This is a genomic window from Embleya sp. NPDC056575, from assembly GCF_042793325.1.
Lineage (GTDB): Bacteria > Actinomycetota > Actinomycetes > Streptomycetales > Streptomycetaceae > Embleya.
In genome coordinates this window covers 1-115,343 of the sequence record NZ_JBHTVA010000030.1, presented here as the reverse complement: position 1 = coordinate 115,343, position 115,343 = coordinate 1, and the positions used below count along the sequence as shown (strand labels likewise).

The 115,343-nt window shown below is 71.7% G+C and carries 96 protein-coding genes, 1 tRNA gene and 1 pseudogene (1 of these 98 running past the window's edge); 55 read left to right on the top strand and 43 right to left on the bottom strand.

Features of this window, described 5'->3' with window-relative positions; translation table 11 throughout:
- Positions 1-315, top strand: partial view of a hypothetical protein gene (locus tag ACFRCG_RS24255; RefSeq protein WP_380034636.1) — the final stretch only. 414 nt of this gene lie to the left of the window's left edge; the window shows 315 of its 729 coding nt (coding positions 415-729); its start codon lies beyond the left edge, outside the window; the stop codon is at positions 313-315.
- Between the two features lie 7 nt (positions 316-322).
- On the opposite strand, the gene ACFRCG_RS24250 is transcribed toward ACFRCG_RS24255, so the two are convergent.
- From ACFRCG_RS24250 to ACFRCG_RS24230, 5 genes are all read right to left on the bottom strand, one after another.
- Positions 323-1,090, bottom strand: a complete 768-nt coding sequence (locus ACFRCG_RS24250) for an S-adenosyl-l-methionine hydroxide adenosyltransferase family protein (RefSeq protein ID WP_380034634.1) — start codon at positions 1,088-1,090, stop codon at positions 323-325.
- A 9-nt stretch (positions 1,091-1,099) separates the two neighbouring features.
- Entirely contained in the window at positions 1,100-1,447 is a 348-nt protein-coding gene (locus ACFRCG_RS24245; RefSeq protein ID WP_380034632.1) for a thioredoxin family protein, read from the bottom strand.
- Entirely contained in the window at positions 1,444-1,974 is a 531-nt protein-coding gene (locus ACFRCG_RS24240; protein ID WP_380034630.1) for a MerR family transcriptional regulator, read from the bottom strand. The genes ACFRCG_RS24245 and ACFRCG_RS24240 overlap by 4 nt, the downstream gene beginning before the upstream one ends.
- A gap of 88 nt (positions 1,975-2,062) precedes the next feature.
- Positions 2,063-4,447 (bottom strand): glycoside hydrolase family 65 protein, encoded by a 2,385-nt coding sequence (locus ACFRCG_RS24235; protein WP_380034628.1) that lies wholly within the window; start codon positions 4,445-4,447, stop codon positions 2,063-2,065.
- The gene (locus tag ACFRCG_RS24230) at positions 4,444-5,247 is read right to left on the bottom strand and encodes an HAD family hydrolase (protein ID WP_380034626.1); all 804 of its coding nucleotides are present in this window, start codon (positions 5,245-5,247) and stop codon (positions 4,444-4,446) included. Before ACFRCG_RS24230 ends, ACFRCG_RS24235 begins: the two co-directional genes overlap by 4 nt.
- Positions 5,248-5,944: 697 nt before the next feature.
- Here ACFRCG_RS24230 and surE point away from each other — a divergent pair.
- Positions 5,945-6,898 (top strand): 5'/3'-nucleotidase SurE, encoded by a 954-nt coding sequence (gene surE / locus ACFRCG_RS24225; RefSeq protein ID WP_380034624.1) that lies wholly within the window; start codon positions 5,945-5,947, stop codon positions 6,896-6,898.
- Between the two features lie 172 nt (positions 6,899-7,070).
- On the opposite strand, the gene ACFRCG_RS24220 is transcribed toward surE, so the two are convergent.
- Positions 7,071-7,802: an acyltransferase gene (locus tag ACFRCG_RS24220; protein ID WP_380034622.1), complete on the bottom strand. Its 732-nt coding sequence runs from the start codon at positions 7,800-7,802 to the stop codon at positions 7,071-7,073.
- 173 nt (positions 7,803-7,975) lie between these two features.
- Between ACFRCG_RS24220 and ACFRCG_RS24215 the strand changes: the two genes are divergently transcribed.
- Entirely contained in the window at positions 7,976-9,019 is a 1,044-nt protein-coding gene (locus tag ACFRCG_RS24215; protein ID WP_380034620.1) for a zinc-binding dehydrogenase, read from the top strand.
- A gap of 108 nt (positions 9,020-9,127) precedes the next feature.
- Complete coding sequence (locus tag ACFRCG_RS24210; RefSeq protein WP_380034619.1) at positions 9,128-9,883, top strand: YidB family protein; 756 nt, start codon at positions 9,128-9,130, stop codon at positions 9,881-9,883.
- Between the two features lie 1,649 nt (positions 9,884-11,532).
- Here the strand turns inward: ACFRCG_RS24210 and ACFRCG_RS24205 are convergent.
- Together ACFRCG_RS24205 and ACFRCG_RS24200 are read right to left on the bottom strand one after the other, a co-directional pair.
- The gene (locus ACFRCG_RS24205) at positions 11,533-12,939 is read right to left on the bottom strand and encodes a cytochrome P450 (RefSeq protein WP_380034617.1); all 1,407 of its coding nucleotides are present in this window, start codon (positions 12,937-12,939) and stop codon (positions 11,533-11,535) included.
- Between the two features lie 100 nt (positions 12,940-13,039).
- The gene (locus tag ACFRCG_RS24200; RefSeq protein ID WP_380034615.1) at positions 13,040-13,801 is read right to left on the bottom strand and encodes an SDR family NAD(P)-dependent oxidoreductase; all 762 of its coding nucleotides are present in this window, start codon (positions 13,799-13,801) and stop codon (positions 13,040-13,042) included.
- Positions 13,802-14,013: 212 nt separating this feature from the next.
- Here ACFRCG_RS24200 and ACFRCG_RS24195 point away from each other — a divergent pair, with 212 nt between their 5' ends.
- The 3 genes from ACFRCG_RS24195 to ACFRCG_RS24185 all read left to right on the top strand — a co-directional run bounded on the left by ACFRCG_RS24195 (position 14,014) and on the right by ACFRCG_RS24185 (position 17,026).
- Positions 14,014-14,517 carry a MarR family winged helix-turn-helix transcriptional regulator gene (locus tag ACFRCG_RS24195; RefSeq protein ID WP_380008942.1) on the top strand — a complete coding sequence of 168 codons (504 nt, stop codon included), beginning with the start codon at positions 14,014-14,016 and terminating at the stop codon, positions 14,515-14,517.
- A gap of 259 nt (positions 14,518-14,776) precedes the next feature.
- A complete protein-coding gene (locus tag ACFRCG_RS24190) occupies positions 14,777-16,306 on the top strand; it encodes a putative PEP-binding protein (protein ID WP_380034613.1) in 1,530 nt (509 codons plus the stop codon).
- A 141-nt stretch (positions 16,307-16,447) separates the two neighbouring features.
- A complete protein-coding gene (locus ACFRCG_RS24185; protein ID WP_380034611.1) occupies positions 16,448-17,026 on the top strand; it encodes a pyridoxamine 5'-phosphate oxidase family protein in 579 nt (192 codons plus the stop codon).
- 66 nt (positions 17,027-17,092) lie between these two features.
- Here ACFRCG_RS24185 and ACFRCG_RS24180 read toward each other — a convergent pair whose 3' ends face one another.
- A complete protein-coding gene (locus ACFRCG_RS24180) occupies positions 17,093-17,437 on the bottom strand; it encodes an ArsR/SmtB family transcription factor (protein ID WP_380034610.1) in 345 nt (114 codons plus the stop codon).
- A 141-nt stretch (positions 17,438-17,578) separates the two neighbouring features.
- On the opposite strand from ACFRCG_RS24180, the gene ACFRCG_RS24175 reads away from it, so the two are divergent.
- Positions 17,579-18,565 carry a zinc-binding alcohol dehydrogenase family protein gene (locus tag ACFRCG_RS24175; protein ID WP_380034608.1) on the top strand — a complete coding sequence of 329 codons (987 nt, stop codon included), beginning with the start codon at positions 17,579-17,581 and terminating at the stop codon, positions 18,563-18,565.
- Between the two features lie 75 nt (positions 18,566-18,640).
- Here the strand turns inward: ACFRCG_RS24175 and ACFRCG_RS24170 are convergent, their stop codons facing one another.
- Positions 18,641-19,306 carry a hypothetical protein gene (locus tag ACFRCG_RS24170; protein WP_380034606.1) on the bottom strand — a complete coding sequence of 222 codons (666 nt, stop codon included), beginning with the start codon at positions 19,304-19,306 and terminating at the stop codon, positions 18,641-18,643.
- A 209-nt stretch (positions 19,307-19,515) separates the two neighbouring features.
- Here ACFRCG_RS24170 and ACFRCG_RS24165 point away from each other — a divergent pair, with 209 nt between their 5' ends.
- The 7 genes from ACFRCG_RS24165 to ACFRCG_RS24135 are packed head-to-tail and all read left to right on the top strand — an operon-like array spanning position 19,516 to position 25,494.
- Positions 19,516-20,703: a thiolase family protein gene (locus ACFRCG_RS24165; protein ID WP_380034604.1), complete on the top strand. Its 1,188-nt coding sequence runs from the start codon at positions 19,516-19,518 to the stop codon at positions 20,701-20,703.
- A 13-nt stretch (positions 20,704-20,716) separates the two neighbouring features.
- Positions 20,717-21,490 (top strand): protocatechuate 3,4-dioxygenase subunit beta, encoded by a 774-nt coding sequence (gene pcaH, locus ACFRCG_RS24160; protein WP_380034602.1) that lies wholly within the window; start codon positions 20,717-20,719, stop codon positions 21,488-21,490.
- Positions 21,487-22,131 (top strand): protocatechuate 3,4-dioxygenase subunit alpha, encoded by a 645-nt coding sequence (gene pcaG, locus ACFRCG_RS24155; protein ID WP_380034600.1) that lies wholly within the window; start codon positions 21,487-21,489, stop codon positions 22,129-22,131. The genes pcaH and pcaG overlap by 4 nt, the downstream gene beginning before the upstream one ends.
- A gap of 10 nt (positions 22,132-22,141) precedes the next feature.
- Positions 22,142-23,530: a lyase family protein gene (locus ACFRCG_RS24150; RefSeq protein ID WP_380034598.1), complete on the top strand. Its 1,389-nt coding sequence runs from the start codon at positions 22,142-22,144 to the stop codon at positions 23,528-23,530.
- Positions 23,527-24,306, top strand: a complete 780-nt coding sequence (gene pcaD / locus ACFRCG_RS24145) for a 3-oxoadipate enol-lactonase (protein WP_380034596.1) — start codon at positions 23,527-23,529, stop codon at positions 24,304-24,306. Before ACFRCG_RS24150 ends, pcaD begins: the two co-directional genes overlap by 4 nt.
- The gene (pcaC, locus tag ACFRCG_RS24140) at positions 24,303-24,671 is read left to right on the top strand and encodes a 4-carboxymuconolactone decarboxylase (protein WP_380034594.1); all 369 of its coding nucleotides are present in this window, start codon (positions 24,303-24,305) and stop codon (positions 24,669-24,671) included. Before pcaD ends, pcaC begins: the two co-directional genes overlap by 4 nt.
- Positions 24,672-24,684: 13 nt before the next feature.
- Positions 24,685-25,494 carry an IclR family transcriptional regulator gene (locus tag ACFRCG_RS24135; protein ID WP_380034592.1) on the top strand — a complete coding sequence of 270 codons (810 nt, stop codon included), beginning with the start codon at positions 24,685-24,687 and terminating at the stop codon, positions 25,492-25,494.
- A gap of 24 nt (positions 25,495-25,518) precedes the next feature.
- On the opposite strand, the gene ACFRCG_RS24130 is transcribed toward ACFRCG_RS24135, so the two are convergent.
- Positions 25,519-26,121: a hypothetical protein gene (locus ACFRCG_RS24130; protein WP_380034590.1), complete on the bottom strand. Its 603-nt coding sequence runs from the start codon at positions 26,119-26,121 to the stop codon at positions 25,519-25,521.
- Positions 26,122-26,259: 138 nt separating this feature from the next.
- Entirely contained in the window at positions 26,260-26,955 is a 696-nt protein-coding gene (locus ACFRCG_RS24125) for a hypothetical protein (RefSeq protein ID WP_380034588.1), read from the bottom strand.
- Between the two features lie 233 nt (positions 26,956-27,188).
- Here ACFRCG_RS24125 and ACFRCG_RS24120 point away from each other — a divergent pair, with 233 nt between their 5' ends.
- Both ACFRCG_RS24120 and ACFRCG_RS24115 read left to right on the top strand, forming a co-directional pair.
- A complete protein-coding gene (locus tag ACFRCG_RS24120) occupies positions 27,189-28,400 on the top strand; it encodes a 4-hydroxybenzoate 3-monooxygenase (protein WP_380034587.1) in 1,212 nt (403 codons plus the stop codon).
- Positions 28,401-28,559: 159 nt separating this feature from the next.
- On the top strand, positions 28,560-29,264 hold the full coding sequence (locus ACFRCG_RS24115; protein WP_380034585.1) for an L-2-amino-thiazoline-4-carboxylic acid hydrolase: 705 nt from the start codon (positions 28,560-28,562) through the stop codon (positions 29,262-29,264).
- 110 nt (positions 29,265-29,374) lie between these two features.
- Here the strand turns inward: ACFRCG_RS24115 and ACFRCG_RS24110 are convergent, their stop codons facing one another.
- Both ACFRCG_RS24110 and ACFRCG_RS24105 read right to left on the bottom strand, forming a co-directional pair.
- Positions 29,375-30,196 carry a BTAD domain-containing putative transcriptional regulator gene (locus ACFRCG_RS24110; RefSeq protein ID WP_380034584.1) on the bottom strand — a complete coding sequence of 274 codons (822 nt, stop codon included), beginning with the start codon at positions 30,194-30,196 and terminating at the stop codon, positions 29,375-29,377.
- 241 nt (positions 30,197-30,437) lie between these two features.
- A complete protein-coding gene (locus ACFRCG_RS24105; RefSeq protein ID WP_380034582.1) occupies positions 30,438-31,493 on the bottom strand; it encodes a cupin in 1,056 nt (351 codons plus the stop codon).
- 237 nt (positions 31,494-31,730) lie between these two features.
- Here ACFRCG_RS24105 and ACFRCG_RS24100 point away from each other — a divergent pair, with 237 nt between their 5' ends.
- Genes ACFRCG_RS24100 through ACFRCG_RS24085 form a run of 4 tightly spaced genes read left to right on the top strand, consistent with a single transcriptional unit; the run spans position 31,731 to position 35,231 of the window.
- On the top strand, positions 31,731-32,615 hold the full coding sequence (locus ACFRCG_RS24100; RefSeq protein WP_380034580.1) for an ABC transporter ATP-binding protein: 885 nt from the start codon (positions 31,731-31,733) through the stop codon (positions 32,613-32,615).
- 5 nt (positions 32,616-32,620) lie between these two features.
- On the top strand, positions 32,621-33,409 hold the full coding sequence (locus ACFRCG_RS24095) for an ABC transporter permease (protein ID WP_380034578.1): 789 nt from the start codon (positions 32,621-32,623) through the stop codon (positions 33,407-33,409).
- Positions 33,388-34,602: a sensor histidine kinase gene (locus ACFRCG_RS24090; protein WP_380034576.1), complete on the top strand. Its 1,215-nt coding sequence runs from the start codon at positions 33,388-33,390 to the stop codon at positions 34,600-34,602. Before ACFRCG_RS24095 ends, ACFRCG_RS24090 begins: the two co-directional genes overlap by 22 nt.
- Positions 34,599-35,231, top strand: coding sequence for a response regulator (locus ACFRCG_RS24085; RefSeq protein WP_380034574.1), 633 nt, complete (start codon positions 34,599-34,601; stop codon positions 35,229-35,231). Before ACFRCG_RS24090 ends, ACFRCG_RS24085 begins: the two co-directional genes overlap by 4 nt.
- A gap of 16 nt (positions 35,232-35,247) precedes the next feature.
- Here ACFRCG_RS24085 and ACFRCG_RS24080 read toward each other — a convergent pair whose 3' ends face one another.
- Positions 35,248-35,748, bottom strand: coding sequence for a flavin reductase family protein (locus ACFRCG_RS24080; protein ID WP_380009007.1), 501 nt, complete (start codon positions 35,746-35,748; stop codon positions 35,248-35,250).
- Positions 35,749-36,000: 252 nt separating this feature from the next.
- On the opposite strand from ACFRCG_RS24080, the gene ACFRCG_RS24075 reads away from it, so the two are divergent.
- Positions 36,001-36,576 (top strand): TerD family protein, encoded by a 576-nt coding sequence (locus ACFRCG_RS24075; RefSeq protein WP_380034572.1) that lies wholly within the window; start codon positions 36,001-36,003, stop codon positions 36,574-36,576.
- Positions 36,577-36,669: 93 nt separating this feature from the next.
- Here the strand turns inward: ACFRCG_RS24075 and ACFRCG_RS24070 are convergent, their stop codons facing one another.
- Complete coding sequence (locus ACFRCG_RS24070) at positions 36,670-37,029, bottom strand: signal peptidase I (protein ID WP_380034570.1); 360 nt, start codon at positions 37,027-37,029, stop codon at positions 36,670-36,672.
- Positions 37,030-37,456: 427 nt separating this feature from the next.
- On the opposite strand from ACFRCG_RS24070, the gene ACFRCG_RS24065 reads away from it, so the two are divergent.
- Positions 37,457-38,221 (top strand): SDR family oxidoreductase, encoded by a 765-nt coding sequence (locus tag ACFRCG_RS24065; RefSeq protein ID WP_380034569.1) that lies wholly within the window; start codon positions 37,457-37,459, stop codon positions 38,219-38,221.
- A gap of 213 nt (positions 38,222-38,434) precedes the next feature.
- A complete protein-coding gene (locus tag ACFRCG_RS24060; RefSeq protein WP_380034567.1) occupies positions 38,435-38,827 on the top strand; it encodes a helix-turn-helix domain-containing protein in 393 nt (130 codons plus the stop codon).
- Between the two features lie 52 nt (positions 38,828-38,879).
- Here ACFRCG_RS24060 and ACFRCG_RS24055 read toward each other — a convergent pair whose 3' ends face one another.
- Positions 38,880-39,290, bottom strand: a complete 411-nt coding sequence (locus ACFRCG_RS24055; RefSeq protein ID WP_380034566.1) for a VOC family protein — start codon at positions 39,288-39,290, stop codon at positions 38,880-38,882.
- A gap of 177 nt (positions 39,291-39,467) precedes the next feature.
- Here ACFRCG_RS24055 and ACFRCG_RS24050 point away from each other — a divergent pair, with 177 nt between their 5' ends.
- From ACFRCG_RS24050 to ACFRCG_RS24035, 4 genes are all read left to right on the top strand, one after another.
- Entirely contained in the window at positions 39,468-40,463 is a 996-nt protein-coding gene (locus tag ACFRCG_RS24050; RefSeq protein ID WP_380034564.1) for a Zn-ribbon domain-containing OB-fold protein, read from the top strand.
- Positions 40,464-40,536: 73 nt separating this feature from the next.
- Positions 40,537-41,604: a lipid-transfer protein gene (locus ACFRCG_RS24045; RefSeq protein ID WP_380034562.1), complete on the top strand. Its 1,068-nt coding sequence runs from the start codon at positions 40,537-40,539 to the stop codon at positions 41,602-41,604.
- On the top strand, positions 41,601-42,758 hold the full coding sequence (locus ACFRCG_RS24040; protein ID WP_126636393.1) for a thiolase domain-containing protein: 1,158 nt from the start codon (positions 41,601-41,603) through the stop codon (positions 42,756-42,758). Before ACFRCG_RS24045 ends, ACFRCG_RS24040 begins: the two co-directional genes overlap by 4 nt.
- A gap of 106 nt (positions 42,759-42,864) precedes the next feature.
- Positions 42,865-43,989: an NAD(P)H-dependent flavin oxidoreductase gene (locus ACFRCG_RS24035; RefSeq protein WP_380034560.1), complete on the top strand. Its 1,125-nt coding sequence runs from the start codon at positions 42,865-42,867 to the stop codon at positions 43,987-43,989.
- A 216-nt stretch (positions 43,990-44,205) separates the two neighbouring features.
- On the opposite strand, the gene ACFRCG_RS24030 is transcribed toward ACFRCG_RS24035, so the two are convergent.
- The 3 genes from ACFRCG_RS24030 to ACFRCG_RS24020 all read right to left on the bottom strand — a co-directional run bounded on the left by ACFRCG_RS24030 (position 44,206) and on the right by ACFRCG_RS24020 (position 47,479).
- Positions 44,206-45,336 (bottom strand): hypothetical protein, encoded by a 1,131-nt coding sequence (locus ACFRCG_RS24030; RefSeq protein ID WP_380034558.1) that lies wholly within the window; start codon positions 45,334-45,336, stop codon positions 44,206-44,208.
- A 216-nt stretch (positions 45,337-45,552) separates the two neighbouring features.
- A complete protein-coding gene (locus ACFRCG_RS24025) occupies positions 45,553-46,650 on the bottom strand; it encodes a P1 family peptidase (RefSeq protein ID WP_380034556.1) in 1,098 nt (365 codons plus the stop codon).
- A 106-nt stretch (positions 46,651-46,756) separates the two neighbouring features.
- Entirely contained in the window at positions 46,757-47,479 is a 723-nt protein-coding gene (locus ACFRCG_RS24020; RefSeq protein ID WP_380034554.1) for a TetR/AcrR family transcriptional regulator, read from the bottom strand.
- A 166-nt stretch (positions 47,480-47,645) separates the two neighbouring features.
- On the opposite strand from ACFRCG_RS24020, the gene ACFRCG_RS24015 reads away from it, so the two are divergent.
- Entirely contained in the window at positions 47,646-49,163 is a 1,518-nt protein-coding gene (locus ACFRCG_RS24015) for an MFS transporter (protein ID WP_380034552.1), read from the top strand.
- Positions 49,164-49,261: 98 nt separating this feature from the next.
- On the opposite strand, the gene ACFRCG_RS24010 is transcribed toward ACFRCG_RS24015, so the two are convergent.
- The 3 genes from ACFRCG_RS24010 to ACFRCG_RS24000 form a co-directional block, all read right to left on the bottom strand.
- The gene (locus ACFRCG_RS24010; protein ID WP_380034550.1) at positions 49,262-49,837 is read right to left on the bottom strand and encodes a DUF4383 domain-containing protein; all 576 of its coding nucleotides are present in this window, start codon (positions 49,835-49,837) and stop codon (positions 49,262-49,264) included.
- A 126-nt stretch (positions 49,838-49,963) separates the two neighbouring features.
- On the bottom strand, positions 49,964-50,434 hold the full coding sequence (locus tag ACFRCG_RS24005; protein WP_380034548.1) for a Rieske (2Fe-2S) protein: 471 nt from the start codon (positions 50,432-50,434) through the stop codon (positions 49,964-49,966).
- Positions 50,367-51,908, bottom strand: a complete 1,542-nt coding sequence (locus ACFRCG_RS24000) for an ATP-binding protein (RefSeq protein ID WP_380034546.1) — start codon at positions 51,906-51,908, stop codon at positions 50,367-50,369. Before ACFRCG_RS24000 ends, ACFRCG_RS24005 begins: the two co-directional genes overlap by 68 nt.
- Positions 51,909-52,355: 447 nt before the next feature.
- Here ACFRCG_RS24000 and ACFRCG_RS23995 point away from each other — a divergent pair, with 447 nt between their 5' ends.
- From ACFRCG_RS23995 to ACFRCG_RS23975, 5 genes are all read left to right on the top strand, one after another.
- On the top strand, positions 52,356-53,336 hold the full coding sequence (locus ACFRCG_RS23995) for a trypsin-like serine peptidase (protein WP_380034545.1): 981 nt from the start codon (positions 52,356-52,358) through the stop codon (positions 53,334-53,336).
- Between the two features lie 422 nt (positions 53,337-53,758).
- Positions 53,759-54,541 carry a 4'-phosphopantetheinyl transferase family protein gene (locus tag ACFRCG_RS23990; protein ID WP_380034543.1) on the top strand — a complete coding sequence of 261 codons (783 nt, stop codon included), beginning with the start codon at positions 53,759-53,761 and terminating at the stop codon, positions 54,539-54,541.
- 161 nt (positions 54,542-54,702) lie between these two features.
- Entirely contained in the window at positions 54,703-56,898 is a 2,196-nt protein-coding gene (locus ACFRCG_RS23985; RefSeq protein WP_380034541.1) for an MMPL family transporter, read from the top strand.
- Positions 56,899-57,164: 266 nt separating this feature from the next.
- Complete coding sequence (locus ACFRCG_RS23980) at positions 57,165-57,455, top strand: helix-turn-helix transcriptional regulator (protein WP_078975919.1); 291 nt, start codon at positions 57,165-57,167, stop codon at positions 57,453-57,455.
- A 216-nt stretch (positions 57,456-57,671) separates the two neighbouring features.
- Entirely contained in the window at positions 57,672-58,349 is a 678-nt protein-coding gene (locus tag ACFRCG_RS23975; protein ID WP_380009229.1) for a BTAD domain-containing putative transcriptional regulator, read from the top strand.
- A gap of 74 nt (positions 58,350-58,423) precedes the next feature.
- Here ACFRCG_RS23975 and ACFRCG_RS23970 read toward each other — a convergent pair whose 3' ends face one another.
- Positions 58,424-65,650, bottom strand: coding sequence for an amino acid adenylation domain-containing protein (locus ACFRCG_RS23970; RefSeq protein ID WP_380034539.1), 7,227 nt, complete (start codon positions 65,648-65,650; stop codon positions 58,424-58,426).
- 221 nt (positions 65,651-65,871) lie between these two features.
- Between ACFRCG_RS23970 and sbnA the strand changes: the two genes are divergently transcribed.
- The 16 genes from sbnA (at position 65,872) to ACFRCG_RS23890 (ending at position 94,318) form a co-directional block, all read left to right on the top strand.
- Positions 65,872-66,909, top strand: a complete 1,038-nt coding sequence (gene sbnA, locus ACFRCG_RS23965; RefSeq protein WP_380034537.1) for a 2,3-diaminopropionate biosynthesis protein SbnA — start codon at positions 65,872-65,874, stop codon at positions 66,907-66,909.
- Positions 66,910-66,981: 72 nt separating this feature from the next.
- On the top strand, positions 66,982-74,982 hold the full coding sequence (locus ACFRCG_RS23960) for an amino acid adenylation domain-containing protein (RefSeq protein ID WP_380034535.1): 8,001 nt from the start codon (positions 66,982-66,984) through the stop codon (positions 74,980-74,982).
- On the top strand, positions 74,979-82,304 hold the full coding sequence (locus tag ACFRCG_RS23955; protein ID WP_380034533.1) for an amino acid adenylation domain-containing protein: 7,326 nt from the start codon (positions 74,979-74,981) through the stop codon (positions 82,302-82,304). The genes ACFRCG_RS23960 and ACFRCG_RS23955 overlap by 4 nt, the downstream gene beginning before the upstream one ends.
- An 86-nt stretch (positions 82,305-82,390) precedes the next feature.
- Positions 82,391-82,597: an MbtH family protein gene (locus ACFRCG_RS23950; protein ID WP_380034532.1), complete on the top strand. Its 207-nt coding sequence runs from the start codon at positions 82,391-82,393 to the stop codon at positions 82,595-82,597.
- The gene (locus ACFRCG_RS23945) at positions 82,594-83,571 is read left to right on the top strand and encodes an ATP-binding cassette domain-containing protein (protein WP_380034530.1); all 978 of its coding nucleotides are present in this window, start codon (positions 82,594-82,596) and stop codon (positions 83,569-83,571) included. The genes ACFRCG_RS23950 and ACFRCG_RS23945 overlap by 4 nt, the downstream gene beginning before the upstream one ends.
- Complete coding sequence (locus ACFRCG_RS23940) at positions 83,568-84,455, top strand: ABC transporter permease (protein WP_380034528.1); 888 nt, start codon at positions 83,568-83,570, stop codon at positions 84,453-84,455. The genes ACFRCG_RS23945 and ACFRCG_RS23940 overlap by 4 nt, the downstream gene beginning before the upstream one ends.
- A gap of 110 nt (positions 84,456-84,565) precedes the next feature.
- The gene (locus ACFRCG_RS23935; RefSeq protein ID WP_380009110.1) at positions 84,566-84,814 is read left to right on the top strand and encodes an acyl carrier protein; all 249 of its coding nucleotides are present in this window, start codon (positions 84,566-84,568) and stop codon (positions 84,812-84,814) included.
- Between the two features lie 61 nt (positions 84,815-84,875).
- Positions 84,876-86,138 carry a beta-ketoacyl-[acyl-carrier-protein] synthase family protein gene (locus tag ACFRCG_RS23930; RefSeq protein ID WP_380034526.1) on the top strand — a complete coding sequence of 421 codons (1,263 nt, stop codon included), beginning with the start codon at positions 84,876-84,878 and terminating at the stop codon, positions 86,136-86,138.
- A 7-nt stretch (positions 86,139-86,145) separates the two neighbouring features.
- A complete protein-coding gene (locus ACFRCG_RS23925) occupies positions 86,146-87,273 on the top strand; it encodes a beta-ketoacyl synthase N-terminal-like domain-containing protein (protein WP_380034524.1) in 1,128 nt (375 codons plus the stop codon).
- On the top strand, positions 87,270-87,998 hold the full coding sequence (gene fabG / locus ACFRCG_RS23920) for a 3-oxoacyl-[acyl-carrier-protein] reductase (RefSeq protein ID WP_380034522.1): 729 nt from the start codon (positions 87,270-87,272) through the stop codon (positions 87,996-87,998). Before ACFRCG_RS23925 ends, fabG begins: the two co-directional genes overlap by 4 nt.
- The gene (locus tag ACFRCG_RS23915) at positions 87,998-89,710 is read left to right on the top strand and encodes a phytoene desaturase family protein (protein WP_380034521.1); all 1,713 of its coding nucleotides are present in this window, start codon (positions 87,998-88,000) and stop codon (positions 89,708-89,710) included. The genes fabG and ACFRCG_RS23915 overlap by 1 nt, the downstream gene beginning before the upstream one ends.
- Before the next feature lie 74 nt (positions 89,711-89,784).
- On the top strand, positions 89,785-90,816 hold the full coding sequence (gene sbnB / locus ACFRCG_RS23910) for a 2,3-diaminopropionate biosynthesis protein SbnB (RefSeq protein ID WP_380034520.1): 1,032 nt from the start codon (positions 89,785-89,787) through the stop codon (positions 90,814-90,816).
- Between the two features lie 144 nt (positions 90,817-90,960).
- On the top strand, positions 90,961-91,437 hold the full coding sequence (locus tag ACFRCG_RS23905; RefSeq protein ID WP_380034518.1) for a MaoC family dehydratase: 477 nt from the start codon (positions 90,961-90,963) through the stop codon (positions 91,435-91,437).
- 135 nt (positions 91,438-91,572) lie between these two features.
- A complete protein-coding gene (locus ACFRCG_RS23900) occupies positions 91,573-92,904 on the top strand; it encodes a sensor histidine kinase (protein ID WP_380034516.1) in 1,332 nt (443 codons plus the stop codon).
- On the top strand, positions 92,856-93,500 hold the full coding sequence (locus ACFRCG_RS23895; protein WP_380009133.1) for a LuxR C-terminal-related transcriptional regulator: 645 nt from the start codon (positions 92,856-92,858) through the stop codon (positions 93,498-93,500). Before ACFRCG_RS23900 ends, ACFRCG_RS23895 begins: the two co-directional genes overlap by 49 nt.
- A gap of 353 nt (positions 93,501-93,853) precedes the next feature.
- Positions 93,854-94,318 carry a hypothetical protein gene (locus ACFRCG_RS23890; protein WP_380034514.1) on the top strand — a complete coding sequence of 155 codons (465 nt, stop codon included), beginning with the start codon at positions 93,854-93,856 and terminating at the stop codon, positions 94,316-94,318.
- A gap of 14 nt (positions 94,319-94,332) precedes the next feature.
- Here the strand turns inward: ACFRCG_RS23890 and ACFRCG_RS23885 are convergent, their stop codons facing one another.
- From ACFRCG_RS23885 to ACFRCG_RS23800, 18 genes are all read right to left on the bottom strand, one after another.
- Positions 94,333-96,459, bottom strand: coding sequence for a DUF3987 domain-containing protein (locus ACFRCG_RS23885; protein ID WP_380034512.1), 2,127 nt, complete (start codon positions 96,457-96,459; stop codon positions 94,333-94,335).
- Positions 96,460-96,815: 356 nt separating this feature from the next.
- A complete protein-coding gene (locus tag ACFRCG_RS23880; protein ID WP_380034510.1) occupies positions 96,816-97,730 on the bottom strand; it encodes an NUDIX domain-containing protein in 915 nt (304 codons plus the stop codon).
- 121 nt (positions 97,731-97,851) lie between these two features.
- Positions 97,852-98,103 (bottom strand): hypothetical protein, encoded by a 252-nt coding sequence (locus ACFRCG_RS23875; protein ID WP_380034508.1) that lies wholly within the window; start codon positions 98,101-98,103, stop codon positions 97,852-97,854.
- 83 nt (positions 98,104-98,186) lie between these two features.
- Complete coding sequence (locus ACFRCG_RS23870; protein WP_380034506.1) at positions 98,187-98,639, bottom strand: hypothetical protein; 453 nt, start codon at positions 98,637-98,639, stop codon at positions 98,187-98,189.
- A 106-nt stretch (positions 98,640-98,745) separates the two neighbouring features.
- A complete protein-coding gene (locus tag ACFRCG_RS23865; RefSeq protein ID WP_380034504.1) occupies positions 98,746-100,761 on the bottom strand; it encodes a hypothetical protein in 2,016 nt (671 codons plus the stop codon).
- Between the two features lies 1 nt (position 100,762).
- A complete protein-coding gene (gene traA, locus ACFRCG_RS23860) occupies positions 100,763-101,116 on the bottom strand; it encodes a plasmid transfer protein TraA (RefSeq protein WP_380034503.1) in 354 nt (117 codons plus the stop codon).
- 100 nt (positions 101,117-101,216) lie between these two features.
- Positions 101,217-101,696, bottom strand: a complete 480-nt coding sequence (locus tag ACFRCG_RS23855; RefSeq protein ID WP_380034501.1) for a hypothetical protein — start codon at positions 101,694-101,696, stop codon at positions 101,217-101,219.
- A 13-nt stretch (positions 101,697-101,709) separates the two neighbouring features.
- Complete coding sequence (locus tag ACFRCG_RS23850) at positions 101,710-102,048, bottom strand: WhiB family transcriptional regulator (RefSeq protein WP_380034499.1); 339 nt, start codon at positions 102,046-102,048, stop codon at positions 101,710-101,712.
- The gene (locus ACFRCG_RS23845; RefSeq protein ID WP_380034497.1) at positions 102,045-103,469 is read right to left on the bottom strand and encodes a hypothetical protein; all 1,425 of its coding nucleotides are present in this window, start codon (positions 103,467-103,469) and stop codon (positions 102,045-102,047) included. The genes ACFRCG_RS23850 and ACFRCG_RS23845 overlap by 4 nt, the downstream gene beginning before the upstream one ends.
- Positions 103,470-103,674: 205 nt before the next feature.
- Positions 103,675-104,079, bottom strand: coding sequence for a hypothetical protein (locus tag ACFRCG_RS23840; protein ID WP_380034495.1), 405 nt, complete (start codon positions 104,077-104,079; stop codon positions 103,675-103,677).
- On the bottom strand, positions 104,079-104,429 hold the full coding sequence (locus ACFRCG_RS23835) for a helix-turn-helix domain-containing protein (protein WP_380034493.1): 351 nt from the start codon (positions 104,427-104,429) through the stop codon (positions 104,079-104,081). Before ACFRCG_RS23835 ends, ACFRCG_RS23840 begins: the two co-directional genes overlap by 1 nt.
- Before the next feature lie 194 nt (positions 104,430-104,623).
- Positions 104,624-105,103, bottom strand: a complete 480-nt coding sequence (locus tag ACFRCG_RS23830; RefSeq protein ID WP_380034491.1) for an HIT family protein — start codon at positions 105,101-105,103, stop codon at positions 104,624-104,626.
- Entirely contained in the window at positions 105,100-105,888 is a 789-nt protein-coding gene (locus ACFRCG_RS23825) for a GntR family transcriptional regulator (protein WP_380034489.1), read from the bottom strand. Before ACFRCG_RS23825 ends, ACFRCG_RS23830 begins: the two co-directional genes overlap by 4 nt.
- A 116-nt stretch (positions 105,889-106,004) precedes the next feature.
- Positions 106,005-106,478, bottom strand: a complete 474-nt coding sequence (locus ACFRCG_RS23820; protein WP_380034487.1) for a hypothetical protein — start codon at positions 106,476-106,478, stop codon at positions 106,005-106,007.
- On the bottom strand, positions 106,475-107,110 hold the full coding sequence (locus ACFRCG_RS23815; RefSeq protein WP_380034485.1) for a hypothetical protein: 636 nt from the start codon (positions 107,108-107,110) through the stop codon (positions 106,475-106,477). The genes ACFRCG_RS23820 and ACFRCG_RS23815 overlap by 4 nt, the downstream gene beginning before the upstream one ends.
- 299 nt (positions 107,111-107,409) lie before the next feature.
- Positions 107,410-109,020, bottom strand: a complete 1,611-nt coding sequence (locus ACFRCG_RS23810; protein WP_380034483.1) for a tyrosine-type recombinase/integrase — start codon at positions 109,018-109,020, stop codon at positions 107,410-107,412.
- Between the two features lie 109 nt (positions 109,021-109,129).
- Positions 109,130-109,202 (bottom strand) — tRNA-Arg (locus tag ACFRCG_RS23805).
- Positions 109,203-109,334: 132 nt separating this feature from the next.
- A complete protein-coding gene (locus ACFRCG_RS23800) occupies positions 109,335-110,045 on the bottom strand; it encodes a DUF4232 domain-containing protein (RefSeq protein WP_380034481.1) in 711 nt (236 codons plus the stop codon).
- Between the two features lie 174 nt (positions 110,046-110,219).
- On the opposite strand from ACFRCG_RS23800, the pseudogene ACFRCG_RS23795 reads away from it, so the two are divergent.
- Positions 110,220-110,396 (top strand): annotated as a pseudogene (locus tag ACFRCG_RS23795) (helix-turn-helix domain-containing protein); the annotation flags it as partial.
- A 1,107-nt stretch (positions 110,397-111,503) separates the two neighbouring features.
- The gene (locus ACFRCG_RS23790) at positions 111,504-112,457 is read left to right on the top strand and encodes a transcriptional regulator (protein ID WP_380034661.1); all 954 of its coding nucleotides are present in this window, start codon (positions 111,504-111,506) and stop codon (positions 112,455-112,457) included.
- Here ACFRCG_RS23790 and ACFRCG_RS23785 read toward each other — a convergent pair.
- Positions 112,441-112,788, bottom strand: a complete 348-nt coding sequence (locus ACFRCG_RS23785) for a LuxR family transcriptional regulator (protein ID WP_380034479.1) — start codon at positions 112,786-112,788, stop codon at positions 112,441-112,443. The two genes, ACFRCG_RS23790 and ACFRCG_RS23785, sit on opposite strands and share 17 nt — an antisense overlap.
- Positions 112,789-112,938: 150 nt before the next feature.
- On the opposite strand from ACFRCG_RS23785, the gene ACFRCG_RS23780 reads away from it, so the two are divergent.
- The 3 genes from ACFRCG_RS23780 (at position 112,939) to ACFRCG_RS23770 (ending at position 115,257) form a co-directional block, all read left to right on the top strand.
- Positions 112,939-113,691 (top strand): GNAT family N-acetyltransferase, encoded by a 753-nt coding sequence (locus ACFRCG_RS23780; RefSeq protein WP_380034477.1) that lies wholly within the window; start codon positions 112,939-112,941, stop codon positions 113,689-113,691.
- A 361-nt stretch (positions 113,692-114,052) separates the two neighbouring features.
- Positions 114,053-115,030 (top strand): RNA polymerase sigma factor RpoD/SigA, encoded by a 978-nt coding sequence (locus ACFRCG_RS23775; RefSeq protein WP_380009147.1) that lies wholly within the window; start codon positions 114,053-114,055, stop codon positions 115,028-115,030.
- Between the two features lie 35 nt (positions 115,031-115,065).
- On the top strand, positions 115,066-115,257 hold the full coding sequence (locus ACFRCG_RS23770) for a hypothetical protein (protein WP_380034475.1): 192 nt from the start codon (positions 115,066-115,068) through the stop codon (positions 115,255-115,257).
- Positions 115,258-115,343: the final 86 nt, after the last annotated feature.

The window sequence follows — 115,343 nt, the reverse complement described above, 5'->3', positions numbered from 1 at the left end:
ATCGACATGTCCGCCCCCGGGTCGACGATCACCTGGAAGGTGGAGGTGCCGAAGAAGGGCACCTACTACCTGGCGGTGAAGTTCCTCAACACGACCTCCGAGCAGCAGAACCTGTCGATCCTGGTCAACGGCAAGGACACGACGAACAAGGCCAAGCTCAAGAACTACGGCACCAACACCGTCACCGGCACCTGGAACATGGTGCAGCTCAACGAGGGTTCGAACGACGTCGCGCTCACCTGTGCCGCCGGGGAGAGCTGCAAGGCGGCCCTGGACCAGGTCTGGTTCGAGAACCAGCAGCCCTCCCTGAAGTAGGCGGTCCTCACCCGGGACGGACCTCGATCCGGTCGCCGGCGCGGACCCCGAGCAGGGTCGCCGCGTCGCCCCGGTTGAGCGAGATCGCCAGGAAGCCGGCGGAGTCCGCGTACGCGACGAGTTCCCCCGCCGCCACCTCGCCGAAGGTGCCGCGCAGGGGAATCGTGAGCGCGCGCCCGCCGACCTCGATCCGCAGCGTGTCGGCGCCGGCGAACTCGGCCGGCGAGTGCGCGAGTTGCACATTGCCGAAGTGGTCCACGGTCAACACCTCGCCCGGCACGGGCTCGGCCGGTGCGGTCGGGTCGGTCACGGCCGGCCCGACCTCGGCGAACGGGGTGCCCGCCGCGAGGTGGGCGGCGACGGGCGCGAACACGTCCCGGCCGTGGAAGGTCCGCGAGACCCGGGCCAGGGTGAGCGCGGGGTTGGCGATCTCGCGGATCTCCGCCGGCCCGCCGAGTTCGCGCGCGGCCCACATCAGCAGCCCGTTGTCCGGCCCGACCAGCAGGTGCCCACCCGCCCGCAGCACGATCGCCCGTCGGGCGGTGCCCACACCGGGGTCGACCACCGCGACGTGCACGCTGCCCACCGGGAACCACGGCACCGTCCGGGCCAGCACCAGCGCGCCGCGCCGGATGTCGCCGGGCGGCACCTGGTGGGTCACGTCCACCACCGGTACGGCCGGCGCGATGCCGGCGATCACCCCATGGCACGCGGCCACGAAAGCGTCGGCGAGGCCGTAGTCGGTGGTCAAGGTGATCCTGGGGGCGCCGGCCATCCTCGGAATCTACCGGGCGCGGGCGGGCCCGGCGTCGATCACGTCGGCGAGTTCGGCCAGGATCCAGCGCTTGGGGCGGGCCCCGACGAACTGCTTCACCGGCTCCCCGTCGCGAAAGAGCAGGAACGTCGGCATGGACAACACGCCGTAGCGGGCCGCGGTGGCCGGATTGCGGTCGACGTCGAGCTTGACCACGCCCAGGTTCGGCCGCTCGACCGCGATCTGTTCGAGCACCGGCGCCATCTGGCGGCACGGCGGGCACCAGTCGGCGGTGAACTCGACCAGGGTCGGCCGCTCGGCGCGCAGCACGGCGGTGTCGAAATCGGCGTCATGGACATCGGGGACGTGGGCACTCATCGGGACTCCTCGAGGGGCGCGGTGGACGTGATGGACGCAGCGGGTACCGCGGGCGCGGCGGCCGACCCCGAGGTCAGCGCGCAGCGGGGCTCCGGCGCCTCGGGCAGCGTCGCGGCGGCGGCGAGCGCCGGCGTGGCCGGCCCGGGCGCCCGCTCGGCGGAGCCGCCGCCCGCGTGCGCCCGCTCGGTCTGTTCGAGTTGGCCGGCCAGGTGCGCCCGGATCGCCTGCATGCGGTCGATGCACGCGTCGAGTTCGGCCAGTTTGCGGCGATATACCGCCAGCGACGCCGGGCACTCGTCGCCCGCGTCGTGCCCGGCGCGCAGGCACTCCACGAACGGCCGGGTCTCCTCCAGATCGAAGCCGATGCCCAGGAGCGCGCGGATCTCGCGCACCTGTCGGGCGTCGTCCTCGTCGTAGTCGCGATAGCCGCTGCTGGTCCGGCGGGCCGACAGCAGGCCGCGTTGCTCGTAGTAGCGCAGGGCCCGCGTGCTGGTCCCCGCGCGCTCAGCCAGTTCTCCGATGCGCATGTTCGAAACCGTAGACCTTGACGTGGACGTCAAGGCCAGAGGCGCCGCGTCGAGACCGGCGCGGCCGGCGTCCCGGCCCCGGGCCCGATCAGCCCGGGCTGGGCCCGGTGGGGTGGGTCTCCGGGATGCCTTGGCGGCGCACCGGGGCCCGACCCGCGGGCTGCCCCGGCGAGGTGTCCCGGGTGAGCTCCGGGATGTCGAGCGTTATCGGCTTGCCGGGGATCAGCGTGTGCTCCTCGCCGTGGTGCAGGAACGGGATCTCGGAGCCCTCGCGCAGCGTGTACGTGGTGTGCTCGTGGGTGGTCTCCACCCGCAGTCGCGCGCCGCGCACCGACAACGAGAAGCGCAGCGCCGTCAGCCCGACCGGCAGGCGCGGTTTGAAGGACATGAGCTCGCCGTGGTCGCGCAGCCCGCCGAAGCCCGCGACCAGCGCCACGCAGGTGCCCGCCAGGGAGGCCATGTGCAGGCCGTCCTTGGTGTTCTTGGCCAGGTCGTGCAGGTCCATCAGGGCCGCTTCGGCGGTGTAGTCCAGGGCCAGTTCGAGATGGCCGACCTCGGCAGCCATGACCGCCTGGGTGCAGGCCGACAGGGACGAGTCGCGTACGGTCAGCGCCTCGTAGTAGTCGAAGTTGCGGCGCTTTTGCTCGTCGGTGAACGCGTCGCCGCGCACCTGCATGGCCAGCACCAGGTCGGCCTGCTTGACCACCTGCTTGCGGTAGATGTCGAAGTACGGGTAGTGCAGCATCAGCGGGTAGTGGTCCGGCGGGGTGTTCTCGAAGTCCCAGATCCGGTGCTTGGTGAAGCCGTCGGCCTGCGGGTGCACCCCCAGGTCCTCGTCGTAGGGGATGTACATCGCGCTCGCCGCGTCGCGCCAGCTCGCCGCCTCCTCGGTGTTCACCTCCAGGGCGCGGGCCTCGTGCGGGTGGCGGCCCACCGAGTCGGCCGCGGCGAGCAGGTTCGACTGCGCCATGAGGTTGGTGTAGACGTTGTTGTCGGCGAGCGCGCTGTACTCGTCCGGGCCGGTGACCCCGTTGATCCGGAATCGGCCCTCCGCGTCGTGGTGGCCCAGCGAGCGCCACATCCGCGCGGTCTCGACCAGGATCTCCAGGCCGAAGTCGCGCTCGAAGTCCCGGTCGCCGGTGGCCCGGACGTAGCGCGCGACGGCGACCGCGATGTCCGCGCCGATGTGGAACGCGGCGGTACCCGCGGGCCAGTAGCCCGAGCACTCCTCGCCGCGGATCGTCCGCCACGGGAACAGTGCGCCGCGCAGGCCCAGTTGGGCGGCGCGCTCGCGGGCCAGCGGCAGCGTCGAGTGCCGCCAGCGCAGCGCCTGGGCGACCGCGTGCGGGAGCCCGTACGTGAGCACCGGCAGGACGAACACCTCGGTGTCCCAGAAGCAGTGCCCGTCGTAGCCCGGCCCGGTCAGCCCCTTCGCCGGGATGGCTCGCTCCTCGGCCCGCGCGCCCGCCTGGAGCACATGGAACATCGCGAAGCGCACCGCCTGTTGCAGTTCGACGTCGCCCTCGACCTCGATGTCGGAGTTGTCCCAGAACTCCTTGAGGTAGCCGTGCTGTTCGGCGACCAGGCCGGCCCACCCGGTGTAGCGGGCGGCGGTCAGCGCGGCGGCCACCTGGTCGCGCAGCGCGGGCAGCGAGCGGGTCGAGGACCAGCCGTAGGCGATGTACTTGACGATCCGCAGCTTGGCGCCCCGGTCGAGCACCGTGGTCACGCTGAACCGGGCCAGGTCGGCGGCGCTCTCGGTCTCCATGTACATGCCCTCGGGACCGTCGATCTCGTGGTCCATGCCGACGGCGACGCGCAGCCCGCTGTGCTCGGTGCGGTGCACCAGGATCGCCTTGCCGCCGTTGTGCGTGTGCTCCTCGGGGCGCAGCGGCGCCTCCAGGACGGCGGCGGCGCGCGGGTCGGCGTTGGGCAGCGGCAGTTCCTCGTTGGTGACCAGTTCCGACTGGAGCACGATCCGGGCGGGGCCGTCTATCGGTTCGATCTCGTACTCGATCGCGGCGATCGAGCGCTGGGTGAGCGAGACCAGCCGCTTGGAGGTGACCCGGACGGTGCGGCCGGCGGGCGAGGTCCACAACGCGCGGCGGTGCAGCACACCCTCGCGGAAGTCGATCGAGCGCTCGTGGTCCTGGGTCTGCCCGTAGCGCAGGTCGAACGGCTCGTCGTCGACCAGGAGTCGGATGATCTTGCCGTTGGTGACGTTGATGACGCTCTGGCCGGACTCGGGGTAGCCGTATCCGGCCTCCGCGTAGGGCAGCGGGCGCAGTTCGAAGACGCCGTTGAGGTAGGTGCCGGGCAGGCCGTGCGGTTCGCCCTCGTCGAGGTTGGCGCGCAATCCGATGTGGCCGTTGGAGAGCGCGAACACCGATTCGGACTGGGGCAGGTGGTCCGGGTCCAGGGTCTGTTCGGTGATGCCCCATGGCTCGACGGTGTAGGGGTGTTCGGTGCTCATGCCGTGCCTTCCGCCGAGGGCCGCCCGGTCGTCGGGTCACCGCTTCGGTCGCCGGCGGTGTCGTCGCTCGGGTCGGCGAGGAGTTCGTCGAGATCCGATACCACCACGTCCGCGCCGTGCCTGCGTAGTTCCTCGGCCTGTCCGACCCGGTCCACGCCCACCACGTGGCCGAAGTCACCGGCTCGGCCCGCCGCGACACCGGCCAGCGCGTCCTCGAACACGGCCGCGTGCGCGGGGGCCACGCCCAGCGCCTTCGCCCCGGCCAGGAAGGTGTCGGGCGCCGGTTTGCCCTTCAGGTGGTCGCGCTTGGCCACCAGGCCGTCGACGATCGTGTCGAACAGGTGGTGGATGTTCGCGGCGCGCAACACGTCCTCGCAGTTGGCGCTGGAGGACACCACGGCACACGGCAACTTCGCCGCGCGGGCGGCGTGTACGTAGCGCACCGAGCCGGGATAGACCTCGACACCCCCGTCGTGGATCAGCTGCAACACCAGGTCGTTCTTGGCGTTGCTGAGGCCGTACACGGTGGCGCTGCCCGGCGGGTCGCCCTCGTCGCCCAGGGGCAGTTCGATGCCGCGTGACTCCAGGAAGGAGCGGGTGCCGTCCAGGCGCGGCTTGCCGTCCACGAACGTGTCGTAGTCGCGTCTGGGATCGAACGGGGTGAAGCCGGCGCCGTCGCGTTCGCGCAGGAACCGGTCGAACGTCTCCTTCCAGGCGACGCCGTGCACCTTGGCGGTTTGGGTGAGGACCCCGTCGAGGTCGAAGAGAAGCGCGTGGATGGTGTTCGGCAGCCCCAACATGGCGGGTTTACTGCCCCCGATACCGGGGTGTTATCCGTGCGGTGATCTTTTCGGATGACACCTGGGACGAGATGGCGTGTCACGTGTGGTGCTTGAGCACGTTTTGACCGAAATGATGTTGAATTCCGGAAGTGGCACGCGTGGGGCGGCTACCGGACCACCCGGCCCGCATCGACCGGAGGCATCCGGTCGGTGCCGGCCTCGGTGTGGTCCGAGCGGAGGAGGACGTCGGCGTCGGCCGCGTCGGCGTCGGTGACCGTTTCGGGCCGGACCGTCGACGCCGACGGTCCGGCCGGACCCGGCGCGCGCGGGTGCGCCTCGGGTTCGGCCGGCCCGCCAATCGGCTGATGCAGCGTCAGATCACGGTGGTCCGCCGGGAGTTCGGCCGTGCCGGGTCGGTTTGGCCCGGGAGTGCAAGGTGGGCCGAATCGCCCGCCCGTGCCCATTGCAATGTCCGGCCGATGACCCTAGTTTCGCTATCCGCCGGCTGACACGTGTCGAATCGCAGGGTGCATTCCGTCCGATTCACCCCTCCGTACACGTCGTTCGACCCGTACTTCGCCCACCGTTCCAGGTCGGGTCGACACGGGTTTCGCCCAGCCGTTCCGCGTTGCGCACGGGGAACCCGCGACACCGAACCCGTCGGTCGCGCGGGGCGGTTCGGCGCGTGCAGACCTTCTTGCCTACGGAGGACGAGATGGCCGTATTCGGTGGAAAACGTGTGGTGACCCTCGCGGTGGGGGCGACCGCCGCCGCGCTGCTCGCGGCGAGCGCGCCCGTGGCGGTCGCGAGCGACGACGCGCGCGGTGCGCAGGCGCCGCGCAGGCTCAGCATTTTGATCAGCAACGACGACGGGCACCAGGGACCGTTCATCCGCGCCCTGCAGAAGGCGCTGCGCGCGGCCGGGCACGACGCGGTGATCGTCGCGCCCGCCACGGACCAGTCCGGAAAGGGCACCGGGATCAACGCCACGCCCGGCTCCATCGTCAAGGCGGCGGAGGTGGAGCCCGGCATCTGGTCGGTCGCGGGCACGCCCGCCGACTCGGTCTCGTTCGGGCTCGCGAACGTCTTCCGCGACCGCAAGCCGGACCTGGTGGTCACCGGGATCAACCCCGGGCAGAACATCGGCGCCACCACGAACCACTCGGGCACGGTCGGCGCGTCGATCACCGCCGCGGAGAAGGGCATCCCGGCGGTGGCGTTCAGCGCCGAGTACAGCACCGCCGATCCGCGCAACCCGTTCCCGCAGATGCCGCAGGCGACGGCCTTCGCGACGCAGTTGGTGAACCGGCTGGCGGCCACCGCGCGCCGGACCGGCCCGCTGCTGCCCGCGCACACCACGCTCAACGTGAACTACCCGGCGAAGCCGACCGGTCGGGTGGAGATGACGAACGTGGGAGAGGCCGACTTCCTGGCGGTGAGCTACGTCAAGGACCCGTCCTGCGACACCTGCTACAAGCTGGACCTGGGCCTGGCGCCGAACGTGGACGAGCCGGTGCGGAACGCGGACACCACCGCGATCGGCAAGGGGTCGGTGTCGATCTCGATGCTCGACGCCGACTGGACGGTGCCGGGTTGGCAGCGGGGGCAGCAGCCGCGGGTGCTGGACGCGGTGGGTGTGCAGTTGCGGTTGTCGGGGCTGAAGGCGTGAGACGAGCGAGCACGTGAGTTCGTGACCGGGTGACCGGGTGACGGCGTGACTCGGGTCGTGTCGGGTCGGGCGTGCGGGGTCGGGTGGCGGGGGCGACCTCGCACGCCGGCGCGGTACGTCCGGCCCGGGTCGGCGGTTTCACGTGGAACCCGGTGGGCCCCACCGACCCGGCCTACTGGCCGCCGGAGGCGTCGTACTCGGTGAGCAGGGCGACCAGTTCGTCGTGGGTGATCCCGTCCGGGAGCGGTGTGGGGGTGTGCCGCAGCGGCGGGTCCCAGCCGGTCTCGGTGCGCCGGCGGACCACCTTCGCGGGCACGCCCGCGATCACGCTGTGGTCGGGCACCGTGCCGCGCACCACGGAGCCGGCGGCGACCACCACGTTCCGGCCGAGTTTGGCGCCGGGCAGGATGATCACGCCCGCGCCGAGCCAACTGCCCGCGCCGATTTCCACGGTGTCGTTGATCGGCCACTGGGTGCCGATCGGCCGATCCGGGTCGGCGTAGCTGTGGTTCTGGTCGGTGATGTAGATGTACGGCCCGGTCCACACGTCGTCGGCGATGGTGATCGAGCGATGCCCGACGATGTGGCTCCCGCGCCCGATCGTGCACCGGTCGCCGATGGTGACCACCGCCGCACTGCCCAGGTCGTGCCCCGGGGCCAGGCCGGCGGACAGCGTGACGTGTTCGCCGATGATGCAGCCGGCGCCCACGGATATCCACTCCTCGCCGAACACCGAACCGACCGGGAAGGCCAGCTTGCTGTCCGCGCCCAGCCGCCGGAAGCGGTACGGACCGGGCTGCTCGGAGGTGATCGCGCCCGCCCGCTGTAGTGCCCGCCAGCCTCGGTGCGCGGCGCGGGAGAGAGCGCCCCGGGCGTGCCCGCGCAGGGCTTGCGACAGCGACATGGAGATCACCGTACCGACGTGCGCGCGCGGCTCGGCGGGCCGTGGGACGAACGTCACGCCGGGCGGTTTCGGGACCGTCGGGGGTTGGCTTCACACGGCTTCTGTAACAGTGTTACCGGGGGCGTCGGGTGTGACGCCGGAGGTCGGGTATTCGAACCAGCCAGGGAGTGGACATGCGTGCCGTCGTCGTCAACGGAACCCGGGACGTGAGCGTGGAAAAGGTCGCGGACCCGGTGCTCGCGGGTCCGGACGGGGCGATCGTCCAGGTGACCGCGAGTGCCCTGTGCGGCTCCGATCTGCACTTCTACGAGGGCGAGTTCCCGGCCGTCGGGCTGCGCCCGGGGCACGAGGTGGTCGGCACGGTGGTCGAGATCGGCGCGGACGTGGGCCGGATCGCGGTGGGCGATCGGGTGCTGGTGTCGCCGGTGATCGGCTGTGGGCGGTGTCCGGGGTGCCGGGCCGGCAATCCGATCGACTGTGTGGGCGGCGGCGTGCGAGTGCTGGGCGGCGACGTGGGGCTGCCGGGCGGGCACGCCGAGGCGGTGGCGGTGCCGGCCGCCGACGCGTGGCTCCTGCCGGTGCCCGAGGACGTCTCCGTGGACCACGCGGTGTTGCTCACCGACGCGCTGCCGACCGGCTGGACGGCGGCGACCCGGGCCGACATCACGCCCGGTGCCACGGTGCTGGTGATCGGGCTCGGGCCGGTGGGGCTGTACGCGTTGCAGGCGGCCCAGGTGCTCGGCGCGGGGCGGATCCTGGCGGCCGACCGGGTGCCCGAACGACTCACGATGGCCGAACGCCTCGGCGCGGAGCCGATCGACGCGACCCGGGGGGACGTGGCCGAGCAGGTGCGGGCGGCGACGGGCGGGCTCGGCGCGGACACGGTGATCGAGGCGGTCGGGCAGGACGCGACGCTGAGCGCGGCGATCGCCTCGGTGCGCAGTTCGGGCACCGTTTCGGTGGTGGGGGTGGACGCGAACTTCGCGTTCCCGATCGCCGTGCCGCTGCTGCTGATCCGCAATGTCACGCTGCGCTTCACCACGGCGCCGGTGGCGGCCACGTGGCCGACGCTGATCCCGCTGATCCGGCACGGCCGGCTGGTCCCGGTCGACGTGTTCACCCATCGAATGCCGCTGAGCGAGGCGGCGGCCGGATACCGCACCTTCGCGGATCGTACGGACGGCTGCCTCAAGGTGCTGTTCGACCCGACCCGCTGATCGACTCGTCGCCCGATGGGCGTACTGCCGACGTGCCCACCGCGAACTACTGTCCCATTTAACCCACTATGGGAGCCTGGTTGGGCTACCTGTGCAGGGAGAAGACGGATGAGCGGCGGAATGGGCCTTCCCGGCGGACTCGGCGGCATCCTGGGCAACCTGCTCGGTGGGCCGGGCGGTGGTCGGAACGGGGCGCTGGCGGGGGTACTGCTCGGCCTGCTGAGCCGACAGGGCGGCTCCGGCGGCCTGGCGGCGCTGGTGCAGCGGCTGCGGGACGGCGGACTCGAAGAGCAGGCCCAGTCGTGGGTGGACACCGGGCGCAATCAGCCGGTGAGCGGCAAGGAACTCACCGACGCGCTCGGCGAGGACGAGATGGTCCGCCTGGCGGGCCGGGCGGGCCTGACCAAGGAGGAGACCGCAGCCGCGCTCGCCGCGACGCTGCCGGGCGTGGTGGACGCGGTGACCCCCGGGGGCGAACTGCCGGCCGCCGAGCGGATCGACGCGTTGGTCGACCCGACGTCGACGCCGGGCACTCCCGAGGCGGGCTCGGGGGCGGAGCCGGATGCGGGGGCGGAGCCGGGGGACGAGCCGGCTGCGGCGGTGGCCGGGACCGGGGCAGAGCCGGAGGCGGATGCCGCGACCGGCGCCGAGGCGGCGGCCGGGGACGAATCCGGCGACGAGGCCGAGGCCGAGCCTGGAGCCGGCACCGGACCCGAGTCCGCGTCGAACGGCACGCCCAAGCCCGGGTCGGACACCGAGCCCGACGGCGAACCCGAACCCGAGCCCGCGTCCAAGGACGAGTCCGAGCCCGGGACGGCAACCGGCTCCGCGACCGAGCCCGGACCGCCCGAGCCCAAGCGCTGATTCGAGCGGAGCCGCAACCCGCTGCGCCGCCGGTGAAGGAACCGGATCCCGGTGCCGCGTAGCGGCTGCGCCGTCCGGGCCCACTCCGGGGGCTGTCACGAACCTGGCCTCGCTCCGGTCCTCGGGCCGCTCCGGCGGCGGTGGGGCGAAGCGGAGCGGCAATCGCTGTGCCTGGTGAAGCGCAGTGGAACCGGATCCCGGTGCCGCGTAGCGGTAGCGCGCCCCGGGCCTCGCTCTGGGGGCTGTCACAACCTGGCCCCACTCCGGCCTTCGGGCCGCTCGGGCGGCGGTGGGGCGAAGCGGAGCGGCAACCGCTGTGCCTGGTGAAGCGCAGTGGAACCGGATCCCGGTGCCGCGCGGCGGTAGCGCGCCCCGGGCCTCGCTCCGGGGGCTGTCACGAACCTGGCCTCGCTCCGGCCCTCGGGCCGCTCCGGCGGCGGTGGGGCGAAGCGGAGCGGCAACCGCTGTGCCTGGCAAAGCGCAGTGGAACCGGAACCCGGTGCCGCGTAGCGGTAGCGCCGTCCGGGCCTCGCTCCGGGGGCTGTCACGAACCTGGCCTCGCTTCAGCCTTCGGGCCGCTCCGGCGGCGGTGGGGCGAAGCGGAGCGGCAACCGCTATGCCTGGCAAAGCGCAGTGGAACCGGAACCCGGTGCCGCGCAGCGGCTGCGCCCTCCGGGCCTCGCTCCGGGGGCTCTCACGAACCTGGCCCCATCCTTGCCCCCAGGCCGCCCCGGCGGCGGTGGAGCGAAGCGGAGCCGCAACCCGCTGCGTCACCGGTGGAGCGCAGCGGAGCCGGAACCCCGGTGCCGCGCAGCGGCAACGCCCCCCCGCCTTCCGCCCCCGACGGAGCGCAGCGGAGGAGAACCACTTCGCCGCCGCGCGGCGGCGGCGGCGGCTTTGCCCGGTCGCGGGCCCGACCCGACGCGGTTCACCTGCCGGCCCTCACGACCATGGCCGGTTTCGGGCGGACTGCCGGGTTCGTGGCTGCCGGGGGCGGAGTGGTTTCTCCTCCGCTGCGCTCCGTCGGGGGCGGAAGGGCCGGGGGGCGTTGCCGCTGCGCGGCGCCGGGTTCCGGTTCCGCTGCGCTCCACCAGTGGCGCAGTGGGTTGCGGCTCCGCTGCGCTTCACCGCTGCTGGGTCGCGTTGCCGCTGGGCGGGATGTGGCTGCGGTTCCACTGTGCTTCATCGCTGCGGGGGTGGGTTGGGGGTGGGGCCAGGTTCGTGAGTGTTTCCGGAGTGGGCCCACCGGCGTTGCCGCTGCGCGGCATGTGGTTCCGGTTCCGCTGTGCTTCATCGTGGTGTGTGGGTTGTGGCTTCCACCGTTATCGGCTCGGGGTTGAGGGGTGGGGCCCAGTGGCGTTGCCGCTGGGCGGGATGTGGTTCTGGTTCCGTTGTGTTTCATCGTGGCGTGGTGGGTTGTGGCTTCCGCCGTTATTGGCCCGGGGTTGAGGGGTGGGGCCCACCGGCGTTGCCGCTGCGCGGCATGTGGTTCTGGTTCCGTTGTGCTTCATCGTGGCGTGTGGGTTGTGGCTTCCACCGTTATTGGCCCGGGGTTGAGGGGTGGGGCCCACCGGCGTTGCCGCTGCGCGGCATGTGGTTCCGGTTCCGTTGTGCTTTATCGCTGCCGGGGTGGGTTGTGGCTTCCACCGTTATTGGCTCGGGGTTGAGAGGTGGGGTCCACCGGCGTTGCCGCTGCGCGGGATGGGGTTCCGGTTTCGCTGTGCTCTGGTGGTGGTGCTCGGGGTGATGGCGGGGTCAGGTTTCCGGGTGGGGGTGTACTCGCAGGTCATGTGTTTGATGCCGTTGATGAACATCGAGCGCAGGCGTTGTGGCTCGCCCACCACTTGGATGTCCGGCAGGCGGTGTAGCAACTCGCGGAACAGCAGGGTGATTTCGCGGCGTGCCAGGTGTGCGCCGAGGCAGAAGTGTGGGCCGCGTGCGCCGAAGCCGAGATGTGGGTTCGGGTCGCGGGTGAGGTCGAATCGCGCTGGGTCGGTGAACACCGTTTCGTCCCGGTTCGCCGACCAGTAGAACAGCAGTAGTTTGTCGCCGTCTCGGACCTGTTTCCCGTTCAGTTCGGTGTCGCGGACGGCGGTGCGGCGCATCCACACCACCGGCGAGGCCAGGCGGATGATCTCCTCGACGGCGGTTGGTGCGTACCGCTCGAAGTCCGAGCGCCACAGGCGGTGTTGGTCGGGGTTCTGGGTCAGTAGCCACAGTCCGTGGGAGATCGCGTTGCGGGTGGTCTCGTTGCCGGCGGCGAGCAACAGGATGAAGAACGAGGCCAGTTCGTCCGCGCTCAGGCTCTCCCCGTCGATCTCCGCGTTGACCAGCGCGGAGGTCACGTCGTCGGTGGGGGTGCCGCGCCGGAACTCGGCCAGGTTCCGCATCAGTTCGGCGAGTTCGGCACCGGCCGTGAGCAGCGCCTCGATGTGGCCGCCGCCCTCCTGGGGCACGTATTCCGGGTCCGCGACGCCGAGGATCACGTTGGAGCGTTCGAAGACGAAGCGGCGGTCCGCGCTCGGTACGCCCATCATGTCGCAGATGACGTCGAGCGGCAGGCGGGCGGCGACGTCGGTGACGAAGTCGCAGGAGCCGCGTTCGGCCACGTCGTCGACGATGGTCCGGGCGGTGCGGTCCACGTCGTCGGAGAACTGCTTGATCATTCTGGGAGTGAAGGCGCGGGCGACGATCCGGCGCAGCCGCTGGTGCCGGGGATCGTCCATTTCGATCATGGAACCGAAGAACTCGCCGAAGCCCGGCGGGAAGTCGGGTATGTGGGTGGAGCCCTGCCCCGAACAGAAGTCCTCCGGGCGACGGGTCGCCTCCGCGACGTCGGCGTGTCGGGTCAGTGCCCAAAAGCCGGGGCCGGGCTCCAGCGGGCTCTCCGGCTCCGGGTAGTAGGGCATCGGCCAGGTGGCGCGCAGCCGGGAGAAGCCCTGTTCGCGTGCGGCCAGGGGGCCCGACCAGAAGTCCAGGTCCGCGAGCGGGACGTCGGTGGGCCAGGTCCTGGGGTTCGGGTCGGTCGTGCTCGGTTCAGCCGCCTCGGCCGTCATGCCGCTCACTCCGATCGCGCGTTGTTACTCGCGGGTTCGGTAATCAGTGCAGCACACATGCGTCGAGCGATCCAGGGGTGCGCGCGCGAATCCGCGGGGGTCAGGTGGTGAGCGCGCCGCCGTTGACCTGGAGGGTCTGGCCGGTGATCCAGGCGCTTTCGGTCGAGGCGAGGAACGCGCAGATCGCCCCGGCGTCCTCGGGGGTGCCCAGGCGGCCGACCGGTATGCGCTCGGCCTGTCCGGCGGTGTGCGCGAGTTCGCGACCGCTGGGGCGCGGGTCCATCAGGCCGAGCGCGACCGTGTTCGCGGTCACGCCGTCGCGCGCGGTCTCCATCGCGAGGTGGCGCATGAAGGCGATGGCGCCGCCCTTCGCGGCCCCGTACAGCGAGATGCCGAACGCCTGGCCGCTCACCCCGGCGGTCGAGGCGATGGTGATCACCCGTCCGAAGCGGCGCGCGCACATCCCGTCGAGCACCGCCTTGGTGCACGCCATCACGCCGAACAGGTTGACGTCGGCGAAGCGTTGCCAGTCCTCGGGCACGGTCTGGCGGAACCGGGTCGGGCGAAATGCCTCGGCGCCGCCGTTGCCGGCGTTGTTGACCAGGATGTCGACAGGCGCGACGGCGCGCTCGAAGGCGCGGATCGCCAGGAGCGCGGCCCGGGGGTCGGTCACGTCGAACACGGCGGGGTACGCCCGGCCGCCGGCGTCGCGGATCGTGGCCGAGGTCTGCTCGGCGCGCTCGGCGTCGAGGTCGTTCACAGCCACGATCGCACCCTGCGCGGCGAGCAGTCGGGCGATGCCCGCGCCGACGCCCTGCCCCGCGCCGGTCACCAGCGCGGCCCTGCCGTCGAGTGCGAACACGCTGGTCTCCCGGGGGAATCGATCGGCTCGACGACGGTCCTGGGCCCGGCGTCGATCATGACGCGCGCAGCCAACCACCGGCCCCTACACGTGTCAATGCTGGACTCCATCAATTACCTTCGACCGGCGGGGGCGCGCACCTAGACTGTGGAACGCCCGCCTCCGCCATACGAAACCGTACGGCGTTGCTTCCCCCCCGGAGGACTCGTCCAGTGCCCCCGTCAGCCGAGTCGCCCACTCCGGAACGACACGAGTCGCGGCACCACGTCCAGACCGCTCTCGAACGCCTGATCCGACTCCAGCAGAGCCGTCGTGTGCACGGTGAACTCACCAGCGCTTCGCGCGCCCAGGTCTCCCAGCCGGCGGTGGTGTTGTTGGCCCGGTTGCAGGCGGGCGGCGGCGGCCTGGCGATCGGCGATCTGGCCAAGCTCGCCCGGATGGACATGTCGCTGGTCAGCCGGGAGCTGCGCAAGCTGGAGGCGGACGAGTTGGTCACCCGGACCACCGACGCGCGCGACGGCCGGATCACCCGGGTCGGCCTCACCCCCAAGGGTCGCGGTGTGGTCCGCCGGCTGCGCCGGGTGCGGGACCGGCACTTCGAGGACGCGCTGTCGGGCTGGTCCGACGAGGACCTCGCCGCCCTCGGCGCGCTGATGGGCCGCTTCGTCGACGACCTCTCCGCCGTGCGCTACCGCGAGGCCGACGACACCGCCTGATCGGATCGGCGGGCCCGTCCGGCGTGTTCCCACCGCTCCCGCGCCGTGCTGCGCCGGCTCCGTTTGTGGCGGCTCGGCTGGACAGCGCCCGCGAGTCCATCAGACTGTGTGCCTGGACCGGGCGGTTTGTGGTCCGCCGGGTCGAACTCGCGTGCCCGCGGGCGCGTGTGCCGGTCTGCGGCGGGTGGGACGACGTGGAAGGAAGAGGACGCACCGTGGGAGAGCTGCACTGCGCCGGCCGCGACCGCGTGCGGGTCGCGTGAGCGCGGTACTGCGCGGCACGGGAGCCGCGCCGGGGTCCGCGGTCGGCCGTCTCGTGGCGGCCCGGGTCGGCGCACCGGCCGCCCGGCCGGACCCGGTGCCGCCGACCGACATCCCGGCCGCGCTGGACACCGTGGCCCGGCACATGGACGACCTGGCCGGGGCGCTGCGCACGCGCGGACGGGCGGCGGAGGCCGACATCGTCGAGTTCGCCGCGCTGATCGCCCGGGATCGCGAGCTGCGCGACGGCGCGGCCCGGCACCTCGCGGCGGGCCTGGAGCCGATCGACGCGCTCGCCGAGGCGGTGCGCGAATTCGCCGACGTGGTGGCCGGTTTCGACGACGAACTGCTCGCCGAGCGAGCGGTGGACGTGCGCGACATCGGCCGCCAGGCCGAGGCGCTGCTGCGCGGCGAGGACCCGATGGGCGGTGCGCCGGCGGGTGGGGCGCCGGCGGTGCTGGTCGGCGAGGAGTTGGCCGCGATGGACCTGCTGCGCGGCGCGCGACCGGCGGCGGCGGTGTCCGAGCGGGGCGGGCCGACCGGGCATCTGGCCATCGTGGCCCGATCGTTGGGCATTCCGCTGGTCCTCGGCATCCCGGTGGCGGCGCTGGCCGAGCTGGCCGAGGACCTGATCCTGGTGGACGGCGAGGCGGGTACGGTCGAGGCCAACGCGGGCGCGGGCGTACGGACCATCCCGGCGCCGCGGCGGGTGCCCGGTGGCGGCGCGGGCCAGGCGATCACCCGGGACGGGCGCCGGATCCGGGTGCGGGCCAACGTGGCGACCGTGACGGACGCGCTCGCGGCGGGCGAGGCCGGCTCCGAGGGAGTGGGCCTGCTGCGTACCGAACTGCCTTTCCTGACCGAGGAGTCCGGCTGGCCGGACGAGGAACGACACGTGGCGATGTTGACCCCGGTGCTGGCCGCGGTGCCACCGGGGCTGGTGGTGGTGCGCACGCTGGACTTCACCGGCGACAAACGCCCGCCGTTCCTGCGCGACCGGCGGATCACGCTGCCCGGACCCGACGCGCTGACCGCACAACTGCGCGGCGTGATGCGCGCGGCGAGCGACACGGGGGTCGAGGTGGCGCTGCTGCTGCCGATGGTCGACCATCCCCGGCGGATCAAGCACGTGCGTGGCCTGCTCGCCGACGCGTGCGCGAGTCTGGGCCTGCTCCCGCCGCCGCTGGGCGCGATGGTCGAACTGCCCCAGGTGCTGGACCAGGTGGACGATCTCGCCGAGCACGCCGACTTCCTGTCCCTGGGCACCAACGACCTCACCTCGCGGCTGCTCGGGCTGAGCCGGGACGACCCCCGGCTGACGCCCGCCTCCGCCGCGCATCCGACGGTGTTGGACGCGATCGCGCAGACCATCCGGGCGGGCCACGCGCGCGGACGCGCGGTGTCGTTGTGCGGCGACGCGGCGGCGGATCCGGCGGTCCTGCCGCATCTGGTCCGGCTCGGCTGCGACGCGGTCTCGGTGGCGCCGACCGCGCTCGCGGGGGTGCGGGCGGCGGTCCGGGCATACTGACGGCACGAGTGCTCCCGTGGGCGAGGGATCGGTGCGGGTCGCGTGCAGGGTGGGTGGGCACAGGGTGGGATACACGTCCGCGGATCGGGACGGGCCGGGATATTGCCTGGGCTGGAACGACCAACGTCGGATAATGCGGACATGGGAAAAACGTACGAGCGGATCGACGATCGACTGCGCGAGTTCATCGAGGGCCAACCCGTCTTCTTCGTGGGGAGCGCACCGCTCGCCGACGACGGCCACGTCAACGTGTCGCCCAAGGGGCGGGCCGGCACCCTCCTCGTGCTGGACGAACAGACCGTGGCCTACCTGGACTTCGGCGGCAGCCACGCCGAGACCATCGCGCACCTGCGGGAGAACGGCCGGATCACCCTGATGTGGTGCGCGTTCGAGGGGCCGCCGAAGATCGTGCGGGTGCACGGTGTCGGCGAACCGGTCTTCCGCGACGACCCGCGCTTCGTCGACCTGGTGGCCCGCTTCGGTGACGCGGATGCCGCAGGGCTGCGCGCGGTGGTGGTGGTGCGGGCGAAGCTGATCAGCGACACGTGCGGGTTCGCCGTGCCGTTCATGGACTATCGCGAGGAGCGGACCCTGCACGAGGAGTACATGGCCCGCAAGACCGACGAGGAGTTCGTCGAATACGTCGGCACCAAGCCGTACAACATCGCGAGCATCGACGGACTGCCGGCCGTACCACTGCCGTTGCCGCTGCGCGGGTAGCGGATGGCGGGTGGGGGAGGCATGGCGGTCGGCGGGGTGGCGGGTGACGGCCCGGGGCCGTCGGGCTCAGCCGTCCCCGGTCGCCTGTCGCTCGTACGCTCCCAGGATCGCCGCGAGCAGCCCCGGGAAGCGCTCCTCCAGATCCGCCTGCCGCAGCGTGGTCAGCCGGCGGTTGCCGTCCTCGCGCTGGTGGATCACACCCGCCTCGCGCAACACCCGGAAGTGGTGGCTGAGCGTGGAGGGGGCCACCTCGACCGGGAAGGTGCCGCACGCGCGCTCGGGGTCGGCGTGGAGTGTGCGGGTGATGGTCATCCGGGTCGGGTCGGACAGCGCGTGCAGGACGTCGAACACGTTCATTCGGGCGGTGGCCACGTGGACCGGCGCCGGACGCCGTCGATGTGAGCGGGGCACGGGCGGCTCCTCTTCTCCACGGGTCCCGGCGCGCGGAGGGTTTCCCCGACCGCCTTGGCGGTGATTTTGCCCGGCGTCCCCGATCATCGTGGTACTACTTTCGACGTACGTCGAACATCGTAACCGTGGACGGGGACGGACATGCGCGCATTGCTGATGACCGAGCCGGGGGACGCGCGCCGGTCGCGGATCGTGGACGTGGAGGTGCCCCGTCCGGGCGCGGGCGAGGTGGCGATCGACGTCGCGTACGCCGGGCTGAACTTCATGGACGTGATGGCCCGGCGCGGCGATCCGGGCTATGTCCGGAGTTGGCCGTATCGCCCCGGACTGGAGGTCGCCGGCACGGTGCGCGAGGTCGGCGCGGACGTGGTCGGCCTGGCGGTCGGCGACCGGGTCGCCGCCGTGCCCGACGGCGGCGGCCTGGCCGAAGTGGCCATCGCCCGGGCCGGGTTGACCATGACCGTGCCCGCCGAGGTGACGCTGCGCACGGCGGCGGCGGTGCCGCTGGGCCTGGCCACGGCGATGTTGCTGCTGGCCGAGGCGGGCCGGTTCGCCCCCGGGGACAGTGTCCTGGTGCACTCCGCGAGCGGTGGCATCGGCAGTGCGCTGGCGCAACTGGTCCCGCTGCTCGGCGGTGGTCGGCTGATCGGCACGGTGGGCCGGGCGGAGAAGGTCGACGCGGCCCGCAAGAGCGGCTACGACGAGGTGTTCGTGCGCGACGAGGCGGACGCGGACGCCATCCGGGCGGCCAACGAGGGCCACGGGGTGGATGTGATCCTGGACCCGCTGGGCACCAGTGCGCTGGCCCTGGACCTGGACGCGGCGGCCACCGGCGCCCGGATCGTGCTGTTCGGCAACGCCTCCGGCGGCGCGCTCGACCCGATGCCGGCGGCCGGTCGACTCATCGGCGGCAACATCACCGTGACCGGCTTCAGTCATCGCGGCCTGGTCGCGGGCGCGCCCCGGCGGGTGGCCCGGGCCATCCGGGGCACTCTGGACCTGCTCGCGGGTGGCCGGCTGGACTTCCCGGTCACCGAACTGTCGTCCTTGGCCGAGGCTCCGGCCGCGCACGACCTGCTCGCCGCGGGGCGGGGCGCGGGCAAGTACGTGGTTCGGGTCACCGGCTGACGGGCCGCCACCCCCGGCGCCCGGGCCGAAGTCCGGGTGGACTCGGCCGACTTCGGTCGGACACGCCGGGGCGGATCAGCCCTGTGCCGGGTATGGGCCGGGCGGCTGGTGCGGAGGCTGCGGCGTGTAGTGGCCCGGCGGCTGGTCGGGCGGCTGCGGCGCGTACGGGCCGGGTGCCTGGCCCGGGTACTGCTGGGGGGCCTGGCCGGCGTACTGCTGCGGTGCCTGCCCCGGGTACGGGTTCGCCGCCTGCGGCGCGTACTGGTTCGGTACCTGGCCCGGGTGGCCGCCGCCTTGCGGCACGCCGCCGGACGCCGCGTACGCGTCGGTGAGGTAGCGGAAGATCCACTCGCCCTCGGTGCGCCACGGGCGCGGGAAGTTGAGCTTGGCGGGCTTGTCCTTGCCGGGGAAGTGGAAGAACATCCGGCTCCAGGTCGTCTTCGTCTCCAGCCCGCTCAGCAGCGCCCCGGCCTGGGCGTGGGTCAGCGCGTAGGCCACCTCCTTCGGCCTGCTGCTCAGCGAGCTCGCGCGGTGGAACAGCACCCCCTGGCGGGTGACCGTGAAGAAGTAGTAGTCGGACATCGACGCCCCGATCAGCGCGCCGATGCCGCCGAAGAGCGCGAACAACATCGGGTTCGGCCCGCGGACCACGAACATCGTGCACAGCGGTTCGTCGCCGGGCACGGCCGCGGCCACCACCTCCGCGACCTGCCGCTGCATGGTCGCCTTGCGCATTGCCATGTGCCGGTCCTCCCGTGGGTGTGCCGCGCGCCGCCGCGACGGGCGATCGAAGGCTAGTCCCATGAGAGCCGTCCACGGGGTCCGATCCGGGCAAATGTTCGGCTCGGGTCGAGGGCGTGCGCTTCCGCTGAGCGGAATCCGGGCGCCCGGCGGGCGGGCGGCAGGCGGCACGGTGGGCGCTACGACATCGCCGCCGTAGGGGAGAGCGCATGAACGGGCTCGAGGACGTCTATCTGGTGGACGCCGTACGCACGCCCATCGGGCGCCACGGCGGCGCGCTGGCCGGGGTGCGGCCGGACGATCTGGCCGCGACCGTGTTGCGCGCCCTGCTCGACCGGGCGCCGGATCTGGACCCGGAGCGCGTCGACGACGTGGTGTTCGGCGCCGCCAACGGGGCCGGCGAGGACAACCGGGACGTGGCGCGCATGGCCGTGCTGCTCGCCGGACTGCCCACCTCGGTGCCCGGCGTCACGGTGAACCGGCTGTGCGGATCCGGCCTGGAGGCGGTGATCCAGGCGGCGCGCGCGGTCGCGGTCGGCGACGCCTCGATCGTGGTCGCGGGCGGGGTCGAGTCGATGTCGCGCGCACCGTGGGTGCTGGCCAAGCCGGGCCGGGGATATCCCACCGGCCACGAGACGCTGCACTCGACCACGCTCGGCTGGCGCATGGTCAATCCGCGCATGCCCGCCGAATGGACCGTCGGCCTCGGCGAGGCGACCGAGCAGCTGGCGGCGGAATACGGCGTGACCCGGGAGGCGCAGGACGCCTACGCCGCCGCGTCGCACGCCGGGGCCGCCGCCGCGTGGGCCGCGGGCGCGTTCGCCGACGAGGTGGTCCCGGTCCCAGGCGTGGACCTGGCCCGGGACGAGTCGGTCCGGCCCGGCAGCACCCCGGAGGTATTGGCCGGGCTGAAGCCGTCGTTCCGCCCGGACGGCACGATCACCGCGGGCAACGCCTCGCCGCTCAACGACGGAGCCGCCGCGCTCCTGGTGGCCGACGCCGCGGGACTGCGGGCCATCGGCCGCGAGCCGCTGGCCCGGATCACCGCGAGCGGTGTGCATGGCGTGGACCCGCGCCGGTTCGGCATCGGCCCGGTCGAGGCGGGCCGTCGCGCGCTGGCCAGGGCCGGTCGCGGCCTCGACGAGCTGGACGCGGTCGAACTCAACGAGGCGTTCGCCGCCCAGGCGCTCGCCTGCCTGGGCGAATGGCCCGAGGTGGACCCGGCCGTGGTCAACCCGCTCGGCGGCGCGCTCGCGCTCGGCCACCCGCTCGGCGCGTCCGGCGCCCGGATCCTGGGCACGCTCGCGCACCGGTTGCACCGCCGAGGCGGCGGCCTGGGCCTGGCCGCACTGTGCATCGGCGTCGGCCAGGGCCTGGCCGTCACGGTGGAGAACTGAGGAGAGACGCCCGATGACCATCCCGTACGACCGCACCGACGGCCGACCGGACCGCCACGCTCCCGAGGCCGCGGCCGGTCCCGAGCCCGGAGCTCCGCCCGCGCCCGAACCCCCGCGCCGCCTCCCCGAGTTCGACTTCGCCGCCTACCGGAGCACCGAACTGCGCAGCCCCCGGCGGCCGTTGGTGATCCCGCCGAGCGGCGCCACCGAGCGCACCGGCCCGGTGTTCGGCGTCGCCGACGTACACCCGCTCGACGCCGACCTCACCGCACAACACGTCGGCGAACCGCTGGGCGAGCGCATCGTGGTCGGCGGCCGGGTGCTGGACGAGTCGGGTCGACCGCTGCGCGGGCAACTCGTCGAGCTGTGGCAGGCCAACGCGGCCGGCCGCTACCCGCACAAGGGCGATCGTCACCCCGCCCCGCTCGACCCCAACTTCACCGGCGCCGGCCGTTGTCTGACCGACGACGAGGGCCGCTACCGGTTCGTCACGATCAAGCCCGGCGCGTACCCGTGGGGCAATCACCACAACGCCTGGCGTCCCGCGCACATCCACTTCTCGCTCTTCGGCACCGCCTTCACCCAGCGTCTGGTGACCCAGATGTACTTCCCTGGCGACCCGCTGTTCGCCTACGACCCGATCTTCAACTCGGTGCGCGACGAACGGGCCCGGCGCCGGATGATCGCCGGCTTCGACATGGACACCACCGTGAGCGACTGGGCGCTCGGCTACCGGTGGGACATCGTGCTCGGCGGCGCGAGCGCGACCCCGACGGAGGACCGATGAGCACCCCGCCGATGAGCACCCCGCCGATGAACATCCGGCCGATGAACACCCCGCCGAGGCACACCTGGCCGATCGGCGCCGAGGGCGGCACGCCGAATCCGGACGGCGGGCTCACCCCGTCGCAGACCGTCGGGCCGTTCTTCGGCTACGCGCTGCCCTTCGCCGGCGGCCCGGACCTGGTTCCGCCGCACACGCCCGGCGCGATCCGGGTGCACGGCACGGTGTACGACGGCGCGGGTGTGCCCGTCCCGGACGCCGTCGTGGAGATCTGGCAGGCCGACGCGGCGGGCCGGATCCCGCGCGCGCCCGGCTCCTTCGCGCGCGACGGGGCGACCTTCACGGGGTGGGGGCGGGCGGCGGTGGACCGGCTCGGCCGCTACGCGTTCAGCACGGTTCGGCCCGGTGCGCCCGGGGCCGACGCGAATCCGTACCTGGCCATGTCGGTGTTCGCGCGCGGCATGCTGCGCCGAGTGGTCACCCGGGTGTACTTCCCCGAGGACGACCGCCACGCGGACCCGCTGTTCGCGCTGGTTCCGGCGAGCCGGCATGAGACGCTGATCGCCGTGCGGGAGGAATCGGGAGCCTACCGCTTCGATGTGCACATCCAGGGCGAACAGGAGACGGTCTTCCTTGCCGTGTGACCGTGACCCCGTGGCCGGTCGTGACGCCGTGCCCGGCCATGACCCGGATCGCGCGTACGACGAGGTCGACGCGGGGCTGCTCGAACCGGTTCGGGCCGGGACGCCCGTCGAGGCGGCCACGAGCGACGCCGCGTACCTGCGCGCGCTGCTCGACGCGGAAGCCGCGCTGGCCCGGGCCCAGGCCCGGATCGGGCTGATCCCGGCCGAGGCCGCCGCCGCGATCGAGGCGGGCGCCCGGGGCACGTTCGACCCGGTCGACCTGGCCCGTCGCGCACGCGGCGCGGGCAACCCGGTGGTCCCGCTCGTCCAGGACCTCCAAGCGGCGGTGCGCGCCCTCGACCCGGCCGCCGCCGACCGGGTGCACCTGGGCGCGACCAGCCAGGACATCGTGGACAGCGCCGCGATGCTGGTCGCCGCCCGCGCCCTGGACGCCACGCTGCCCGACCTGGCCCGCACCGCCGCCGCGCTGGCCCACCTGGCCGAACGGCACCGCGACACGCTCCAGGCCGGTCGTACGCTCACCCAGCACGCGGTGCCGACCACGTTCGGGCTGGTCGCGGCCGGCTGGTGCGTCGCGGTCACCGACGCCTGGGCGCACACCCGCGCGGTCCGCGCCGCGCTGCCCGCGCAACTGGGCGGCGCGGCGGGCACCCTGGCCGCGCTCGGTGCGCACGGGGTCGCGCTGCTCGCCCCGTTCGCCGAGGAACTGGGGTTGGCCGAACCGGTGTTGCCCTGGCATACGCTGCGTGCCCCGATCCTGGACCTGGCCGGTGCGCTCGCCCGGATCACCGGCGCGCTGGGCAAGTTCGCCGGCGATGTCGCGCTGCTCGGGCAGACCGAGGTGGGCGAGGTGGCGGAGGCGACCGGCGCCGGGCGCGGCGACTCCTCGGCGATGCCGCACAAGCACAACCCGGTGTTGTCGGTGCTGATCGTCGCGGCCGCCCGGCAGGTGCCCGGTCACGTCTCGATCCTGGCCGCCTCGGCGGCGGGTGCCGAGTACCAGCGCCCGGCCGGCGCCTGGCACGCCGAGTGGCAGCCGCTGCGCGCGGCACTGCGCCTGGCGGGCGGCGCGGCCTCGACGGCGGCCGAACTGGCCGAGGGTCTGGTCGTCTTCCCGGACCGTATGCGGGCCAACCTGGAGCTGACCGGAGGGCGGATCGTGTCCGAGCGGCTGGTCGCCGAGTTGACCGCCGAGCACGGCGCGACGCAGGCTCGCCGGCTGCTCACCGACGCCTCCCGGACCTCGGCGCGAACCGGCCGGCACCTTCGTGATGTGCTGGGGGAGGCCGACGAGACGCTGTTCGACCCCGCCGGCCATCTCGGCTCAACCCCGGCCCTGATCGATCGGGCGCTCGCGCACCACCGCACCGTGTTCCGGTTCCAAGAGAAGGTCACATGACGATCGCCACGCTCAACCACCGCTTCGACGGCCCGGCCGACGCCCCGGTGGTGATCCTCGGCCCCTCGCTCGGCACCGAACTGGGCATGTGGGACGCGCAGATCCCGAAGTTGTCCCAGGAGTACCGGGTGCTGCGCTACGACCTGCGCGGACACGGTCGCTCGCACCCGGTGGCGGGCACCGACTCGATCGCCGACCTGGTCGGCGACGTGGTGACGCTGGCCGACTCGTACGGGATCAGGCGGTTCGCCTACGCCGGGGTCTCGCTCGGCGGCGCGGTCGGCCTGTGGATGGGCGTGCATCATCCCGAACGGCTGACCGGGCTGATCGCGTGTTGCACCTCGGCGCGATTCGGCGAGCCCGAGGGCTGGCGGGAGCGGGCCGCGACGGTGCGCGCGCAGGGCATGCGGCAACTCGCCGACACGGTGATCCGCCGCTGGTTCACCCCGGAGTACATCGAGCGGGAGCCGGCCGCGGTGCGGCGGATCCTGGAGATGTTGTACGCCTGCCCGCCGGAGGGCTACGCCGGTTGTTGCGACGCGCTCGCGGGCTACGACCTGCGCGCCGAACTGGGCCGGATCAGCGCGCCCACGCTGGTGATCGGCGCCGAGCGGGACCCGTCCACGCCGCTCGAACACGCCCGCGAGCTGGCCGCCGGCATCCCCGGCGCGACGCTGGTGGAGGTCGCCGACGCCGCGCACCTGGCGAACATCGAGCAGGCCGAGGCGGTCACCTCGGCGATGCTGGCGCACCTGGCGGCGGGGGAGCGGGGATGAGCCACGCCGACGGGATGCGGGTGCGGCGCGAGGTGCTGGGCGACGCGCATGTGGATCGGGCGGTCGCGGGTACCACCGAACTGACCGCCGACTACCAGGACCTGATCACCCGCTACGCGTGGGGCGAGATCTGGACCCGGCCCGGCCTGGACCGCCGTACCCGCAGCTGCGTCACCCTCACCGCCCTGGTGGCCGGCAACCACCCGGACGAACTCGCGATGCACCTGAGGGCGGCCCGGACCAACGGCCTGAGCTGGGACGAGATCAAGGAGGTGCTGTTGCAGACCGCCGTCTACTGCGGCGTGCCGGCGGCGAACAGCGCTTTCGCGGTGGCGCAGCGCGTCCGGGCCGAGCTGGGCGAGTGAGGGAGGGCCGCCGATGACGCCCGTCACGGTGACCGGCAAGGTGATGGCCATCCTCGGCGCGTTCGCCGCCGGGGACGGCCGGTTGACCCTGACGGAGGTGTGCCGGCGGGCCGATCTGGCGCTCGCCACCGGACATCGCCTCGTCGCCGAGCTGGTCGGCGGGGGTTTTCTGGAGCGGCTGGACGACGGGTCGTATCGGGTCGGGGTCAAGCTGTGGCACATCGGCGCGCAGGCGCACGCCGCGACCGATCTGCGCGATCTGGCGCTGCCGCACATGGAGGACCTGTACGAGGCGACCCACGAGAACGTGCAGCTCGCGGTGCTGCGCGACGGCAAGGCGCTGTATCTGGAACGCCTGCGCGGCACCCGCTCGATGCCGATCGTCACCCGGGTGGGTGTGGAGTTGCCGCTGCACGCCACCGGGGTCGGCAAGGTGTTGCTCGCCTACGCGCCCCGGCGGTTGCGCGAGCGGGTGCTGGCCGAGACGTTGGCCGCGCACACCGAGCGCACCATCACCGATCCGGAGCGGCTGCGCGTGTGCCTGTCCGAGGTCCGGCGCACCGGAGTGGCCACCACGTCTGGGGAGATGACGGTCGGCGCGCACTCGGTGGCGGCGCCGATCCGGGACCGGCACGACACGGTGGTCGCGGCGTTGTCCCTGGTGACCGGGCGGCGTACGGCCGACCTGCGGCGGCTGGTGCCGACGGTGACCACGGCGGCTCGGGCACTGTCCCGGGACGTGGCGCTGCACTGGTCCGGGAGCGGGGACATCGGCGCCGACGCGGACGAGGGCGCGGGTGGGGACTGTCACCCACGTGGGTGACAGTCCCCGTCGGTGATCACGTCCTCAGAGCTTGAGCATCACCTGTACGAAGGCCCGGTACTTCTGCAGGGCGAGCCGCAGTTGCTCGGTGTCGTCCCCGGCCTCGCGCCGCAGCCGCTCCAGCTCGGCGCGCCTGGCCTGGATGGCGTCGGTCGCCAGCTTGGCCACCTGCGCGGTCACCTCGTCGGCGTCGGAGACCGCGTCGGCGGGGCTGTCCACGAAGGTCGACAGGGTGTCCCGGAAGCGGGCGTTCAACTCCTCGCCGGTGTCCCGGTCGACCAGCGCGTCGCCGGCGACGGTGCGGCGCGCGGGAGTGCGCCGCGCGGCCGGCCGGCGACCGCTCGCGCTCACCGTCCCGGCCGCGGCCGCGGCCGCGCTGCTCTTGCCCGCGCCGCGCACCGGCAGGACCGAGGTCCCGTACGGCTCCACGTCGTCGTGCTGTCGGTGCGGCAGGTCGGCGGCCGGTGCCGGCGGCGGGTCGGTGGGTGCGGGCGGGATCGGGCCGGCGCCGTCGGTGATCCGGGCCTGGCGGGCGGCGCGGTCGCGGCCGTCGCGCTCCACGACGGGCGCGTCTTCCGGTGGGGCGCCGGAAGTACTCGGCGCGTTCGGGGAGTTCGTCTTGCGCATCGGTCTGGGTCCTCTCGTCCGGTACGACTGGCCGTGGCGCCGTTCCTCCGAGCGTCCCCCCGTTCGGGACCGCTCCGGTGTGGTCGGTCTTCCGATTCGTCTTCCGCTTTGTCCATGCCTACCCGGGTGTGTACCCGGTCAGCGGGTCTCCGGCTTCGTGGTGTCGAATCGGGGCGCCCGCGTGTCGTATTCGGCCGATGTCGTGGTCGTACCGGTCGTACCGGTCGTGCCCGTCGGGTTCGTCGTGCCGGTCCGATGGTCGTGCGTGCCCCTGGCCGCGGCGCTGTTCCTGGGGCGATACGTCTGCCCCAACAGGTCGTCGAACAGGGCCCGGTGGTGGATCATCGCCTGGCGCAGGTCCTCGGTCTCGGCGCGCCCGGCCTCGTTGAGTCGGGCGATCTCGTGCGCCTTGCGGTAGTGCTCGAGGGTGTGACCGTGCTCGACGGACAGCAGTTCGATCCGCGTGTCGTGTGCGCCGGTCGGGTAGCCGCGCTCGTGCATCAGCCGGGTGATCAGCGCGTCGGCCTCGGCCACCGCGTCGCCGGGGGCGTCCACGAAACGTTCCTGGACGTCGGTCCACTCGGTCGCGTACTGCTCCCGCGCGGCGGGCTCCAGGGGTTTGAGGTCGAGGTCGCGGTGCTTGCGCTCGCGATCGGCCAGCCGGCGTTCGGCCAGGCGTCGGTCGCCGTACTGTTCGACCGCCTTGTCGTACTCGGGGCCGAAGCGGTCTTGCAGGTGCCTGCGCCGCATCATCGGACGGCCCACGAGGACGGCCGCGCCGGCGAGGAGGACGACGATCACCACGATCAGGACGATGGTCGCTGCCGTGTTCACGGGGGACTCCAGGAGTGTCGGGTCTCGGATCGTGCCTTTCGGTGGAACAGCGGATGCACTCCGCATAGCGGAGGTATCCGCCCGTGCTCGACATCCCATCCCTTGCCGGGTCCGCGCCGAGCAAACTCGACCGGAGGCACCGGCTTCCGGCCACCGGAAGGCGGGCGGGTCGGCCGGGCCCGCGATGGGCGAGCCTGAGGCGGATCGGGTAGGGCGGGACGAGGAGCGGGCGGATGCGGACACGGGTCGCGATCATCGGTGCGGGGCCTGCGGGTCTGCTGCTGTCGCAACTGCTGCACGATCGTGGGATCGACGCGGTGTTGCTGGAGGCGCGCGATCGCGCGTACTGCGAGGGCCGGCAGCGGGCGGGCATGCTGGAGCAGGCCACGGTCGACGTGTTGCGCGAGGCCGGCGCGGCGGACCGGCTGGATCGTGAGGGGCTGGTCCACCACGGGATCCATCTGCGCTTCGCCGGTCGGGATCGGCACATCGACTTCCCGAGCCGGACCGGGGGGCGGTCGGTGACCGTGTACGGGCAGACCGAGATCGTCAAGGACCTGATCGCCAAGCGGATCGCCGAGGGCGCGCGGATGTACTTCGACGCGCCGGTGACCACGATCGAGGGCATCGACGGCGACGCGCCGCGCGTGCGGTTCCTGCGCGACGGCGTGGAGGAGGTGCTGGAGTGCGACCTGGTCGCGGGGTGCGACGGGTTCCACGGGGTCTCGCGGGGGGCGATTCCGGCGGATGTGCTGAAGATCCACGAGCGGGTCCATCCGTTCGCGTGGCTGGGCATCCTGGCGGATGTGGCGCCGTCCACCGACGATCTGATCTACGCCTACAGCGAGCGGGGGTTCGCGCTGCACAGCATGCGCTCGCGTGCGGTGAGCCGGCTGTATCTCCAGGTGGACCCGGACGCGGATCTCGCCGACTGGCCGGACGAGAGGATCTGGGCGGAGTTGCGCGAGCGGTTGGCGCTGCCGGGCTGGACGCTGGACGAGGGGCCGATCAGGGAGCGGAGCATCACCCCGATGCGAAGCTTCGTGGCCGAGCCGATGAGCTTCGGGCGGCTGTTCCTGGCGGGCGACGCGGCGCACATCGTGCCGCCCACGGGGGCGAAGGGGTTGAATCTCGCGATGGCGGACGTGCGGGTGCTGGCGCGGGCGTGTGGTGAGTTCTTCCTGGCCGGGTCGCGGGCGGGGCTCGACGGCTACAGCGACGCGTGTTTGCGGCGGGTGTGGCGGGCGGAGCAGTTTTCGTACTGGATGACGACGTTGTTGCATGCGCGTGAGGACGCGGACGCGTTCGAACGACGGTGCCAGGAGGCGCAGTTGGCGTATCTCGCCGACTCCGATGCGGCGATGGCCACGCTGGCCGAGAACTATGTCGGCTACACCTGGGCCGACCGACCCCGCAGCCGGCCGGACGTCGAGGTGGACCGCTAGGCTGGCGCCGGCAATACGCCATCTTCACAAGGAAGTTCGTCAGCGCCGGGTCGGTCGGTGGAGTGTGCTGTCGGGCTCGCTCGGCATGCGGGTTCGACGCGGCTCCGCCTCGGCGGTGTGCGGTCGTGTTCCCGGATCCGGGCCTGTCTCGGAAGGGCCATGATGACCACCGACCACGACACCTTCGGCGACGGCGGGTATACGCCGGACGCCGAGCGGGACACCACGATCCTGCTGGACGCATTCGTCGCGCACATCGCGAACGCGGTTCGCGAACGGGGCCTGCCGGAGCGCCTCCCGGGCGATTCGACCGCGCTGCACCGCGAACTCGAAGTCGCCAACGGGCACCTGATCGACGACGAGCCGTCCCGGCACAACCTGCGGATCACCCTCGCGCTGGTCGCGGCGTACCGGATCCTGCGGCCACACCTGGATCGCGACGACGCCGTCGCCCTCGTCCGGGACGCGATCGTCGAACCGCTCGGCGCGATCACCGAGGCGGCCACCGCGGCGATGCTCGATGCCGCGCCCGACCCGTTCGCGGCCATCGTCGCGTTGTCGAAATCCCGCGAGGAGGAGTCCTTCGGACGGACCTTCACCTTCGTCCGCCCGGCGGACGACGACCGGCGCTACCTCCTCGACATCCACCGCTGCTTCTACCACGACGTGCTGGTCGCCAACTCCGCCCCGGAGTTGACGCCCGCGATGTGCGCCTTCGACCTGAACTGGATCCGGGCCATCGACCCGAACCGACACGGTCTGCGCTTCGACCGCGCCGGCACCATCGGCCACGGCGACACCCACTGCACGTTCCACTTCCACCGCACCGACCCACCCGAGCCGCCCGTGACCGACGAAGGCTGACGACAAGGTTGTCCACAGGCTGTGTGTGAAGGTTGTGGGTGAGGGTGTCCGAGGCTCGCGGCCTCGGACACCCGTGCGTTTCCGGCCGCCGGGAGCAGTGAAGACACGCGCTACCGTCGTCGGTGCGGCGAATCCCGGTGCGGGCGCGGGTGATGGGCCCGGCCGCCCACGAGGGGGCGGCGGTGTCCGCGGATCGGCGCGGGCGCCGGTGGGCGCGGGGGCGCGCTCAGCGCCGGGTCCTGGCGCAGGATGGCCGCCTGGAGGTCGCGCAGGCGCGGGCCCGGATCCAGGCCGAGTTCCTCCGCGCACAACCGGCGACCCGCCTCCAGGACCTGCAGCGCCTCCGCCTGCCGACCGGATCGGTAGAGGGCGAGCGCGAGTTGCGCCCTCGGGCGCTCCCGCAGCGGGTGCGCCCGGACCAGCGACATCAGGTCGGCGATCGCCGACGCGTGCGCGCCCATCGCCAACCGGTACTCGGCCGCCTCCTCGCGCAGCGAGGTGTACTCCTCGACCAGCCGGGCCCGTTCGGATTCGGCCGCGTCGTGGTCGGCCAGCTCGGCGAACGGCTCGCCCCGCCACAACAGGCGTGCCTCGCCCAGCAGTTCGTCCGCCCGCTCGTACGCCCCCACCGCACCCGCCGCGCGCCCCGCGTCGGCCAGCGCGCACAGCCGCGCCACGTCCAGGCTCCCGGCCGGCACCTCCAGGGCGTAGGAGTCATCGCGCGTAGTCAACAGGCGATACGGCGCCCGCCGTCCCGGCTCCAACACCCGACGCAGGCCGGACAGATAGGCGTGCAGCGTCGACCGGGCCCCGGGCGGCGGACGCCCGTTCCACAACTCCTCGGCCAGCCGCTCCACCGGCACGGCCACCCCCGGCCGGAGCAGCAGCAGGGTCAGCAACTCCCGCTGCCGCCTGGGTCCGATGTTCAACACGCGTCCGTCGGGACCCAAAACCTGGGTAGGCCCCGACACACGGAAGGACAGGCCCCCCGACTCATCGCTGCGCGGTGGCTCCCCAACCTGCCCGCGCGACGGAATCCCCCTCGTCATGTGGAAGACGACGGACACACCGGCCGAGCGGGTTCCGCATCGCCCCAGGGTTGAGGGACCCTCGCCCCGACCGCGCCCGTCCGTGAGGGAATTCCCGCCTCACGGAGGGGCATGGCCGATATGTCTAGCGCCGGTCGCTGAAGCGGATGTCCAGGCTGCGCAGATACGTCTGGAGTCCCGCGTCCTGAATCGGGATCAGGTGCGCCGGGCTGCCCGACTCGTTGTGGTGGGCGTGCCACTTTCCGGGCGGGGTGACGAACGCGCCGCCCGGCTCCCAGTCCACCCGCTGCGGGTCGACGATGTCGCCGCGCTCGTCCAGTCGGTCGCCGAGCAGCGTGTAGCAGCCCGGCTCGCAGTCCAGGATCAGATCGAGCGCGACCGACTGGTGGCGGTGCGGGCGCTGGATCTGATCCACCGGCAGCAGGCCGAACATCGCCCACAGGGTGTGGGTGACGGTCAACGTCCGGTCCTGGTCGACGGTGTTGAGCAACACGCTGACCCGGTTCTTGGCGTTGGCGCCGGGCGCCTCGGCGATCCGGGTCAGCTCCTCGACCGCACGATGCCGGGCGAACTTGGTCGGCCGGAACCGGGCCTTGCTCGGCACCACCCCGAGGTAGCGCAGCAGGGGCTCGTCGTGCACCCAATAGAGCACGGCGTCCTGGGTCGCGTGGTGGGTGATCTCGCCCAGGTCGGGCAGGACCAGGAAGTCGCCCTTCTCCCACTCCACGGCCTGGCCGCCGACCAGCGACAGACCCCGCCCGTACAGCACGTAGTACAGCTGCGAGGTGGCGTTGGGCCGCACCGCGAGCCGGTCGCCCGCGTTGATCCGGACGAAGTTGGCCAGCAGCGCCGGACTGGTCGCCGGGCCGCCCTCGATCCGCATCGGCTCGGCGAGGTCGAGCGGGACCACCCGGGTGTCGCCGCCGGTGTGCAGTTCGGCCGGAAAACGCTCCACCGGGACGGGCGTGGTGTGGCCCGAGCCGATCGGGTTGGCCGCCTTCGTGTATTCCCAGTACACCGCGTCCTCGGCCCACGCGGCGGCACTCGCCGCCAGCGGCCCCTCGAACCCCAGGCGCGCCACGTCGACCAGGGGCGGCGCCGCGACGGTCGGATCGAAGAGCGTGGATTCCCCTGCTCCGGACGGGTTCCGATCGGCCGTCACCTCAGCCTGCGCAGTCATCCGAGATCCCTTCGCGAACGATTCCCCGACCCGGCCATGCTCCCACCGAACCGGTTGCGGCAAACTGCGGAATCGGTCACATTCCGCGCGGTTCGCCCCGGTCGCCCGGCGCCGGCCGGCCGACCCGGGCCTTCGTCCGGCGAGCCGCTCCCGCTCCGCTGTCCGTCGTTCGGTGGACACCCGGCGTCCGTCGTTCGTACGTCCCGGCGCCCGCGCCCGCCGCGCCATCGTCGAGGCATGACAGCGGAACGGACACCCGCACCGGCGGGCGAGGCGGGCGACGCCGAAACGGCGATCAGGGTGCGCGGGTTGCGGCGCGCGTACGGCGGACATCGTGCGGTGGACGGACTGGACCTGGACGTGCGCCGGGGCGAGATCTTCGCACTGCTCGGCCCGAACGGGGCGGGCAAGACCACCACGACCGAGATCCTGGAGGGCTACCGCTCGCGCGACGCGGGCGAGGTCGCCGTCCTGGGCGTGGATCCGGCACGCGCCGGATCGCGGTGGCGGGCCCGGATCGGCATCGTGCTCCAGGAGTCGGCGGACGTGTCCGGGCTCACCGTGCGCGAGAGTGTGCGGCACTTCGCGCACTACTACCCCAGGCCCCGCGATCCCGACGAGGTGATCGAGGCGGTCGGGCTGACCGACAGGCGGGACACCCGTGCCGGCGCCCTCTCCGGTGGGCAGCGGCGCCGCCTCGACGTCGCGCTCGGCATCCTGGGCGGGCCGGAGCTGCTCTTCCTGGACGAGCCGACCACCGGGTTCGACCCCGAGGTGCGCCGCCGGTTCTGGGCCTTGATCGCGGGCCTGCGGGCGGCCGGGACGACGATCCTGCTCACCACGCACTACCTGGACGAGGCCGAACACCTCGCGGACCGGGTCGGGGTGATCCGGGCGGGGCGGGTCGTGGACGTGGACACCCCCGAGCGGCTGGGCGGCCGGCACCTGGCCCGATCGGTACTGCGCTGGCGCGACGCCGAGGGCACGCACGAACTCGCCACCGCCGAACCGACCGCCGATGTGGCCCGGCTCGCGGCCAGGTTCGGCGGCGAGGTACCCGAGCTGACCGTGACCCGACCGTCCCTGGAAGACGTCTATCTCGACCTGATCGGAGCCCGGTGATGTCGATGTCGATGGGAACCGTCGTCGCGGCACGGACCCGCCTCGAACTGAAGATGTTCGCCCGACACCGCGAGCAGATGGCGGTGACCTTCGCGATGCCGGTGCTGCTCCTGGTGCTGCTCGCGCTGATCAGCGGCGGCACGGTGGACGGCACCGGCGTGGCCCAGAGCCAGGTGCACGCGGCGGGCATGATCGCGGTCGGCATCGTCTCCGCCGGATTCCAGGGACTGGCGCTCGCGGTGGCCGCCGAACGCCAGGACGGCACGCTCAAGCGGCTGCGCGGCACGCCGATGCCGCCGGTGGCGTACCTCCTGGGCAAGATCGCGCAGGTGATCGTGGTCAGCCTGGCCCAGGTCGCGCTGCTGCTCGTGGTCGGGGTGGTGGGCCTGGACCTGAACCTTCCGCACGACCCGACGCGGTGGCTGACCTTCGCCTGGGTGTTCGTCCTGGGCGTGACCGTGGCCACGCTGCTGGGCCTGGCCGCGAGCGGGCTGATGCGCAGGGGCGCCAACGGGGCGCTGATCATCCTGCCTTTCACGGTGCTTCAGTTCGTCTCGGGCGTGTTCGTCGAGCCGAGCCAACTGCCGCGGGGTGTCCAACAGTTCGCGGCGCTGTTTCCGCTGAAGTGGCTCACCCAGGGGATGCGCTCGGTCTTCCTGCCGGATTCGTTCCGGGCGGTGGAGCCGGCGGGCTCGTGGGAGCACGGTCGGGTGGCGCTGGTGCTCGCCGCGTGGGGTGTGGTCGCCTTGGTCGTGTGGATCAGGACATTCAGGTGGATCGAGAACGAGCGGTGACCATGGCGACCGCCGACGCGCAGGACGCGGAGGAGTTGGCCTTCGGGACCAAACTGCTCACCGCCTACCACTGCGCGTACCTGCTGCTCTCGGCGCTCACCGCGGCCGAGTTCGCCGGACGCGACGCACCGCCGTGGTGCTACGCCGTGCTGCTCGTGATGCCCGTGTCGTTTTGGGTGTTGGTGCCGCCGGGCGTGGATCCGACCTCGTGGGACCGGCGCGGCCGGGCGCACCTGGTGCTCGCCTACGCCGCGGTAACCGCGCTCAGCCTCCACGATCCCGACGGCATCGTGCTGATGTACGTGTTGATGCCGCTGACCTTCACCTTCATCGAGGCGACGGTCCCCGCGATGCTGCTGAGCGGCTACGTGTTCGGGATGAACGGCGCGCTGCGGGCCCGCGAGGCGCACTGGGAGCGGGGCGCGGTGGCGAGCGTCCTGGTGGAGATCACCGTCGTACTCGGCTTCAGCTTCCTGATGGCCCGGCTGGTGCAGTGGTTGGCCGACCGGGTGGAGGAGCGCGGCCGACTGCTGCGCGAGTTGGAGGCCACCCGGGCGGAGCTGGCCGAGACGCACCACCAGGCGGGGGTACGCGTCGAGCGCGAGCGTATGGCGCGCGAGATCCACGACACCCTGGCCCAGGGCTTCACCAGCATCCTGATGCTGATCCAGGCGGCCGGGATCACCGTGGACTCCGACAGCGAGGCCACCCGCAAACGGTTGGACCTGGCCGAGCGCGTGGCCCGGGACAACCTCGCCGAGGCCCGTGCGCTGGTCGCCGCGCAGGGCCCCGCCGAGGGCGCCGAACCGGCCGAACCGCTCGCCGAGGTGCTGGGGCGCACCGTCGCCGCGCTCGGCGAGGAGTTGGAGGTGGCGGCCTCCTTCGCGGTCGCCGGCGCCGAGTACGAGTTGTCCTCGTCCGTGCAGGTGGTGCTGGTCCGGGTGCTCCAGGAGTCGCTGGCCAACATCCGCAAGCACGCCGAGGCGAAGTCCGTGGTGGTGGAACTGGCCTATCGACCGTTCGCCACCAGGCTGACCGTGGTGGACGACGGACGGGGCTTCGAACCGGGGCCGGGGAAGGGGGGATACGGTCTTCCCGGTATGCGAGCCCGTCTCGCACAGGTCGGCGGGGAGGCCGAGGTGGTCTCGGCTCCCGGCCGGGGCACGACCGTACGCGTGGAGGTACCGCAGTGATCCGGCTGCTCATCGCCGACGACCATCCCGTGGTGCGGGAGGGTCTCGCGGGCATGCTCGCGGCCGAGCCGGATTTCGAGGTGGTCGCCTCCGTCGAGGACGGCGCACAGGCCGTGGACGGGGCTGCCGAACTGCGGCCCGACGTGGTGTTGATGGACCTGCGGATGCCCGGCACCGACGGCGTCGCCGCGACCCGGCGGATCGTGCGTGAACTGCCCGGAGTCCATGTGCTGATCCTGACCACGTACGACACCGACGCCGACATCGTGCGCGCGGTCGAGGCGGGAGCGACCGGCTACCTGCTCAAGGACACCCCGAGGGTGGAACTGGCCGCCGCGATCCGGGCCGCGGCGCGTGGCGAGACGGTGCTGGCGCCGCCGGTGGCGGCCAAGCTGGTCACCCGGATGAAGGCACCGGTGCGCGACGCGCTGAGCCCGCGCGAGACGCAGGTGCTCGGTCTGGTCGCGCGGGGGATGACCAACGCCGAGATCGGCCGCGAGTTGTACATCAGCGAGGCCACGGTCAAGACGCACCTGCTGCGCACGTTCAACAAGCTCGGCGTCGACGACCGCACCGCCGCGGTCACGGTGGCGATGGCGGACGGGTTGTTGCCGGGCGCAGGCGGCTGAGGCCGCGTCCGGCGGGCTATGCGGCCAGGCGGGCGTAGCGGCCCTTGTGGAACATCAGCGGGGCGGTGTCCCGGGGCAGGTCCAGGGCGGTCACCGCGCCGATCACGATCACGTGGTCGCCGCCGGGCAACTCGTGCGCGATGTCGCACTCGATCCAGGCCACCGCGCCGGCCAGCCGCGGCGCGCCGTTGCCGGCGGGCGACCAGTCGACGCCGGCGAACTTGTCTCCGCCGCTGCGGCCCATCGCCCGACACACGTCCTGCTGGTCCTCGGCGAGGATGTTGACCACGAAGCGGCCGGCGGTGCGCACCTTCGGGTAGGTCGTCGAGGTGAGCGCCGGGGCGATGGAGATGTAGGCCGGCTCCAGCGAGAGCGACGTGAACGACTGGCAGGCCATGCCCACCGGCGCGCCGTCGTGGATCGCGGTGACCACGGTGACGCCGGTCGCGAAGTGCCCCATGACCTGGCGCATCCGCGCCTGATCGATCCCGGCCGACGGCGTCGTTGCGCTGGACATGGCTGCCCCCAGGGGTGCGAAGCTGGATGCGAGTCGGATATGACTAATAGTCGTATCCCTGTTTGGTCCAGCCATTGAACGGCTGATCTGACGAACCGTCAATAACCTGGCGCCGGGTCGCACCCCGTGATCACCGCCACCTTGACGGCCCCTTTCGGGGTGTTCGGGAACTTACGCGTGCCTGCTGCACGTCCGGATCAGTAGCAGTAGCGTCGTCCGCGACGTCAAACATCCTCTGGAAGGACACCATCCATGGCCGTGAGCCTGAGCAAGGGCGGAAACGTCTCCCTCACCAAGGAGGCCCCTGGCCTGACCGCCGTCGTCGTCGGCCTCGGCTGGGACCTGCGCACGACCACGGGCGAGGACTTCGACCTCGACGCGAGCGCGATCGTCGTGAACGCGACCGGCAAGGTCTACTCCGACCAGCACTTCGTGTTCTTCAACAACATGAAGACCCCGGACGGCTCCGTCGAGCACACCGGCGACAACCGCACCGGTGAGGGTGAGGGCGACGACGAGCAGATCAAGGTCAACCTCGCCGGCCTGCCCGCCGACGTGGACAAGGTCGTCTTCCCGGTCTCGGTCTACGACGCGGACAACCGCAAGCAGTCGTTCGGCCAGGTCCGCAACGCGTTCATCCGCGTGCTGAACGCCGCGGACAACGTCGAGCTGGCCCGCTACGACCTCTCCGAGGACGCCTCCACCGAGACGGCGATGCTGTTCGGCGAGCTGTACCGCGCGGGCACCGACTGGAAGTTCCGCGCCCTCGGCCAGGGCTACGCCTCCGGCCTCGCGGGCATCGCCAAGGACTTCGGCGTCAGCGTCTGACCCGAAAGCACCCCTCGAACGCCGGCCGGGCAAGCCGATCACCCCGGCCGGCGTTCGCCGTTCCGGCCCCCGTCGACGGCGCCGGGTCGGCCTTCAGTGCCCGGGGATGGACGGCCAGCGGATCGTCACGACCACCGAGTCCTCCTCGGCCGCCCAGGAGTGGTCGATTCCGGGCCCCCAGACGACGTAGTCGCCTTGGCGTGCCAGGGTCGTGCTGCCGGTGGTGAGATCCAGCCGGAACCGCCCCGACACGAGCAGAAGCATCGTGGTGCGCCGATCGCCGGCGGTCCATTCGGGGCGGGCCTGGCCCGCCGGATGGATGCCCCACTTCACTTCGAGATCGCCGGTGGCGCGGACGCCGCCATTCACCGGATCGACGAAGTGCCCCAGAAGCCACCCGCGATGCCGGTCGGCGTCGTCATTGGCGTTGCCGCCGTACCAGTCGTCCGCCACTTACAACCTCATTTCGATTGAACGTTTCCCATCTCGCTCAGCTTCAACAGGTGCGCGAGCTGTTGTCGCAGCGCCTCGCGTCCACAGAATGCGCCGGCCGGCGCAGATTGGGAGAGTGTGGCGACGAGCTTCACCTGTCCCGACGTGACTACGTGTTGCCTGCGCTGCCGCGGTCGACTGGGGCCAGGTGGCGCTCGGGCCGCGGTGGGCGGAGGTCGCCTTCGTCGGGTCGCACCGATCGCGGGCTGACGGGTGGCTCTCCGCACCTGTCGGAGTCGGGCCGGGCGGTCATCCGTGGGATGGCCGCCCCCTTGAATCGGTGCCGAAACTCGCGCGGAAAAAAATTCGCAGTCACACTTTTCGCGAGGGCTCCGTCAAGGAAACAGAGGCCCCGGAACGAGCCGGGGCGGTTTTCGAAGGAGTCGTCATGAGCGCATCGATCCTGGTCACCGGCGGTACCGGCACCCTCGGCAGCCTGATCGTCCCGCAGCTGCGCGAGGCCGGTCGCGAGGTCCGCGTGCTCAGCCGGCGTGGCGGCACCTCGGCCGACGGCGTCGAGCAGGTGCGCGCCGATCTGCTCAAGAACGAGGGGATCGACGAGGCGGTGAAGGGCGTCGATACCGTGCTGCACCTGGCCGGTGGCGCCAAGGGCGACGACGAGGCGACCCGCAACCTGGTGCGCGCCGCGAAGGACGCCGGTGTGCGGCACCTCGTGTACATCTCGGTGATCGGCGCGAACACCATGCCGATCGGGTACTTCCGCGCCAAGCTCGGCGCCGAGCAGGCGGTGACCGGGTCCGGGCTGCCCTGGACCACCCTGCGCGCCGCCCAGTTCAACGAACTCGTGCTGAAGATGATGGGCTCGATGACCAAGTTCCCGGTGGTGCCCAACCCGGGCGGCCTGCGCTTCCAGCCCGTCGACGGCCGCGATGTCGCGGAGCGCATGGTCGAACTCACCCTCGGCGCCCCGTCGGGCCTGGTCGCCGACCTGACCGGCCCCAAGGTCTACACGATGGGCGAACTCGCGCGCGGCTACCTCGCCGCGGCGGGCAAGCGCCGTCTCCACCTCCCGGTCCGCATCCCCGGCAAGATCGGCCGCGCCTACCGCGCGGGCGTCAACCTGTCGCTCGACAAGGCCACCGTCGGCACCCGCACCTGGGAGGACTTCCTGGCCGAGCACGTCGGCCGCTGACACCCGACCGGCACCCCGACGAGCGCGCCGCCCCGGCGGGAGCCGGAGCGGGCTCGCCGGCGGAGTGTTTCGACCGCGCGACCGAGCCGTGGACTCGCGACGGAGGTCGCGGCGGAAGGCGAGGTCACGGGTGCCTTCCGCCGCCGTGCGCCGTAGGCGCGGGTACGGCGCGCGTCGATACCGGCCCTGAACGAATCGTGATGGGATGGCCCCGTGAGCCGTGCCACCGAGGACACCAACCGCCGCATGTTGCGGGCCCGCGACGCGATGGACCGCGCGTACGCGCAGCCGCTGGACGTCCCGGCCCTGGCCCGCATCGCGCACGTGTCCGAGGCGCACTTCACCCGCACCTTCCGGGCCACCTTCGGTGAGACGCCGCATCGTTACCTCCAGCGGCGCCGGGTCGAACGGGCGATGTTCCTGCTCCGCGAGAGCGACCGCAGCGTGACCGACATCTGCTTCGAGGTCGGCTTCGCCAGCCCCGGCACGTTCAGCCGTACCTTCCACGACATCGTCGGCCGATCACCGCGCGCCTATCGCAAGGAGGCGGTGGCCGCCCGGGTGCCGACCTGCTTCACGATGGCCTGGTCCCGCCCGAGCGCCTGACCCCCCGAGCGCCCGCGCCCGACCGCGCGCGGCGGACCGGGCGCCGGCGTCCTCAGGTGTTCGGCTGGGTGAACCGGATCCGGTTCCCGAACGGGTCACGCAGCCCACAGTCGACCCCGTACGGCCGCTCGGTGGGCTCCTCGGTGAACTCGACGCCCTTGGCCAGCAGCGTCTCGTAGGTCTTGCGGCAGTCCGCGGTGGTGAAGATGAGCCAGCCGCCCATCGCCCCCTTGGTCACCAACTCGCGCACCTGCTCGGCCGTCTCGGCGGACATCGACGGCGGGCCGGGCTTTTCGAGCAGGATCTCGCGGCCGGCCTCGCCGGGGATGCCGACGGTCAGCCAGCGCATGAAGCCCATGTCGACGTCGGCCTTGACCTCCAGGCCGAGCTTGCCCACGTAGAAGTCGAGTGCCTCGTTCTGGTCGAGGACGAAGATCTGTGATTGGAAGATCGTGGTGAACATGGCCCCAACGCTAGTTCGCCGTCCGGCCGAAAACTTATCCAAAACCGCTGAGTCGACCCGTCGCTCCAGGGCTCTCGAACAGCCCCGGAGAGAACATGTTTTCGCTATCCATTGACCTCGTCAAGGAACCTTACCTATCGTTCGGCCGGTGGCCGACCTCGTTCCAAGGCCGAGAGGATGACCGTGTCGACACAGACCGTCAGTACCATCCAGTTCCCCTACAAGCGCACACTCGGGCCGGTCATGGGCCGCTTCTTCTCCGAGTTGACCGCCCGTCGGATCGTCGGCATCCGCTCCGGCGAGCGCGTGATCGTGCCGCCGATGGAGTACGACCCGGAGACCGGGAACGAGCTCGCGCGCGACTTCGTCGAGGTGGGTCCCGCCGGTACCGTCCGGTCCTGGACCTGGGTCGCCGAACCGATCGCGTCGCACCCGCTGGACCGCCCGTTCGCCTTCGTCCTGATCCGCCTGGACGGCGCCGACACCGACCTGGTGCACGTGCTCGACGCGGGCGCCGAGGACGCCGTGTTCACCGGCATGCGGGTCGCGCCGCGCTGGCGGGACGAGCCCGTGGGCCGGATCGACGACATCGTCTGCTTCGTCCCCGGCGAGCATGCCGAGGCCCCGGAGGGCGAGCCCGGCGAGGCCCAGGAGGTGACCACGATGGAGTACTTCTCCACGATCACCTACACCGACGTGCTCTCGCCCACCCTGGTCCGCTACGCGAGCAACCTGCGCGCGGGCAAGCTGACGGGTCAGCGCTGCCCGCAGTGCAACCGGGTGTTCCTGGGCCGGGGTTACTGCTCCGTGGACGCCATCCGACTCGGCCCCGAACTGGACGAGGACCTGCCCGACCGGGGCGTGGTGTCCAACTACACCATCGTCACCCCCACCCCCTACCCCGGGCAGAAGGAGACCGAGCCGTTCGCGCGCGCCTCGGTCGTGCTCGAAGGTGACGAGATGGTGATCGCCCAGCAGCAGATCCTGGACCTCCCCGTGTCCGAGATCCGGGTCGGCATGCGGGTGCAAGCGGAGTGGATGCCCGAGGCCGAACGCGACGCCGCGGAGATCACCAGCAAGGGCTGGGGCACCGTCGCGGGCTTCATCAAGGGCTGGCGGCCCACCGGCGAGCCGGACGAGCCCGCCGAGCAATACATGAACCGGGTGTTCTGATGACGACACGTCACATGACGGCAGGTCAAAAATGACGACACGTCAAAAGGCGGGCGAGACAAGGGAGACGGCAGTGCGGCAGGACAGCGACATCGCGATCGTCGCGACCGCGCAGCTCCCGGCGGTACGCCGGCAGGAGCTCACCGAGACCGAGATGTTGCTCATCGTCGTCGACGAGGCGCTGGCCAAGGTCGGGTTGCGGCGCTCCGACATCGGCTTCAGCTGCCAGGGGTCGTGCGACTACATCTCCGGCGGCACGTTCTCGTTCGTGCCGAACCTCGACGCGATGGGCGCCTGGCCGCCGATCCACGAGTCGCACGTGGAGATGGACGGCGCGTGGGCGATGTACGAGGCGTGGGTGCGGCTGCGGCACGGCGACATCGACATCGCGGTGGCGATGGGCTCGGGCAAGTCCTCCACCGGCGACCCGGCCGCGATCTACCCGCTCGAACTCGACCCCTACTACCTCGCGCCGCTCGGCCTGGACCCGGTCTCGCTGGCCGCACTCCAGGCCCGGCAGCTGATCGAGTCCGGCAAGAGCACCGAGCGCGAACTCGCCGAGATCGCCGCGCGCTCGCGCCGGGACGCGGCCGGCAACCCGAACCAGCAGGTACGCACCGCCGAGCAGGACGTGGACAAGCTGCTCGCCGAGGGCTACCTGCGCAACCCGCTGCGCCGGAGCGACCTGCCGCCGATCTCGGACGGTGCCTGCGCGGTGGTCCTGGTGCGCGGCCCGCGGGCCGCCGAACTGACCGAGCGCCCGGCCTGGATCACCGGGATCGACCACCGCAGCGAGGTGCACAACCCCGCTCTGCGCGACCTGACCGACTCCGCCTCCACCCGGCTCGCCGCGACGCGCGCCGGCGGCGTGGCCGGCGTCGAAGTGGCCGAGCTGATGGCGCCGTTCACCGCGCAGGAGGTGATCCTGCGCCAGTCGCTCGGCCTGGCCGACGACGTCCTGATCAACCCCTCCGGCGGCGCGCTCACCGGCAACCCGCTGATGGCCACCGGCCTGGTCCGGATCGCCGACGCGGCCGAGGCGATCCTCGTCGACGGGCGCTCGCGCACGCTCGGGCACGCCACCTCGGGCCCGGCACTCCAGCAGAACCTCGTCTGTGTCCTGGAAGGTGACAACCGATGACCCATGAGCGCGTTGCCGTCGTCGGCATCGGCCAGACCAAGCACAAGAAGCGGCGCGACGACCTGTCGATCGCCGGGCTCGTCCGCGAGGCCGCCCAGCGCGCGCTCGACGACGCACGGATGACGTGGAGCGACATCGACGCGGTGGTGATCGGGAAGGCGCCCGACATCTTCGAGGGCGTGATGAAGCCCGAGCTCTACCTCTCGGACGCGCTCGGCGGCGCCGGCAAGCCGGTGTTCCGGGTACACACCGCCGGCAGCGTGGGCGGATCCACCGCGATCGTGGCCTCCCACCTGATCAGCAGCCGTGTCCACAGGCGGGTACTCGCGGTCGCGTGGGAGAAGCAGTCCGAGGGGAACGCGCAATTCGGCCTGGGCGGCGGCAAGTCCGGCTCGATCGGCGCGGGCGGCGCGTTCGCGCCGTGGATTCGCGCCTACATCCGCAAGTCCGGCGCGCCCGAGCACATCGGCTGGCAGGTGGCGGTCAAGGACCGGCAGAACGCGCTGCGCAACGAGTACGCGCATCTCCAGCTCAAGGACATCTCGATCGACAAGGTCCGCGAGTCGCCGATGATGTGGGACCCGCTGCACTTCCTGGAGTCGTGCCCGTCCTCCGACGGCGCCGGCGCGATCGTGCTCACCGACGAGGCGGGCGGCGACGCGGCGGCGGCCGACGGGCGGGCGCCGGCCTGGGTCCTGGGCACCTCGATGCGCTCCGAGCCGTCGTCCTTCAACGGCCGCGACCCGATCCGCCCGCAGGCCGGCGTCGACTGCGCGTGGGACGTGTACCGCCAGGCCGGCATCACCGACCCGCGCCGGCAGATCGACGTGGCGGAGTTGTACGTGCCGTTCTCCTGGTACGAGCCGATGTGGCTGGAGGGCCACGACATCGCGCCGGTGGGCGAGGGCTGGAAGATGGTCGACCGGGGCGAGACCGCCTTCGACGGCGACTTCCCGGTCAACCCGTCCGGCGGCGTGTTGTCCTCGAACCCGATCGGCGCCTCCGGCATGCTCCGCTTCCTGGAGGCGGCGCTCCAGGTCCGGGGCACGGCCGGCGAGCACCAGGTGGACGGCGCGAAGGTCGCCCTCGCCCAGGCGTACGGCGCGGCGGCGCAGTACTTCGCGATGTGGGCGGTCGGTACGGACAAGCCGTAGCGGGACGCGTGCCGCCCCGGCGCAAATGGTAAGGCTCCTTGACCTTGATTTGGTCAAGGAGCCTTCCTATTCTGGGGCCTTCACCCGGTGACCGGAGGTTGTGCCGATGAAGCCCCCCATCTGCGCGAAGCTAGGGATCGAGTTCCCGATCTTCGCGTTCTCCCACTGCCGCGACGTGGTCGCGGCGGTCAGCCGAGCCGGAGGCTTCGGGGTCCTCGGCGCGCTCGCGTTCGACCCCGAGCAGCTGGAGGTCGAACTGGCCTGGCTCGACGAGCACACCGACGGCAGGCCGTACGGCGTCGACCTGGCGATCCCGATGGCCTACATCGGCAAGGGCGGCGGCGAGGCGGCATTGCCCGCCAACCTGGAGAAGCTGATCCCGGAGCAGCACTGGAAGTTCGTCGACGAACTCCTGGAGGCGCACGACATCCCGCCGCTGCCCCCGGAGTTGGCGGACCGACCGGTCAAGGCGGCCGGGCTGAACGTGGACCTGGAGTCGCGCGCGCAGATCGAGGTCTCGCTGAAGCACCCGCTGGTGAAGATGTTCGTCAACGCGCTCGGCCCGCCTCCGGCCGACATCATCGACGCCTGCCACGCGGCGGGGGTCCTGGTCGGCGCTCTGTGCGGCAGTCCCCGGCACGCGCAGAAGCAGGTCGAGGCGGGCGTGGACGTGGTGGTCGCGCAGGGCACCGAGGCCGGCGGACACTGCGGCGAGATCTCCACGATGGTGCTCATCCCGCAGGTGGTGGACACGGTCGGCCCCGACATCCCGGTGCTCGCCGCCGGCGGCATCGGCGGCGGCCGGCAGATGGCCGCCGCGCTGGCGCTCGGCGCGCAGGGGGTGTGGACCGGCAGCCTGTGGCTCACCGTCGCCGAGGCGGACACCCACGAGGTCTCGGTACAAAACCTCCTGGAGGCCAAGTCCACCGACACCGTGCGCTCGCGCGCGATGACCGGCAAGCCCGCCCGCCAGCTCAGGAGCGCGTGGACCGAGGCGTGGGAGGACCCGGCCAACCCCGACCCGCTGCCGATGCCGCTCCAGGGCATCGTCTTCAACGCGGCGTCCCGGCGGTTCACCCGGACGAAGAACAAGGAGCTCAACGGCTGGCCGGTCGGCCAGGTGGTCGGCATGCTCGACCGGGTCCGGCCGACCCAGGAGGTCGTGATGTCGCTGGTCGAGGAGTGGATCGAGACCACGGAGCGGCTGAACGCGTTCCTGGCCGACGACTGAGCCGGACCGCTCCGGCCGAGACCGGCCGGGCCGGGCGCGCGGGAGGACTCGCGTGCACGGCCCGGCGGTCGGCGGGTCACGGGAGTGAGTGACACCGGTCCCGCGCCTATGCATACCGCGAACTGTCCCGGTATTTCAGCAATTTACAAGTTTCGGGTACATCAACCGTGCATGTCCGGTAAAGTCCGCCGGCTGCACCGGAGGCGGGCCCCGACGCTACGGCGCCACCGAGTCCCATCCCGTGAACCCCGACGGGTCGTGCCGCCCGAACGTGCCGTGCTCGAAGATGCCCGACCCCTCCGCGATCAGGGCGCCGTCCGGGCCGAGCAGCCGAGCGGTGGCCACGTGGTCGATCACACCGAACGGGATGCGCTTGGCCACCTCCGGGTCCTTCTGCGCGTACACCGCGCCGTCGAGGTAGTCCTCGCCCTTCCACTGCCCGTGCCCCCAGTCGGGGTCGCCGCCGTAGCCCGCGCCGACGTTGAGCGCGATGTACCCGTGGTTCTCCAGACGCAGCGTGAGCGCGTTGCGTTTGCGGTCGGTCAGATGGATGTCGGCGCCCTCGGGGTGCCGGGTGCCGGGCGTGTACCGCACGTCGAACTCGGGCCAGCCCAACTGCTCGGGCGCCTTCCCGGAGGCGATCGGGTACATCCGGATCGCCTCGGTCAGGAAACGGTGCCCGTCGGCGGATTCCTGCGCGATGATCATCAGCGCCTGGTCGCCCAGGTGCAGCGGGATCCAGTTCCACCAGAACCCGGCGGTCCGCGCGGGCCGTCCGGCCGGCGGCGCCTCGCCCGACGGGCGGATGCCCCACGAGCGGTCGCGCGAGCCGGACCAGGTCCGCGGGGTGACCGTGATCTCCTCGCCGTCCAGGGTCACCGTGCCGGTCCAGTCGCCGATCTGGACGAAGCGCGACGCGTCCAGCATCGGCTTGAAGTCGCCGCGCTGCACGTGTCGAGGTTCCGGCAGCGGTGCGAACGGCGAGGTGAAGGTGAGGTCGATCGTGATGCCCTGCTCCGGCGCGTCGCACACCACGCGCACGCTGGACAGCGGCTCCAACACCTCGATGCGGTACGGGCCGACCTCCTGCCGCATCCGGTCCGGGCCGAGCGCGCCCGACATCCGTACCGCGTGCTGGCGACCGTCCCGGCGGACCACCACGTACGCGTCGATCACGCCCAGGTTCGGGTAGACGCCCAGGCCGGTGGCGATCTGTACGCCGCCCGTGCGGTCGTAGGCGTGCATGATGCAGCGGTCGTAGAAATTCCGGTCGGTCGAGCCGACCTCGCTGTGGAACAGCGGGACCTGGTGGACCGGATATTCGTCCAGGGGCACGGGGATCGGCATCGGGTTCCTCCTGACCACGCGCCGACGGTGCGCCGACGCGTCGGGCTGGTTCGAGACGTCGTGCGAGTCTGCGGCAAATCATTGACACAATCAAGCGTCGCGGCGGACCCGGATCGGGGTGCCCGATCGTCTTCCAACCGGGCCGGCCGGACGCCGAGTTCGGCCTCTTCCCCGATCACGTCGGCGGACGGCGACAGGGCACCATTCGCCGAAGCGTCACCCCTCGTATCGACAGGTGGAATCGGGATAAAGATCGCGATACGCCGGCACCGACCCGCCGCGCTTCGCCGCGAGCACCCCGTGCAGGACGGCCCGGCCGAACACGTCCGCCGCCGCGGCGTGCAGCAGGGTCAGCGCGGCGGCCTCCTCGTTGACCCCGTACGGCGTGGTCGGGTCGAGCGCGGGCAGCGGGACGCGGGCCGTGGACACCGCGAAGATCGTGTCGCCGTCGTAGAGGGTGTGCACGGGACGGATCGCCCGGGCCAGCCCGTCGTGCGCGACGCCCGCCACCTTCTGCGCCTGGGACCTGGTCAGCGTCGCGTCGGTGGCGACGATCCCGATCGTGGTGTTGAGCGTGGGCGGGGTCTGCGCCGCGGCCGCCGCGCGGGTCAACGCGGCGGCGTGCTCGGCGTGTTCGGGCGGGGTGAGCGGGAACTCGCCGGGTAGGCCGAGGCCGACCGCGTAGGGCAGCCCGCCGATCGGGTCGACCGGCGACCCGGCCGCGTTGACCACCGCCAGCGCGGCGACCGTGACCCCACCGGGCAGCACCACGCTCGCCGTACCCACCCCGCCGCGCAGGCCGCCGACCATCGCCCCCGTGCCCGCGCCCACGCTGCCCGTCGGCACCGGCGCGTGCTCCGGTTCGGCGTCCGCCGCCGCGATCGCCGCCCGCCCGAGCGCCGCGTCGGGCCGCCGCCGCCAGTCGCCGCCGCGCCCGAGGTCGAACAGCGAGGCCGCGGGCACCACCGGCACCACCTGGTGCGGCTCGGCGCCGACCGGGAACCCCCGCCCGCGCTCGGCCAACCACGCCACCGCCCCGCCCGCCGCGTCGAGCCCGAACGCACTGCCCCCGCTGAGCACGATCGCCTCGATCCGCGGCACCAGGTTGCGCGGATCGAGCGCGTCCAACTCGCGCGTGCCCGGTGCGCCGCCGCGCACGTCCACCCCCGCCACGAAGCCGCCGACCGGGCCGAGCAGGACGGTGGTCCCGGTCATCGCGCCCGCGTCGGTGTACGCCGCGTGCCCCACCCGCAGCCCGGCCACGTCGGTGATCGCGTTGCGCGGTCCGGCCTTGAATTCCCCGATGTCGAACATGAAGCCTCCCGAGAACGTCGGACCGTGCCGCGGTCCCTGTTCCCCATGCTGCTCCACACATATCGGCGGGGAGCCGGCGCGACGGGGTGTCGCCCTCGAGTCCGGGTCAGGACTCCCGCTCGGAGTACGCGATCAGGCCGAGCAGCAGCACGTCGATCCCGAACGCGAAACGCTCGTCGCCGTCGCCGCTGGTCAACTCGGCGCCCAGCGAGGCCAGTGTGGGGAAACGGGCCGCGGGCAGGGTCGTGAAGTATTCCCGGATCCGCGCGTAGTAGGCGCCGCGCTCGGCGTCGGTCGAGCCGTGCCCGGCCTCCGGCCCGCCCAGTTCGAGGCCGGACATCACGGTGTACATGGACAACACGTCGGCGGCGAACGCGCAGACCCGCTTGGACAGTCCGCCCGCGCGCAGGATGGCCAGCAGCCGCTCCGACGAGTGGAGCGAGTTGGGACCCATCGGCACCGAGCCGATCGTGGCCCGGCCCAGGTCGCGGTGTGCCGCGTAGACGTCGCGGATCGCGAACATCGTCTCGCGTAGTTGCTCGCGCCAGCGCTCGGGATCGGCGACCGGGATCCGCACCTCCCCGTTGACCCGGTCCACCACGAGTTCGACGAGTTCCTCCTTGTTGGCGACGTAGGCGTACAGCGAGGCCGCCCCCGTCTCGAAGCGCTGGGCCACCCGGCGCATGCTCAGCGCGTCCATGCCCTCCGCGTCGATGATCTCCAGCGCGGCGGTGACGATCGCCTCCTGCGACAGCGCCGGTTTGCGCGGCCCCCGAGCCTTGGGCGTCGTGCGCCACGGCGGCAGGGGTACTTCGGGAGCCTCGGACACGGCGCCACCTCCTCGACCAATCCCACGAATCCTGCGACTTTACGAACACTGTACTTGACTCGAACATCGTTCGCACCTAAAACGGTGTTCGAGACAAGAACACTGTTCGAAACACGAACGGCGTTCGAAAGCCGGAATGGAAACAAAAGGGGAGACGGGGGAGACGATGGACACCGACGTCACCAACGCCGCGCCGGCCGCGGCCGAGACGGGGAAACGCACGTCGTACCGCTTGCGCTGGATCGGCCTCGCGGTGGTCATGGGCGCCGACATCATGGACCTGCTCGACGCGACGATCGTCAACGTCGCCGGTCCCGGCATCCGAGACGCGCTCGGCGGCAATTCCACCCACCTGCAGTGGTTCTCCGCCGCGTACACGCTCGCGTTCGCGATGTTCCTGATCACCGGCGCCCGACTGGGCGACATCCTGGGTCGGCGGCGGATGTTCCTGATGGGGGTGACCGCGTTCACCGTCACCTCCGCGCTGTGCGGGCTGGCCCAGTCGCCGGAGATGCTGATCGGGGCCCGCGGCCTGCAGGGGTTCGCCGCGGCGATGATGGTGCCGCAGGCGCTCGGCCTGATCCGGGACATGTTCGACGAGAGCGAGGTCGGCGCCGCGTTCGCGGTGTTCGGCCCCTCGATGGGGCTGGCCGCGGTGCTCGGCCCGATCCTGGGCGGCGTGGTCATGGACGCCGACCTGTTCGGCCTCGGCTGGCGCGCGGTGTTCATGGTGAACGTGCCGCTGGGCCTGTTCGCCCTGGTCGCCGGCGCCCGCGTGGTGCCCCGGCCCGAGCCGAGTACGAGCACCCGCCGACCCGGCCTCGACCTCGTCGGGGTCGTCCTGGTCACCGCGGCGATGATGCTGCTCGTCTACCCGCTCGTCCAGGGCCGCGAAGAGGGCTGGCCCGCCTGGACGTTCGGTTGCCTGGCGGCCTCGCTGCCGGTGCTCGGGCTGTTCGCCTGGTACGAGGTGCGCACCACCCGTGCGGGTCGCGACGCGCTGGTCGAGGTCAGCCTGTTCGCCAATCGTGCGTTCACCGGCGCCCTGGCGGTCGGCCTGATGATGTTCGCCTCGATGATCGGCCTGATGCTCGTGCTCGGCGTCTACCTCCAGATCGGCCTGGACTGGTCCGCGACGCACGCGGCGCTCGCGCTGATCCCGTGGTCGCTGGGCTCGACCGTCGGCGCGGGCCTGGCGGGGGCCGTGCTCGCCGCGAAGTACGGCCGTCGGGTGCTGCACGCGGGCCTGGTGGTCGGCCTGCTCGGGGTGCTCGGGACCGCGGCCACCATCACGATGCACGACGGCCCGGTGAACACCTGGATCCTGCTGCCGGCGACCGCCGTCGCGGGCTTCGGGTTCGGGCTGCTGATGGCGCCGTTCTTCGGGATCGCGCTGGCCGGGGTGGCCGATCACGAGGTCGGCTCGGCCTCCGGGGTGCTCAACGCGGTGCAGCAGCTCGCGGGGGCGCTGGGGGTGGCACTGTTCGGAACGCTGTTCTTCACCCACGTGGAGGACAACGCGCCCGCCGCACACAGCCTGGACGCGGTGCGCGGGGTGTTCGACGACGCGTTCACGGTAGGCGCCCTCGGCAGCGCCGCCGCCCTGGCCGTGGCGTGGGGCCTGGCGTTCCTGATGCCGCGCTTCGAGCGCCCGCCCGGCTCGGAGGGGGCGGCCGGGCACTGAGCGTGCGGGCCCGCGGCGGCGAGTACGCGCGAAGGCGCCGGAACGGGATGCTCTCCGTTCCGGCGCCTTCGCGTACGGTGATCGCCGGCCGGGGCGAGTCAGTGGCTGCCGGCGACGCCCGGGCGGGACGAACCCGTACCGAGCGCGGACGCGCCGTCGCGGGCCAGGACCGAGGCCCGGCTGCGGAAGGCGTCCTCGCGGGCCGCCTGCTCCGGGTGGCGCGAGCGCCAGTACGGGTTGTCGTGCGGCAGATGGCCGCTGACCCGCCCGTACAGGCCGAACGTCATCACCAGCAGACCGACCACGAAGCTGAAGATGACGTTCGGCATCTTGAAGGACAGGTAGTTGATGTCGGATGTGCCGATCAGACCCAGGTTCACGAAGCCGCTGATCACGAACAGCGCGCCGACCACGATGTTCACCGTCGAGGCGGTGTTGCCGCCGATGATCGCGCCGATGATCAGGATCGCGCCGACCACGACCGAGATCAGGCTGAGCGCGCCGTTGGTCGACATGCCCGCGACCTCGCGACCGGTGGTGGAGAAGAAGCCGACGTTGTGCGTGAAGCCCAGGATGCCGAACACGATCAGCGCGAAACCCATGAAGCCGCCGCCGTACCGGTAGACCTGCCCGAGTCGATGGTCGACCGGCAGTGCCTCGTCCAAGCCCGTCATGGCCGCCTCCCAGCATCCGGTATGCGTGAAAACTCCTACTTGATCTCCTTTCCCGGATTTGCCGGGAAGTACCGGTTCGAGATCGTCGATACGGGCGCGGTCACGGGCCTGGGCGGGGTCGGTCGGTTACGCGGGCTTGAGGACGACCTGACCGTTCGTGACCACGATCGACTTGGCCGCGAGCGGGCGCGGGGCGGGGCCGCCGAGTACGGCGCCGGTGTTCGCGTCGAAGCTGCTGCCGTGGCAGGGGCAGTGGATCTGCCCGCCGGAGACGCTGCCGACCAGGCACTGCTGGTGGGTGCATACGGCGGTGAACGCCTTGAAGTCGCCGGCGGCGGGCTGGGTGACCACCACCTTGGCGTCGTCGTAGACCTTGCCGCCGCCGACCGGTACGTCGCCGACCGGGCCCAGCACCTTGTCGGCGGCCGGGGCCTTGTCCTTGCCGTCGTCGCCGCCGCAGGCCACCAGCGTGGCGCCGCCGGCCGCGACCAGGGCGCCGCAGAGCAGGATCCGCCGAGTGGGTTCGGCACTACTCGTCGACGGGGTGCCCGTCGGGTCGACGGTCGTCGGGTCGGTGCTCGGGTCCGTCGCTCGCATGGATCGCCTCCGTCGTGGTTCCCGGCGCCGGTCGTTCACGCGGCGCCGACGCAACGGAAACGTACGCGAGGGGTTCGTGGTTCGACGGATCGGTGAAGCGAACGGGTTCAATCGGCTCGGGTTGTCCGTACTCCGGCTCCGCGTCCGCCGGCTCGTCGCCTTCCGGCACCGAGTCCTTCGGTTCCGTGCCCTCGGGCGTCACGTCCTCCGGCTCCGTGCCCTCCGGTGCCGTGTCCTTCGGCTCCGTGCCCTCGGGCGGCACCTCCTTCGGCTCCGCGTCCTCCGCCGAGCGTTCCGGCAGCGTGAAGACGATCCGCGTGCCCGCCGTGTACTCGGTGTCCACCGCGATCCGGCCGCCGTGTTGTTCGACGATGCGCTTGGCCATCGCCAGGCCGATCCCGCTGCCCGTGTACGTCTCGCGCGGGTGCAGTCGGCGGAAGGCCGCGAACACCCGTTCCGCCGACTCGGCCGGGATGCCGATCCCGTTGTCGGTGACGGTGATCCGCCATCCCTCCGCGACCGGTTCGGCGTCGACCCGTACCAGCGGGCGCTCGTACGGGCGGGCGAACTTGACCGCGTTGCCGAGCAGGTGCCGGATCAGGGTGGCCAGCAACACCGGATCGGCGTCCACCACCGGCAGTTCGTCGTGCGCCAACTCGGCGCCGGTGTCCTCGACCCGATCCGCCATGTCCAGCCACGTCTGCCGGACCACCTCGTCCAGGTCCACCGCCACGCTCTCCGCGCGCGAGCGGCCCACCTCGGTCAGGGTGACCATCTCGTCGATGAGCACCTGGAGTCGGCGCGCGTTGTCGATGGTGAAGTCGATGTACTGCCGGCCGCGCCGGTCCAACACGTCCTCGTAGCGCTCCTGGAGCATGCGGCCGAAGGACACGATCCGGCGCAGCGGATCCTGCATGTCGTGCGTCGCGGCGTGGGCGAACTGGTCGAGGTCGGCCTGGGCCAGTCGGGCCCGCCGGTCCTGTTCGTCGAGCCGGGCGCGCAGTTCGTCCCGCTCGCGCGCCGACTCGCGGGCCCGCTCGCGCTCGGCGGCCGACTCCCGGTCCCGCTCGGCGAGCACGGCGGTCAGCGTGGCGACGTGCTCGCGTTCCCGGCGGACCCGGTCCTCCCCGGCGCGGGCCCGGGTGCGCAGGCTCGCCATCGCGCCGGCGATCGCGCCGAACTCGCGGCTGTCGTAGCGCGCTGCCCCGCTCGGCGGCTCGCTCGGATCGGCCAGCCGGGTCAGCGGCCGCTCCACCGTGCGCCGCAGCGCGGCCTCGATCAGCACGGTCAGCCCGACCACGAGCAGCAGGTCGCCGCCGAGCACCAGGAGCAGCCCGCGCGAGCGCGCGTCGCCGTCCAGGGTCAGCCCGACCACCAGCGCCGCGACCGTGGCCAGCATCACCGCCGCGCACGGCGCCCAGATCAGCCGCAGCCGGGCGCGGACCGTCCACCACGAGTCGTCGGAACCCGCCATCGGTACCCCGCCTCTCCGGCCCGCCGTCGCCCCGCCGACACCCCGCCGACAACCCCTGCGGAACAAGGAAAGTGTGGCAGCGCCGGCCCCTTCGGCACGAGGGCATGATCCGGCCGCCCGTCGCCGGGGAGCACCGGCCCGGGCCTCGGAGGTTCCTTAAGCCAGTCATAAATCACCCATACCGGGGTGCCGTCGATGACGGGCCCCGGGATACGGTCGCAGAGCCGGTCGGGCGGTTTGGAGAGACGGCGTCGAGCCAGCGTGCGATAACGGGGGTTTCCTGCGACCGTCGCCCCCCTCCCACCTGTTGGGGCGACGGTCGCAAGAACACTTCGTCACGAGCGTGTGACCGTGCGATCGGCGGTCTGATTCGTCCTCACCCGGGTAGCGATCCACCCGGTAGCGTCCGAGGGCCGAGGCCGAATCTACGCCGAGATTGGTGATCGAGTGTCGCGACGAACCGCGGATTCCGAAGCGACCCGGGGAAGGCGCCGACTGCTGGTCGGCACCGCCTTCTGTGTGGCCGCCGTGCTGGTGGTGGCGGGTCTGGCCTCGATGGGCCGGATCTTTGGGCATCCGAGGTCGCGGGTGGGCGGCGACGCGGCCCGGGGCTATCACCTGCCGGATCCGGCCGAGGGCGATCGCATCGCGGCCGGCCTGCTGGGCGGGGCGCCCGCGGGTCCGTCGGGGACACCCGTGCCGACGATCAGCTCGGAGGCGGTCGAGCCGCTGCCGGTGTCCGAGCCGCTGCGGGCCGCCGTCATCGCGCCGACGCCGGCGATCGGCGCGCTCCTGCACGTGGGCGACGGCACGGAGCCGGCGCACTTCTGCACGGCGACGGTGGTGCACTCGCCGAACCGCAACCTGGTGATCACCGCCGCGCACTGCGTCTACGGCGAGGCGTTCGCGTCCGACATCGCCTTCGCCCCCGGCTATCACGACGGGTTCATGCCGTACGGGGTGTGGGTCCCGTCCCGGATCGACGTGGACCCGCGCTGGGTCTCGGACCGGGATCCGGCCTACGACGTCGCGTTCCTCCAGATGCGACGCCCCGGTACCGGCGACCGGATCGAGGAGGTCACCGGAGCCGAACAGGTGTCGTTCGACTCCCCGGTCGACCGCGCGGCCCGCCTGATCGGCTACCCGGACGACGAGGAGCAGCCGATCGGCTGCCAGAACACCACCACCGCCCTGTCCGACACCCAGGTGCGCTTCGACTGCGCGGACTTCCCCGACGGCACCAGCGGTGGCCCGATGCTCACCGACATCGACCCCGCGAACGGCCGGGGCACGGTGATCGGCGTGATCGGCGGCTACCAGGAGGGCGGTGACGATCTCACCTCCTACAGCAGCCGCTTCGGTCCCGACATCGCGACCCTGTACAACCGGGCCGGCACGGCGGACCCCACGCCGACCCCGACCACCTGACGGGCGAGGGAGAGGCCGCCGAAGCACCGCGAAATCGGGCGCCGATACCGCCGAATGCCGGCGGGTGTCGGAACGACCGCGCGCACCCGCACGCGCCGTGCGCGCAATTGCGTGCGCCGGGGCGGATGTTTACGCGACGTGCCTCGGGCTCTCCCGGGGCACGCTCTCTCGGGAAAGCGACGACGGCATCGGGACTGTAGTCAGTCCACCGTCAGTTGGGCGTCAGCGCTCTCCGCCAATGTGGTTGGCATGACGTCGCTCTCGGCGGTTTCCGGCTGCCTTCCCGACACTATGTCGATTGCCTTTTCTCGGAAGGAACTTCAGCCGACGGGTGTCCGGCCGGGGCGGTACCGGCGCTTCGTCTCGCACCACGCTCGCGCCTTCGGGCCGCTTGCCGTGGACATGCCGCGGTCGCCCTCCCGGTGAGCGCGGACCGCGGCGACATCGCCCGCTCGCCCGGCCGGCCGGATGTCGGGGACGAGAACGGTCGGGAACGGGTGGAGGTCTGGCGGATATCGCTCGGCGACGAGGACGACCCGGACCACTGTCCGGCCCGCCTCGAAGATCTCCTCGACGAGGACGAGACGGCCCGCGCCGGGCGCGGCCTCGTGCCGGGAATGCGACGCCGTTTCGTGATCGCGCACGCCGCGACCCGGATCGTCGTCGGCGAGCGTCTGGGCCGCCCGCCGGCCGCCCTGCGCTTCACCCGCGGCCGGTGGGGAAAGCCGGTGGTCGAGGGGGCGGGCCTGCACTTCAGCCTGTCGCACTCGGGCGACATCGCCCTGCTCGCCCTGGCCTCGCGACCGGTCGGGGTGGACGTGGAACTGGCCCGCCCGAACCTGGACACCGAGCGGTTGGCTCGGCGCTTCTTCGGTGACGAGGAGCGGGAGTTGGTGGCGCGCGGCGGGAACGGCGCCTTCACCCGGCTGTGGACGAGGAAGGAGGCGTGCGTGAAGGCGGTGGGCGGCAGGCTCACCGAGGGCATGGCGATTCCCGTCGCCCACACCGCGCGGCAGGCCACGGTGTACTCGCGCTCGGGTCCGCTCGCGGGACCGTGGAGAGTTGCCGACCTGCCGCTTCCCGAAGGATATGCGGGGTCCGTCGCGCTACTCGGTGACGGGCCCTTTTACGTTTCACCGAGGATGTGGTACCCAATGTCGCCGACAGAAACCGACGGCATGCGACACAGGCCGGGTGTCAAGTAGAAGAAAGTCCCCTCAAAAAGGCGTAGTCGTACCCGTGGTCGCGTGCCGGGGCGTCGCTAGATTTAAGGGCGCGAGAGCACGATGGTAAAGCACCGGCCGGATTCTTGAGCCAGGACCGTGTTTTGGTGCCGGGTATTCCTTTCGAGGAGGGGGAGGTAATCGTGGAAGGCAGGAACGTGATCACCAAGGCCGCGCGGTGGAGCGCTGTCCACCCCTGGTGGGCACTCGCGCTCTGGCTCGTGGTCGTCCTCGGGGCCTTGGCGGTCGGCGCCGCCACGGGTACCCGGCAGGCCACCAGCTCGGACCTGTCCATAGGCCAGTCCGGCCGGGCGGCCGCCATCGCCAAAAGCGGCGGTCTGCAGGTCCGCGCGGTGGAGAACATCCTGGTCACGCCGTACATCGGCAAGCTCGATGTGGCCAAGGCCCGGGCCGCGGCCGACGAGACGGTGTCCGGCCTGAAGGGCGACAAGGGCATCGCCTCGATCGGCGAGCCGATCCTCGCCTCGGACGGCTCTGCCCTGCTGGTCCCGGTGACGCTCAACGGAGACCCCGAGACCGCCGACAGCCGGGTGCGATCGCTGCTCGACAGCGTGCAGAAGACCCAGGACGCGCACTCCGACGTGAATGTGGAGCTCGTCGGCGAGGGTTCCATCCGGGCCGGGCTCAACGACCTGCTGGACGACGGCCGCCGCAGGGCGACCGTACTGAGCCTGCCGGTGACGTTACTCGTCATGGTCTTCGTCTTCGGCGCGATGGTCGCCGCGAGCGTCCCCGTCGTCCTGGGCCTGTCCTCGGTACTGACCGGACTCGGACTGTGGGGAGTGGCCTCCCAGTTCGTGCCGGATCCGGGCCCGGTGACCCACATCATCGTCCTGGTGGGCATGGCCATCGGCGTCGACTACTCGCTCTTCTACCTCAAGCGGCAGCGCGAGGAACGCGCGCTCGGCGCCAACGAGGTCGATGCCATCGAGGTCGCCGCGGCCACGTCCGGCCACGCCGTGCTGGTCTCCGGCCTGGTGGTGATGGTCTCCATGTGCGCGCTCTACTTCGCCGGGCACATCGCCTTCCAGGCGATGGCCACGGGCGCGATCCTGGTCGTCGCCATCGCGATGGGCGCCTCGCTGACCGTCCTGCCTGCCATGCTGTCCAAGTTCGGCCGCTACCTGGACAAGCCGCGCGTCCCCCTGGTGTGGCGGCTCACGCAGAAAGGCGGCGTCAAGCCTCGTCTGTGGTCGGCGATGCTCAAGCCGTCGTTGCGCCATCCGGTTCTCGCGCTCGTGATCTCCGTCGGCGTGCTCCTCATCCTCGCCCTGCCCGCCCTCGGTCTGCGGCTCAAGGCCACCGGTATCGACGACCTGCCCAAGTCGATCCCCGCGATGCAGGCCAACGAGCGCCTGACGAAGTCGTTCCCCAGCCCGGCGGACACGCACATGATCGCCGTGAAGGTCTCCGCCGACCGGGCCGCGGAGCTGCGCACGGCGGTGGCCGCGCTGGTCGACCGCACGCGGCGCGACGACCTGTTCGTACAGTCCCCGCAGCCCCTGGTACGTACGTCGGCGGACGGCACGGTCAGCACCATCGCCGTCGGCACCCGCTTCAAGAGCAGCTCCGAGAAGGCGCGCGAGTCCCTGAGGAAGCTGCGCGAGGACATCGCCCCGAACACCCTCGGCGGCGTCGGGGGCGTCGAGTTCGCGGTCGGCGGCAGCGATGTGGCGTACGACGTGGACTATCGGGCGAACGTCGTCGCCAAGATGCCCTGGGTATTGGGGGCGGCGCTGGCCATGACCTTTCTGGTCATGGCCATCGCCTTCCGATCCCTGGTGCTCGCGCTGATCACGGTGGTCCTCAACGTCCTGTCCGCGGTGGCGTCTTTCGGTCTGCTTGCGCTGATCTTCCAGGGGACCTGGGCGGAAGGCATCCTGCACTTCCAGTCCACGGGCCGGGTGGTGGCATGGCTGCCACTGATGCTCTTCGTGATCCTGCTCGGCCTGTCGATGGATTACCACGTCTTCGTCGTCAGCCGGATCAGAGAGGCCGCGCGCGGTGGGCTCGGCATTCGGGACGCCGTCGAACAGGGCATCACGCGAACGGCCGGCGTCGTGACGGGCGCCGCGATGGTGATGGTCTCCGTGTTCGCCCTGCTCGCGTCGCTGAACTTCATCGAGTTCAAGCAGTTGGGCGTGGGTATGGCGGGTGCGGTGCTGCTCGACGCCACGCTCATCCGAATCGTCGCGCTGCCGGCCGTGGTCATGCTGGTCGGTTGGAAAACCTGGTGGCCCTCGCGGCTCGCCTATCAGCACGGTTCCCGGGGGCCGCGGATGCCGGCCGTGGTCGCGGAGGGGACGTCGGTTCCCTGACCGGCCTTCGCGCGCGGGCTCCGGGTGGCCGGGGGAGGGGCTTCGGCCCGCCCCCGGCCACCTTTTTCGTACGTCCCGCGCGGGGAAAATTCGCCGGCTCACGTTGAACCGCCGAGCCGGGGGTTCCGTAAACCGTGTGGGGATTCCGACGGGAAACATAGAATCGCATGCGTGTTCGGCGACGCATGATCAACTGCCTCGTGGCGGAGGTCTGCGCCCTCCGACGTGCGCACAACCGGGAAGCGGGGCGATCACGGGGGTGACTCATGCACAGCGACAGCGGCCCTGCTTCGGTGCGCTGGCAGACCGAACTTGCCCGAGTCGGGGCGCTCTCCGGGCGTGAGAAACAGGTTTTCGCGCTCCTCGGGGCGGGGCATTCCAACCGCGGCATTGCCACCCGACTCGACGTCACGGAACGAACCGTAAAGGCTCATGTGGCAAACATCCTGGTCAAGCTACAAGTGGAATCCCGCCTTCAGGCGGGGCTGGTTGCGCAAGTCTACGAAAGCATGTACGAAGGTACAGTATCGGAGCCGTCAAGCGTATCCGATAATTGACCATCGTGAATACCACCTGGATTCTTACCCTCCTTCGGGTCGCCCGGAACGAGTCGACCGTTGTTCCATGTGGCAGGCCCGGCGTTGCAAGCGAACAACTTGTGACTGGAATTCAACGGTAGACGGGGGAGTTTGGTGTACATCTCCATATTGGGTCCGCTGCTGTTAGGGGACGGTCGGAAAACCGTCGGTATACGCGCGAAGAAGAACCGGGTGATGCTGACCATGCTGGCGCTCAACATCGGCCAGGTGGTCACCTTCGACGAGCTGATCGACGAGCTGTGGGGGGAGGCTCCGCTCAAGAACACGCGCAACGCGTTACAGGCGAACGTCAAGCGGGTGCGCAGGTCGCTGGCCGAGTTGGGGCTCGGCGGGCCCGGCCACGAGCTGATTCGTACGGTGGACAACGGCTACACGCTGAACATCCCCGCCGACGCCGTGGACGCGTATCGCTTTTTGCAAACGGCGGGCAAGGGCGCGAGCCTGGTTGTCGACCGGCCGCACGAGGCCATGGATCTGCTGCGCGAGGCGCTCGGTATGTGGCGCGGACCGGCCCTGCTCGACACGAGTGACGGCCCCTGGTGCCGGGCCGTGGCGCTGCGTCTCGACGAACAGCGCAAGACCGCGCGCGAAGACCTCATCGCGGCCCAGCTCCAGCTCGGCGAGGCGGGGACCGTCGTCGCCGAACTCAAGCAGTTGCTCGCGCAGTACCCCGAACGCGAGCGGTTCAGCGAGCAGTTGATGATCGCCCTGTACCGCTGCGGACGGCAGTCCGAGGCCGTCGACGTCTTCCACCGCACGCGCAAGTGGCTCGACCAGGAGTTGGGGCTCAAGCCGAACAGTCGCCTTCACCACCTCTACCAGGCGATTTTGATGCAGGACCCTTCGTTGTGAGTGCCGAGACGGCGACTCGTCACTGATACCGGCAGCTCCCCGCGGAGCTGCCGCTCTCGTGCGTTCAGGCCCGGTCAGGCCCGGTTCAGGGCCGCGTCGGTGACCGTGCCGATCCGCCGGGCGGCCTCGGGGGAAAGCATCTGCTCGTGGTCGCACGGCACTTCGTGCACCGTGAGTGGTCCGTCCAGGTGCGGGCGCCAGCGATCCACGAGTTCGGCGACCGGAGTCTCCCGCCGCTCGCCGGTGGCGACGAACAGGGTCAGCGCGCCGGTGAAGCGGCCCGGCGTGAACACCCTCGCCAGATCGATGTGCCGGCGCATGATCGCGGTCAGCCGGCGCAGCTCCTCCTCGGTGATCGCGGTCCCCGCGGCGTGGTGTTCGACGAAGGCGGCGCGGACCTCTTCGTCGGAGGGGTTCGGGTCGTGCGGGGCCACGGGGTAGATGTCCAACGCCGCGAGGAAGGCGACGCGTTCCCCCGCGGCCTGGAGCTGGACGGCCATCTCGTGCGCGACCAGACCGCCGAAGGACCAGCCCAGGAGGTGGTAGGGACCCTGTGGTTGCACCTGCCGGACACGCGTCAGATACGTGGCCGCGAGCGCCGGTACGTCCCGGGGTGGCTCCGCGTCGTCCCCGTGCGGCGCGATGCCGTCGGACTGCAGCGCGTACACGGGCCGGGCCGCGTCGATATGCGGGGCCAACTCCGCGTACGGCAGCCCGAAGCCGACCCCGCCGTGCACGCAGAAGAGGGGTTCCGCGGTGCCGGCCGGTCGGATGGGCAGGACGGGCGTGGTCATGGCGGCCGGGAGTGTGGCGGATGCTCGCGGGGTGGTGGGCCGGGCCGCCGCGGCCAGGGCCGCCACGGTCTTGTGGGTGAAGACATCGGCCAGCGAGAGGGTGAGCCCGGCCTTCGCGGCGCGGCTGACCACCTGTACCGAGCGCAGGCTGTCGCCGCCCAGTGCGAAGAAGTCCCCGTCGACGTCGACCTGTTCGAGGCCGAGGATCTCGCCGAACACCCCGGCGACGACCTGCTCGGCGGCCGTGCCCGGCGCGCGCACCGGGACCGGGGCGGCGGTGCCCGTCCCGGCCGCCGCCAGGGCGCGGGTGTCGAGCTTGCCGTTCGCCGTCAACGGCAGCGCGGGCAACGTGACCAGGGACACGGGCACCATGTGCGCGGGCAGCGTCTCGGCGGCGAACGCGCGCAGCACCGGCACGTCGACGGCCGCGACCCCGGGCACGGGCACGACGTACCCGACCAGTTGGGGTTCTCCGGTGGGCGTGGGCACGACGGCGACGGCGGCCTGGGTGATCACCGGGTGGCGCACGAGGGTGGCCTCGATCTCCCCCAACTCGATGCGGAAGCCGCGCAGCTTGACCTGGTGGTCGGAGCGGCCGACGTAGTCCAGGGCGCCGTCGGGTCGCCACCGCACGAGGTCGCCGGTGCGGTACATGCGGGTGCCGGCCGGCCCGAACGGGTCCGCGACGAAACGCTCGGCGGTGGTGGCGGCGCGGCCCAGGTACCCGTGGGCGAGGCCGGCCCCGGCGAGGTACAGCTCGCCGGTGACGCCGATGGGTGACAGGGACAGGCCGGTGTCCAGGACGTACGCCCGGAAGTTGTCCAGGGGGCGTCCGATCGGCGGCCGGCCCTCCGGAGTCAGCGGGTCGCTCCAGGTGGCGCAGACCGAAGCCTCGGTCGGGCCATAGGCGTTGCGCAGTTCGACGTGCCGGCAGAAACGATTGCTTACGGCGGGCGGGCAGGCCTCGCCGCCGACCAGCAGACTCATGCCCTCGGGCAACACCGCGGCGTCCGGGATGCCGGCGACGACGGTGGGCGGCAGGATCGTGTGGTTGACGCCGTGCTCCGCGATCAGGTCGGCGAGCAGTGCGCCGGACAGCCGGCTGTCGTCGGTGGCGAAGACGAGGGCGCCGCCGGAGAACAACGAGGCGCACAGTTCCCACACGGTGGCGTCGAAGCTGAACGAGGCGAACTGCAGGACCCGCGTATCGGGCCCCGCGCCCAGGTCCGAACGCAGGTTCGCGGCCAGGTTGGCGGCCCCCGCGTGCGGCACGGCGACGCCCTTGGGGCGACCGGTCGAACCGGAGGTGTAGATGACGTACGCGGTGTCCTGCGGCGTCAGCGCCCGGGTGCGGTCGGCGTCGGTGGGGGCGGTGCCGGGCCGCTCGGCCGACTCGGCCAGGACGGCGGGGGAGTCCAGGACGAGCGGGACGGCGCCGCCGGGCAGGTCGGGGAGCCGGTCGGCGACCGCCGCGTCGGTCAACACCCCGGCCGGCGCCGCGTCCCGGAGCATGTACGCGATGCGCTCGGCGGGATACGCGGGGTCGACGGGCAGATAGGCCGCGCCGGTTTTGAGGACGGCGAGCAGCGCGACGACCATCCGCGCGGATCTGGGCAGGGCCAGCGCGACCACGTCCCCGGGGCCGATCCCGCGGGCCAGGAGGAGGTGGGCGAGACGGTTCGCCCGGGTGTCCAGCTCCGCGTAGGTGAGCCGGACGGAGCCGGGGCCGGCGGGTACGCCGTCGGGGGTGATCAGCGCCGGGTGGTCCGGAGCCTGGGCCGCGTTCGCCTCGAAGAGGGCCGGCAGCGTGACCGGGGGCCGCGGGACGAGGCGTCCGCTCCGGTCCGACAGGAGCGTGCGGCGCTCGTCGGCGGTGAGCAGGTCGAGGGCGCCGAGGGGGGAGTGGGGGGCGCGTGCGGCGGAGCCGAGGAGGGTGGCGAGGGCCCGCGCGAGGCGATCCGCCGTCGCCTCGGTGAACAGGTCCTCGCGGTAGTGCAGGCGAAGGTCGAGGCCGTTCGGCGCGCCGTCCGCGGTCGTTTGCTCCCTCACGTGGAAGGAGAGGTCGAATTTCGCCGTCACCGTGCCGACCGGCTCGACCGCGGCCGAGATCCCCGACAGTCCGGGCAGCGGGTCCGCGTTGTCGAACGCCAGCATCACCTGGAAGAGCGGCTGCCGGGCCATCGAGCGCACCGGGTTGAGCTCCTCGACAAGATGCTCGAAGGGCAGCTCGGCGTGCGCGTACGCGGTCAGATCGCTCTCGCGTACGCGCTGGAGCAGGGCGCCGAAGGTGGGATCACCCCCGGTGTCGGTGCGCAGCACGAGCGTATTGACGAAGAAGCCGACGAGGCCGCGGAGCGCGTCGTCGCTGCGCCCCGCGACCGCGCTGCCCAGGGGGATGTCGGTGCCCGCGCCCAGCCGGGTGAGCAGGGCGGCGAGTCCGGCCTGCACCGCCATGAACAGGCTGGCGCCGTTGTGGTGCGCCAGTTCCGCGAGGCGCACGTGGACGTCGGCGGGCACCGTACACGCGACCTCCGCGCCGCGGTGACCGGCCCGCGCCGGGCGCGGGAAGTCGGTGGGCAGGTCCAGCTCCTCCGGGATGCCCGCCAACGCCTGGCGCCAGTGGGCCAGTTCGGAGGCGACCAGGCTGTCCGCGTCGGTCTTGGCACCGAGCAGTTCCCGCTGCCACAGGGCGTAGTCGGCGTACTGCGCGGGCAGCGGCTCCCACCCCGGCGCGCCGCCCGCGAGCCGCGCCGCGTAGGCGTCGGCGAGATCGCGGGTGAGCGGGCCGAGCGACCAGCCGTCGGCCGCGATGTGATGCACCGTCAGCGCGAGCACGTGGCAGTCGGGCCCGATCGTGAACAGCCGGACCCGCAGGGGCACCTGGGCGGACAGCTCGAAGGGGTGGACGGCCTCGGCGGCGAGCGCGTCGGCGAGCGCGGCTTCCGTCTCCGCGGTCGGGCCGGCCGGCGCCGAGCCCGGCAGGGTGACCCGGACCAGCCGCGCACCCGCCCGGTCCGCCTCGTCGGGGGACAGGATCAACTGCGAGGGCAGCCCGTCGGCCTCGGCGAACACGGTGCGCAGGCTCTCGTGTCGGGCCACCACGTCACGTACGGCGGCCGTCAGCGCCCCGGCGTCGAGCGGGCCGGTGAGGCGCACGGCCAGCGGGATGTTGTACGCGCCCGAAGGGCCGTCCATCTTGTCCAGGAACCACAGGCGCTCCTGGGCGTAGGACAGGAGCACCGACGAAGGGCGACCCGGCACGGAGCGCAGCACGGGGCGTCGGGTACGGGACACCGTCGCGGAGCGCGCGTCGTCGGAGGCCGGCCCGGGGTCGACACCGGCGAGGGCCGGGGACAGGGTGCGGGCCAACGCCTCGGCCGTGCGGGCGTCGAACAGGGACCGCACCGGGACGTCCACACCCAGGGCCGCGCGCAGCCGGTTGGTGACCGTGGTCGCGGACAGCGAGTGGCCACCCAGGGCGAAGAAGTCGTCGTCGGCGCCGACACGTTCGAGTCCGAGCGCCTCCGCGAAGACCGCGCACAGCAGTTCCTCGCGCTCGCCCGCGGGCGCCCGTCCGGTGCCCGCCCGCTCGTCGGGCGGCGCGGGCAGGGCCTTGCGATCGGTCTTGCCGTTCGGGGTCAGCGGCAGCGCGTCCAGGGGAACGTACACGGCGGGGACCATGTGCGTGGGCAGCACCGAAGCGACCCGCTCCCGCAGCCGGTCGGTATCGGTCCCCGCCGGTACGACATAGGCGACCAGGCGGGTGTGCCCCGCCCGGTCGGCGGCGGCCGTGACGGCGGCCTGCCGGACACCGGGTTGCGCGGCGAGCACGGACTCGATCTCGCCGAGTTCGACGCGGTGGCCGCGGATCTTGACCTGATGGTCGCTGCGCCCCGAGTACTCCAGGACACTGCCGGTGCCGTCCCAGCGGACCACGTCCCCGGTGCGGTACATGCGCGCGCCGCGCGGCGCGAACGGGTCGGCGACGAACCGCTCCGCGGTCAGGCCCGGCCGGTTGAGGTAGCCGCGGGCGAGCCCGGATCCGGCGATGTACAACTCGCCGAAGGTGCCGTCGGGCACCGGGCGCAGGGCGCCGTCGAGCACGTACACGCGCGTGTTGGCGAGGGGGCCGCCGATGGGGGGCGGGCCGGGCTCGGTCGCGGTGTCCGTCGTGAGGGGCGCGGCCGTCGACCAGATCGTCGTCTCCGTCGGGCCGTACACGTTGGTCACGGACGCGCAGTGCGCGGTGAGCGTGCGCGCCAGCGGCTCGGGCAGCGCCTCGCCGCCCACCAGGGCCCGCAGACCCGCCAGCCGGGGGGCGTGGTCGGCGGCGAGGGACTCCCACAGGCTGGGGGTGGCCTGCATCAGGGTGGCGCCGAGGTCGGTGACGGCGGCGGCCAGGACGGCCGGGTCGCGCACGGTCTCGCGGGCGGCCACGAGCAGTTCGGCGCCGGCCGCGAGCGGTACGAACAGCTCGAGGTTGGCGATGTCGAAGCCGAAGGTGGTGACCGCGAGGAACCGGTCCCGGGCGGTGACCGCGAAGCGCTCGACCATGTCGTGGACCAGGTTGGTCAGCGCGCCGTGCGGCACGACGACGCCCTTGGGGCGGCCGGTCGAGCCCGAGGTGTAGATCACGTACGCCGGATGGTCGGCGTGCGGGGTCGGAGCAGGGTCCTCCCCGGGGACGACGGGCACGGTGGGTACGGACCCCGGTTCGTCGAGAGCCCACCACTGCCCCGTGCTCGTCTCGTCGTCGCCCTTGAGGAGTTCGCGCACCCGTCGGTCGGTGAGGGTGACCACGGGTGCGGCGTCCGCCAGCATGTAGCGCAACCGGTCGGCGGGGTAGTCGGGGTCGAGCGGCAGGTAGGCCGCGCCGGACTTGAGCACGGCCAGGGCGGCCACGACAAGGGCGCAGGAGCGGTCGAGCGCGATGGCCACCGTGCGCTCCGGGCCCGCGCCCGCCGCACGCAGCGCACGAGCCAACTCGTCGGCTCTGTCCAGTAGTTCGTGATAGTCGAGCCGTTCGTCGCCGCAGCTGACGGCGGGTGCGTGCGGGGTGTGCTCGGCTCGGGCGTCCAGGAGCGGCGCCAGCCAGTGGCCGGGCAGCGGTACCCCGGTGTCGTTGCGCCCGTCGACGATGCGCGCCCGCTCCGCCCGGTCCAGGATGTCGAGTCGGCCGCAGGGCACGTCGGGCCGGGCGACGGCGGACTCCAGGAGCCGCGCGAAGCGCCGCCCGATCCGGTGGGCCTCGGCGCGCGTGACCGCCCCGGGCCGATGATTGACCGCGAGGCCGAGCGGGCTGCCCGGAAAGACCGTGAGGGTGATCGGGTAGTGGGTGGCGGAGCGGATGTCGACGCCGGTCACCAGGGAGCCGGCGGCCGCGGTGTGCGGCATCGGCCCCATCGGATAGTTCTGGAACATCAGTGCCGTGTCGAAGAGTTCACCGCGCACGGAGGTGAGCTGCTGAACCTCCGCCAAAGGCAGGTGCTCGTGCGGCAGAAGGTCGGCCTGGGCCCGCTGCACCGCGGCGAACAACTCGGCCGGGGTACGGGAGGGGTCGACGTCGACGCGGACCGGCAGCGTATTGGCGAACAGGCCCACCATGTGCTCGACATCGGGGATCTGGGCCGGCCTGCCCGACGTCACGGCGCCGAACAACACCGTGTCCTGGCCGGTCGACCTCGACAGGAGCAGCGCCCAGCAGCCCTGCACCACCACGTTGACGGTCAGGCCGCGCGAGCGGGCGAACCGGACCAGGTCGGCGGAGACTTCGGGGGAGAGGTCGAGCGGAACCGACTCGGGCAGCGCGCCCCGGCCCTCGGTGTGGGTGTGGCCCACCGGGACGAGCCGCGTCGGCTCGGTGACACCGGCCAGGGCCCGCGCCCAGGCCTGCCGGGCGGCCGGCTTGTCCTGCCCGCCGAGCCAGGCCAGGTACGCGTGGTAGGAGGCCGAGGCGGCCCCCGTCGGCGAGGGTTGGGCGGACCCCGACTTCGACTCCTCGACCAGCGCGCTCAGTTCGCCGATCAGCGAGACCATCGACCAGCCGTCCACCAGGATGTGGTGCACCGTCCACACCAGGCGGCAACGTCCGTCGTGCGCCCGGATCAGGGTGAACCGGTGCAGCGGCGGCCGGGCCAGGTCGAAGCGGCGCAGCCGGTCCTCCTCGGCCACCCGGTCGAACTCGGCCTCCACCGACGCGGCCCGCCCGCTCCCGGCTCGGACCTCCACCTCGTGCCACGGCAGCGCCACCGACTTGGGGATCATCTGGATCGCCTCGCCGTTCTTGCGGTGCCGGAAGCACGCCCTCAAATTCGAGTGCCGCTCCAGCAGCGCGGTCGCCGCGGCGCGCAGCGCGGCGGTGTCGGCGTCGGTCGTTTCCCGGAAATCGAGCACCAGCTGGATGGTGTAGACATCCGTTCCCTCGCGGTCGTACTCCGAAAGAAAGAGCAGTCCCTGTTGCAGCGGCGAGAGCGAGAGGACTTCGCTGATCGCGGACGGCCGATTCAAACCGGACTCCTCGCGGAAGAGCTGGACAGGCGGAATGACAAACATAGGCCGATCACGCTGACACTCAAGTGACCGATAACTGACGGGCCGCTGACGCATCTTGCGAGGTGGGCGGGGCGCTCGTGACGCCGCCCTCGTCAGCAGTTCGTCAGCACCTCGTCAGCGCGCGGCGAGAGGCTGGCCGTCCAGGCTAATTGGTTGCCGAGGGCCAGGAGTCGCCAGTGCCGGTTATTTCCGCGTCGCATGAATTCGAGGTCAGCGACCTCTTCGTGAATTTACAGCCGCTCTTCGGGCGTCGTCTCTTTCTGAAGGTCGAGGGATTCAACTTCGCCGGATCCATCAAGCTGAAGGCGGCCCGTGAGATCGTCGCGCAGGCGGAGGCCGCAGGAGTGCTCGGCCCCGGCTCGACCCTGGTGGAGTCCTCGTCCGGGAACATGGGCGTCGCCCTGAGCGTGCTCGCCGCGAACAGGGGCTTCAGGTTCCTGTGCGTGACCGACTCCCGGTGCAACGAGGTGACCCGGCGCACCATGGAGTCCTTCGGCGCCGAGGTCCACGTCGTCACCGAACCGCACGAGACCGAGGGCTTCCTCGGCGCGCGGATCCGGCACGTGAAGGCGCTGCTCGCCGCCGACGACAAGAAGGTCTGGCTCAACCAGTACCTGAGCCCGGGCAACTGGATGGCCCACTACCGGACCACCGCGCCGGCCATCGCCCGCCAGTTCCCCGACCTGAACGTGCTGTTCATCGGCGCCGGCACCACCGGCACCCTGATGGGCTGCGCGCGCTACTTCCGTGAGCGGCGCCCGTCGGTGCGCGTGATCGCCGTCGACAGCGTCGGCTCCGTCACCTTCGGGCGCCCCGCGGCCACCCGGCACATCCCGGGCCTCGGCACCAGCGTGCGCCCGCCGCTCCTGGACGAGTCGTTGGTGGACGCCGCGATCCATGTCGAGGAGGCGGACACCGTCCGCACCTGCCGCGAGTTGATGCGCCACGGGTTCCTCTTCGGCGGCTCCACCGGAACCGCCGTGAGCGGGGCGCTCCACTGGCTCGACGAGCACTACGGCAACGGCACCGTCGGCGCACCCGACCAGGTGACCGCCGTGACCATCTCGCCCGACCTGGGCGAGCGCTACATGGAGACCGTCTACCGCGACGATTGGGTGCGCGATTCGATCGGCCCGGAAGGTCTCACGGCAGGCGTCGAATACGCGGATATCGGGTCCGAATTCACCGCCGGACTCGAAACGATTTCCGGCTGACCGCGGACCGAGCGGTACCAAAGGATCGAGAGTCGATTCGAGGCTGAGCTGAGGATGACGGAGAGCAAAGCGATGGCAAACAATCGGGGTACTGTCCTTCCGCTCACCGCGGCGCAGGCCGAGATCTGGTTCGACGAGCGGTTCGCCACCGGGCCGTTGGCCTACAACATGGCGGACTACATCGAACTGCGCGGGCCACTCGACGTGGAGTTGCTCGTTCAGGCGATGCACCGCCTCGCCGACGAGGCCGAGGGAGTACGCGCGCAGTTCCTCGAAGAGGACGGCGTACCTGGGCAGATCATCCGTCCACTCGCCCAACTCCCGCTCAAGATCCTCGATTTCAGCGAAAAAGCCGAGCCGTTGGCCGCCGCCGAGCGGTGGATGCGCGCCGACCACGCCGAGCCCCTGAAGGTCACCGACTTCCCGCTGTACCGCGGCGCGCTGATCAAGCTGGAGCCCGAGCACCACCTGCTCTACCTGTGCATGCACCACATTCTCATCGACGGCTACAGCCGCGTGCTCCTCTACCCGAGGCTCGCCGAGCTGTACACCCGGCTCGCCGCGGGCATCGCCGATTCGGCGGCGGACCCCGGCGCGATCCCGGCCTTCCACCTCCTCCTGGACGCCGAGCGCGAATACCGCGACTCGCCGCTGGTCGAGCGGGACCGTACCTACTGGACGCAGCGCCTCACCTCCGGTGCGCACGGGCCGGCGCCCGAGCTGGTCTCCCTCTCCGGGGAGGAGCCCGCCCCCGGCCGCGGTGCGTTGCGCCACACCTCCCGCCTCTCCCCCGAGGCCACCGACGCGCTGCGCGCCCTCGCCCAGGACGGCAAGGTCACCATGCCCGTCCTGATGGTCGCCGCGATGGCCGCCTACACCCAGCGGGTCACCGGTATCGCCGGGCCGCTGCTCACCCTGCCGGTCACCGGCCGGGTCGGCGCCATCAGCCGGCAGATCCCCGGCATGCTCGCCAACTACCTGCCGCTCGCCGTGCGGGTGAGCCCGGAGATGACCCGTGCCCAGCTGCTGCGCCGGGCCTGGGTGGAGGTGGCGAGCGCGCTCAAACACCAGCGCTACCGCGGCGACCGCATCCGCCGCGACATCGGCCTGCGCACCGACGACCAGCGCGCCTTCGGGCCGTTCATCAACGTGCTCAACCAGGACCCGGAGCTGGCCTTCTCCGACGACTGCCGCGGTTTGGTGGTCAACCTGTCCACCGGCATCGTCAAGGACCTCATCATGACGGTCCTGAACACGGCCGACGGCACGATGGAGATCCACCTCGACGGCAACCCCGAGCTGTACGGCTCCGCCGAACTCGCCACCCATCTCGCCCGCTTCGAGGCCTTCCTGGCCGCGCTCGCCGCCATGCCGGCCGACCAGCCGCTCGGCCGGGTCGGCCTGGGCGCGACCGGTGAGCTGCTCGGTCTGCTCGGCGAGTGGGATCCCGCCGCCGAAGGGCAGGCGGACGAAGGGCTCGTCGAACGAATACGTGCCGTGGCGACGCGGACGCCCGATGCCGTGGCCGTGTCCGACGGCGCCGAGAGCGTCACCTATCGCGAGCTGGTTACGCGCGTCGCGGGCGTCTCCGTCCGGCTGGCTCAGGCGGGGGTGTCGGCGGGTTCGGTGGTGGCGATGTTCGCCGATCCCGGGGTGCCGTTCGTGGTGGGTGTGTTGGGTGTGCTGGGGGCGGGTGGCGCGTATCTGCCGCTCGATCCGGCCGCGCCGACCGCCCGCAACGGCGCGCTGCTGCGGGACAGCGGCGCCGGTCACCTGCTGGTGGGCGCGGGATACGAGGCATCGGCCGGCGAACTCGCCCGTCCGGTCACCACCGCCCCGGTCACGGTCGTGGGCCTGGCGGACACGCCTGCCTGCCGCGAGCTGCCGGCTTGCGTCGGGGGTGGGTCGGATCTGGCGTATGTGATGTTCACGTCGGGGTCCACCGGTCGCCCCAAGGGCGCCATGGTGCAGCGTTCCGGGATGCTCAACCATCTGTGGGCCAAGGTCGCCGATCTGGACCTGGCGGCCGGTGAGACGGTCGTGCAGAACGCGCCGCTGACGTTCGACGTGTCGGTGTGGCAGATGTTCGCGCCGTTGGTCGTCGGTGGTCGGGTCCGGGTGTGCGGCACCGACATGGCGGCCGACCCCACCGCGCTGTTCGCCCTGGTTCGCGACGAGCGGGTCGCGGTCCTGGAGGTCGTGCCCTCGCTGTTGCGCGCGGCGCTGGACGCCTGGGACATCGAGGGCATCGCCCCCGAACTGCCCGATCTGCGTTGGCTGATGACCACGGGGGAGGCGCTGCCGGTCGATCTGTGCCGCCGCTGGCACGCTCGGCACCCGAAGATCCCGCTGATGAACGCGTACGGGCCCACCGAGTGCTCCGACGACGTCACCCACGCCGTGATCACCGCTTCCGACAACCTCGACCTACGGGTGCCGATCGGCACGGCCGTGCGGAACACCCGCCTGTACGTGCTGGGTGACGAGCTGCGGCCGGTACCCGCCGGTGTTCCGGGCGAGTTGTACGTCGGCGGCGCCGGTGTGGGCCGCGGGTACCTGCACGATCCCGGCCGTACCGCGGCCACGTTCGTCGTCGATCCCTTCGCGGGTGCCGGTGCCCGGATGTACCGCACTGGCGACCGGGTCGTGCAACGCGCCGACGGGCAGCTGGAGTTCATCGAGCGCCGCGATCACCAGATCAAGATCCGCGGGCGGCGTGTGGAGACCGGTGAGATCGAGGCCGTCATCCGCTCCCTGGACACGGTCGCCGACGCCGCCGTCGCGGTGCTGCCCGACGCGTCCGGGAACCCCCGCCTGGTCGGCTACCTGACCGGGCCCGGCGTGGACGCCGGCAGGATACGCGCCGAGCTGGCCCAGCTCCTGCCCGCGTACATGATCCCCGCCTCCTGGGTGGTCCTGGACGCGATGCCGCTCACCTCGAACGGCAAGCTCGACCGCAAGGCGTTGCCCTCGCCCACGGCGGCCGACCGGGACACCGCGCGTGGCCCGCGCAACGAGAACGAGCGGCTGCTGTGCGGCATCTTCGGCGAGGTCCTGGGCCTGGCCCACGTCGGCATCGACGACGACTTCTTCACCCTGGGCGGCGACAGCATCCGCTCGATCCAACTCGTCAGCCGCGCCCGCAAAGCCGGCCTCGCCCTCACCACCCGCGACATCTTCACCCACAAGACGGCCGCCGCCCTCGCACAGGCGGCGGGCAGGATCGACGCCGACGCCGCGAGCAGCGCCGGCGCGGGTGCGGACGACGAGGGCAGCGGCCCGTACGAACTCACGCCGATCATGGCCCAGTTGCACGACGACAGCGGCAGTCTCACCGGGCCGGTCGTCAAGTACAGCCAGCACGTGGTGGTGCGCGTTCCCGCCGCACTCGACGCCGACCGGCTCGACGCGGCCCTGCACGCCTTGGTGGACCACCACGACGCGCTGCGCACCCGGGCCACCGAACCGGCACCGGGGCTCTGGCACACGGAGGTCCTGGCGCCCGGGGCGCTTTCCGGCGAGCGCCTGGTCATCGCCGTTCAGGGCCTCGAGGCGGGGGCGGACGCCGAAGACGTCCTCGGGTACACCGAGCGGCAGGCGGCCGCGGCCCGCGCCCGGCTCGACCCCGCCGGCGCCGTCATGGTTCAGGCGGTGCTGATCGGCGCGGGAGCCGACGCCGACACCGCCTGGCTGGTGCTCTGCGCCCACCACCTCGTCATCGACGGCGTCTCGTGGCGCATCCTGCTGCCCGACCTGGCGGCCGCCTACGAGGCGCTCACCGCCGGCCGCGCCCCGGCCCTCGACGCCGTCGGCACCTCGTACCGCAGCTGGTCGAAACTGCTCGCCGAGCAGGCCCGCACTCAGGTGCGTGGGCCCGAACTCGCCCTGTGGCAGGGCATCCTGGCCGGACCCGACCCGCTGGTCGGCACCCACCGGCTGAACCCCGCGACGGATGTGTACGGCACCCGGCGCACCCTCCGCCTCGAACTGGGCCCCGACGTCACCGGGCCACTGCTCACCGACGTCCCGGCGGCCTTCCACGCGGAGGTCAACGACGTCCTGCTGACCGGCCTCGCGCTCGCCGTCGCCGACTGGCGCCGGCGGCACGGCCACGCCCAGTACGCGCAGACCCTCATCGAGTTGGAGGGCCACGGCCGCGAGCAGCTCGGCGACGACCTCGACCTGTCCCGCACCGTCGGCTGGTTCACCAGCGCCTTCCCGGTGCGCCTCGACCCCGGCACGCTCGACTGGGACGAGGTGTGGACGGGCGGCCCCGCCCTGTCCACGGCCCTCAAGCGGATCAAGGAACAGCTGCGCGCGCTGCCCGACCGCGGCGTCGGCTACGGCCTGCTGCGCTACCTCAACCCGCACGCCGCCCGCGCCCTCGCCGGCCTGAACCGGCCGCAGATCGGCTTCAACTACATGGGGCGCTTCGACGCGCGGGACACCCGGTTGTGGGAACCCGTGGCCGGCAATGGCGTCGTCGGCACCGGCGCGCACCCGGGTATGCCGCTGCCGCACCTGCTCGACGTCACCCCGGCGACCGAGGACCGTCACGACGGACCGCACCTGATCGCCAACTGGGCCTGGGCGGGCCGCACCGTGGCCGAGGAGGACGCCCAGGACATCGCGCAGACCTGGTTCCGTGCCCTGGAACTGCTCGCCCGGCACGCCGGCGCGCCGGGTGCGGGCGGCCTCACCCCGTCCGACCTGCCGCTGGTGGAGCCGGCGCAGGACGAGATCGAGGAGTACGAGGCCGAGTTCGCGCGGACCGGCACGGTCCTCGTGGACGTCCTGCCGCTCACCCCGCTGCAACAGGGCATGCTCTTCCACGCCGACTACGACACCGCGGGCGCGACCGAGGTCGAGGACGACGCGGACGCGGACGCGGACGCGGTGGACGTCTACACCCTGCAGATCGTCGCGGACATCGAGGGTTACCTCGACCCCGCCATGCTGCGTGCCGCGGGCCAGGCGCTGCTCGATCGGCATCCGAATCTACGGGCCTCGTTCCGGGCCCGCGCCACCGGCGCACCCGTACAGCTCATCCCGAGGCACGCCGAACTGCCCTGGCGGGAAATCGACCTGACGGATCTTCCGGAGTCCGCGAGGGCCGCCGAACTGGACCGGATCGCCGACGTCGAGCGGGCCCGTCGCTTCGACCTCGCGACGCCGCCGCTGTTGCGCTTCACGCTGGTCACCCACGGCGAGGACCGGCACCGCTTCATCTGGACCAGCCACCACATCCTGGTCGACGGCTGGTCGATGCCGCTGCTCGTACGGGAGTTGTTCACGCTGTGCGCGACCGGCGCGGACGTCGCGCTGTCGGCCGACCCGGCCCCGTACCGCTCCTATCTCGCCTGGCTGACCGCGCAGGACCGGGAGGCGGCCAAGGCCGCCTGGCACGCGGTGCTCGCCGACGTGGCCGAACCCACCCTGCTCGTCCCGGGCGATCGCGACCACGCCCCGATGTTGCCCGACTCGGTACAGGCCGAGGTGCCCCGCGAGCTGACGGCCGCCCTGTCCGGGTGGGCGCGCGCACAGGGGCTGACCCTCAACATCGTGGTGCAGGGCTGCTGGGCGCTGCTGCTCGGGCGGCTCACCGGTCGCCAGGACGTCGTCTTCGGCGCCGTCACCTCCGGCCGCCCCGCCGAGGTCGCGGACGTCGAGTCGATGATCGGCATGTTCCTCACCACCGTGCCGGTACGCGCCCGGCTGCATCCCGGCGCCACCCTCACCGAACTGCTGCACGCCCTCCAGGATCAGCAGACCGCGCTGCTCCCGCACGAACACCTCGGCCTCGCCGAGATCCACAAGGCCGCCGGGCTCTCCGGTGAAGTCTTCGACACCGTGGTGCTCTTCGAGAACTTCCCGCTGGACGAGAACGGCCTCGACACCGGCGCCGACGGCCCGCGCGTGGTGCGCGCCGAGGCCAGGGACGCCCGCCACCATCCGCTGAGCATGGTGGTCTTCCCCGGCGACGCCCTGACGCTGCGCCTGGACTACGCGCCGGACCGGTTCACCCGGGACGACGTCGAGCGGACCGCGGTGATCTTCCGGCACCTGCTGCGCACGGTCGCGGAGCGGCCCGACCTGCCGCTCGCCCACATCGACGTGACCGCTCCGGCGACCGCGGCCGGCCCCGGTACGACCGGTGAGCTGGGCGGGCTGCTCGGCACATGGGATCCGTCGATCCCCGAGGAGAGCCTCGGCGTCGTCGAGCGGGTACGGGCGGTGGCCGCCCGCATCCCCGACGAGAGCGCCGTGTCGGACGGCACCACATCGCTCACCTATGGGGAGCTGGTCGCCGCGGCCGGTGGACTGTCCGTCCGGCTGGCTCGGGCGGGGGTGTCGGCGGGTTCGGTGGTGGCGATGTTCGCCGATCCCGGGGTGCCTTTCGTGGTGGGTGTGTTGGGTGTGCTGGGGGCGGGTGGCGCGTATCTGCCGCTCGATCCGGAGGCGCCCGCAGCCCGCAACACGTCCCTGCTCGGGGACAGCGGCGCCGGTCATCTGCTCGTGGGCGCGGGATACGAGACAGCGGCGGCCGAGCTTGCCGCCTCGACGACCACCGTCCCCGTCACGGTCGTCGACCTGGAGGGCGCGCCGATTCCCGGCGAGCTGCCGGTTTGCGTCGGGGGTGGGTCGGATCTGGCGTATGTGATGTTCACGTCGGGGTCCACCGGTCGTCCCAAGGGGGCGATGGTGCAGCGGTCGGGCATGCTCAACCATCTGTGGGCCAAGGTCGCCGATCTGGACCTGGCGGCCGGTGAGACGGTCGTGCAGAACGCGCCGCTGACGTTCGACGTGTCGGTGTGGCAGATGTTCGCGCCGTTGGTCGTCGGTGGTCGGGTCCGGGTGTGCGGCACCGACATGGCGGCCGACCCCACCGCCCTGTTCGCCCTGGCCCGCGACGAACGCGTCGCCGTCCTGGAGGTCGTTCCCTCCCTGCTGCGGGCGGCCCTGGACGCGTGGGATGTCGAGGATGCCGCTCCGGAACTACCGGATCTGCGTTGGCTGATGACCACGGGGGAGGCGCTGCCGGTCGATCTGTGCCGCCGCTGGCACGCTCGGCACCCGAAGATCCCGCTGATGAACGCGTACGGGCCCACGGAGTGCTCGGACGATGTGACGCATGCCGTGATCACCGCCTCCGACGTCCTCGGGTCGCGGGTGCCGATCGGTACGGCCGTGCGGAATACCCGCCTGTATGTGCTGGGTGACGAGCTGCGGCCGGTACCCGTCGGTGTTCCGGGCGAGTTGTATGTGGGCGGGGCCGGTGTGGGCCGCGGGTACCTGCACGATCCCGGCCGTACCGCGGCCACGTTCGTCGTCGATCCCTTCGCGGGTGCCGGTGCCCGGATGTACCGCACCGGTGACCGGGTCGTGCAACGCGTCGACGGGCAGCTGGAGTTCATCGAGCGCCGCGATCACCAGATCAAGATCCGCGGGCGGCGTGTGGAGACCGGTGAGATCGAGGCCGTCATCCGCTCCCTGGACACGGTCGCCGACGCTGCCGTCGCGGTGCTGCCCGACGCCTCGGGCAATCCCCGTCTGGTGGGTTATCTCACCGGGTCCGGCGTGGACGCCGCGATAGTGCGCGGGGAACTCGTGGAACTGTTGCCCGCGTACATGATCCCCGCCTCCTGGGTGGTCCTGGACGCGATGCCGCTCACCTCGAACGGCAAGCTCGACCGCAAGGCGTTGCCCTCGCCCACGGCGGCCGACCGGGACACCGCGCGTGGCCCGCGCAACGAGAACGAGCGGCTGCTGTGCGGCATCTTCGGCGAGGTCCTGGGCCTGGCCCACGTCGGCATCGACGACGACTTCTTCACCCTGGGCGGCGACAGCATCCGCTCGATCCAACTCGTCAGCCGCGCCCGCAAAGCCGGCCTCGCCCTCACCACCCGCGACATCTTCACCCACAAGACGGCCGCCGCCCTCGCACAGATCGCCGCCGCACACGAGCAGGACGGTCCCGAACGCGCCGCCGTCGAGCCCGAGGGCAGCCTGATTTCCCTCTCCGACGAGGAACTGGCCGATCTCGAATTCGAGTTGAATGAGGAATTGTCGTGACGACCGCTCCCGGAGCCGGGTCGAAGATCAGCGAAGTACTGCCGCTCTCACCGCTGCAACAGGGGCTGCTGTTCCTGTCCTCGTACGACCCGGCGGCACCCGACCTCTACACGCTCCAGTTCGTCGCGGACGTCGACGACCGGGACACGGACGACGGGCCCCGGCTCGCCGCCCGACTGCGCGCGGCCTCGGCGACGCTGCTGAGCCGACACTCGAACCTCAGAGCCTGCTTTCGTAATCGCAAAAGCGGCGAACCCGTGCAGATCGTGCTCAAGGAGAGTGAGGTCGAGCCGGACTGGCACTTCCGGGACCTGACGGGGCTGCCCGAGGCGGCGCGGGAGGCCGCGGCGCGGCGGCTCGCGCACGAGGACCGGCTGCGCCGGTTCGACCTGGCGCGTCCGCCGCTGATGCGGTTCACGCTGATCCGACTCGGTGAGCGGCGCCACCGGCTGCTGTGGTCGGTGCACCACATCCTCATGGACGGCTGGTCCTTCCCCCTCGCCGTCCACGAGTTGTTGCTCCTCGGCGCGCGGGGCGAGCGCGCGGCGCTGTCCGCGCCCGCACCGTACCGGTCCTTCCTGACCTGGCTGAACGACCGCGACCGGGACGCGGCGCGGGCGGCCTGGGCCGAGCTGCTCGCCGGCCTGGAGGGGCCCGTGCGGGTGCTTCCCGAAGCGGGCCGGGCACTCGAACCGCCCTCGCTCGTCGAGCACGTCCTGTCACCGGAGAGCACGGCGGCGCTCGCCGGGTGGGCACGCGGGCAGGGCCTGACCCTCAACAGCGTGGTGCAGGGCTGCTGGGCGCTGCTGGTCGGCCGGCTCACCGGTCGCCAGGACGTCGTCTTCGGCGTCGTGACCTCCGGCCGGCCCGCCGAGGTGCCGGACGTCGAGTCGATGATCGGGCTCTTCGCCAACACCCTGCCCGTGCGGGCCGACCTGCGCCCGGACCTGAGGGCGAGCGATCTGTTCCGGGCGCTGGCCCGGCAGCAGGTCGAGATGATGCCGCACGAGCACGTGCCGCTCGCCGAGGCGCAGGCGGCCTCCGGCATCCAGGGCGAACTCTTCGACACCGTGCTCGCGTTCCAGAACTATCCGCTGGACGGGGAGACCCTGCGCCGCGAGTTCGGCGGTGAGGTGAGCACGGCCGAGATGCACGCGGCCACCCACTACCCGCTGAGCCTGACGGTGTTCCCCGGCGAGCGCCTCGATCTGCGACTCGCCTACAAGGACTCGACGCCTGCGCACGGCGAGGCGACGGCCCGGGCCGACGCGACACGTGTCCTCGACCGGTTCGTCCGCATCCTCGAGGAGGTCGCGGACGAGCCGGACACGCTCCTCGCCCGCCTCGGCGCGCCGGACCCCGCCGAGCGGGCGCGCCTTCTCACCGAGTGGAGCGGCGCGTCGGCCGCTCCTCGCGAGCCCGCGCGCCGTACCACCATCCCGGCGCTGTTCGCCGCGCAGGCCGCACGCACCCCCGACGCCGTCGCGATCACCGCGCCCGGGACGGAGGGGCCCGGCGGCACCCTCACCTACCGGGAGTTGGATGCCCGCGCGAACCGGCTCGCCCACCTCATCGCGGCGCGGGGCGCGGGGCCGGAGACGTTCGTGGCCCTGGCGCTCCCGCGCGGTGCGGAGCTGATCGTCGCGGTCCTCGCCGTTCTCAAGGCCGGTGCGGCCTACCTGCCCCTGGAACCGGGCCACCCGGCGGACCGGATCACCTACGTGCTGCGCGACGCGCGGCCCGCGCTCCTGCTGACGTGCGCCGACGCGGGACTGCCGGAGTTGCCCGAGGCGCCTGCCGTGGAGCGCGTCGACCTCGGGGCCGAGGAGACCGCGGCCGCGCTCGCCGCCTGCCCGGACACGGAGCCGGGTGTCGACGCGGATCCGGAGTACCCGGCGTACGTCATCTACACGTCCGGTTCCACCGGCCGTCCCAAGGGCGTGGTGGTACCGCACCACAACGTGGTGCGACTGCTGGACTCCACCGACGACCGGTTCGAGTTCGGGCCCGACGACGTGTGGACCCTCTTCCACTCCATCGCCTTCGACTTCACGGTGTGGGAGCTGTGGGGCGCGCTGTTGCGCGGCGGGCGCCTGGTCGTCGTGCCGTACGACGTCTCGCGTTCCCCCGGCGCGTTTTTGGACCTGCTCGCCGCGGAGAGGGTCACCGTCCTCAACCAGACGCCGTCCGCGTTCTATCAGCTGATCCGCGCCGACTCCGAGCGTCCACGCGAACTCGCGCTGCGGCGCGTGGTGTTCGGCGGGGAGGCGCTCGACGTCGGCAAGCTCGCCGACTGGTACGCCCGGCACGCCCCCGACCTGCCGCTTCTGGTCAACATGTACGGGATCACCGAGACGACGGTGCACGTCAGCTACCAGGAGTTGACTGCCGCGACGGCGGCCGGCACCGGCGGCAGCGTGATCGGGCGCGGCATCGCGGACCTGCGGGTGTACGTGCTCGACGGCGCCCTCCAGCCCGTACCGGCGGGCGTGCCCGGCGAGCTGTACGTCGCCGGTCCCGGCCTCGCGCGCGGATATCTGGGGCGCCCCGACCTGACGGCGGCGCGCTTCGTGGCCTGCCCGTTCGAGCCCGCGGGCGCCCGCATGTACCGAAGCGGCGACCTGGGCCGATGGCGATCCGACGGCACCCTCGAATACCTGGGGCGCGCCGACGAGCAGGTGCAACTGCGCGGATTCCGGATCGAGCCGGGCGAGATCGCCACCGTGCTCGGCCGGCACCCGCGCGTCGCCGAGGCGGCCGTGGTCGCCCGCGAGGACCGGCCGGGCGACCAGCGCCTGGTCGCGTACGTGGTGCTGCGCGACGACGCGGGCGACGGCCCGGCGGCGGCCGAACCGGGCGCGGAACTGCGGGCGTTCGTCGGGGAGCGGCTGCCCGACTACATGGTCCCGGCGGCCGTGGTGCGGCTGGCCGCGCTGCCGCTGACCGCCAACGGCAAGCTGGACCGCCGGGCGCTGCCCGCACCCGAGTACGCCACGTCGGCGAGCGCCCCGCGCACCCGCGAGGAGGAACTGCTCTGCGGCGTCTTCGCCGAGGTGCTCGGGCTCGAACGCGTCGGCGTGGAGGACGACTTCTTCGCGCTCGGCGGCCACTCGCTGCTGGCGACGCGCATCGTCAACCGGGTCCGCGCCGAACTCGGCGCCGAACTGCGGATCCGGGACCTGTTCGAGGCCTCGACGCCGGCGCGCCTCGCCCAGCGGTTGCCCGGTGCGGAGCGCGGCAGGGCCCCGCTCGTCGCGGGCCCGCGTCCGGCGTCCCTGCCGCTTTCGTACGCGCAGCAGCGGCTGTGGTTCATCGAACGCCTCGGCGCGCCCGACGGGCTCTACAACATTCCGCTGGCGGTCCGGCTCTCGGGACCCCTGGACGTGCCCGCGCTCCAGGGGGCGCTGCGGGACGTCGTCGCACGCCACGAGGCGCTGCGCACCGTCTTCCCGGCGCGCGCCACGGCCGGGGCCGACGGTGCGGGCCCGGCCGAACAGCGGGTGCTCGCGGCGGCCGACGCCCTCGTTCCGATGCCGGTGAGCGAGACGACCGAGGATCGCCTGCCCGCCGCGCTCGCCGCCGAGGCGGCGCGCGGCTTCGACCTGGAGACCCGGATCCCGGTGCGGGCCACCCTGTTCGCGCTCGGCCCCGAAGAGCACGTACTGCTGCTGGTGGTGCACCACATCGCGGCCGACTGGTGGTCCCTCGCCCCGCTCACCCGTGACCTGACCGAGTGCTACCAGGCCCGGCGCACCGGCCGTGCGCCCGAACTGCCGCCGTTGCCGGTGCAGTACGCGGACTACGCCCTGTGGCAGCGGGAACTGCTCGGCGACGCGGACGATCCGCGCAGCGAACTGGCTCGCCAACTCGCGTACTGGACACAGGCGTTGGCCGGTCTCCCGGAGGAGCCGGCGCTGCCTTTCGACTTCGCGCGCGGCGCCCGGGCGGGCTTTCGCGGCGGCCACGTCCGCACCGCGGTGCCGCGGACGCTCGGCGACGACCTGTACCGGCTCGCGGCCGAGTGGGGCGTCAGCGTGTTCATGGTGCTGCACGCCGGGCTCGCGGCGCTGCTCACCCGGTTGGGCGCGGGCACCGACATCGCGCTCGGCAGTCCCGTGGCGGGCCGCACCGACGAGCGCCTCGACGACATGGTCGGGATGTTCGTGAACACGCTGGTGCTGCGCACCGACACCTCGGGCGACCCGAGCCTGCGGGAGTTGGTCGAGCGGGTCAAGGAGTGCGACCTGGCCGCCTATCGGCACCAGGACGTGCCCTTCGAGAAGCTGGTGGAGGTGCTCAACCCCGAGCGGTCGATGTCGCGGCACCCGCTGGTCCAGGTGATGCTCGGCTTCCAGCAGGCGGCACCGGGCCCGGACGCGAAGACCCTCGCGGACGCCGACACCGGGGCCTCGGTGACGCGGGAGCCCGTGCCGGGGGAGACCGCCAAGTGGGACCTGCTCTTCCAGCTCACCGAGGAGGCGGGGGACGCGGCCGGGCCGGGGTTGTCGTTGGCCGTCGAGTACGCCGCCGACCTCTTCGAGCCCGCGACGGCCCGCCGCGTCACCGACGCCTACCTGCGGCTTTTGGCCGCCGCGCTGGCCGAGCCCGGTCGGCCGTTGTCCCGCCTGGACATCGTCGACCCCCGGGAGCACGCCGAACTGCTCGCCCTCGGCACCCACCGCATCGGCACCCCGCACACCACGGTCACTGAGCTGGTGGCGGCCCGGGTCGCGGCCGCGCCGGACGCCGTGGCCCTGATCCACGCCGAGCCGGGTGCCCCGGAGCGGTTGGTCCGGGTCACGTACGCCGAACTGGACGCGGCGGCGAACCGTCTGGCCCACCTGCTGACCGCCCGCGGCACCCGCCGAGGCGACGTGGTCGCCCTGCTCCTGGAGCGCGGACCGGCCACCGTGATCACGGTGCTGGCGATCGCCCGGACGGGCGCGGCCTATCTGCCCCTGGACCCGTCGTACCCCGCCGAGCGGGTCCACGACATGCTGACCGACAGCGGTGCCCGCCTGCTGCTGACCCAGGAGTCCCTGGCGAGCCGGGCCGCCCCGGGCGCCGAGCGTGCCGGGGTCGAGGTGGTGCTCCTCGACGCCCCCGACACCGTCGCCGCGTCGGCCGCGCTGCCCGCCTCCCCGGGGCCCGCCGCGGTCGTCGAACCCGACGACCTGCTCTACGTCATATACACCTCCGGCTCCACCGGAAAGCCCAAGGGCGTCGCCGTCTCGCACCGGGCCGCCGTGCGTCTGGTCCGGGGGCTGCCGGAGTTGGCGCCGACCCCGGACGACACCTTCATGTGCTTCGCGGCGGTCGCCTTCGACGCGTCCACCTTCGAGATGTGGGCGCCGCTCACCCACGGCGCGCGGCTGGCGATCTGCCCGCCGGGGCCCGCCGACCCCGAGACCTTGGAGGCGTTCGTCGGCCGGACGGGGGTGACGATCGCCTTCCTCACCACCCAACTCGTCAACACCCTCGCCGACACCCGGCCCCGCGCCATGGCCGCCGTGCGGGCCCTGTTCACCGGCGGCGAGGCGCTGTCCCCGGACCACATCGAGCGGTTGCGGGCCGCGCTGCCGGACACCGTCGTCTTCAACGTGTACGGCCCGACGGAGGCCACCACGTTCGCCACCTGCCAGAACACCGCCCTGGTCGGCGGCGGGGCCACCGTCCCCATCGGGCTGCCGATCGGGGACACCCGCGCCTACGTCCTGGACGAGACGCTGGGACTGGTGCCGCGCGGTGTGGTCGGCGAGCTGTACCTGGCGGGCGAGGGCCTCGCCCGCGGGTACCTCAACCGGCCCGGTACGACCGCCGAGCGCTTCGTGGCCTGCCCGTTCGGGGCGCCGGGCGAGCGGATGTACCGGACGGGCGACCTGGTGCGCTGGGACCGGCACGACCGGATCGACTACGTCGGCCGCGCCGACCAGCAGGTGAAGATCCGCGGCTACCGCGTCGAACTCGGCGAGATCGAGCGTCATTTGACTGCTCATCAGGCGATCGCGCGAGCCGCCGTGCTGGCCCCCGCCGAACGCACGGGCCAGCGTCGCCTGGTCGCCTACGTGGTGCCGGCCCCCGGTTGCCCGAACCCGGAACCGGAGGAACTGCAACGGCACTTGGCGCGCTTTTTGCCCGGCTACATGGTGCCGGACAACTATCTCCCGCTGTCCGCGCTGCCGCTGAACGCCAACGGAAAGCTCGACGTCAAGTCCCTGCCCACCCCCGACCGACCCCGGGCCGGCGCCGACCGCGCGCCGCAGCGGCCCCGCACCGAGCGGGAAAGGTTGTTGTGCGCGGCGATCGAGGAGGTGCTCGGTGTCGACGACGTGGGTCCGAACGACGGGTTCTTCGCACTGGGCGGGGACAGTCTGAAGGTGATCAGGCTGGTCGACGGCGCCGCCCGCCTCGGGCTGCGGATCAGCCTCGGCGCGGTCTTCGAGCATCGCACCGTCGAGGCCCTGGCCGCGAGCGCGGTCACCGAGGGCGAGTCCGGCGACCCGCTGGGGCCCGTGTTGCCGATCCGCCCGACCGGCGGCAGGCCGCCGCTGTTCTGCGTACACGGCGGCCTGGGCTTCGCCATCCCGTTCACCGCGCTCGCCGAACACCTGGACCCGGAGCAGCCCGTCTACGGCCTCCAGGCGCGCGGCATCGCCGACCCGGGCCCGCTGCCCGAGCACATCGGGGAGGTCGCCGACGACTACCTGGCCCGGATCAGGGCCATCCAGCCGACCGGCCCGTACCACCTGCTCGGCTGGTCCTACGGCGGCGTCGTCGCCCACGAGATGGCCGTACGACTGCGGGCGGTGGGCGAGGAAGTGGCCTACCTGGCGAACCTGGACGCCTATCCCGACGACGCGCACGGCGCCTCACCGAGCGACGAGGAGTTCCTCGCCGATTTCCTGACGGAGGCCGGCGTCGACCCGGCGGCGTTCGACCGGCTCACCCCGCAGGGCGTCGCCGCGCACCTCGCCCGTTCCGGCGGCCCGCTCGCCGCGTTCGAGCAGGTCACCCTGGAGCGCCTGTTGCGCGTCATGCGCAACAACCTGGAGCTGTTCCGGAGCTTCACCCCCGGCCGCTTCGACGGTTGCCCCATGACGCTCTTCGTGGCGACCGGGGGCGGCGACAGGGGCACGCGGGACGAGCGCGCCCTCAAGCTCAAGAGCTGGGAGCCGCACGTCGGCCGGGCCATCGACACGTACGACGTGGACTGCACCCACCAACAGATGATGCGACCCGCCCCGGCGGCGGCCATCGGCCGGGCCGTCGAGCACACGCTCCGCGTCCTGGCGGCGGCCCGGGCCGCGGCCGAGCCCGCCTGATTCCCGACCCTCCGACCACCCGACGCACCCGACGCACCCGACGCACCCGACGCATTCGAGCACCATCCGAGATCTGGAGAACATCCATGGCCAACCCCTTTGACCGCGAAGACGGCCGGTTCCTCGTCCTCGTCAACGACGAGGGGCAGTACTCCCTGTGGCCGTCCTTCGCCGCCGTGCCCGACGGCTGGCGGGTGTCGCTCGCGGAGACCGACCGCGCCACGGCCGTGGCGCACATCGAGCGCGACTGGACGGACATGCGTCCGCTCAGCCTGCAGCGTCGGGCGGGATGACCGTGGCCTCGTCCGACCTGGCCATCCTCGCCGAAGGGCTGCAGAAGCAGTACCGCGGCCACACGGCACTGCACCGCGTCGATCTGGCGGTGCCGGCCGGCACCGTCCTGGGCGTACTCGGCCCCAACGGCGCCGGCAAGACGACCACCGTCCGCATCCTGGCCACCCTGGTCGAGCCGTCCGCCGGCCGCGCCGTCGTCGCCGGGCACGACGTGGTGCGCGAGGGCAAGGAGGTCCGGCGGCGCATCGGCCTGGCCGGACAGTACGCGGCCGTCGACGAGCTCCTCACCGGGCGCGAGAACATGGTCCTGCTGGCCAAGCTGCTGCGCTACGGGCGACGCGGTGCGGCCCTGCGCGCGGCCGAACTGCTCGAACGGTTCGAGCTGACCGACGCCGCCGACCGCACCGTGGGCACCTACTCGGGCGGCATGCGCCGCCGGCTCGACCTGGCGACCTGTGTCATCGGCGATCCGCAGGTGCTCTTCCTCGACGAGCCCAGCACGGGCCTGGACCCCACCAGCCGAAGCGTCCTGTGGGACGTGGTGCGCGACCTGGTCGCCAATGGTGTGACCATCCTGCTCACCACCCAGTATCTGGAAGAGGCGGACGCGCTCGCCGATCGCATCGCCGTCATCGACGCGGGCCGCGTCATCGCCGAGGACACCCCCGCGGCGCTCAAGCGCATGGTCGGCAGCGAGCGCCTGGAGGTGACCGTGGCCCGCCCGGAGAACCTGGCCGACGCGGTCGCCGCGCTCGCCACGCTCGGCAGCACCCAGGAACCGGTCGCCGACCCGGCCACCCTGCGGGTATCGGTGCACCTCGACCGGGGCGGCCTGGACGAGGTGGCGCGCGCCGCCGTCGCGCTGCGCGAAAAGGGCGTCGACACCGTCGACTTCGAAGTGTGCAAGCCCACGCTCGACGACGTGTTCTTCCAGCTCACGGGCACGGGAGAGAAGAAGGAGAGCCGGCGATGACATCGACGACCGACGCCGCGGTGTCGCCGACGGCGCTCGCCCCCGCGACCTCGCCCCCGGTGCCGCGATCCGCGGAGTCCAGGGGCGTGCTGCTCGGCTACCTCGGCGACACCCTCGCGCTGGCCGGACGCCATCTGATCCATCTGCGCCGCTCGCCCGGCCGGCTCGTGCTCGTGACGATGACGCCGCTGGTGATGCTCGTCGCCGTCGGCTACCTCTTTCGCAAGTCGATGAACGTCCCCGGCGGCGTCCCGTACGAGGACTTCATCCTGGCGGGCATCGCCGTCCAGGTCGGCCTGTCCGGCGTCGGCCCCACGGCCATCGGTGTCGCCCTCGATCTGCGGCACGGCCTGGTGGACCGGTTCCGCTCGTTGCCGATCGCACCGAGTTCGGTGCTCATCGGCCGCACCCTGGCCGACCTGTGCGTCGGCGCGGTCAGCCTGACGGCGGTGTCCCTGGTCGGCCTGGCCGTCGGCTGGCGGCCGCACGAGGGCGTGCTGCGCACCGCCGCCGGATTCGCCGTGCTGCTCGCCTTCATCTACACCATGCTGTGGCTCGGAATTCTGCTCGGCACCACCCAGAAGAATGTCGAGGCCATCGACGGCACGGGCGCGCTCGTGCTTGTCGTCTTCAGCTTTCTTTCCAATGCGTATGTCGGTGTGAACGGCCTGCCGGAATGGCTGCGCCCGGTGGCCCAATGGAACCCGGTCACCGCCGTCATCACCACCTGCCGCAGGCTGTGGGGCAACGACCCCTCGGGCGCGGCGGGCAGCGGGTTCGCCGCCGACCACCCGGGCGTGGTCGCCGCCATCACCCTGGCGACGATCCTGGTCATCGCGGTCGCCGGCAGTGTACGGGGCTTCGAAAAGGCCGTCGGAAGGTGACCGGCAACCGCCGTCAGTGAGCGGTCAGTTGAATGTCATCGGCCCGTCATCGAGGCTGACTAATTTTTGCCGTAAGGCAAATTCGAGAACCTGGGAAACGGAGAAAAAACATGACCACGGTCGTGCCCGAGCGCCTTACCCGCATCAGGGAAATCATCGCCGAGAACATCGATGTACACACCGAGTTCGCGGACAGCACGCTGTTCATCGACGAACTGGGCGCCGACTCCCTGAAACTCATCGACGTGCTCAGCGCCCTCGAGATGGAGTACTCCATCGTCATCGACATGGACGAACTCCCGAAGATGGTGAACGTGGAGACCACGTACCAGGTGACCGCCGCCGCCGCCGGTTGGTGAGCAGCGGGGGTTCCCGTCCCGGACCCCCCGACCACAGGCATCCCACTGCTTAAGGAGTCCGATGTCCACCGCACAGCCACCACCGACGCCCCCCGCCCGCGCACCGGCGGATCGCCGCCGGGCCGTTCTCACCGGCCTCGGCGCGATCTCCAGCATCGGCACGGGTGTCGAGGAGTTCACCGCGGCGCTGCGGGCCGGCCGCTCCGGCGCGGGGCCGATCACCCGCTTCGACACCGAGGGGTTCGGCCACAACACCGCATGCGAGGTCTCCGAGTTCGAGCCGGAGCGCTGGATCCGCAACGTACCCCTCGACGACATGGGCCGCGCCGGCCAGTTCGCCGTCGCCGCCGCCCGGATGGCCGTGGTGGACGCGGGACTCGGCGAGGAAGACCTGCGTGAGCGGCAGGCGCTCATCAGCATCGGCACCACCGACGGCGAGTCGCACGACATCGGCGTGCTCGTCGAGCAGGAACTGGCCGCCGGGGACCCGGAGGCCATGGACCCGGTCCTGTCCCGCCGCATCAACGCGGGCCGGCTGAGCACCGTGATCGCCCGCGAGCTGCGCATACCGAACGTGGAGGCCACCACCATCACGACGGCCTGCGCGGCGGGCAACTACTCGATCGGCTACGGCCTGGACGCGATCCGTTCCGGCGAGGTCGACATCGCGCTGTGCGGCGGAGCCGACGCGGTGTGCCGCAAGGCGTACCTCACCTTCAAGCGGTTCGGCGCGCTCACCCCGGACGTGGTACGGCCCTTCGACAAGAACCGGCAGGGCATCCTCACCAGCGAGGGTGCGGGCATCCTCGTCCTGGAGAGCCTGGAATCGGCGCTCGCGCGCGGCGCGCACATCTACGCCGAGGTGCTCGGCTACGGCCTCAGCTGCGACGCCAATCACGCCACCGCACCGGACCGCGTCGGCATCGCGCGCGGCATTCGCCTCGCCCTGGACGACGCCGGGGTCAAGAAGGAGGAGATCGACTTCATCTCCGCGCACGGCACCGGCACCAAGGCCAACGACCGCACGGAGTCGGCCGCCATCCTCGACGTGTACGGCGACGCGCCGCCGCGCACCGTGGCCCTGAAGTCGATGCTCGGCCACGCGATGGGAGCGGCGAGCGCCCTCGGCGCCATCGCCTGCAGCCTCGCCATCGAGCACGGTTTCATTCCGCCGACCATCCACCATCGGGAGACGGACCCGGCCTGCCCGCTCGACGTCGTGCCCAACCACGCCATCGACGCGGACGTGCGGCTCGTGCAGAACAACTCCAGCGCCTTCGCCGGCAACAACGCCATCCTGATTCTGGGGACGTACGGAGAGTGAGTCCCACATGAGTACCGCAGCAGTCACCCCGGCGGCCTCGCTGCCACCGGAGACGCTAGTCATCACCGGGTGGTCGGCCGTATCCCCGCACGGCGTGACCCGCCAAGCCTTCGCCGCGGGCGTGCGCGGCGGGGCGAAGACGGCCGTGAAGGCGGGCACGGCGCTCGGCACGCTGCCGTCGCCCAACGTCTGCACGGTCCCGGACTTCGACATCCCGGGCCTGCTCGGCCCGACGGGCACGGCCAAGATGGACCGGCTCACCGCGCTGGCCCTGGTCGCCTCCGACGGGCTGCTCCTGGACACCGAAGGCAACCGGGTGGTGCGGACCGACGAGGCCACCGGTGTGGTTCTCGGTATCTCCATGGGCAGCCTGGAGAACATGACGGACCTCCTGCGTCAGTCCTACACGAACGCGCTGCCCTTCCACGTCGACGCGGGCCGCATCCCCTTCGGCAGCCTCAACCACGCCGCGGGCGCCTGCGCGATCCGGCACGACCTCAAGGGCCCCAACACGACGGTCGCGGGCGGCCGGGTCAGCGGACTGCTCGCCCTCAACTACGCGCGGCGGCTGATGAGCCAGGGTCGTGCGACGAAGTACCTGGTGGGTTCGGTCGAGGAGTTCTCCGCCATCCACGCCTGGTTCGAGTACACCGCCCTCGCGGCCGGCGACCCCTCGCCGCTGCTCGGCGAGGGCTGCGGGCTCTTCCTGGTCGAGCACGCCGGCGCCGCCGAACGCCCCGCGCTGGCCGCGGTGTTGAGCATCGAGAGCGGCATCGACATCGACGACGACCCGCGGGCCGCGGTCACCGGCTGCGTGCGCCGCGCCCTGAACCGCGCGGGCGTCACCCCCGACGAGGTGTGGGCGGCCGTACCGTGCGCCGCCCCCACCGCCGCCGGCCGGGCCGAGTCGGAGGCACTGGCGGCGCTGGTGCCCGCCGACGCGCTGTCCCGGGTGCCGTCCATGGAGCTGCTCGGCGACACCAGCGCGGCCTCCGCCTCCTTCCAGATCCAGGCGGTGCTCGGGGTGGCCGAGGCCGACCCGACCTCGTCCGGTCGGATCGCGCTGGTGTCCGCCGTCGACCGGGACGGCGCGGTGGCCTGTGCCGTCCTGCGACTGCTGGGGGAGCACGCATGATCGCGCTCGTCAGCGGCGGGTCCCGGGGCATCGGCAAGGCCATCGTGCTGCGCCTGGCCCGGGACGGGTACGACGTCGCGTTCTGCTACCGCTCGAACGACGAGGCCGCCGAGGAACTGGCCAAGCAGGCAGCCGAGTTCGGTACTCGCGTCAGCGCCGCCCGGTGCGACGTGTCCGACGCGGCGGACGTGCGCGACTGGTACGCGCGGACCGAGCGCGAACTCGGCCCCGTCGACGTCGCCGTCACCTCGGCGGGCATCACCCGGGACCGGCCGGTGATCCTGATGCCCGAGGAGGACTGGGGCCGGGTTCTGCGGACCAATCTGGACGGCGTCTACCACGTGTGCCGCGCCGCCGCGTTCTCCATGAGCAAGCGCAGGAACGGCGCGATCGTCAACCTGTCCTCGGTGTCCGGGATCCACGGCAACATCGGGCAGGCCAACTACGCCGCCTCCAAGGCCGGGATCATCGGCTTCACCAAATCCCTCGCCAAGGAGTGCGGGCCGCGCGGTGTGCGCGCCAACGTGGTCGCCCCGGGCCTGATCGCGACCGACATGGTCGACGACATGTCCGAGGCCGCGGTGGAGCGGATGCTGGGGAACGTGGCGCTCGGCCGTGCCGGCCGCCCCGAGGAGGTGGCGGACCTGGTGTCCTTCCTGGTATCGGACCGGGCCGCGTACATCACGGGGTCGGTCTTCGAGATCCACGGTGGTGGCACCTTCTGATGGGGACCGCAACGCAGGGGGCCGGAGGCCTTCGGGACAGCTATGACGTGATCGTCGTCGGCAGCGGCATCGGCGGCCTGGTCACCGGCGGCTACCTGGCCGCCGACGGGCGCCGCGTGCTCATCCTCGAACAGCACGACGTGGCGGGCGGCAACGCGCACGCCTTCCGCCGGCGGCGCAAGTACGAGTTCGACGTCGGCATGCACTACCTCGGCGACTGTGGGCCCGACGGGCTCATCCCCACGATCCTGTCCGGCCTCGGCGTCCGCGACCGGGTGCGCTTTTTGCCCATGGACAACGAGCGCGGCTTCGACCGGGTCATGACGCCCACCGCGACCCTGGACGTGCCGGCCGGGTGGGACGCCTACGCCGACCGGCTCCGGCAGGCACTGCCCGAGGAGGCCGACCGCGTCGACCGGTTCATCGACCTGGCCACGGCGCTGGCCGCCGTGAACCGGGCCAGTCTGACGGGCGATTCGATGGCGCAGTTGTGCCGCAGGTTCCCGGAGGCGATGCGCTGGACCCGCCGTACGCTGGGCGAGGCCCTGGACCACTGCGGCCTGTCCGCCAAGGGGCGCACCCTGATCGCGGCCCAGGCCGGCAACTACGGCTCGATGCCCGACGGGGTCGGCTTCGCCGAGCACGTCAACATCACCGACCACTACCTGCGCGGCGCGTACTACCCCGAGGGCGGCGGCCAGGCCCTGGTGGCCGCGTTCGTCGAGGCGCTCGAGGCGTACGGCGGCGAACTGCGCACCCGGTGCGAGGCGCGCCGCATCCTGATCGAGAACGGGCGCGCCACCGGCGTCGAACTCACCGACGGGCAGCGCGTTTCGGCGCCGCTGATCATCTCCAACGCGGACTACCGGCGCACCGTCCTGGACCTGTGCGGCGGCGAGGCGAACTTCCCCGCCGGCGTCGTGGCACGGACCCGCGAGGCGACCATGCGCAACGCCATCGTCTCGGTGTACGTCGCGCTCGACACCGAGTTGCCGGCGCTGCACAACGCCAACATCTGGTGGCACGGCAGCGACGACATGGAGGGCGCGCACGCGGCGATGCTGGAGCGGTACGCGCGCGACGGGTCGATGGACACGGTGTCGCAACTCGCCCTGTTCTTCGCCTCCCTCAGGGACCCGGGGGCGCACGCCGTGTGCCCGCCCGGCCACAGCAACTTCCAGCTCATGATGAACTGCCCGTTCGGGTACGACTTCTGGGGGGTGCCGGGCGGACCGGTGGACGGCGAGCCGTACCGCCGCAACCCCACCTACCTCGCCCGCAAGCGGGAGTTGACCGAGGCGATGCTGGACACCGCCGAGAAGATCCTCGGACCGTTCCGCGGCCGCATCACACACGTGGAGACGGCGACTCCGCTGACCAACGAGCGCTACATCCGAGCCGGCGGCGGCACCCCGTACGGCATGGCCACCTGGGGCGGCACGGCCCGGCGGCCCGACGTGCGGACCGAGGTCGAGGGTTTGTACGTGGTCGGCCAGAACGTCCGCTACGGCAGCGGCATCGGCGGCGTGGCGACCTGCGGAATCGCCGCCGCCTCGCGCATCCTCGGCCGCGGGCTGTTCGCCGAGGCGTACACCGGTAAGGTGCTCGGCGACGCCTCCAGACTGCCCGACCGGGCACCGGACTGGGACCCACTGGCCGTCTCGCGCGGACAGGCGCGGCGGGGCGCGAAGGGCCTGGCCCGCATCGGCTGAGAGCCGGCCGGCCCGCGACCGATCACCTTCCCATCCCGACCGGGTCCTTTCGTCCCACCAGGAGCAGTGTTCCCATGAATCAGGTACCTTCCTTCGCCGTGGTCTCCGGCGCTCAGGTGGACCGCGTCCTCGGCGGGCGTGAGGAAGAGGTCGTCGCGACCATCGAGGCCGCCTACCGGCTGCACGGCGAGGGGCAGACGGTCAACCCCGACTCGTACTTCCTGCGTTTTCCCGACCGTCCGTCGTCGCGGATCATCGCGCTGCCCGCGTCGATCAAGGGCGACGTGGAAGTGCACGGCATCAAGTGGATCTCCAGCTTCCCGGAGAACGTGGCCGCCGGCATCCCGCGCGCCTCGGCCGTGCTCATCCTCAACGACGCCGAGACCGGCTACCCGTTCGCGTGCCTGGAGAGCTCCATCATCAGCGCGGCGCGCACCGCCGCGTCCGCGGCCCTCGCGGCGGCGCGGCTCGGCGAGGCGCGCGGGCAACGCCCCACGCGGGTGGGCTTCTTCGGAGTCGGCCTGATCGCCCGCTATGTGCACCGGTACCTCGCGGGCAGCGGCTTCGCCTTCGAGTCGATCGGCGTGCACGACCTGTCGGCCGAGTACGCCGAGGGCTTCGCGGGCTACCTGCGCCGGGCCGAGGGCGAGGACCGCGAGATCACCATCCACGACAAGGCCGAGGACCTGATCCGCTCCAGCGATCTGGTGGTCTTCGCCACCGTCGCGGGAGAGCCGCACGTGAGCGACCCGCGATGGTTCGCGCACAACCCGCTGGTGCTGCACGTCTCCCTGCGGGACCTGTCCCCCGAGATCGTCCTGGACTCGTGGAACATCGTCGACGACATCGAGCACTGCATGAAGGCGAACACCTCGCCGCATCTGGCCGAACAGCTGGTCGGCAACCGCGAGTTCGTCGCCGGCACCCTGTACGACGTGCTCACCGGGGCGATCACCCCGCCGGCCGACCGGCCGGTGGTCTTCTCACCGTTCGGCCTGGGCGTCCTCGACATGGCCGTCGCGAAGTACGTGTACGACCGCGTGCGCGAGACGGATGCGCTGCACACCGTCCCGGACTTCTTCCACGAGCTCAAGCGCTACGGCTGACACCGTGCCGGGCCGGCTGTGAGCGTGCCGCGACGGGGCAGTCCCCGGCGGTCGCTGACAGCCGGCTGACGGCGCGCTGACCGAACGAACAACCGGCCCCGGAGCACCTTGCCGCGTCCTCGACGCCCACACAGAATCTGCCGCATGAGATCCTTTTCCAGCCTTGAGGAATTCGCCGGCGCGGCCGGCGAACACCTCGGCTACAGCGAATGGCTCGAAGTCACCCAGGGAAGCGTCGACCAATTCGCCGGTGCGACCGGCGACCTCCAGTGGATTCACGTGGATCCCGAGCGGGCGGCGACCGGACCGTTCGGCGGGACCATCGTCCACGGCTATATGACACTCGCGCTGCTGCCCGCGATGATGCGGGCCATCTTCGCGATCGAAAAGGTGGAGCTGGGCGTCAACTTCGGCCTGGACAAGGTGCGTTTCCCCCGCCCCGTGCCGGTCGGGGCCCGGGTTCGCGGCGGCGCCAGACTCACCACCGTGCGCGAAACGCCCTCGGGTCACCTGACCGCGGTGCGCATGACGGTGGAGGTCGAGGGCCGGCGGCAGGCGGCCTGCGTGGCGGATACCCTGTCGCTCTTCGTCGCCCCCGGGACGCCTCTGGCCGCGCCCTGACGGAGGTAGGGGAAGCACCCCCCTCCGCCGTCCAAGAGGGGAGTAAATACTACCGATTTCCGCGCCCGAGCTCCGCCACAATAGCGACACGGCCACTGTGGCCGGGACACTGCGAATGGCAAGAGGAGTGCATACATGGACGGCACGACGCAGCCCGGGGAAAGCCCGTCGTCGGGCGAGATCAAAGGGTTCTCCGTCCCTGCCGGGTTCGTCGGTCTGCGGCGGGCGTTGGTGCTGTGCTGGATGTCGATCGCGGCCCTCGGCCGCTCCCTTGCCGTCTCCTGCGCGATCACTCTGGTGGGTCCGGGCCTCGGCATGGTGCCGCGCGCCATGGAGGGCGTACGCGGGCTGAGCAACCGCCAACGCGTGCTGGCCGCGCGCTGGTCCGGCGTGCGGATCCCGACCCCGTCCGGCCGGCAGCCGCCGGTGCCTGCGGGCTCCTGGGGATTCGTCGCCCGCTACCGCTGGATCATGAACGACCCGCAGCTGCGGCGGGAGTTCGTCTGGGTGTTCGCCGATCCCGTCGCCGGCGCCTTCCTGGCCTTCTTCCCGATCGCCCTGCTCCTCGCCGGCGTGTGGGGCATCTTCCTCGCCTTCTTCGGCGTCTCGCTCTCCGAGGAGTGGGACGGCCTGTGGTTCTACTTCATTCCGGTCGGGGGACCGGCCACCGCGGTGCTCGCGGGCATCCTCGGCGTCCTGCACCTGCCGCTGGCCCTGTGGGTGGCGCCCCGCGCCGTCCGCAAGCACGCCCTGTACACCCACGCGATGCTCGCCCCGAGCGAGAACGAGATGATGGCCGGTCGCATCGAGTACCTGGCCACGACCCGTGCGGACGCGGCGGACACGCAGATGGCCGAGATCCGCCGGATCGAGCGTGACCTGCACGACGGCGCCCAGGCACGCCTGGTGGCGATGGGCATGAACCTGGACGCCGCGGAACGCCTCCTGGAGACCAACCCCGAGGCCGTGCGAGCCCTGCTGATCGAGGCACGCCAGTCCTCGGCCAAGGCGTTGCAGGAACTGCGCAATCTGGTGCGCGGCATCCACCCGCCGGTTCTCGCCGACCGCGGACTCGTCGACGCGGTGCGGTCCTTGGCCATGGTCTGCCCGGTCCCCACAGAGGTCACCGTCGACCTTCCGGGCCGCCCCGAGATGCCGATCGAGTCGGCCGCGTACTTCGCGATCTCGGAGATCCTCACCAATGTCGCCAAGCACTCGAACGCGGACCGGGCCTGGATCGACGTCCGTTACGATCACGGAATGCTGCGCGTCACCATCACCGACACCGGACACGGCGGCGCGGACGCCGCCCGTGGCACCGGCCTGCGAGGCGTCGAGCGACGCCTTGCGACTTTCGACGGTGTACTGGCCGTGAACAGCCCCGTCAACGGCCCGACGATGGTGACGATGGAGCTTCCGTGCGAATTGTCCTCGCCGAAGACCACTTCCTCCTTCGGGACGGGCTGATCCGCCTCCTGGAGGCACACGGCCACGAGATCGTGGCCGCGGTGGAAAACGGAGCGGACCTGCTGGAGTCGCTCACCGAGGAGCGACCGGACGTCGCGATCGTCGACGTCCGGCTGCCGCCGAACTTCACCGACGAGGGCCTGCGCGCGGTCCTCGCCGCCCGGCGCGAGATGCCCGACCTGCCCGTGCTGCTCCTCTCCCAGTACGTCGAGCCGCTGTACGCGCGCGAGTTGCTGAGCAGCGGCGGCAACGGGATCGGCTACATCCTCAAGGGCCGGGTGACCAACGGAGCGCAGTTCCTGGACTCCATCCGACGGGTGGCCGAGGGCGGCACGGTGATGGACCCCGACGTGATCTCCCAGCTCCTGGTGCGCAAGGAGCGCGACGAGAGCATGAGCACCCTGTCCGGCCGCGAACGCGAGGTCTTGGTGTGGGTGGCCCAGGGCCGCTCCAACGCGGGCATCGCCCAGTCCCTCTTCATCTCGGAGAAGGCCGTCGCCAAGCACATAAGCAGCATCTTCACCAAGCTGGGCCTACTACCGGCCGACGGCGACAACCGCCGCGTGCTGGCGGTCCTCGCATACCTGGACCAGTGACCCCACACGAAAACCCCGGCCGAAGCCGGGGTTTCTTGCCTGGTCAGGCTGTGTGCCCCCAGCAGGATTTGAACCTGCGACACCCGCTTTAGGAGGACTGCGGACGGGGTGGCCCAGGCTTTCCACCTGCGCACATGCCTCGCAGGCGGTGCCCTGTGATCCCTGGATTCCCGGTTTTCGACTGGGTTTCGTCCCACGAGCCGTCCCACGGTGTTGCGCTCCGGTGGTGGTGTCGGGACCGCACAGGGGTGGCGCTTGGTGACGGTCGAGCCGGGAACGACCAGGGCGCTCCGGCTGCGCTTTCGTGCTCGAACCGGCGATGGCCGGGCGGCCCGGCGGCCTAGTGTCCCGTCATGGAATGGACGACGCTGATCAGCACACTCGCCGGGGCCCTGATCGGCATCTCGGCAACCGTGGTGACGGAACGATCGAGGTCTCGCCGTGAGCGCCTGGCCGACGACCTGACGGTGCGGCGAGGTGCCTACGCCGACTACCTGGCCGCCCTATCCCGAACGCGGGTCGACATACGAGCCGCGGCACGCGACGCCGCCACACCGCCGAACGTGAGAGCCGAGAAGGCGGTGGCGGCCTTCTACGACAGCGGCGTGTACGACCGGCGCTACCAGGTCGCCGTGGTCGCCCCGATGGCGGTCGTGGAGGCCTCGGACCGGATGTTCCGGGCGTTGCGCGCCCTCCGTGACCGCGTCGTCGACGGGGCACTACGGGTCGACTCGGCCTACCGCGACCAGGCGAACGCGACCGAGGACGCCCTTGCCGAACTGCTCAGGCTCATTCGGCTGGACCTCGGCACCGACTGACACGCCGTCGATCCTCACGCGTTCGCGGCGGCGACTTTGGGATGCGCGGCGAACCTCGGTGAACGCTTCCGTCCCTTGCTACCCGGAGGCCGCTCCGGGGGCGGAAGCGCCGCGATCCAACCGTGCTCTTCGAGGTCACCCAAGGCGTCGGAGACGTCTTCCATCTCCTTCGCCCAGCGTCGCCCCTTCACTGCCTGCCACGCGTCCCGAGCGGAGAAGTCGGCCGTTGGCTCGGGTCGGCCGCGCAACCAGGCCAGCAGGTCGCGCAGTGGGGTGAGGCGGGTCTCGCTGTCGGCGCCCATCAGGTCGAACACGGCCTTGGCGTGGGCGATCAGGTACGGGGCCAGCGCCAGGACGTCGGCCATGCGGTCGCGGGTGATGAGGGTCGACGACGGAGCCTCGTAGACGGTGAGGCAGGCGGCGATGCGGATGAGTTGGCCGCGGAACTTGCCCGCCCAGTCGGCGACGGTGTGCAGGTCGCCGCCGGGCTTTCGACGGCTCGCGAAGTCGTTGTAGAAGTCGGCGAAGAGGGCACGGGCGCCTTCGTCGAGTTCGAGGGTGAGGACCTGGTCGTCGCGCCAGACGCGTTCGACGATTGCGCGGATGCGTCGGCTGTACGCGGCGGCGATCTCGGGTGGCACGGCAGGGGAGTCGAACGTGTCGTCCGTGGTCGGCGCGGGACGGGCGTACAGGAAGCGGCCGAGGAGGCCGTTCTCGCGGAACTCCGGATTCTTCGTCTCGATGCCGGCCAGGACACCGGGCTGGAGGAGCAGGCCGATGGCGATGAACGTGCGGTCCATGCGCGCCGACGCCCGACCGGTTCGGTCGATCGTGTAGGGGCTGCCGGTGTAGGCCTCCAGCAAGAGGTCCGTATTGGCCTGGCCCTTGTTGCCGTACATCCCGGCGGCGACCTTGAGCAGCCCGGCCTCCGACGCGAGTGTGCCGATGCGGCCGCCGTTCTCCGCCATGCGCATGCTGATCGCTTCGAGGGTGGCGTCCCGGATGAGCAGCCGCGGGGGAGCAGGAGTCTCGCCCAGCTCGAGCAGCTTCATGCGCGCGGACTCGGCATCCGCGAGCGCGTCCTCGGGACGGTCCGCGTTGACCGCCTTCTGCTCGGCCTTCGCCATTCGTCCCTGTGTGATCCGGATCTCCTGGGCGGTCGCCTCCAGATCGGGCATGGCGGCCTCGATCAGCTCGGTCTCGATCCGACGCAGCGGGGCCGCGGCGGCGTTGAGCGCAGGCGTCTTCTTGTCGGACGAGTCGGCGAGAGCCGCGAGGTAGAGCGCGAGCGACTCGTGCCAATCGGGCTTGACGCGCACCTGTCGACGTCCCCCGGTGGCGGTCGAGATCGTCGCCAGCGCCGCGAACGCCACCAGGTCCGGCGGCACTTGGAGCGAGGCGGCTGTAGCATCGACGAATTCCGCGAGTTCGCCCAGGCGTTGTGTCGGAAAGGGCGGCAGGGGCCGGACGTCGACCGGGATCGGCTCGTCCCACTCGTCGTCGATCCGAGTCCCGGAATCCCCAGAAACGTGAGCCGATCCCGAATCCTGGGATCGCGGAGGCATTGTGGGAATTGTGGGACGCGGATCGGCGTCCACGAGATCGTCGAACCCGAGCCCGGCGGCAAGGTGATCGGTGACGTCCTTGCCGGTCGCCGGTTCCTTCACCACTACCGGAATTCCGGCGCGACGCAGGGAATCCGCGACCTGGCCGGCATGCCGGCGGCCCGGCTCGTCCCGATCGGCGATGACGACGACCTGGCTGGCGCCGCGCAGCGCTTGGCTGTACTCGTCCCGCCATTTCCCGGCGCCACCCGGGCTGCAGGTGGCCACGGTGCTGAGAGCGGTCAGGCTGTCGACGTCCTTCTCGCCCTCGACCACGAGGACGGTGCCAGCTGCGGCGGCCTCCTGGAGGACGGCGGGCAGCCGATAGAGGACCTGGCGGATGCCCCTGGCGCCGTAAGCGCCGCCCGGCCGGGCCCGCAGGAAGTCCTTGGCATGGCCGTTCTTGCCGGGCTCCCAACGCTCCACGAGAAAGAGCACCTCGCCGTGCTCGTCGCAGTACGGGTATTCCGCGACCTTGCGCCGCCGCGTGCCGCGCGGATTCCGACCTGGTTCGTCGTACAGATCTGCGAGTGTCATTCCGAGGGCATCGACCACGGCCTCGGCCGAGCAGCCTGCGTGGCAGTAGAGCACGGCGGCTGTTCCGTCACTGCCGCGAGAAACGGACAGCGAAGGATTGTTGTCGTCGTGGGCGGGGCACTGCCAGTTCGGCCCGCTATGGCGTTGCCCGCGATTCCGGAGTGCGGCCGTGATCCGGTCGAACGCGGAATACGAGGGTTGTGGCATGGGGATGGCCCCGGGCACGAAGCCCGGGGCCACGGTTGTGTCGCTCACCGGCATCTCATCCGATCGTGCGGTTCGGTAGGGGGCTTTCACGCGGTTGCAGCCGTTCCGACCGGCCGCTCGGGTTCGGTCGGGACGGCGGATCGCACGGACTACCGGTTCGGTTCGACGTCGCCGTGGTGCCGGTCGGCAAGCAGTGGGCGGTGGACGTCGCGGTGGACCAGGTCGACGAGGGCGCCGTAGTCGGTCAGCACCTCGGCGATCCGACAGGCCAGTGCGACCGAGCGGTGCCGGCCACCGACGCAGCCGGTCGCGACCGTGATCGGCCCGGCGCCCAGCCCGAGGCGGAGGTCTGCGGCGAGGTCGGCCGCGGACCGGGCGACCCGGTCGATTCCGGGGGTGGCGAGGACGTGGTCGTACACCGCCCGGTCGAGGCCGGTCAGCTCGCGCATCGCCGGGTCGGCGTGCGGGTTGCGGAACCTGCGGCGCAGGTCGTAGGTCAGGTCGGCGGTCGGGGCCGGTCCGTGGCCGTAGCCGAACGAGACGATCCGTACGTCCGGTTCGTCCTCGACCGTACCGGGGCCGCGGGACGGCACCGGGTTCGTGGCCGAGGCGGCGCCGGCGTCGGGCGTGGGAATCGTTGTGGTTCGGGTCCGCAGTTCCTCCTGGGCCGTGAGGAGGATCCGGGTGTGGTCGAACGCCAGGTCCGGCAGGGCGTCGAGCGGCCACCAGCGGGCGTCCCGGGCGTCGTCCCCCGCCCTGGCGACAGTGCCGGAAGGAACCACGGCGAGATACGCGGTGGTGACGAACAACCCGCGCGGGTCCCGACCGGGCTCGCCCCAGACGCCGATCTCGCGCAGGTCTCCGGTCGCGACCCGTACCCCGGTCTCCTCGGCCAGTTCGCGCACGGCGGCCGCGAGGTTCGTTTCGCCCTCGTCGACCCAGCCGCCCGGCAGGGCCCAGGCGCCCTTGAACGGTGGCCAGTCCCGCTCGATCAGCAACACGTGGTCGTCGTCGCGGACGCACACCACGTCGGCGGTGTAGGTGGTTGTGTCGTCATCGGCCATGATGGTGGTCCCTGTCTCGTGTGATGCGGGTAGGGGCCCGGGGCGACCGACGTCTTGTCGGATGGGCGGTCGCCCCGGGGTGCAGCGTTGCCGTAGTGGCCGGCTCCTATCGGGTGGCTGGTCAGCCCTGGTAGCCGAGATCGGCCGGGTCGGCACCCGCGCGCAGCCCGTCGAGCAGGCGCCGGTACTTCGCGATTTCCTCGCCGTACCTCCCGGCAGCGGTGTAGGCCTGCTCGCGGTACTCGGTGGCGATGCGAGGGTTCGCGGCCTGTCGGTTCGCGGCGAGCATCTGGCGCTCGGACGAACGCAGTGACGCGGCCAGGCCGTCGATCTCGGCCCGACGCCGGTCCTCGGTCCAGACGATGCGGTGCATGACGATCTCCTGTCTCGTGTGATGCGGGTAGGGGCTCGGGGCGATCGACGTCTTGTCGGATGGGCGGTCGTCCCGAGGCAGCGCTAGAGGACGCGGGCGATGCCGAACAGCACTGCGGTGACGGCAAGTTGGAACAGCGCCGCGCGAATTAGCGAATACTTGCGGGTCGCGATCTCGGACAGCTCGGTCAACTCCCGGGTCAGCGCCCGGGGCCGCTCCGCTGCGTCGACCACGCGGAGCACCAGGTCCATCTCGGCGTCGCGGCCCGCACGCACGGACAGCGCGCCGCGCGGGACCAGGACGAGCGCCAGGAGCACGGCGGTCGTCCCGAGGGAGACCACCGTGGCGACGGAGAGCAGGCTCTGGTCGACGTCGCTTCCGGACGCGGCGGCGAGGCCGGCGGCGGCGAGCAGGATCGAGGCCTTCTGGTCGGCCGCGCGGAGGTTGCCGGTCGTCTCGGCGATGCGGCGGTGTAACGCGGCGATCGGCACCGGGTCAGCGTCGGCGCCCGGGGCGTGGACGGTGGGGTCGGACATGGTCGTCTCCAGGTGTCGGATGTCGGATGTCAGAGGTGTCAGCCCGCCCGCTTTCCCCCGCGCATGCGTGTGAGGGGTGTCAGACGGTTTTTGACTGTCAGAGGTGTCAGGGCACTTCGACCAGGGCGGATGCGTCCTGCCACCGGTCGGTCCAGCGGTACGTGCCGGTCTCCGGACGATCCAGCCGCCCGGCCTCGACCAACTTCGCCAACTCGCCCTGGAGCCAGGGCCGCTTGCGGTCGATGGCGGTCAGCGTGGCCGCCAGGTCGTTCGGCGCGAATGCCTCCCGGCCCTCGATCCGCAGCCGCTCGATGACCCCTTCGAGCGCGGCGCGGGCCTGGGCCGGCGTCGGCTTGAACGGGTTCGTCTCGGCGAACGCCGTCGCCGGACGGCCGGTCGTCGGGATCTCCTGGTCGATGTCGACGTCGCCCAGGTCCTCGGCGTCGCTGTCGACCGGGGGCTCGAACGCGACCGGCGCGTCCATCGCGTCGTCGGTCTCGTTCACGTTCTCCTCCGAACCGGCCGCGTCGGAACGCGCGTCGGCCACGGCCTCCTTGAGCGAGATGGGGTTGCCGCGATTGGCGAACGCGGCACCGGCCGCCTTGACGGTGACCGGATCGGAGACGGCGCGCAGGGCCTTGTGGACCGCGATGACCTTGCGCAACTTCTCCGGGTCGGACATGTACGAGCGGACCGGCGTCGCCCACAGCCCACGGGGCACACCCGGCGCGACCAGATAGTGCATGCCGGGCTGTGTGTTGCCCCAGCGGACCGGGTCCCCGCCCGCCTCGGTGACCTCGTCCGGCGTGACGTACGAGGCGTCGATGTCCTCGCCCTGGCCGTGGATGAGGCCGCCGGGAAACTGGCCGCGGCTCTTGCGCGGGATCACGGTGTGGTCGAAGACCTGCGCGCTGGCGCCGAGCGAGACGCCCGCCGAACGCGCCTCCTGCCCCGCGATCACCCAGGCCTTGTTGCCCGCGAGAACCCGGGACGCCTCTTCGATGTGCACGTACAGGAACGGCATGCCGTACCGGTCGTAGACCTCGGGCACCCACTGCTTGTAGCCCCAGCGGCCGAGCCGGTCGGCCCGCGCGGTGATCACATCGGGCAAGGCGTTGATCAGCGCACGGGTACGGGCCACCCCGATGGCCACCCACTCGAACGCGTCGGCGATGTCCTGGAGAGTCTGCGAGCCCTTGCCCGGGTCGCCCATCCACATCGCCACCCGACGCCGCGTGGCGATCTCCGCGACGATGTCGATCATCGACTCGCCCTTGCCCGCACCCGTCATCCCGGAGAACAGCAGGTGCGTGACCGGCCGCGGCGGCCGGCCCTTCCCGCCCGGATCGCCCGGCAGCCAGAACTCGGCCGGTCGGCCGTCGTCGTAGATGCCGTGCCGGATCGGTTCCGAGATGCACGCCCCGGGGCGGGACGGGCCGGGCCAGGGGATCGGCTCCTTCAGCAGGTCCCTGACCACGATGGACAGGTGCGCGCGGTCGCTCCGCTCCGGGTCCTCCCGCACGGTGACCCCGCGCTCGTGGATCCCCAGTGCTCCGGCCAGGTGCTTGCGCGAGCTCTGCACGTCGTCCACCGTCAACTCGCCCGGGGGCAACTCCAGCGTGGCCGTGAGCTTTTGCCCCTCGATTACCGGGTCGAGAACCTTGGTGCCCTTGAGCCGGGCCACCTTGTCGAACAGGTCCGATCCGGCACCGGCGGGCAGGGCCTTGGTCTCGCCGCCGTTCCGCGTGAGCTTGCGGATGTTCCACGACAACGCGGTTCCGATGCCCAGGATCGCCCAGGCCGACAACGCGCCCGGCGACATCGGGTCCACCGTCGCCGACAACGGCATCGCGCCGGTGGCCAGCGCGGTGGTCGCGGTCGCGTGCCACCGCCACAACGGCGCACTGTCCGGCGCCACCTTCGCCGTGCCTGCGGTGAGCGCGGCGGAGGCGAGGGTGGCGGCCATCACCGGGCCGGGCTGGTCGACCCACGCGGTGTGGGTGACGTTCGCCGCCCCGAACGTCGCCCCCGCCAGGAGCCAGGGCGGGGTGAACGGCATCAGCCGGGCGACGATCGCCCCGGCGGCCTGTGTCGCGGCCTTCGCCGCAGGACCGGTCGCCATGTCAGTTCCCCTCGAACCCGAACGCGCGGGCGGACTTCTTCTTGGTCGGGTTCATCTCCAGCTCGTACTGCCTCTCGAAGCTCCGCCACGCGCGGACCATCGACGCCGCCGCGTGCTGCGACGCGTCGGCCGCCGTACGGACGTGACCGGCGATCAACCGGGCCCGCTTGTGGGAGGGGCTGAACCCGCTCCCGGCCGGCGGGTCCGGTACCTCCTTCAGGAACGCCTGCAACTCCTCGGCGCTCACGTTCAGTTCGATCGCCAGCAGTCGGAACGCCTTCCGCGCCCGGTCGCAGTACTCGCGCAGCGCGACATCGGTGATCAGCTCGGTGTCCCCGAGGATCGGATTGGACATGAACGGCCCCCAGGCTCGTGTGGATCGGATCGACGGATCGCAGGCCGTGGCCCGCTCCGTCCGGTCCCGACCGTGCAGGCCGGGACCGGACGGAGCCCGGTCAGGACTTCGAGAACGGATCGATCGGCGGGACGAACGGCCCCAGACGCAGCACCCCGGACACGCCCGGCGCCACCGGAGCGGCCGGCACCGGCGGGGCCTCCGGTCCACCCGGGCCCGCGTCGTCCTGGTCGGGTACCGCGGTGAGCATCGCCACCCGGCGGACGGCGTCCAACGCCGAGTACAGGGTCGAGTGCGCGTCCTCCAGGTTCGCGACGAACGCGGGGCCGACCTGCAGCAGATCGGCCTGGAGCGCGTGGTGCTCCAGCAGGGCGTGTGCGTACGCGACGCCTTCGATCGCCCGCAGGAGCTGCGACTGGAGCGTTCCGGGCGAGGTCACGGTCACCGACCCGTCCACGCGGACGCAGCGAGCCGCGTCCGTCACCGCCCATGCGAGCAACGCCTGCATCTCGCCGACCGTGCACGTCGACCAGGACGACGAACCGCGGCGTCCCCACCAGGACTTGATACGACGGAACATGTCGATCCCCCTTTCACGCCGCGCCGGAGGCGGCAGCATCGGAGTCCGCGTGCGGCAGGCGCTCGGCCACCGTCTCGCCGCCCCGGATCGTCCACCGGTCGTCCGCCGCCCGCGCGTCGGCCAGGCACTCGCGCCGCACCGGGCAGCGGGCGCAGATCGCCAACGCCTGCCGCACCCGCGCGGGCCTCACATCAGCGGGATAGGCCACGTTCCCCGAGCCGTAGGCGACGTCGTCCACGAACAGTTCGGGGTCGGAGCCACGACAGGCCGCGTCGATCTGCCACGTCCCCGACGCCACCGACACCCACGTGTTCACGATCACCACGCGCGACCGCATCGGCGTGCTCTTCATCGCGTCGCCTCCTCGCTCGTCTCCGGAACGACGGACAAGCCGGTGGGAACGACGACGCCTGCCTCGGCCAGCCGCCCGTACGCCTCGTTCAGCGCGGCCTTGGCGTCGTCGAACCGAACCCTCAGGAACGTCTGGGCCTCCCGATACGACATCCGCGTCCCCTTCCGGGTCAGCTCGGCCAGCAACTCATCCACCAGGTCCTCGTGCGCACGTCTCCCGACCGGATCCGCCGCCCGCTTCCCGGACGACTTCCGCGATGGCTGCGCGGCCCGCTTCCGCACCGCTTCCCGACGAGCCGGAACAGTCGCTTCCCGAACCGCCGCCGGAGTGCTTCCCGTACCGGCCTCCGCGTCGGCGCCGAGCCGCTTCCCGTCCAGGTCGAAGGCGGTTTCCTCGTTCCCGGGAAGCACGTCGTCGTCGCGGTCCGGAAGCGGCGCATCGGCGGGATCGGACGCCACGTGCGCGCCCGCGTGGATCAGGACATGGACGCGCCACAGGATCAGCGGCGCGAGCGCACTCACCGCGACCACCACCGCGACCGGGGGATGCCCCACCGGCAACAGGTGCGAGATCGAGTTCGCCACGATCATCACGAGCACCGCGGGGAACACCTCGCGCCGAGCCCGGAACGAGGCGACCACATACGCGTCGATGCACACCGGCGCCGCGTACGACCAGGCCCCGAACCCCAACGCGACGAACAACGCGAACTCGCCCGACGCCGTCAGGCAGATCGCCGCCACCAGCGCCACCCACGGCAGCGCCCTCGTGACGAACGAGCCCCGGCGACCCCTGGCCACCATCTCGGCCTCGAACGCCGCACGATCGGCCGCCAGGCGCTCGTTCAACCCGGTCAGGCGCGACCGCTCCATACCGATCTCCCGGGCCGCGAGAGCAGCGACGCACCTGGCCTGTTCCCGCTCGTCCTCGACCAGGCGCTCGGCCTCGGCCCGCGCGTCCTGGACCAAGCGCTCCGCCTCGGCCTCGGCGGCGGCCCGCGCGCGTGCCAGCAACTCGGCCTGCCGGGAGGCCCGTTCAGCCGCCTGGGACTGCAACCGCTCGACCTCGGCGTGCGCGGCCTCCACCGCGAGCCGGGCCTGCTCCGTGTCGGATTCGGCGTCCTCCCGGAGGCGCTTGGCGTATCCGGCCGCGTCCGTGCGGATCACCTCGGCAGCGGCCAGCGCGTCCGTCCGCAACACATCGGCCGACGAACGCGCACTCGACACGATCAACTCGGCCTGCTCGCGCGTCGCCCGAACCTCGGCCTCGGCGCCCTCCGCGAGACGATCCGCAGCGATCTGAGCGGCCCTGCGCCGAGCTTCGGCCGCCTCCGCCGATTCGATGGCCTTCGCGAGGACGACCTGGGCGGAAGACGGACCCGGAAGGAGCACGGACAGGTCGATCACACCACGCGCGTTCATCGGGCGCCGTCCTCGGTCGCCCTGACGATCGAGGGCGCCACCACGCGGGACGGGTCGTGGACGAGGGAGGCGTCCATATACGTCTCCCCGTCCAACGCGGACCAGTGGCATGGCGTTTCGCCATCGAGGTGCTGTCGCACACCCACTCCCGGACCGACACGACGGGCATCTGTGGAGACCCACGAAGGCGAGCCCGAGGGCGGCCTCACGAGGGATCCCCGAGTGACGGTGTCGCGACGGCACTCTCCGCCGTCACCGGCCGCGGCGGCTCGTAGCCCGTCCACAGGTCCACCCGGACACCGGCCCGCACGAACTCCGCGCGGACCATGACGCCCAAGCCCCCTACGAACGGCCTTTCCGTGACCGAGCCGCCGGTTCGACCGGCGATCTCCGCGAGCAGGGCCAAGCGGACCGGCACGGTCTGATGACCCGAGATCTCGACCGCGTCGGCCTCCGACCACGGCGTCCGGGGAGTAGTCCGCCACTGGAACACACTCGGCAGACCCTCGACCTCGGACAGCAGGGCCATCAGCACTCCGGTCAGCAACACGGCCCGCGTGTTCCTGTCCTCCTGCCGACCCTCGACCTGCCGAACCGCCTCCGCCGCCATCACGCGGCACCCTCGTCCGAGGAAACCGCCGTCGACGGCACCGCGATCCACGCCGCCGTCCACACGGCGGCGTCGACCAACTCTCCGGACCGCACGGCGGTGTCGAGCAGCAACTCCAAGGCCTTGACCGGCACGAGGATCCGCCCCCGCACCTTGATACCGGGGAACTCGTCCTCCCGGACCGCCCGGTAGAGCGTCATGTAGCTGACCCCCAGCGCCGCAGCGGCCTCGTCCAGACCGATCGTGAGCTGCTGGGTGGTGTGCGTAACCCCGCGACGCTTGAACGTCACGGTCCTGGCCTGAACGGCACGTGCGGGCACACCCGCACCGCCGATACCCTGATCGGGCATCGCATCTCCTAGACAGAGTCCGATGTATCGCCCCGGCACTCGCACGGTGTTCGAGCACCGTGACCCCGAGCGCCGGGGCACTTGCATGTCTGTGGTTCAGAGACATCAACCGTGGTTCTCTCTGACGTCACTTGTAACCCTAGGACTACAGGATTCGACATGCAAGCCCCTGAAGTACGTTCCGTCTCCAGGAATTACCTCTGCGTGATCAAGGATTGCAGCGCGCGAGCCTCGGCCTCGACCTGATCCTCAGGCAGGATCGGGAAGGTGTCGTCGACTGGCAACAAGGGGAACGGCGCGCCGGGGGCGGGGTCGGCGACGTACCTCGGCACCAGGTGGGTGTGCAGGTGAGGCAGCGAGTTGCCGAGCGTCTCGTAGTTCAGTTTCAGCGGTTGATAGTGCGCGATGAGCCCGCGCGCGACGTCCAGGACGTCCGCCCAGTACCCGTTGGCCTCGGCCTCCGTGAGTTCGGTCGGCTCGGAAACGTGGCGCCCACGCCAGATCACCAGGGTGTATCCGCGCTGCACATCAGCCCGTTGCAGGTACGAATCGCTGTACCGCCCTGTGTGGATCCGAACGCCGTACTGGTCCCGGTCGAGACGCTCCGAAGCGCACATCGAACAGCCGACGCCCTTGACCAACTGATCCCAGTCCAGCGGCCACGTTCTTGTCATGCGGACTCCTCGGTCGGTTCTTCCCACTCGAACGCGAACTCGTGTCGATCGGCCGCGTACAGATCATCGGCGACCTGCAAGGTTCGGCCGTCCGCGTCGAAGTCGATGTGCAGCATCCGCACCACGGGAACGCCGCGGTCGAGCTGCAACATGCGCGCCTCGTCAGGCGACGGCATCCTGGCCCGGAACACTTCGATTCCCCGAACGAACCGATGCCCGAGCGACTCGATGTACGCATCCGGGCCAGCGGGGAGAGCCTCGGACGACTCCAAGCCCGTCCCGGCCGCGAGCCAGAGCGGGTAGTAGCTCGTGGAAATCACGGCGGGCTCACCGTCGAGTAGCTGCAGCCGCTTCCGCACGACTGCCTGAGCCGGGCTGCTCACTCGCAACCAGTCGGCCACGTCGCGTGGGACGGCATCCTTCCCGACCTTGAGCATCCGGCGAGAGGGCACCTGGCCTTGGGCGGTTGCCTCGGTGTCGAAGATCGGCAGTCCCGAGGCTCGGTGCGCACTGTGCCGAGAGGAGGAGGACACCCGACGCAACGGGCGATCCTCCCGCACGAAAGACCCGAAGCCCTTCCGGGTCACGACAAGGCCCTCGGCCACCAACGTGCCCAAGGCAGTCCGAACGACTGTACGGCTGACTCCGAACTCGTTCTGAAACTCGCTCTCGGATGGCAGCTTGCTCCCGGACGCGCGTGTGCCGGCCAGGATCTGCTCCCTGAGCAGATCTGCCAACTGCAACGACAGCGACCTGTCCGCCAGCGGGTCCAGCGGGCTCGACATGACGGGCTCCTGTAGTCCTCGGGTGCCAGGAACGCTACAGGTCAAGGCTTCGGCCGACCTGGAGCGGCTCCCCAAGGATGCGAACCATCACGCACGTAGTCGCGCAAGCAGGTGCCCTAGACGATCGCGCCGCCTGATCCGCCCGTGGGGGCGTTGCCGGGGCTGGGTGGGGCTTGGAGGGCACCGAGAACGGCGTTGTTGGAGCGTACGAGGGCTTGGGTGAGTGTTTTGTCGTTGTGTCGCAGCACGAACAAGGTTGCTAGAGCTGGCACGCTTGGTCCCGCGAACATGGTGGCAAGCCATGGATGGCCGTTCAGGCCGACGTAGGCACCGCAGCCAAGCATGACGAGAACGATGGCGAGCCCCATCCACAGCCCGCACATGAACAGCCTGTGGCTTCTCTGGTTCTGGCTCTCTTGGGCTTGGAGCTCGGCTTCGAGGCGCTTGAGATTGTGCCTTCTGGCGAGTTCAGGTTCCAGGGCGGCCAAGGCGATCTGTAGGTGCTCGGGGGGTAGTTGAGCCCATTGGAGCGCAAAGTCCAACGGACTCCGGTCGGCGCCGGGATTTCCCGGTGGTGGGACGTCGGTCACGGTCGTGTACCCCCAGGTCCGTCGGCGAGAAAAGCTCCAGCTTGCGACGCTCGCCCGTGGGGTGGCGGCCCGAGCAGATGAAACAGGTTGGCCAGACCCGTGCTGATGTCAGCCACGGCCAGCGGTACGTCCGGATCGTCGGCCATTCCGGTTGTGCTAACGGTCACGCGACGGTCGATCCTTCGCGAACCAGTGATCTTGCTCTGTCTCTTGACCCAATCCAGGCTGATATTCCGAGCCGCCTGAGATGGGCTCGGGGAACGCAGATACGTGCGCCACTTGTTCCGGAGTTCCGATGGCACGGTGATGATGCTTTCAACGCCGTCAAATGTCTGTCGGGTGAAGATCCCGGGTTCGGCCTCGGTCCACTCCCCGCCTTCGTCGTCCTCAAGCCGCGCCAGGAAGTCGGAGCTGAGATACAGAATGATGGAATCCAACGGGTCCGATTGATCGGTCTGAATGATCTCGGCGATCTCGACGATCCGGAACCGCTCCATGGCTCGATTGAGCGGCCCGCGGAACGAAAGCATGACCGTCCTGGTAAACGCCCTGGCAATGGCGTACCGCCAGAAGAAGCCGCCCCCCACCAGTGCCAGGACCCCTGCGGAGATCCCCACGATTTCGCCGACCACGATTCCCCCAGTGCTGTACGGCCAGAACCGGTTCTCGAAGCTCGTCCACCCAGCCCGATACATCCTGCCAGCCGAGGATCGGTCGCAGGGGGACTACGTGCGATCCGACCGGGTTCGGGCCTCATGTCACTCCGCGTGTCTGGCGACCGGCGAGTGTGTACGCGGCTCACGGCTCCTGTGGATGAGTCGGATCACGTCCCAGAATTCCCAGAATCAAGCCGATGTCCACATGTTGAGACGCGATCCCTATTCTGGGCATTGTGGGACGCGATCCGAGGACTACGGGTCCCCGGATGACGCTACGGCGCCAGCCGCCCTGATTCCTCGGCTTGGTTACGCTGCGTTGATGGATTGGGGGTTGGGAGGTCCGCCTCGGCGCCGCATGTTGCGCATGTTGCCTGTGGGTGCTTCCCCAGCGTGATGGTGCTCCACGGGCCGGTGCTGCCGCAGGCGCAAGCCAGTTGACCTGTCTCGTTCGCGTTCACCGTGGCGGCCTCGGGGAGTTCGGCGACGGTTGTGCGTTTGCCTCTGGCGGTGATGACCAGGCCGAGGGTGGCCAGGTGGGTGATGGCGCGGTGGGCGGTGCTTGCGGTGACGGCGTGGGTTTCGGCGAGTTCCTTGACCGGGGGCAGTGGTTGGCCGGCTGGGTGGGTGCCGTTGCGGATGGCCTTCTCCAGTTCGGCCGCGATGAGTTCCCACGGGTGGACCGGCTCTCGGGGTGGGGCGTCGGTCGGGCCCGGGAGGTTCGGGGCGAGGATCGCGGCGGCGCGTTTGTCGGCTTCGCTGACCCAGGCCGCGTACATCCGCAGGGTCGTGGCGCCGCCGCTGCCGTGGCCCAGGCGGCCCGAGACGGTGCGCAGGTCGACGCCCGCGGAGACGAGCTCGGTCGCGGAGTAGTGGCGTAGGGCCTGGATGCGGGTGCTGCGCAGGCCGACCGCGAGGGCCAGGCGGCGGTACTTCTGGGTGACGCTCGCCTTCTTCCAGGGGGTCGCGCCCTGCGGGTCGAGCGAGAAGACGAACGCGTCGTCCGTCGGCTCGACTTCGAGCTGACGGCAGCGCGCCGCGTGGCGGGCGTGGAGGGCGAGCAGCAGGTCGCCCGTGATCTCGTCGAACGCGATGCGGCGGGCCTGGCGGGTCTTGGTGGCCTTCAGGTTGCTGTGCCTGTCTGTCGCGTTCTGCACGGACAGGATGCGCGCGTCGAAGTCGACGTCGCGCCAGCGGAGTCCGCAGAGTTCGCCGCGGCGGCACCCGGCGACCATCGCGACGAAGAGCATCGTGCCCCAGTCCAGGTCGCGCACCCACGCGGTGTTGAGGAGGCGGGCGGCCTCGGCGGCCGAGGGCGGGTCGGGCGTGGACGGCTCGAACGCCGGGGGCTGGGCCAGGTCGACCTCGTTGACGGTCAGGTACTTCCATCGGACGCCGCGGCCGAAGGCGCCGCTGAGCATGAAGTGGATTTTGCGGACCGTGTTGGCGGCGAGCGGGACGCACGTGTGGCCGGCGCGCTTCTTTCCCGAGCACAGCTCCTTGCACAGCCGCAGCCGGGCGTAGAAGCGTTCCAGGAGTTCGGCGTCCACGGTCGCGACCTGTTCGGCGCCGAGCGTGGGGACGATGTAGAGCCGGTTGAGTTGTTCGTAGCGTTCGCTGGTGCTGTCCTCGTGTTCCGCGATCTCCAGCCACTTCGTCATCAGGTCGGCGAGCGTGATGCGGCTGCGCGGGTGTTGTCGGGCGTCGACGAGGGCCTGGAGGCGGGTCTTGGCCTTCTCGGCCTCGGGTTCGGTGGGGCAGGTCTCGCGCAGGCGCCGCGGTTCTTTGGTGAGCGGGTCGATGCCCGCGTACACCACGGCCCGCCAGGAGCCGCTGGGGAGTTGCTCGATGTAACCGCGAGGGCGGCGCTTCGTTCGGTCGGCCATGGCCGGAGGGTAGGTCGCGAACCATGATCGATTCTGTTCGTCCCACGACCCGTCCCACGAACCACGAAACCCCGGCCGGGGCCGGGGTTTCCTGCCTGGTCAGGCTGTGTGCCCCCAGCAGGATTTGAACCTGCGACACCCGCTTTAGGAGAGCGGTGCTCTATCCCCTGAGCTATGGAGGCGGGGCGGGGAACCGGGTCCGGGGGCGATGGGCTTTCGGTCCCCGGGATCGGATCCCGCGCACAGGATAGCGGACGGGGTCGGGTGGACGTCGGGGCGTTTTCGGGCCGTGCCGGCCCGGCGCCCGGGGCGGGCTACCAGCTGGTGGCGTCGTCCATGGACTGCTGCCAGTAGGTGGTCTTGAGGGAATCGTCGATGAACAGGCCCTGGGCGGGCAGCGACGGGGTGGCGCCCCTGCCGACGTTTTGGTTGCCCGAGGGGCCGTGGAAGTAGACGGTGAGGGTCTTCTCGGTGTGACCGGTACCGCCGCTGCCGTCCGCGGCGGACAGGCTGACGGAGGCGTAGCCGGACTCGCCGGGCTTGAGCGTGACGACCGCCTGGGGCTTCGACTCGTCGATGACCGGGGGTACGGACTGGGCCTCGCCGAAGCGCAGGGCCGGGTAGCCGTAGAGGAAGCACATCTTGCCGCCGGTGTTGGTGACGGTCAGGAGCACGTGGTTGATCGGGCGGTTCAGCGGGGCCGCGACGGTCTTGGTGTTGGAGCCCTCGCAGGTGACCGCGTTGTCGGAATCGCTGCGCCCGCCCGAGTCCTGGCCGGAGGCCGCGCCCGGCTTGGTGTTCGAGGAGGCGGGTCGGGAGGAGGGGGCGCCGACGGGGGTCGAGGCGATCGGCGCCGCGGTCGGTGCGGCGGCCGCGGGGGCGCTGGGCGGGGTGGCCACGGCGGGGGCGGCGGCGGGCTTGCCGTCCTTGTCCGAGTCGTTGTTGCACGCGGTCAGGAGGAGCGCGGCCAGCGCGAGCGTCGTGACACCGGCGAGACGGGTACGGGAAGTGCGGACGCGGGACATGTGATCGGGCTCCTCGGGAGTTCGGTGATGCGCTGCTTGAACGACCACGAGCCTGTGGCAGGGTTCGTCCCAGCCGCTACGGACAGCGGCCGATTGGGGACGCCGGAACGGCGAAACCGGGTCTGACCAGGGGAAACGCCGGACCCCTGGAACGCCGGCTTGGGACACGGGGCGATGGAGGAACGGGTGTCGGAGGCAGCGGGAGCAGCGGAAACGGAGGCGTTCGCGCGTCTGTTGCGGGGGCTGAAGGATCGCTCGGGGCTCAGCTACGGGGCGCTGGCCAAGCGGCTGCACATGGGCACCTCGACACTGCACCGCTACTGCAACGGCACCGCGGTGCCGAACGAGTACGCCCCGGTGGAGCGCTTCGCGAGGGCGTGCCGGGCGACCCCGCAGGAGCTGGTGGAGCTGCACCGACACTGGATCCTGGCCGACGCGATGCGGGGCCGCCGGCCGGCTACGGCCGGTCCGCGTACGCCGGCGCCGGCCGGGACCTCGGCCCCGGACCCGACTTCACCTCCGGCGGGGACTTCCCCCTCGGACCCGCCCGTGCCCCCGACCCCCGCCGGGGGTCCGCCCTCGGCCACACCCTCGCCCTCGGCTCCTGTAGGGGCTTCGGCCTCGGACCCGCCCTCGGCTCCCGCCGGGGGGCCGGCCTCGGCCGCGACCCCGCCCCCGGCTCCTGTCGGGGGTCCGGCATCGGGCCCGCCCTCGCCTCCGGCTCCCGCCGGGGCTTTGGCCTGGGCCCCGGCCGGGGGACAGGGGCCGACTGTGGCCTCGGCCCCGGCGGAGGGCTCGGATCCGGGCCCGACTACGCCTCCTGCGGGGGCTTCGCCTTCGGGGCCGACTTCGCCCTCGATTCCTGCCGGGGCTCCGGTTCCGGCTGACGCTGAGGCTTCGGCTGTCGCCGAGGTGGCGCGTTCGAGTGCCGCCGGGGTTTCGGCCTCGGCCCCGGCCGGGGGCCACGTTGCGGCCGGGGCCTCGGCTCCGGCGCCGGTCTTGGCATCGACGTCGACTGAGGCTCCGGCCTCGGCGCCGACCCCGACGGCGGCCCCCGCCCCGGCTCCGGTTGAGGTCTCAACCCCGACGCCGACCTCGGGCGAGGCTTCGGCCTCGGCCTCTGCCTCGCCCGGGCTTGCGGCTCCGGCTGAGGCTCCGAGCCCGGGTCGGGCCTCGGCTGGGGGTTCGGGTGCGACTGGGGGTTTGCGTCCGGGCTTGGCCGAATCGTCTTCGGGCGTGGGTCGGGATGTCGGGGTGGGCCAGACGGGCGGAGGTGCCCGGCCGGGGGTGGGCTCGGGCGCGGAAGCCGGGGGTGGTGCTGCTGCTGTGGCTTCTGGCTCCGGGGCGTCCCCGGCCGGCTCGGCGGCTTCTCGTGAAGCGGCTTCGGTCGGCTTCTCGGGCTCGGCCGGAGTGCCCCCGGCCGGCTCGTTCGAGCAGGGCCCGGGGGGCGACGACACGGTGACGGTCGTCGGACCGCCGCACGTGCCGACCCCCACCCCCGCGCGCCGTCGCCGGGCCGCGGTCACCCTCGCCGCGGCAGCGGCCGTGCTCGGCGCCGTGTTGGTCGTCGCGTACCCGCTGTCCGGCGACGACGGCGACGATTCCGGCGCCCGCACGGCGGCCGACTCCGGCCCCGTGCCCACCGCCCCGCCGGCCGCCGGCGACCGGCCCGCCGGGCCCGCCCCCGCCTCCCCGCCGACCGCCGGCACCGGCACCGGATCGGCCTCGCCCCCGCCCGGCACCACCCCGACCGGCAAGGTCGCGCCCGACGCCTCGAAGGGCGGCACACCGAGCACGGGAGCCTCCTCGGGCAACGACCCGCTCGGCGTCGCCGTACGCCCCTACGTCTACAGCAACCCGTGCAGCCAACACTTCCTCGTCTACAGCGCCCCCGAGCAGGTCGGCCCGCCCGCCGGCGAGGCGGACGCGGTGCGCTGGTCCGGCGCGTACGGCGCGGTGTCCTCGGACGAGCAGCAGATCGCCCTCACCGTCCAGGGCCGCGAACGGGAAACGATCGTCCTGGAGGCGCTGCACGTCCGCGTCGTCGCCAAGGGCGCGCCCCTCGCCTGGAACGACTACGCGATGGGCGTCGGCTGCGGCGGCGACGTCGCCACCAAGTCCTTCGACATCGACCTCGACCGGGGCAGCCCCACCGTCACCGCGAAGAACGGCCAACGCGACTTCCCGTACAAGGTCAGTGCCACCGATCCCGAGGTCTTCTACGTCACGGTGCACACCAAGGCCCACGACGTGCGCTGGGATCTCACCCTGGACTGGTCCGCCGCCGACGGTCGACGCGGCACGGTCAAGGTCGACAACAAGGGCAAGCCGTTCCGCACCAGCGCCGGTTCGACCCGCCCCGGCTACGACTACCCGCTCGGCGGCGGCGAGTGGATCAAGCGCCAGGGGTAGCCGCCGATGTGCCGACGGTCAGGATGACGGCCGAGTCCTCGACGGCCTCCACTGTGTGCGGCTCCCCGGGGACGACGAGCAGGTCGCCGGAGGCGCCCTCGACGGAGTCGTCGCCCGCGGTCAGCCGGATATGGCCGGTCAGCACGATCAGGGAGGCCTCGCCCGGGCTCTCGGGTTGATCCAGCGAGTTGCCCGCCGTGAGGGCGATCAGCGTCTGCCGCAACCGGCGGCGGGAGCCGCCGAGCATGGCGGTCGAGCTGCGGCCCGACGAGGTGCCGCGGGCCGAGGCGAGCTGCTCCCTCGTGGCCGTCCGGAGTGAGATTTTATCCATGTATGTCAGTTTCGGGGGCGATCACTCTCCGCGCATGTTCTGGTGTGCGCGGGAAATGCGACGACCGGTGTGCCGGGTGATCCTGGCGAGGGGGCAGAGGGCGCGACCGAGGAGGTAAACGACTTGCTCGGGCATCGAAGAATGAACCTCATGACCACCGACGAAAGTGTGCGTACGCGGGGAACCGTCTTCGATCGGGACGGGACGCTCGTCGCCGACTACCGGCTCGGCAACCGCTCGGGCCGACCGGCCGCGCTCGACCTGCGGCTGCATCGACTACCGGCCGAGGCGGCGGCCCCCGCCATCCTGACCGCGCTCCCCGGATGGGTCGTGTCGGCGCACGCGGACACCGGTGCGGTGCTGATCGCGTCGGGCGGCCGTCTGGTGCGGCATCTGCACCGGTACGCCCGCGAGTTGGATCCGCGGGCCGACGGCCACGCCTGGGCGGATCCGCGCATCGAGGTGCGACCGGTGACGTCCGTGCCGCCCTCGGCGCTGTACGACTCCTGGATCGCCGCCTATCCGCCCGGACATCCCGACGGCACGTCGCGTCCCAACCCCGAGGACCTGGACGTCCTGTACCACGGACGTGCGCTCGGGCCCCTGCTCGACGCGAGCGTGGTGGCGCTGGATCGGGGGCGGGTGGTCGCGGCGGTGCTGGTCAACGACGCCGAACAACTCGGGCCGTGGATCAGCGAGGTCTTCCGCGACCCCGACCCCGCGTACACCGGCCTCGGTGCCCGGCTGTTGCGCCACACGCTCGGCCTCGCCGCGCGCGCCGGGCTGCCCGCGATCGGCCTCGCGGTCACCGAGGGCAATCCGGCCCGGACGGTGTACGAGCGCCTCGGATTCCGGCACGACGAGTCGTTCATGCACGTCGTACTCCCGGGAGGCGAGCGGTAGACCGCGTACGAACTCGGCGCGGCCGAGATCGGCCGGCCGGAAGTGGTCGGTCGGGCAGTCGCGCGCCACGTCGCACCGGACCGCCCCACGGTGGGTGAGGCGACGTCCGCCGCCGGGTCGAGGCCGCCCTCCCGGAGTCCGCGCACCCGCTCCCACCCGGGCCTTAGGAACATCCGGGGCTCCTCGGCCGTTGAGCCGATCGTAGGCACTCCGGAGCGTGCATGCGGAGCCCGAGGCCGGGCAGGCGCTGATGAAGGCCGCTATCGGCCAACCTTTCAACAGTACATCTCCGGATGGAATACCACAGGCTTCTCGTTCGTTCGAAATGTTGACGAACGCGAATGAAAGCGAGGGCTAGAGCATGCCGACTACACGTGGTGTGGCCCGACAGGGCGCCGAGCGAGTGGCGGCTTCCCGCACGCGGAAGGCCGCCGACGTCGAGCGCGACACGGTCGGTGTGTACCTGGACGAGATCAGCCGCACGAAGCTCTTGGACGCGGAGCGCGAGGTGGAGATGTCGAAGGACATCGAGGCCGGACTCTACGCGCAGAAACTGATCGACGAGGACGCCGTACCCGAGGGAGTCGACAGGGCCGAACTCGACGCGCTGATCGCGCGCGGAGCGGCGGCCAAGGAGTTGTTCATCCAGGCCAACCTGCGTCTGGTGGTCTCCGTCGCGCGGCGCTATCCGCGCAGCGGGATGCCGTTCCTGGATCTGGTCCAGGAGGGCAACGTGGGCCTGGTCCGCGCGGTCGAGAAGTTCGACTACGCGAAGGGCTTCAAGTTCTCCACCTACGCCACGTGGTGGATCCGGCAGGCGATCACCCGGGCGATGGCCGATCAGGCCCGCACCGTGCGACTGCCCGTGCACCTGGTCGAGGAGCTCAGCAAGATCCGCCGCGTGCAGCGCGAGTTCGCCCGTGACCACGGTCGCGACCCCGAGTTCCCGGAGATCGCCGAGATCGTGGGCACCACACCCGAGCGGGTGGTCGACGTGATCGGCTGGGCGCGCGACCCGATCAGCCTGGACACCCCCGTGGGTGACGACGGCGAGACCGAACTGGGCGAACTGGTCCAGGAGACCGACCCGTTGACCCCGGAGGACATCACCCTCGCGACGCTGCGCCGGGAGCAGATAGCGGACCTGGTGGGTCGCCTCGACGGCCGTACGGCCACCATCCTGCGGGCGCGCTACGGCATGGCCGACGGCAAGGAGCACACGCTCACCGAGGTCGGCAAGCAACTCGGGCTCACCCGCGAGCGGATCCGGCAGATCGAGAAGCAGGCGCTGGTCGAACTGCGCGAGCTGGCCACCGCCCAGGGGCTCGAGGCCGCGTGACGCGGCCCGCGCCGGAGCGCCGGCACACTGGTGTGATGGCGGAGGCGGAAGTGCGCGAGGCGAACGGACCGGACGAGCCGAAGCGGCACGACCGCTTCGGCTGGGACGACCTCCTGCCCGAGACGAGTTCGGACGAGACCGACACCGGCTGGGGCGAGCACCGGGCCGGCGCCGACCCGGCCGACATCCGCCGATTCCTCGACGACAAGCCGCCGCACCACTTCTGAGCCGGCGGATGGCGTCGAGGAGTTCGTCGGGAGCGACGTCCTTGGCCAGGAAGCCGCAGGCACCGGCGGTCAGCGCGGGATAGAGG

Bases quoted from the DNA above. Each gene is read 5' to 3' on its own strand.
- ACFRCG_RS24250 (WP_380034634.1), bottom strand. From the start codon at position 1,090: ATGGCCGGCGCCCCCAGGATCACCTTGACCACCGACTACGGCCTCGCC.
- ACFRCG_RS24245 (WP_380034632.1), bottom strand. From the start codon at position 1,447: ATGAGTGCCCACGTCCCCGATGTCCATGACGCCGATTTCGACACCGCC.
- ACFRCG_RS24240 (WP_380034630.1), bottom strand. From the start codon at position 1,974: ATGCGCATCGGAGAACTGGCTGAGCGCGCGGGGACCAGCACGCGGGCC.
- ACFRCG_RS24235 (WP_380034628.1), bottom strand. From the start codon at position 4,447: ATGAGCACCGAACACCCCTACACCGTCGAGCCATGGGGCATCACCGAA.
- ACFRCG_RS24230 (WP_380034626.1), bottom strand. From the start codon at position 5,247: ATGTTGGGGCTGCCGAACACCATCCACGCGCTTCTCTTCGACCTCGAC.
- surE (WP_380034624.1), top strand. From the start codon at position 5,945: ATGGCCGTATTCGGTGGAAAACGTGTGGTGACCCTCGCGGTGGGGGCG.
- ACFRCG_RS24220 (WP_380034622.1), bottom strand. From the start codon at position 7,802: ATGTCGCTGTCGCAAGCCCTGCGCGGGCACGCCCGGGGCGCTCTCTCC.
- ACFRCG_RS24215 (WP_380034620.1), top strand. From the start codon at position 7,976: ATGCGTGCCGTCGTCGTCAACGGAACCCGGGACGTGAGCGTGGAAAAG.
- ACFRCG_RS24210 (WP_380034619.1), top strand. From the start codon at position 9,128: ATGAGCGGCGGAATGGGCCTTCCCGGCGGACTCGGCGGCATCCTGGGC.
- ACFRCG_RS24205 (WP_380034617.1), bottom strand. From the start codon at position 12,939: ATGACGGCCGAGGCGGCTGAACCGAGCACGACCGACCCGAACCCCAGG.
- ACFRCG_RS24185 (WP_380034611.1), top strand. From the start codon at position 16,448: ATGGGAAAAACGTACGAGCGGATCGACGATCGACTGCGCGAGTTCATC.
- ACFRCG_RS24175 (WP_380034608.1), top strand. From the start codon at position 17,579: ATGCGCGCATTGCTGATGACCGAGCCGGGGGACGCGCGCCGGTCGCGG.
- ACFRCG_RS24170 (WP_380034606.1), bottom strand. From the start codon at position 19,306: ATGGCAATGCGCAAGGCGACCATGCAGCGGCAGGTCGCGGAGGTGGTG.
- ACFRCG_RS24165 (WP_380034604.1), top strand. From the start codon at position 19,516: ATGAACGGGCTCGAGGACGTCTATCTGGTGGACGCCGTACGCACGCCC.
- pcaH (WP_380034602.1), top strand. From the start codon at position 20,717: ATGACCATCCCGTACGACCGCACCGACGGCCGACCGGACCGCCACGCT.
- pcaG (WP_380034600.1), top strand. From the start codon at position 21,487: ATGAGCACCCCGCCGATGAGCACCCCGCCGATGAACATCCGGCCGATG.
- pcaD (WP_380034596.1), top strand. From the start codon at position 23,527: ATGACGATCGCCACGCTCAACCACCGCTTCGACGGCCCGGCCGACGCC.
- pcaC (WP_380034594.1), top strand. From the start codon at position 24,303: ATGAGCCACGCCGACGGGATGCGGGTGCGGCGCGAGGTGCTGGGCGAC.
- ACFRCG_RS24135 (WP_380034592.1), top strand. From the start codon at position 24,685: ATGACGCCCGTCACGGTGACCGGCAAGGTGATGGCCATCCTCGGCGCG.
- ACFRCG_RS24130 (WP_380034590.1), bottom strand. From the start codon at position 26,121: ATGCGCAAGACGAACTCCCCGAACGCGCCGAGTACTTCCGGCGCCCCA.
- ACFRCG_RS24120 (WP_380034587.1), top strand. From the start codon at position 27,189: ATGCGGACACGGGTCGCGATCATCGGTGCGGGGCCTGCGGGTCTGCTG.
- ACFRCG_RS24115 (WP_380034585.1), top strand. From the start codon at position 28,560: ATGATGACCACCGACCACGACACCTTCGGCGACGGCGGGTATACGCCG.
- ACFRCG_RS24105 (WP_380034582.1), bottom strand. From the start codon at position 31,493: ATGACTGCGCAGGCTGAGGTGACGGCCGATCGGAACCCGTCCGGAGCA.
- ACFRCG_RS24100 (WP_380034580.1), top strand. From the start codon at position 31,731: ATGACAGCGGAACGGACACCCGCACCGGCGGGCGAGGCGGGCGACGCC.
- ACFRCG_RS24095 (WP_380034578.1), top strand. From the start codon at position 32,621: ATGTCGATGGGAACCGTCGTCGCGGCACGGACCCGCCTCGAACTGAAG.
- ACFRCG_RS24080 (WP_380009007.1), bottom strand. From the start codon at position 35,748: ATGTCCAGCGCAACGACGCCGTCGGCCGGGATCGATCAGGCGCGGATG.
- ACFRCG_RS24075 (WP_380034572.1), top strand. From the start codon at position 36,001: ATGGCCGTGAGCCTGAGCAAGGGCGGAAACGTCTCCCTCACCAAGGAG.
- ACFRCG_RS24065 (WP_380034569.1), top strand. From the start codon at position 37,457: ATGAGCGCATCGATCCTGGTCACCGGCGGTACCGGCACCCTCGGCAGC.
- ACFRCG_RS24055 (WP_380034566.1), bottom strand. From the start codon at position 39,290: ATGTTCACCACGATCTTCCAATCACAGATCTTCGTCCTCGACCAGAAC.
- ACFRCG_RS24050 (WP_380034564.1), top strand. From the start codon at position 39,468: ATGACCGTGTCGACACAGACCGTCAGTACCATCCAGTTCCCCTACAAG.
- ACFRCG_RS24040 (WP_126636393.1), top strand. From the start codon at position 41,601: ATGACCCATGAGCGCGTTGCCGTCGTCGGCATCGGCCAGACCAAGCAC.
- ACFRCG_RS24035 (WP_380034560.1), top strand. From the start codon at position 42,865: ATGAAGCCCCCCATCTGCGCGAAGCTAGGGATCGAGTTCCCGATCTTC.
- ACFRCG_RS24030 (WP_380034558.1), bottom strand. From the start codon at position 45,336: ATGCCGATCCCCGTGCCCCTGGACGAATATCCGGTCCACCAGGTCCCG.
- ACFRCG_RS24025 (WP_380034556.1), bottom strand. From the start codon at position 46,650: ATGTTCGACATCGGGGAATTCAAGGCCGGACCGCGCAACGCGATCACC.
- ACFRCG_RS24015 (WP_380034552.1), top strand. From the start codon at position 47,646: ATGGACACCGACGTCACCAACGCCGCGCCGGCCGCGGCCGAGACGGGG.
- ACFRCG_RS24010 (WP_380034550.1), bottom strand. From the start codon at position 49,837: ATGACGGGCTTGGACGAGGCACTGCCGGTCGACCATCGACTCGGGCAG.
- ACFRCG_RS24005 (WP_380034548.1), bottom strand. From the start codon at position 50,434: ATGCGAGCGACGGACCCGAGCACCGACCCGACGACCGTCGACCCGACG.
- ACFRCG_RS24000 (WP_380034546.1), bottom strand. From the start codon at position 51,908: ATGGCGGGTTCCGACGACTCGTGGTGGACGGTCCGCGCCCGGCTGCGG.
- ACFRCG_RS23980 (WP_078975919.1), top strand. From the start codon at position 57,165: ATGCACAGCGACAGCGGCCCTGCTTCGGTGCGCTGGCAGACCGAACTT.
- ACFRCG_RS23975 (WP_380009229.1), top strand. From the start codon at position 57,672: ATGCTGACCATGCTGGCGCTCAACATCGGCCAGGTGGTCACCTTCGAC.
- ACFRCG_RS23960 (WP_380034535.1), top strand. From the start codon at position 66,982: ATGGCAAACAATCGGGGTACTGTCCTTCCGCTCACCGCGGCGCAGGCC.
- ACFRCG_RS23950 (WP_380034532.1), top strand. From the start codon at position 82,391: ATGGCCAACCCCTTTGACCGCGAAGACGGCCGGTTCCTCGTCCTCGTC.
- ACFRCG_RS23945 (WP_380034530.1), top strand. From the start codon at position 82,594: ATGACCGTGGCCTCGTCCGACCTGGCCATCCTCGCCGAAGGGCTGCAG.
- ACFRCG_RS23940 (WP_380034528.1), top strand. From the start codon at position 83,568: ATGACATCGACGACCGACGCCGCGGTGTCGCCGACGGCGCTCGCCCCC.
- ACFRCG_RS23935 (WP_380009110.1), top strand. From the start codon at position 84,566: ATGACCACGGTCGTGCCCGAGCGCCTTACCCGCATCAGGGAAATCATC.
- ACFRCG_RS23930 (WP_380034526.1), top strand. From the start codon at position 84,876: ATGTCCACCGCACAGCCACCACCGACGCCCCCCGCCCGCGCACCGGCG.
- ACFRCG_RS23925 (WP_380034524.1), top strand. From the start codon at position 86,146: ATGAGTACCGCAGCAGTCACCCCGGCGGCCTCGCTGCCACCGGAGACG.
- fabG (WP_380034522.1), top strand. From the start codon at position 87,270: ATGATCGCGCTCGTCAGCGGCGGGTCCCGGGGCATCGGCAAGGCCATC.
- ACFRCG_RS23915 (WP_380034521.1), top strand. From the start codon at position 87,998: ATGGGGACCGCAACGCAGGGGGCCGGAGGCCTTCGGGACAGCTATGAC.
- sbnB (WP_380034520.1), top strand. From the start codon at position 89,785: ATGAATCAGGTACCTTCCTTCGCCGTGGTCTCCGGCGCTCAGGTGGAC.
- ACFRCG_RS23905 (WP_380034518.1), top strand. From the start codon at position 90,961: ATGAGATCCTTTTCCAGCCTTGAGGAATTCGCCGGCGCGGCCGGCGAA.
- ACFRCG_RS23900 (WP_380034516.1), top strand. From the start codon at position 91,573: ATGGACGGCACGACGCAGCCCGGGGAAAGCCCGTCGTCGGGCGAGATC.
- ACFRCG_RS23890 (WP_380034514.1), top strand. From the start codon at position 93,854: ATGGAATGGACGACGCTGATCAGCACACTCGCCGGGGCCCTGATCGGC.
- ACFRCG_RS23885 (WP_380034512.1), bottom strand. From the start codon at position 96,459: ATGACACTCGCAGATCTGTACGACGAACCAGGTCGGAATCCGCGCGGC.
- ACFRCG_RS23880 (WP_380034510.1), bottom strand. From the start codon at position 97,730: ATGGCCGATGACGACACAACCACCTACACCGCCGACGTGGTGTGCGTC.
- ACFRCG_RS23875 (WP_380034508.1), bottom strand. From the start codon at position 98,103: ATGCACCGCATCGTCTGGACCGAGGACCGGCGTCGGGCCGAGATCGAC.
- ACFRCG_RS23870 (WP_380034506.1), bottom strand. From the start codon at position 98,639: ATGTCCGACCCCACCGTCCACGCCCCGGGCGCCGACGCTGACCCGGTG.
- ACFRCG_RS23865 (WP_380034504.1), bottom strand. From the start codon at position 100,761: ATGGCGACCGGTCCTGCGGCGAAGGCCGCGACACAGGCCGCCGGGGCG.
- traA (WP_380034503.1), bottom strand. From the start codon at position 101,116: ATGTCCAATCCGATCCTCGGGGACACCGAGCTGATCACCGATGTCGCG.
- ACFRCG_RS23855 (WP_380034501.1), bottom strand. From the start codon at position 101,696: ATGTTCCGTCGTATCAAGTCCTGGTGGGGACGCCGCGGTTCGTCGTCC.
- ACFRCG_RS23850 (WP_380034499.1), bottom strand. From the start codon at position 102,048: ATGAAGAGCACGCCGATGCGGTCGCGCGTGGTGATCGTGAACACGTGG.
- ACFRCG_RS23845 (WP_380034497.1), bottom strand. From the start codon at position 103,469: ATGAACGCGCGTGGTGTGATCGACCTGTCCGTGCTCCTTCCGGGTCCG.
- ACFRCG_RS23840 (WP_380034495.1), bottom strand. From the start codon at position 104,079: ATGGCGGCGGAGGCGGTTCGGCAGGTCGAGGGTCGGCAGGAGGACAGG.
- ACFRCG_RS23835 (WP_380034493.1), bottom strand. From the start codon at position 104,429: ATGCCCGATCAGGGTATCGGCGGTGCGGGTGTGCCCGCACGTGCCGTT.
- ACFRCG_RS23830 (WP_380034491.1), bottom strand. From the start codon at position 105,103: ATGACAAGAACGTGGCCGCTGGACTGGGATCAGTTGGTCAAGGGCGTC.
- ACFRCG_RS23825 (WP_380034489.1), bottom strand. From the start codon at position 105,888: ATGTCGAGCCCGCTGGACCCGCTGGCGGACAGGTCGCTGTCGTTGCAG.
- ACFRCG_RS23810 (WP_380034483.1), bottom strand. From the start codon at position 109,020: ATGGCCGACCGAACGAAGCGCCGCCCTCGCGGTTACATCGAGCAACTC.
- ACFRCG_RS23800 (WP_380034481.1), bottom strand. From the start codon at position 110,045: ATGTCCCGCGTCCGCACTTCCCGTACCCGTCTCGCCGGTGTCACGACG.
- ACFRCG_RS23785 (WP_380034479.1), bottom strand. From the start codon at position 112,788: ATGGATAAAATCTCACTCCGGACGGCCACGAGGGAGCAGCTCGCCTCG.
- ACFRCG_RS23780 (WP_380034477.1), top strand. From the start codon at position 112,939: ATGACCACCGACGAAAGTGTGCGTACGCGGGGAACCGTCTTCGATCGG.
- ACFRCG_RS23775 (WP_380009147.1), top strand. From the start codon at position 114,053: ATGCCGACTACACGTGGTGTGGCCCGACAGGGCGCCGAGCGAGTGGCG.
- ACFRCG_RS23770 (WP_380034475.1), top strand. From the start codon at position 115,066: ATGGCGGAGGCGGAAGTGCGCGAGGCGAACGGACCGGACGAGCCGAAG.